Source organism: Colwellia sp. MB3u-41, assembly GCF_014076845.1.
Taxonomy (GTDB): Bacteria; Pseudomonadota; Gammaproteobacteria; order Enterobacterales; family Alteromonadaceae; genus Colwellia_A.
Genome location: NZ_JACGUT010000082.1, coordinates 518,540 through 633,882, shown reverse-complemented (window position 1 = coordinate 633,882; position 115,343 = coordinate 518,540). Strand labels below are relative to the sequence as shown.

The following is a 115,343-nucleotide window of genomic DNA, read 5'->3' as shown; positions in this document are numbered from 1 at the left end:
TTTGCTTCAATCGGTGCATTTCTTATTTTATATATCGTTGTTCCTAATAAAGTCGTCCCTATTAAACACGCTTTATTAGGGGCAACTTTAGCCGCACTTTTATTTGAAGTCGCCAAAAAAGGTTTTGCTTTTTATATAACGCAACTACCTTCTTATGAACGTATTTACGGCGCTTTAGCGGGTATTCCCATTCTTTTTTTATGGGTTTACTTATCTTGGCTAGTTGTTCTTATTGGCGCCTTATTTACCGTTTCATTAGAGAATTTTAATCCAGAAGAACACGATCAAAGTTAAAATATTCATTACTTTATTAGCAAGTTATCACCAAGAATAGCACCCGCAAACTAAATTTATTTATACTTAACTCAAACTGACAGTTTTACTATTTTGCGCCATAATCATGTTTATGGCGCAAAAAATATTGAGTAAATAAATGTCACGGTCTTTATATCCTAAATTATCCACGTATGCACAAGAGTTTCTTTCTGTTAGCGAACAGCATGAAATATATCTTGAGCAATCAGGTAATCCAACAGGAATTCCAGTGTTATACCTTCACGGTGGCCCTGGTAGCGGTACAAGTAAGAACCACCGCCGTTATTTTGATCCTGAACAATATCGTATCATTTTATTTGATCAACGTGGTTGTGGTCGCTCAAAGCCTTCTCCGTCGATAAAAGACAATACGACAGCACATTTGGTTAATGATATTGAAGTGATTCGCAAGCATCTAAATATTGAAAAGTGGCTAGTGTGTGGGGGCTCATGGGGTACAACACTAGCACTGAATTATGGTATAGAGCATTCAGAAAAGGTTTTAGGTTTTATCTTAAGAGGCATATTTCTTGCCACTGAAACTGAATATCAATGGCTTTATGGGTCGTACGGAGCACAAAGTTTCTTTCCAGAATACTATCAAGAATTTGTTGATCATTTACCGGGTGAATTACAAAAGTTCCCACTTGCAGGTTATCACCAAGTCTTACACTCAAGTAATGAGGTCGCAGTAATTTCTGCCAGCAAAGCCTGGGCATTATGGGAATTAAGGCTATCAACAATCGAGCATCACCACATTGGTATGGCGCAGGTCGAAGATGCACATCAAGCATTATGTATGGCAAAGATTTCGAGTCATTATTTTACTCAACATTGTTTTATTAAAGAAAATTATATTCTTGAAAATATTGTTAAGCTAACGGCAATACCTGCAATTATTCTTCATGGTCGTTATGATATGGTTTGTCAGCTTCATCATGCCTATTTACTAACTAAGCATTGGGATAACGCCCAATTACAAATTTTACCCGCTGCGGGCCATAGTGGTTTTGAGCGACAAACTATTGATGCTTTTTGTCGGGCAAGCGATACTATGGCAAATTTTCTAGCTGAACAACCAATATGATCGCAGTTATCCAACGAGTTTCACAAGCAAGTGTTACTGTTAATCAAAAAGTAATAGGGGAAATCGAGCACGGTATTTTAGTTTTTCTTGCGATCGAATCCGACGATAATGAAGCTAAAGCGAAGCGGTTGGCAGAACGTGTCGCTGGCTACCGTATCTTTGAAGATAATACAGGAAAGATGAATCTTAATGTCGGCCAAATCAATGGTAAAATATTAGTTGTTTCACAATTTACACTAGCAGCAGATACGCGTTCAGGAATGCGGCCAAGCTTAACTAATGCAGCGAAACCAGAAATCAGCATCCCATTATATCAATACTTTTGTCTACAATTACGGGAACAAGGTTTTGTTGTACCTACCGGCGAATTTGGTGCTGATATGAAAGTGGCTTTAGTTAATGATGGCCCCGTTACATTTACATTAACGTGCTAATTTAAGGTTAACTACTGCATACCGTGTCGCCAATATTTGCGCCAGCGGTTAAAGGTTCTAGTAGGTAAAATGGTGGTGTCCATTAAAAAATCTTCAGGTTGATTCACCATGTTTTTGGGTAATAAATGAATGATAACATTCAAGTAATGCGGTATGTGAAAGTAAACTAACTGTTTATTTGGAGCGAGTACTTTTAATTCCGAAAGAAAATAGTTAATCTCTTCGTTTGATGGACTCGGTAAGTTAAGTGATAAGACTGCTTGCTCTCCTACTTTTTTCAATATGTTTTTAGTTAAGATTAATGAATCATTAATCGATTGATTTTTTTGGTAAATATCACAAATGAACCAATCAGGTTTTATTTTTTTATGATAATGAAGCCAATCGAGCGCAGAACAATGATGTAAATGAACGTTTGCTGTCTGTGGATTAAAAAAACGTTCGAAACATTCAATAACTTCTTGAGAATATTCAATAGTATCTAAAGTTAGATCAGGAGAATGATGTAATAAAAATCGTGCTAAATTACCACCGCCTAGACCAAATTCAACCACGCGTTTAGGGCGAAAAAAAAGTAAAGGTGATAATAAGCTGATTTGATGAGGAAAGGTAAGTTGTGAAGGGTTTCGCTTGAGCATCATACTTTGAACGACATTGTCGAAAGCTAACCAACGATAATGCTGATTTTCACTGACTGAAATCGCATCATTATTTTGCGTAAAGTAACTCAAGTGACCTTGTTGGATATGTTTGACTAATTTCATAATAGCGTATAAACGAATTTTTTTAATTATTATAGGTAAGCATAGCGAATGTTTGAGTGTCGATCACCCATAAGCCAGCAAGAGTTTGAGCAATACTACCATCTACGCTGGAAAATATTGCGTAAACCATTACAGCAAGAAAAAGGGAGTGAAAGAGACGAACTCGAAACGCAGGCGGTTCATCGAGCTATCTTTAACAGTGATGGTAACATTATAGCGGTGGCTCGCCTTCATTTTAGTGGAATGTTGCAAGGACAAATTCGCTATATGGCGGTTGCTGATGACTTTCAGGGCAAAGGATTAGGCAAGCAATTAGTCATCGCCCTCGAGCAGTTTGCGATAAGCCTAGGTATAAAGAAACTCTCATTAAAAGCACGTGAACAAGCTATTAATTTCTATGAAAAACTTTCTTATCAAAATATTAGCTTTTCACATTTATTGTTCAATAACGTTAAACATTTCAATATGGAAAAAAAGCTTCAGACACATTATTTACATAACAATAGCTTATCGATAGCCCTGCAAGATATTTGGTCTAACACTATTCCGATGAGCAAGGCTATGGGGGTGACCATTGGCTATTATGATCAACAAAAATTAGTTACTACTTGTGATGAAGCATTTAATAAAAATTTACATAACACTATGTTTGCAGGCAGTATTTACACCCTTGCGACATTAACAGGGTGGGGCTGGGTTCATTTATTGATTCAACAGCACAACCTTAAGGGCAATATAGTGTTAGCGGATGCAAAAATTCGATATCATAGCCCAGTAGCAGGAGTTGCCTTTGCTAAGACAGGCGAGGTGCACACCACGGGTTGTGTTGATGATTTACTCAGCCAAGATAAAATAAAATTATCTGTAGAGGTGGAAGTCTTTAGTGGTGAAAATGTTGCGGCAACCTTTAACGGTTTATATTTTGTATTGTCGAAATAACGACACTTTAGGGGTTGGAATGATAATTAAAAAAATAGGATTTATGTTAAGTCTTTACTTCTTTAGTTTAACTTTATTTGCAAATAACGACATTAACAAAGTGCTTGATACTTTCCATCAAGCGGCAGCAAGTGCTAACCAAAAACTCTATTTAAGCCTACTTGATGAGCAAGCTATTTTTTTAGGAACTGATGGTGAAGAACGCTGGACCAAAAAACAATTTATTGACTTCGTAACCCCCTATTTTAGTCAAGGGCGAGGCTGGCTATATAAGCCGCGTCAAAGAAATATCACACTCATTCAAACGGATATAAAAGACGAAAGACTGGCTTTTTTTGATGAGTTACTCGACAGTAAAAATTACGGTGAATGCCGAGGTTCTGGTGTGCTTCGACTAACGCCACAGGGGTGGAGAATTTTACAGTATAATCTTTCTATACCTGTTCCAAACGCTATTTCTGATGACGTTGTACATAAAATTAAGCAGCATCATCAACAACAAACCTCGCAAAAAAATTAAGGGTCTCCATGCTAAAAAGTGTTGCGATTATAGGTTGTGGTTGGTTAGGCCACGCTTTAGCAAAGCAATTACTGATTAAACAATACCGTGTGACTGTAACGGTACAAAGTGAAGAAAAAAAGCAAAAACTGTGCGAAGAGAATATTAATGCTGAACAATTAAGTTTGCCAGTTCTTGACCCTAAATCTTTGGTGTTGAGCGTCTTTACTCATGACACGCTGATTATTTCTATTACGCCACAGCTCCGTCAAGGTCGCAGTGATTACCCTGAAAAAGTTGCTCAGTTAGTTGAAATGGCAGAACTGGGTAATGTCAATAAGATCGTACTGCTCAGCACTACGGCTGTTTATAATGGTTTGTCTGGTTTAGTTGATGAACAATCTGTTTTGGACATGAATGCAGATAAAGTCGCTATTATTAATACGGCAGAGCAAACAGTGCGTTCCTTCTCGGGCACATCAGTCATATTACGCCTAGCAGGCTTAGTTGGCCCTGAACGTCATCCAGGCCGATTTCTCCAAGGAAAGAAGGTGCTTGCTGAGCCTCAGTCTTTTATTAATCTAATTCATCAAGATGATGCGGTAGGTGTGCTTATGGAAATTATCGCTAATGAAGACATTAGTGGCACTTATAATGCGGTAAGTGCCACTGAAACCAGTAAACAACATTATTATCATGCGGCAGCTAACGCCTTAAACTTACCTGCACCAGAGTTCTCGTTTGAAACGTCAATGCGTTTTGGCAAACGTATTAATGATGCCAAGCTTCGTAATAGTTTTAATTACCAGTTCACTCATGATGATTTAATTGTTTGGTTATATAAGTCAGTAGTAAGGCTGTAGGATGTTTAAAGATTGGTTGAAAAACAAAACGACTCAGTTGTTTTTTGTTCTATGGTTTCATATTTCGCTTTTAAATCTGTTCTTTGTTAATAAGCGGGGCATTGTGTTTTTATGGCAAAATAATAGCGAAATTAATACCTTACTGACTCATTTTGTTACAGCTTTAACCGCAACACTTTTTTATATCGCGATAATTAAAATACGGCTACGTTTAGCAGAAAAAAAATTAACTTTGGGCAATAATGTATTTGTTTTTGGTTCGGCTGTTATGTTGGCGTTAATTGGCTTTTTCCTCTTTTAAGCCAAAATATTGTACTATTTTATCAAAAAAATACACGTAGCTAAAAGATTCCTTCACTACGTGTTTTATTACTTTTTTTTCTTGTGATTTTTACACCTTTAACTTATTTAATACCAGATATTGATAACCACTGGTTAAAGTCAAGCAAGTTCGCCGGTAGAATAACTTTCCTGTTTGCCTGGCTAAGACCTTGCATTTGTTGGAGATACTGTTCAGTTAATTGTAAATCAAGTGCTTGTTGCCCGCCCGGTTGTTCAATAGCAATAGCGATTTTAGTGATGGAATCTCCAGTTGCCTGAGCGATAGCTATTATTTGTGCTGCTTTACCTTCTGCTGAATTAATACGACGTTGCTTTTCGCCTTCTGAGATATTTATCATCTCAGTCATTAAGCCTTCAGAGCGGTTAATACGGCTAGCTTTGTCTCCCAAACTTTTTGCTAAAATTGCACGACGTTCACGTTCTGCATTTACCTGTAACTCCATGGCATTTTTAACGGTATCAGGTGGGGTAATATTTTTTATCTCATAGCGATGTACTCGTATTCCCCAGCTTTCACCTGCTTTATCTAAGACTTCTACCACTTTTGCGCTGATAATATCTCGCTCTTCAAAAGTACGGTCTAAATCCAAAGTACCAATAACAGAACGCGTGGTAGTTTGTGCTAATTGCATTGCTGCAAAACGATAATCAGTGATCCCGTAACTTGCTTTCAATGAGTCGATAACTTCAATGTAAATTACGCCATCAACTTCAACATTGACTTCATCTTTTGAAAAACATTCTTGTGGTGGTACGTCGATTGTTTCTTCTTTTAAGTCTTGAATAAAAGCAACACGGTCAATAAATGGCAATAAAATATGAAACCCGGCTTCTAATGTGCAACGGTATTTCCCTAAACGTTCAACCACATAGGCAGATTTTGTTGGTACTAAGCAAATAGCTTGTACAAACTTATAAGCTAAAAAGATAAATATAGCGCCCCAAATAGCGAGTATCACGATATCAAGATTACTGTCAGCGCCAATATTACTTATTGTTTGTTCTATCATTATTTCGCTCCTTGAACAGTTTGCGTTACTTTGTCCATGCCTTCGAAGAAACCTTCTAACTTGGCCATTTCAGCTGGCATAATCGAAACATCTGCCGTTTTTAATATAGAGCCTGTTTGCTTGATAAATTGCTCAAGTAAGCGCATTTTTATTGCTTTATCGCCCCCTGGGGTCATTGATGCTTTTGCGATCATATTCATACCCTCAGCGGTTGCTTGTGTTAATATTTCAATTTCTTTTGCGAAACCGTGTGCTTCATTTATTTGTCGCTGCTTATCGCCTTCTGAAATATTAATCGCCTCTTGACGCTCTCCTTCAGACAAATTGATCGTCGACTCTTTATCAGCTTCTGCTAAGGTGATTTCTGCACGCTTTCTTCGCTCGGCTTCCATTTGCTTTTCAAGGGTATGAATAACATTTGCAGAAGGGGTGATATTTCTTACTTCGTAACGCAACATTTTTATGCCCCAAGGATCTGACGCTTTGTCTATTTCACGGACAATGGTTTCGTTAAGAGTGTCTCGTTCTGAAAACGTTTGACCCAGTTTCAATTTACCTATTTCACTACGCATAGTGGTTTGCGCTAAATTGACACAGGCACGGCGATAATCTTCTATACCGTAGCTTGCTTTTGCGCCGTCCATTACTTGGATGTAAACTAAACCGTCAACTTCAATTTGTATGTTATCGCGCGAGATACAGCTTTGTGACGGAATGTCTAAGACTTGTTCTCTTGTCTCATGGCGATAAGCAACGCGGTCAATAAAAGGAATAAGAAAGTGTAATCCTGGTCTCATTATTGCGCGAAATTTACCTAAACGTTCGATAATACAAACTTCTTTCATCGGCACAATAAGTACAAGTTTTACGACAATAAAGAGTAATCCAAGAAATATAAAGGTGAGTGTGGCTAGCATAGGTTGTTCCTATATTTTAGTTATCATTTTAGGTTTTTTGCTGTTGTTACTTTATTGGTTCAACAACGAGAGAGATATTTTCTTTACAAACGATTGTGGCGTGGCTACCTTTGCTTAGCTCTGAACCATCGCCCAGTGCTGTCCATGTTGTGCCTTGAAACTCTACGCGCCCAGCATGTGTGCCTGGGCCAATTTTTTCTAAGACAGTGACTTCTCTGCCATAAATGTCTAATTCTTCATAAATATTATCGACTGTATATTCACTACTAAAAAAACGATCGGTGACAAAATAAAGCACAAATAGTAGAAATGAAGCCAGTATAAACCAAGTCGTTAAGGTTAATGTCCATGTATCGAGTAGTTGTTGTTGTACGCCAATTGCGACTAACAATGAAGCGATGCCCAAATTTAATAGTATGCCACCCGGAACAAAAATTTCAGCGCAAGCAAATAAAATGGCTAAAACGATCCAGGTTTCAAAGAAAAGAATGTACTCCACCGCTAACTCCTTGTCATTAATAGATCATTAGATTAACAGGTTAAATAAATATAGATACTGTTGTTACATGATTATAATTAAGTAAAATATATGATCTACTTTGTTAATCTAAAATTAGCAAATGCGACATATTATGTCAAGCTTGTTGTTGGAGTATTTCAGGGGCAATAGATTAGCTAGCGTTAGTCTGTAATTATCTGCTTTCTAATTTTGTTGCTAATGGGCGGAAAATACTTTCAGCTATAATCGCTGCGTATAAGACGATGAGTATATTCACCGCCATAGCGCTAATTTTTTTTCACTAAGCTATTGTCATCTTTTTCCGTACGGTAAATAGTACGTAAGCTCTAAGCTGGGTACTTTCACTAAAAGCTCCTCTGACCAGCCATTGTCTTTACAAAATATTTAACGCGCTCTGGGGATAAATTAGTACTGAGCTTGTGTAATTGACTAGTGCGCAAATGAGATCCCAAAAGTATTTACTTTATATTTCGTTAAGGAACATGAAGAATAACGTTAATATTAGCGAGAAAAGCCTTACGTCATTATAACACCACCTTTATGACAGGCTAGTAAAGATAAAGTATCTAGTTGCTAATAAATCAAATGCCGAGGGTAAACTCGGCTTTAAAATATTTTAACAATAAACGTATTGTTTAATGAAGCATTGGCACCTTACAGAGATAAGTTATTTAAGATATCGTCATCAACTAGGTTAGCTAAAGTTACTTTAAGCTTAGGTGTTCTTGCCATTTCGCGTTTTATAGCAAAATTTGCTTCTGCATTTCGCGCCCAGCTCCGTCTTGCAATACCATTGTTAACATCAAACAGCAGCATAGATTTTAGTTTACGTTCAGCATCTTCACTGCCATCAAGTAACAGACCAAAACCACCGTTAATTACTTCACCCCAACCAACACCGCCACCATTATGGATAGAAACCCAAGTAGCACCACGAAAGCTGTCACCAATAACATTGTGTATTGCCATATCAGCGGTAAAACGACTGCCATCATAAATATTAGACGTTTCACGATACGGCGAATCGGTGCCACTTACATCATGATGGTCACGGCCTAAAACTATGGGGCCAATTTCACCCTTATTAATTGCATCATTAAAGGCTTTCGCAATTTCCATTCTGCCTTGCGCGTCAGCATAAAGAATTCGAGCTTGCGAGCCAACGACTAACTTATTTTGTTTCGCCTCTTTAATCCAAGTAATGTTGTCTTGCATTTGTTGCTGAATCTCTTCAGGCGACTCTTGCATTATTCTTTCAAGAACGCTTGCTGCAATAGCATCCGTTTTATCTAAATCTTCCGGTTTACCCGAAGCACATACCCAGCGAAAGGGTCCAAAACCATAGTCAAAACACATGGGGCCTAATATGTCTTGAACATATGATGGATATTTAAAGTCAATGCCATTTTCCGCCATAACATCACCACCGGCGCGTGACGCTTCGAGTAAGAAAGCATTGCCATAATCGAAGAAATAAGTACCTTTAGCGGTATGCTTATTTACGGCGGCAGCATGGCGTCTAAGTGTTTCTTGTACTTTAACTTTAAACACTTCAGGCTCTTCTCGAATTAATCGATTAGATTCTTCATAACTAATGTCTACCGGGTAATAACCGCCTGACCAAGGGTTATGCAATGACGTTTGATCTGAACCCAAGTGAATGAAAATTTCTTTTTCATAGAAACTTTCCCAAACATCAACGATATTACCTATATAGGCAATTGATACCACTTCTTCATTGGTTTGTGCTTCTTTCACACGGGCAACAAGTTCATCCATGTTATCAATTAGCTCGTCAACCCAACCTTGCTGATGACGTTTAGTGGCGGCATTTGCATTCACTTCAGCACAAACAGTAACACAATTAGCAATATTGCCTGCTTTAGGTTGTGCACCACTCATGCCACCTAAGCCAGCTGTTAGGAATACTTTTCCTTGAGATGTTTCGCCTTTGTCTAGTACCTTACGAAACGCATTCATTACCGTAATAGTGGTGCCATGTACAATGCCTTGTGGCCCAATATACATGAAAGAACCCGCTGTCATTTGCCCGTATTGCGTTACACCTAAAGCATTGAATTTTTCCCAGTCATCAGGTTTCGAGTAATTAGGGATCATCATGCCATTGGTTACAACAACACGTGGCGCTTCTGTTGAAGACGGAAATAAGCCCATAGGGTGGCCGGAATAAAGATGCAACGTTTGGTCACTTTCCATTTCACTTAAATACTTCATCGACAACAAATATTGCGCCCAGTTTTGAAAAACTGCCCCATTGCCACCATAAGTAATTAATTCCTCAGGATGCTGTGCAACAGCAGGATCTAGGTTGTTTTCAACCATTAACATGATTGCTGCTGCTTGAGTACATTTAGCGGGATAGTCAGAAACCGAACGTGCTTTCAAAGCATAGCTTGGCTTGAACCTATACATATAGATACGGCCAAAATCTTTTAGCTCTTGAGCAAACTCAGTCGCTAATTCTTGATGCCATTCTTTAGGGAAGTAACGCAACGCATTTCTTAACGCCAGCTGCTTTTCGTCAGGTGATAGTATATCTTTACGTTTAGGTGCCCGATTTGCATTTGCAGGATAAGCTTTTGCTTGTGGCAATTGGCTTGGGATACCTTGCATTATTTCTTCTTTAAAATTCATCGTTGTTGTCATAGAAGTAGCCCTTATTTAACGGTAAACACTTGTAATTGTACTAATCTGATCATGGCATCAATGTCAGGTTTTAAAAGTCTATCTTCTTCGAGTTTAGCAACCTTTGATCTGATCACTTGATGATTTTTCTCAATGATATCAGAGCACTTATTAGGGCGTCTAAATTCTATAGCTTGTGCGGCATACATTAACTCGATAGCCAATATTTTTTCTAAATTACCTAATATTTGATTTAATTGTCTACCCGAAATACTCCCCATAGAGACATGATCTTCCTGACCCATAGAGGTCGGTACACTATCAGCCGATGGTGGGAAACAAAGCGATTTATTTTCTGTTACCAATGCTGCTGTTGTATATTGCGGGATCATCATGCCTGAATTTAAACCACCTGCGGAGGTCAACAATCTTGGTAAACCATGAATACCTTCTAATAAGAGGTAACAACGGCGGTCTGAAATATTGCCCAATTCTGAAGCAGCAATGGACGCATAGTCAAGAACCATAGCTAGTGGCTGGCCATGGAAGTTACCACCTGAAATCGCTTCTTCGCTACTGATAACAATGGGGTTATCAGTGACAGAGTTCATCTCAATTTCAACTAACTCTTCTAAATGATAATACGCATTACGTGATGCGCCATGTACTTGTGGAATACATCTTAATGAATAAGGGTCTTGTACACGTTCACATCCTTCATGTGCAGCCATGTTTTGGGAATCTTTAAAAAAACTTCTCATACGCGCTGCAACAACAAGGTTTCCTTTAAATGCACGCGTTTGATGTAACTCATCTCTAAAGGGAGATTCGCTGCCTTGCATCCCTTCGATACTCATTGCACCCGTCATATCAGCTAGGTCTAATAAATAACGCATTTTAGTTAACGCTGTGATGCCATGAGATAATATAAATTGCGTGCCGTTAATTAACGCCAAGCCTTCTTTCGCTTGCAGGTCCATAACGTCTAAACCATTAGCACGCAGAAGTGATGCAGCAGGTACTATTTCGTCGTTTTGATCCTCTTCACTTTGCCAAAATTCACCTTCGCCCAAAAGCGGTAAAAATAAATGGGACAGTGGTGCTAAATCACCTGATGCGCCTACAGAACCTTGTTCTGGTACAACGGGGATTAAATCGAGTTCGAGAAACGCTAACATACGTTCTACAACTTCCAGACGAATACCTGAGAAACCTTGACTTAATGCATGTACCTTAGTGATTAACATTAGCTTTGAAATTGCTTTTTCAATGGGTTTACCGACACCTACGGCGTGGGTAATAAGTAGGTTCTTTTGTAATAAATTAGTATCTTCAGGTGAGATTTGAGTATCACATAACGGGCCAAAGCCCGTATTGATACCATATGTCGCTTTATCTGACGCAGCCATTTTCTCTACTCTTTGGCGGCTTATGTTGATTTTATCTATAGCTTCTTGGCAAAGTTCAGCTTGAATACTGCCATCTGCAATACCGTTTACAATATCAAGGTTCAGGCGATCAACACCGTATTTAAATGTCATCTTAATGCTCCGAAATTAAAAAGTTAAGTGGCTGCCTAAACGGTATTTATTACCAGGTGCCGTTAAAATAGCTAAACTGACCACACCTTGGCTTGACCAAGTGCGTCGTTTAACCTGTAAACATGGGATTTGTGGTTCTATTGTCAGTAACTGACAGATTTCGTTTTCAGCTAAAACAGCTTCAATTTCGTGTGTTGCTTCTGTTAATGGGGCTTCGCTTGATAAATACTCATGAGGCGTAATTTTGGCAAAATTTTGTGATAAATAATCAGGGACTAATTTACTATTTACATAGCGTTGCTCTAACTGAATAGGTTGGTTATTTTCAAAATGCAGCACTTCAGAATAAAATACTGACTCACTAGTGATTGAATTAGCTTTTAAGTTAAGTAAAATAGCGATTTCCTCGTTAACAGAAACGGCTTTTAAGGTAAGCTGTTTCGCATGGTGGATATGACCACGTTCTTGAATTTCATCTGCGATATTACGAATTTTTAATAATGAAGACTGTGACTTAAAGGTAGCGACAAAAGTACCGGACCCTTGTGAACGAATAAGTAAACCTTGCTCGGTAAGTTCTTGTAATGCGCGACGAGCAGTCATGCGACTGACAGAAAACTGTTCAGCTAATTCATTTTCAGAAGGCACTTTGGCATGTTGTTTCCATTCGCCAGATTCAATCTTTTGGCAAATATGCTGTTTTATTACGGTAAACTTGGCTGTTTTTACTTGAGTCATGTTAATTCGCTAGGTTCTTGTTCACAAGACCATTAAGAGTCTTGATGCTATAACTTGTATATACAATCTCACTTCTTGTTGTTAAAGTCAATGGTTGTATATACAAGCTTGCTTGTCTATTATCTATCACGTAAAGTGGCGTTATCAGTAATCAGACACTATGCTTATGGTACCGCCATCTTTCGATATAAATGCTGGTTATAAGCCTAGCGTTAAAATCAATTTTTGGATCTTATATGACGATTAATTCCTCTGCTTGGCAAACTCTTTTCATTAATGTAAATCTAGCGACCATGACCGATGGTGCTAATAGCTATGGTGCTATAAAAAATGGAGCTTTAGCCATAAGTGAAGGTAAAATTGCTTGGTTAGGTGAGAAAACTGATTTACCCAAATATAATGAAAAATCAGTACAAACTATTGATGGAAAAGGTAAGTGGTTAACACCTGGCTTAGTTGATTGTCATACTCATTTAGTTTACGGCGGTAACCGTGCCAATGAATTTGAGATGCGGTTACAAGGTAAAAGTTATCAAGAAATTGCTAATGCCGGCGGAGGCATAATCTCAACCGTATCAGCAACCCGAAAAGCCAGTGAAAGTCAGTTATTAGCCAGCGCATTACCTCGATTAACAACATTACATCAACAAGGTGTGACCAGTATTGAAATTAAATCTGGTTATGGTCTAGATACGATGAACGAAATTAAAATGCTTAAAGTGGCTGGGCAGTTAGCTGAAAAACTGCCGGTTACTATAAAGCGTACTTTCCTTGGTGCACATGCATTACCTATTGAATATAAAGAAAAGCCTGATGAATATATTGACTTAGTGTGTAATGAAATGATCCCACTCATAGTCAAAGAAAGCTTAGCTGATGCGGTTGATGTTTTTTGTGAAGGCATTGGTTTTAGTTTAGAGCAAACTGAACGTGTTTTTGCTGCAGCTCAAAAACATCAACTACCGATAAAAGTACACGCGGAACAGTTGTCAAATTTAGGGGGGACAGCCTTGGCGGCAAAATATAATGCACTTTCATCTGATCATATCGAATTTTTAGATGAAGCCGGTATTAAAGCCATGAAAAATGCAGATATGACCGCTGTACTATTACCTGGCGCTTTCTACTTTTTACGTGAAACACAATTACCTCCAATGGATTTATTAAGAAAGCATGAAGTGCCGATGGCCATAGCGACCGATGCAAACCCTGGTTCATCACCCATTCATAATATTCAACTGATGCTTAATATGGCATGTACCTTCTTTCGATTAACTCCCACAGAAGCACTAGCAGGTGTTACTTGCCATGGCGCAAAAGCACTTGGGCTATCAAATAAAAAAGGACAATTAGCTGTGGATTTTGATGCAGATATCGCTATGTGGAATATAGAACAACCCGCTGAGCTTTGTTATCAATTTGGTGTTAACCCACTTGATGAATTATTCGTTGCTGGACATAAGGTTATTTAACTTAAATTCATAGGCAAATAATGAAGACGCTTATGGTTCCACCGTTAGTCTATTAATAAAAGGCAGGATACAAAATTCACTCTGTTGTTTAGTCATGGTATATGTATCTTTGCACTTCAATATACCGCATTAGCCTAGAGTCAATGTAAATTATAAATTGAAGAGGTGCGTGATAAGTCTTTTGTCATTACGTAAAGGTTATATATGAAATATTTTAGTTTTAGGTACTTTTCAATACCTGAAGTGTTGCTTTCCGCGGTGAGTTTATTTTTATTTTCCAGTACTGCGCAAGCCGCCACTTTTTCTTTCACCGAATTTAATATTGCCTTTGTTCTAGGATTAACGTTCCCTGTGATCTTGATTATCGCCTTAGTTAAACCCCTTAAGAATATTCGTGTTTGTTATCCACTTTTAATTTCTTTCAGTGTTTTATTAATGCTTTATGCATTAGCTTATGCGAAAAGCTATCAAAGTGAACTGATACTTTCATCGGCTATGGTGTTCTCTTCAGTGCTATATTTTTGGTTACGAAGTACATATTCAGCACCGACTGAAAAAGTTAATTATTTGATCAATTTTATTGTTGTGGCAACCGCGATATCTTTTGTTTTTTGTTTATGGTTTTTTCCCAGTATTAATGGCTATTTAGCATGGCTGGCTGCCAGTGTTATAGTGCTTTTATCTGCAGGAATGGCTGTTATTTCAGCAAAAAAGATACAAGATTCTAGCAGCTTAAGGTTAACGATACAGTGGCTGATTCACCTTAGTTTTGTGCTCATTGTGTTCGCTTGGCTAAATGCTCTTATTAATATGACATGGCTGGTGTCAGCTATTATTATTTCTTACTTAGCCGCTTTAATTAATGGTTGTTGGTTTTTGGTAGAAGCCATTCGCAAAGAACTTACTGGCATCGATGAAACAACTGGTAAAATATCGACCTCACACTCATTAGACCCAGCGACAAATTTACCCTCTTACCAGCAAGCACTTGAGCAGCTTGACCGCATTGTTAAGCAAAAATCGAAGAGCCAGTTTGTCACTATAGTATTTAAACCTATAAATTTTCAAGCGGTTAATACCGTTTTAGGGCGCCATAATTCTGATATCTTATTATTACAGTTAGCATATTGCTTACAGAAAAAAGTCGCTGAAAATAACTTGTTGGTTAACTTTTCAGATGAACAGTCGCCAATAAAAATAGCTCGACTGCAAGGGTTGCATTTTTTGGTTGTGCTCGATTTAAGTGCAGATAATTACCCAGACAACACTAAAGTTGAGCAGCTTTGCCGTGAGCTGACTGCAGCTGTGCCCACTGCGATGAGCTTTAAAAGTTTTTCCCTTAATTTTGAGTTAGCCTTTGGTGTAGCTTACATTGGACAGTATAGCCATAATTTGAGTGAGGTCATTTCATTTGCCGAAGACGCTTTGCTCGTTTCAGAACAGACGCAACAACTTATCAGCTATTTTGATCATAATAGTACGCTTTACACTGATCAGCAGCTGCAACGTATGGAGCGATTAAAGCAAGATGTAGCCAATGAAAAATTATATTGGTATATGCAACCTCAAGTCGCCTTAGCAAATAGGAAAGTGTTGGGTTTTCAAATGGAAGTACATTGGTACCACGATAGTGTTACGCCTTGGACGTTGGATCAGTTTGTTGATATTGCAGAACACAGCGGCGATATTTATCAGTTATCAAAACAAATGATTGTTGAAGCATGTAAGACTATTGTTCAGTTGAAAAAAATAGGGTTTAAAAAACCAGTAACCATTTCGCTGGCAAGTAAAGAGCTCCTAGAGCCAGCCCTGATTGACTATATTATTTTACAGGCAAAAAAGTATAATGTTGAAAAAAAGTATTTAATTGTCGAGTTTAAAGAAGCGTTAATTTTATCTGCTAGCCAAAGGGTAAAAGCGATTATTGATCAGCTTAGGTCTTTAGATATCAAGGTAGCCATAGGTGATTTTTCTGGTAGCTATGAGTCATTACGATATTTACGAAAATTGAGTATTTATCAAATAAAAATTAATTGTGATCTCTTAAGTGATAGTCACAAGCATATTGAAACTGGTGGCTCAGATAAAGCGATTATAAATGCATTGATTAACTTAACACGTGCAATGCAGTTACCCCTTGTTGGTACTTCCATTAATAATAGTCATGCTGAACAGGAATTTATCACTATGGGAGGAGAACATGCGCAAGGTCGACACTTAAGTCGAGGAGTTATTTTCGATGAAATTGAGATATGGATCAAGCGTTGGTTAGAACAATACCCTGAGAGTGAATCAAGTAACTGAGCCCAATGTCAATATTGGGCTCTGGTTCATGTCTTTGGCGTAATAGCGGGCCATTATTCAATATCTAATGGCTCAGGCGATAAAATAATACCGGTATTGTCAGCATAAAGGTGATCCTCAGGTAAAAATGTCACGCTCGCAAAGTTAATTGCTAAGTCACTTTCGCCAATATCTTGATCGCTAGCACCGACAGGAATAGAGACTAAGGCTTGAATACCTAAGTCGAGCTCTTCGATGGCATCAACGTCACGTACACTGCCATAACAGATAATGCCTTCCCAAGCATTCTCAGTAGCGGTTTCTGCTAGTGTAAAATCAATCAGTGCTCTGCGGGTCGAGCCGCCGCCATCAATAACTAGTACTTTTCCACGGCCATTTGTTGCTAAAGTTTGTTGGATTAAGCCATTATTTTCAAAGCACTTTATGGTAACAACTTGACCACCAAAAGAGCTACGGCCACCAAAATTACAAAAGATAGGATCAACAACATCAATTAAGTCGGCATAAATATTACAAAGCTCTGAGGTATTGTATTCCATGGTTTTTCTCTTAATTTATATGATTGAAAACTTAGTATAGCTTGATGTCTTTTAGGTACAACCGTTCTTTTAAATATATTTTGTTGTAAAATAACAGCTAAAAAGTAAATAATGATAGTGACTGACTTGTATTGCTTTAAAAAAGAATATTTAATAGATTCTAATAACTTAATAGATTCTAATAACTTAATAGAGAATATAGCATGATGGGTGAAAAAAACTTTTACCACAGTTTATTATTTTCTGTTGAAGCTATAGTTTTTGGATTATTGGCTACACTGTTGTTGATCTATTATCGTGGATTAGGGCGGCATTATGTAAAATACTGGATGCTGAGTTTATGCTCCTTAAGTGTTCATCAATTATTGTTGGCTATCGAAACCCAAATTACTGATGTAAGTGATGTCGCTTTAGAAAAAATTATTCTTAAGTGCTTTATTCAACTCAGCCTCTACTTCCATTTAACTGCACTTTTACTCGGTATTTATAGCGCCGTTTCGAAAAAAATCCTTTCAAAAAAAATTACGTGTGCCACTTTTATACTGAGTACCTGCCTTGCTATAACAGCAACCTTACTTTATGGCTTTAATGAAAATGAAGTTTACAACCGCTTCTACTTGCGAGAAAGCTTACCCGCATTTTTGATGGGTTGTAGTTTACTTTTAGCTGGTTTTTATCTCTATAACTCTCCAAAAAAATATTTTTCAGCGTATATTTTTATCATCTATAGTCTTGTTATGGGCTTAAGGTATGTCTTATTTTCCTTTCTTTCTATTATGTTGATTAACGAGTATTGGTTTCGACCATTAGCTGAAGTGCTCGTTTATTTTGATATGGGCGCTTTTACCCTCTTAGCTTTTTCGATGCTTATTTGGATGCAAGGTGCCGAGCGAAGTATTGCTATTTCAGCGATGAATAAGGCCCAATATTTGGGTAAGCACGATTCATTGACGGGGGCACTAAATCGGCAGCAAGTCATGGAAAAACTACCTTTCATCATAGAGGAAGCTAAAAGTAATCAACAAAATTTAGCGGTTTTCTTATTAGATATTAAACGCTTTAAGTTTGTAAATGATACTTATGGTCTTAAAGTTGGCGATGCAATTTTAGGTGAAATAGCCAATCGGTTAGATGGAAGTATATTTTTGCCAAAAGTGATTGGGCGTTTAAGTGGTGATTCGTTTGTTTTTGTTACTAATAATGTTGATCAACAACAGCAAAGTGCTGCAATAGAACATTTACATGGGTTAATAAATCGCCCGTATTTTATCAAACAACATAAAGTGTTATTACAATGTTCAGTAGGCTACTGCCTATATCCGCAGGATGCCAAACTAGCAGAAGACTTATTACAAAAAGCAAATTTAGCACTAGCACAAGCCGAAAGCCAAAATATAGCAACGGTTAAATATAAATCGGGTATGCAATCACATGGTCGAAGGTTGCTGGCGATGGAAAAAGAAATTCGTGATGGATTTGAAAAGAATGAATTTGTTTTATATTTTCAGCCTCAATTGAACTTGTTAAATAATAGAATAGAAGGTTTCGAAGCGCTTGTTCGTTGGCAACACCCAGAGCGAGGATTGTTACAACCAGGAAGTTTCTTACCTGATATAGAATCTCTTAACATGCTGAGCGACCTTGATAGTTATGTGCTTGAGTGTGCATGTCAATCGATAGCACGTTTGCAAAAATCGTATCATCGGCGAGTGACCATTGCGGTTAATATTACCGCGGTGGAATTTCAAGATCCCCAATTAATTGAAAATATTCAAGCACTACTTTTTAAGTATCAAATTACTCCTCGATGTTTAGATTTAGAGATAACAGAAAATGTTGTTATGACAGAAATAGCAACAGCGATGAATACCATTTTTATTTTGCAGAATATGGGGATAAACGTTTCAATTGATGACTTTGGTACCGGGTATTCCTCGCTGGCCTATTTGCGTAAATTACCTATAGACAAAATTAAAATTGATAGAAGCTTTATTGAAGAAGTGGCGAGTAATGACTCAGACTTAACCATTGTTAAGTCGATGGTCGAGCTTTCTCACGGGCTAGGTAAGCGTGTTTTAGCTGAAGGTGTTGAAACTGAAGAGCAATTACGTTTATTACGTAATATTGGTTGTGATGCTGTACAAGGATATTATATCAGTAAACCTATACCTGAAAATGAATTGAAAAAATATTTTACCCGTATATAACACCTCACATAATTATTTATAAAAAGGTTAGATAAATGGTTACTAATTTATTTAACCTAACTATACTCAAAATTATTAATTAATTTTTCTAGGAACTTCTTTATGCTAATCAAGCACAAACTTATTGCTAACACCGGAATTTTGGTTTTATCTATGCTGTTTATGTTGGGCTTACTTAACTTTGCGATGTCTTCTTTGGGGAGTGATATTAAAATTGCTCGAGAAATTGGCAATATCGAAACTGACATTCTACAACTACGCCGCAATGAAAAGGATTTTTTAGCAAGGAAAGAACTAAAATACTTTGAGAAATTTAGTCAACAATATAACGGGCTTGTAAAAGATATAATGGTACTTGATAGTACTTATAAAAGTATTGGCAGAGATCTTTCTGAATTAGATCAGCTGCACTCAATAGTCAGTGACTATCAAGAGCTTTTTACCGCGTTAGTTGACGCACAAAAAGAAATAGGATTATCCCCAAAAGACGGTTTGTACGGGCTGTTAAGAGCTTCGGTTCATGTTATTGAAGAATCAATCGGTAATAATGATTACAAACTGCTGACTAATATGCTGAAATTAAGACGTAATGAAAAAGACTTTATGTTGCGCCTTGATGATAAATATGTCGTTCGCTGGAATAATACGGCAGATACTTTTGTCGAAGATATTGACTCAAGTGAATTATCAGCGGATCTAAAAGTACAAATAATAAAAAATTTATCATCATATCAACAAGCTTTTAAAGATTTTGTCGCGGGTCAAAAACGACTTGGCTTAACTGCTAAAGAAGGTATTAAAGGTGATATGCGCAAGGTAGTTCATCAAGTTGATGATATTTTGGATAAACTTGTAACACTGAGTAAAAATGAAGTTGTAGCACACTCCAAGTTTGTTGATTTAGTCGCTTATAGTGTCTTTTTTGTTGTCTTAATTATTGCATTCGGTTTTGCGCTATTTGTTAGTCGTAGCATTCTATCAGGCATCAATCAGCTAAACGAGACAATGAAGCGAGTTTCAGAGACTCAAGATTTATCGCTGAGCGTATTAATAAATAGCGATGATGAAGTTGGGGAAATGGCCAATAGCTTTAATGATATGCTTGGTAAGTTTAGAAACTTAATCACCGCAGTGAATCTGTCGGTTGATAGTGTGCACGAGGCAACTGATAGTTTATCAAAAAATATTCATTTTGCTAATTCTGGCGTTGACTCACAAATTCAACAAACTGATATGGTTGCAACAGCAGTGACTGAAATGGTGGCTACAGTTGACGAAATTGCTAATAATACTAATGCTGCAGCGAGTAAAGCTGAAGCGACCAATAACAATGCAATTATTGGTAAAGAAGGCGTAACACAAACAATCGCAAAGATTGATCAGCTTTCTGAAAAATTAAGAGAATCAGAAAACATAGTTCAAGAGCTAGCTAAAGATAGCGACACCATAGGCTCTGTATTAGATGTTATTCGCGGTATAGCTGAGCAAACAAACTTACTCGCGTTAAATGCGGCTATTGAAGCGGCAAGGGCGGGTGAACAAGGGCGAGGATTTGCTGTCGTTGCGGACGAAGTTAGAACATTAGCAAGCCGTACACAAGACTCTACTCAAGAAATTGAAACAATCATTAGTTCGTTACAAGGACGAACGAAAGAAATTGTTTCACACATGGCTATTTGTCGAACGCAAGGGAAAGATAGTGCTGACCAAGCAAGTTCAGCCGGTAAAATGTTAGAAGAAATAACACAAGATGTTTCAACAATAATGGAAATGAATACCGCTATTGCTTCCGCCATTCAAGAGCAAAGTACGGTTGCCTCGGAAGTTAATAAACATGTTGTTGAAATAAGAGATGTTGCGGAGCAAGCGGGTCAAATATCTAATCAAAATGCACAAATGAGTGAAGAGTTATCTCAGCAGGCGGCTGTGTTAAACAAAGAGGTGAGTCAGTTTAAAGTTTAAGACTATCATTTTCTCTTGAATATATAGCGTTTTGTATTATCGAGAGAAAATGCCCCTAAAAAATTATCTATTTATATCTGTTACAATTAATAATGCCCACGGAAAGAGCATACGGTTGGCAACAGATATAAAATAGTTTATTTCACTTCAACAAAGTTAATCGATGTTTCTCTATTCTGGTTACCGGTTAAGCTTTCACAATAGTCTTGCCAGTTAACGTTATAATCTTCGAACAATATTTTGAATGTTTGATCAGTAAAAATGGCACTATGTTTATCATCAAATACTAAGCGATGGCCATATTTACCCAGTGGTTCAATACGTGTTAATTGTACCTCTTTTTTATGAAAAACTTCTGGTGTTTTAGCACCACTTTTAGGCTTGGCTTCGCTTGGAGAGAATACTCTTAGGTATTCAAAGTCGAAACTAAGCTGATGATTACTATCAAAATTAAGGGTCAGTTTTTTTTGCTGACGATTAAGCGTAAACTGAATGATATTCATTAATTCCCTCGTTCATAATGGGTTTGATTATAGGCGCGTATCTTTTTAAAGTACTTTTAAGCATACATCTTATTTGGTAGGGCATAAGAGTAGAAGGATAACCTCCTACTCTTTATTTTCTATAGGATAAAACGGCTTAAATCTTCATTTCTAACGAGTTCAGAAATAGTAGAGTCTACATACTTTGCATCAATAGTAATTGTTTCGCCAGCGCGCTTGTCCGCATTAAATGATAAGTCTTCAATCAAACGTTCCATCATCGTATGTAAGCGCCTAGCACCAATATTTTCAGTACTTTCATTGACTTGCCATGCCGCACTTGCGATAGCTTGAATGCCATCTTCACTAAATGAAACGTGCACGCCTTCTGTTGCCAATAAAGCGATATATTGTTCTGTTAATGATGCATTGGGTTCGGTTAAAATTCTAACAAAATCATGGGTTGTTAGCGGTTTTAGTTCAACACGAATCGGTAATCGACCTTGCAATTCAGGAATTAAATCAGATGGTTTTGACATTTGAAAGGCGCCAGAAGCAATAAATAAAATATGATCAGTTTTAATCATACCATGTTTAGTGCTTACCGTTGAGCCTTCAATAAGTGGCAATAAATCTCGTTGAACACCTTCGCGAGAAACATCGGGGCCTGTGCTATCGCCACGTTTACAAATTTTGTCAATTTCATCGATAAAGACGATGCCATTTTGTTCTACAGCATAAATAGCTTTTTCTTTAATATCTTCATTGTTAACAATTTTTGCGGCTTCTTCTTCTTGCAAAGCTTTGAAAGCATCTTTAATTTTTAATTTACGCTTACTTGTTTTTTCATTAGACATCCCTTGAAACATGTTTTGTAACTGCGAAGTCATTTCTTCCATGCCAGGAGGTGCCATAATTTCAACGCCCATTTGGCTGGCGGCTAAATCTAATTCTATTTCTTTGTCGTCCAGTTGACCTTCACGAAACTTCTTACGAAAAGCTTGGCGAGTACTACTATTGTCAGTAGCGCCTTCCGCTCCAAATCCGTCACGTGGTGGTGGCAGTAATATATCTAAAATTCTTTCTTCAGCCGCTTCTTCCGCGATATGTTTTACGCGAGTCATTTCCTGCTCTTTGGTCATCTTTATTGCCATATCCGCTAAATCGCGAATAATCGTTTCAACTTCTTTACCTACATAACCTACTTCGGTAAATTTAGTTGCTTCAACTTTAATGAAAGGAGCGTTGGCAAGCTTGGCTAAACGACGAGCGATTTCTGTTTTACCAACACCTGTTGGGCCAATCATTAAAATATTTTTAGGGGTAACTTCATTACGTAATTCTTCGTTTAACTGCATTCTGCGCCAGCGATTTCTTAAGGCGATGGCAACAGCACGTTTGGCGTCACTTTGACCAATAATGTGGCTGTCTAATTCACTGACTATTTCACGAGGTGTCATATTCGACATGATAATTCCTTAAGCATTGTTACTTGTTTTATATTTTACTAAGCAAGAGGGAGCCTTATAGCTCGTCAATCGTATGCTGATGATTGGTGAATACACAAATGTCACCAGCGATTGTTAATGACTTCTCAACAATTTCTTTAGCGCTTAGTTCGGTGTTTTGTAATAACGCTGTGGCTGCCGATTGAGCAAAATTCCCGCCACTACCAATAGCAATTAAATCGTGCTCTGGTTGTACAACATCACCATTACCCGTGATAATTAATGAAGCTGTTTCGTCGGCAACAGCAAGTAAGGCTTCTAACTTTCGTAATGCGCGATCACTTCGCCAATCTTTAGCAAGTTCCACCGCGGCTTTCGTTAAGTGTCCTTGATGCTGTTCAAGCTTACTCTCAAATCGCTCAAACAAAGTAAAAGCATCAGCAGTACCACCAGCAAAACCAGCAAGTACTTTACCATTATACAAACGGCGAACTTTACGAGCGTTGCCTTTCATTACGGTATTTCCAAGTGAAACTTGTCCATCACCACCAATAGCTACTTTGCCATTACGTCTTACGCATACAATAGTCGTCACAATTAACCTCAAATATTTATTTACATCTATGGAGAATAGATAAGGCTCATTATGACTTTTTCAAGGAGGGAACTAGATAAATGTGGCTATTATGTCAATCGAACTAATTTATCGCTCATTAATCTGTTTCGTTTTATTTCCAAAACCAGATTTGACAACCATTTACATTATTGCTTTTTAACTTATGTTTATCTTTTTCTGCTTCACGTTTTCGCTCATAAGGGCCTAAGAATACTTTGTAATAAATACCGTTCTTGCCTTTTGATTCACTTATTTGAGACGTTAAGCCAGTAAAGGCAATCGTTGCTTTTAATATCTCTGCTTGTTTCATTGTTCTAAATGAAGCACATTGCATTTTATAGGGACCTTTGTCTTTAACTTCATACTTACCCACTTCAACCTCTTTACTTTGGAGATTGTCCACATAAGCCCATATCTCTTTAGGTGGCGCAGGTAATGCTTTTTCTTTGACAACGCGTGTGTCTTCTTTGACTACTTTTACAGGAGAAGTTGATGGTTTTTTATCTTTTATCGCCCATAAACCGTAACTAAAGCCACCAATCAATAAAATAGCGAGCAACAAGACAAGTTTAAATTTTACAGTGAACGTTGGTTTAGGAGCCACTTTACTTTTATAAGGACTTTTCTTTTTATTTTGAGCGCGGGAAACGTAATCTTGATGAGCCATTAAATAATAATATACCGGTAAACATCAACTAATTCTAACCAACTGGTAAAGAAATAACACTAGTTTAAATAGAAAATTGTAATAGAGTGCAATATCTCGCCATTGCCATTCAAAGTACGCTACTTAGCTACCTCGTTGGTGAATGGGATCAGCAGGTAATTACCAGCTTAAATCAAGGGGATCAATATCCACTGTCCAGCGCACTTTTTTTTGCCATTCATTTTGAGCAATAGTATGAATGAGTCGATAAACGGCAAAGTGAAGCTGTTTACGTGACTTAGCTTGTACAATTAAATGGTAACGATATTTTCCTGCTTTTTTCTCCATTGCAGCAGGCACTGGGCCTGCGAACTGACAACCATCAAAAGTAACGTCTGTTAATGCGCTCAAAAATTTTTCAGGGTAAGAGGGGTAATTAGCTTCAGCGCGAAAAAGGGCTTGATAGCTAAACGGCGGTAATAATGCTTGTTTGCGCTCTGTTAATGCATATTTGGCAAAATGAGGATAACCGTTATTCACTAGATCTTGTAACAGTGGATGATCTGGGAAATTGGTTTGTACTAATACCCGGCCTGGTTTACTTTCGCGGCCTGCACGACCTGCAACTTGTACTAACAGCTGTGCCATGTGCTCAGCAGCACGAAAATCAAAGCTAAATAAAGCACCATCAACGTCTAAAACAGCAACGAGTGTCACATCTGGAAAATGATGTCCTTTTGCTAGCATTTGCGTGCCAATAAGTAACTGATGTTTTTTATCGCTGACCTCTTGTAATAATTTTGCCAGTTCTCCTTTTTTACGAGTGCTGTCGCGATCAATTCTTACCGTACTGTAGTTCTCGAATAGTTCACCGATACGTTCTTCTAATTGCTCTGTACCTTGTCCCATAGGTTTAATACGTACACTTCCACAACTTGGGCATTGATAAGGAATGCGTTTCTGGCTACTACAGTGATGACAAATGAGTAATTTTTGCCCTTGGTGCAAGGTATAAGGCTTATTACAACGCTGACAATCTGCTATCCAATGACATTCTTGGCAATTTATGGCAGGAGCATAGCCTCGACGGTTGAGAAATATTAATGCTTGCTCGCCACGCTTAAGGGTCGTTCCAATCGCTTTTTTTAAGGTGCCGGATAAACCATGTTCCATTTGCTGTTGTGCAACATTAATAAGCGTTATTTTAGATTGCGTACTTTGGCCCGGTCTTTGGGTTAATTGATGATATTGGTACTTACCGGATAGCGCATTTTGTAATGTCTCTAAACTGGGGGTGGCACTACCTAGCACAATAGGAATATTTAACTGACCCGCTCGTAAAATAGCAATGTCGCGTGCTTGATAACGAAAACTGTCTTGTTGTTTAAAAGAGCCATCGTGCTCTTCATCGACAATAATTAAGCCTAAGTGATGTAGTGGAGAGAAAACCGCTGAACGTGTACCAATGATTATTGCTGCGGTACCCCGCTGTGCGGCGAGCCAGGTTTGTAAGCGTTCTTTGTCATTTAGCCCAGAATGGTGTAAACAAATAGGTAAATTAAAGCGCTGTTCAAAGCGACTGAGCATTTGTGGTGTTAAGCCAATTTCAGGCACGAGTACAAGAACTTGTTTATTTGCCGCTAAGGTTTTTTCCATGGCTTGTAAATAAACTTCAGTTTTACCACTTCCTGTTATGCCATCAACCAGATGACAAGAAAATTGATCAAAAGATGCTTTCACCGCTGAAACAATAACGGCTTGTTCAACGGTTAATGTTAATTTTTCATCTTCGGCTAAAGCATCGTCGTGATAAACAAAACATTCAGATTTTTGTTCTTTTTCCTCAATGAGCTGTTTCTTTTCAAGGGTGTTCAATTGCGCTTTTGTAAAGCCTAAGGTACGAATTTCTGCCCAAGTGAGTCCCTGATGAGTGTTGATTAAAGCATAGAGTTCAGCTTGTTTGGGTGCTCGCTTGGTAATTTTCTCAAGCGTAACTGTTTCTTCATTTACCTGTTCAAATTGTTGGCTATGCCATGTAGTGGCTAAATCAATAGTAGGCTGTTCAACTTGTCGAAGTAAAACTGGCAGAGCAAGTTGTAATACATCGCCAACAGGATGATGATAATAATCGGCACAGCGCAATAAAAATTTTAATAAAGTAGGGGGAAGGTGAAAATTGTCATTCACTAAACTAATAATGGATTTAAGTTTTTTGTCTTCAATATCAGATGTTGTGCTGGTACTTATGATGATACCAATGACTTGACGGTGACCAAAAGGGACGATTACACGTGCGCCTGTTTGAATATCTTCACCATTGATGGTTGCAGGAACGATATAAGTAAATAACTGACGCATGGGAACAGGAATAGCGACTTGAATATAACTCACCTGCATAGAGAACACTTTTTTGACTATAATTACGCTTATTCTGCCGACTTGTTGTTAAGATGCCAAGTGCGATTTTGTACAAAGTTCCACTTTAATCCCCGTTATTGATTAATTGTTCATTTTTTAGCAATTAGTATCCTTAGGCTATTGCTAAGCATGTGGTGATGATTTAAAATTCGCCTCCATTATTTTTAACTCGTATGGTGCTTAGCAGCAATAATGACTGACTAAGTGGCGATACGGCCTTATACAGAGGTTTCTATGAAAGACGGTATTCATCCTAATTACGTTGAGTTCAAAGCAACATGTTCTTGCGGTAACATCATCGTAACGCGTTCTACAGCGAAAAAAGATATTCACTTAGACGTATGTTCAGCTTGTCACCCATTTTACACTGGTAAGCAGAAAGCTGCTGAGACCGGTGGTCGTGTTGATAAATTCAACAAACGTTTTGGTGCTCTTAGCAGCAAGTAATATTACGCTAAAATCAAAATGTATAAAAAAGCGTCTTAAGACGCTTTTTTTATGTCTGAAATTCAAGTTTACCTCCTAAGAATACAACTATGTGTTCATGTAATCGCAAATAAAAGATAAATTTATTTATCTTTTATTTAAACCCTTTTCTTAGATCACGTATCTTACCTTATAACAACACTATTACTGAGAGTTAACCTTTGGATAATCCGAAAGTTATTAACATTAAAAGTTGGACTGATAGTCAGCTAACTACTTCGCCTGAAATAGCGGAAGAGCAAGCGATAATATGCCGAGCGCAACAAGGTGATCAGCAAGCTTTCTATCAACTTTATCAAAAGTATCATAGAAAAGTTTATGCCATTTGCTGGCGTATGCTGGCGGATAAAGACAGCGCAGAAGATGTTTGCCAAGAAGTATTTGTGCAACTTTGGCAAAAAATATCTAATTTTCGTGGCGACAGTAAATTTTCCACTTGGCTACACAGTGTAACGAGCAACATTGTACTTGGGCATTTACGTAAGCATAAAAACTGGTTGCAACGTATTTTCAGTATTGAAGATCAAACCATTCAAGATGTGGCCGTAGAAATGGAAGATACGATTGAGTTAACTGCATTAGATACACAAATAGCAAGGCTGCCAGAAAGGGCACGATTAGTATTTGTTCTGTTCGCTGTTGAGGGTTATCGTCATGAAGAAATTGCAAAAATGTTAGATATGGCAGTAGGCACAAGTAAAGCACAATACCATAGAGCAAAAAGTTTATTAAGAGAGTGGGTCGAGATATGAGTAAATTATTGTCAGAGCAAGATTTGCAAAAAACCGTGGCTGAATTACCTGATGAAATGACACCGCAACGCGATTTATGGGCAGGTATTGAACGTGCTATTCAGACAAAGCAACAAGATAAACTGTCATTTGATTCACCTAAAAAAGCAGCTTTCATCTCGACAGCATGGGCAGCATCACTCGTTGTAGCAGTATTGGTTACTTGGTTTTCTTTTTCCCCACAACTTGCAGATAAATCAGTAAATTTAGCGAAACAAGATCATTCTCCATTGAACTTAGTTATGGCTATGCAAGAAAACTTTAAACAAACAAAACAAACTATGTTGGTGAGTTTTGGTCAGCCAAAAGTGTCGGAGTTACCCAAAGAAATTCAAGAAGAATTAAGTAAGCTTAGCTCTGCTCAGACAACCATTGAAAAAGCGTTAACCGAAGATCCTAGTAATAATGATTTACTGAACTTATTACGCTGGACACAAAAAAAAGAGCTCGACTTATTGAGTCAATTGTACAGTCCTAAATGGCAAAGTATTTAAAAGTAGTAATATATAGAGGTAGTTATGAGTATTTTACAAAAAGTTATTCCGATGATGTTATTTTCTGTGGCTTGTTCAAGTTTTGCTGGTGAGCAGATAGATAAGTCATTAACGCTAAGGGATGTGAGTAGTGTTAATATCGAAAATTTGCGCGGCAAGGTTACCGTTATTGGTTGGGACAAAAATATCATTGCGGTTAAAGGAGAGTTGGAAGATGAAGCAGAAGGTTTACTGTTTAAGCAGCAAGGTTCAAGTGTAAAAATTAAAGTTGAGCTTGAAAAGCATAACAATAACTTTTGGGGCCACCATAAAGGTTCGATACTAACGATACACATGCCAAAAAACATTCGTGTCAGCTTTGATGGTATTTCGAGTGATATTAGCTTTGAAAATTTACATGCCAGTGCAGAAGGAAAAACAGTCAGTGGTAACGTTAACGCAATTAATTTAAGCGAACGCATTGAATTAATTTCAGTGAGTGGCGATATCGACAGCAAAAAATTATCTGGTAAAGTAAGTTTGTCGACGGTTAGTGGCAATATTAAAGATCGTCAATCTAGCGGACGCTTGAGTTTGCGTGTGATCAGTGGCGAAATTGATTCACAATCAACAGCAAAAGAAGTGGAGATCGAGAATGTCAGTGGTGATATTAAAATCTCACTGAACGAGGTTGACGAACTAACGGTTTCAAATATCAGTGGTGATTTTTCAGGAAGTTTATCGTTAAACGATGGGGGAGAGGTAAAAATGTCGAGTATTAGCGGTGGCTTAGCCTTAAAACTCCAGAAAAATGTGAACGCAAGTTTTCGTTTATCTACAAGTGCTAGCGGTGATATTATTAATAAAGTTACCGGTCAAAAAGCCAATAAAGCTAAGTATGGCCCAAGTTCAACATTACAATTTGAAACTGGTAGTGCTAATGCCAATGTACGTGCAAGTACAGTAAGTGGTGTGATTAATGTTAGCCATTAATCTTTATTGTTCAGGCATTTAAAATAGAACGAGTTAGGGACGATGCTAGCTCGTTTTTTTATTCTGTTTCAAAGGAAATTCTGCTAACCTACGAAAAGTTTTAATCTCGCATTTGCGATAGTGTTTTAGGGTATATAAATGGCAGAGCGCAAGCCAAATAAATTTTTTAAAGATAAGAAGTATTCTCAAGATAGTCAGATGAATGCTTTAAAAGTTCCGCCTCATTCACTTGAGGCTGAACAATCTGTACTGGGTGGTTTACTGCTTGATAACGAGACTTGGGACCGTGTCGGTGAACGTGTTGTTGCCCAAGATTTTTACAGTCGTTCGCATCGTATCACTTTTGAAACCATTGCTGCGTTAATTGAATTAGGCAACCCTGTTGATTTAATTACCTTATCTGAAGCACTAGAAAACGAGCAACGACTCGAAGACGCTGGTGGTTTTGCTTACCTCGCAGAAATGATGAGGAATACGCCTAGTGCTGCTAACATTACTGCTTATGCGGATATTGTGCGAGAGCGTGCTGTTACACGTGAAATGATCAGTGTAGCGAATGAAATTGCTGAAGCGGGTTATGATCCTCAAGGACGTGCGAGTGCAGAACTTCTTGATTTTGCTGAAACTAAAATATTCGCTATTGCTGAGCAGCGCGCTAATAAATCAGAGGGACCAGAAAACATTACCTCGGTTTTAGAAAAAACGGTTGATCGTATTGAGCAGCTTTGTTCTGCGCCTAATAATGGTGTTACTGGTGTTTCTAGTGGCTTTTCTGATTTAGATAAAATGACGGCTGGTTTCCAAAAATCAGACCTCATTATTGTTGCTGCACGTCCTTCAATGGGGAAAACCACATTCGCGATGAACATTGCAGAAAATGCGGCGATGACAGAAGATAAACCTGCATTGATTTTCAGTTTAGAAATGCCCGCAGAACAATTGATGATGAGGATGCTTGCCTCTTTAGGTCGTATTGATCAAACCAAAATTCGTACGGGACAATTAGGTGATGAAGATTGGGCGCGCTTGTCATCAACGATGGGTTTACTTATTGATAAAGGTAAAATGTTTATTGATGACGCCGCTGGTTTAACACCTACTGACGTTCGCTCTCGTGCACGTCGTATTGCTCGTGATCATGGTGGTATAAGTATGATAATGATTGATTATTTACAGTTAATGCGTGCACCACAGTTTGCTGATAACCGAACGCTAGAAATAGCAGAAATATCACGGTCATTAAAAGCATTAGCAAAAGAATTGCAAGTACCAGTTGTTGCGCTTTCTCAGCTTAACCGTAGTTTGGAGCAACGTTCAGATAAACGTCCTATTAACTCGGATCTTCGTGAGTCGGGCTCTATTGAGCAAGATGCTGATTTGATCATGTTTATTTATCGTGATGAAGTTTATCATGATGATTCTGAATTTAAAGGTATGGCAGAAATAATCATTGGTAAACAACGTAATGGCCCAATTGGTCGTGTGCCACTAACTTTCCAAGGGCAATTTTCACGCTTTGACAATTATGCGGGTCCGCATGTTTTAGATGAAGATTAATGGCGCTAACAACAGCAACAGCAATCATTAATTTATCAGCGCTAAAATATAATTTAGCGCAACTTAAGTCGCTAGCACCGAGATCAAAAGTGCTGGCGGTGCTAAAAGCAAATGCTTATGGCCATGGCTTAGAACGTATTGCTCACGCATTATTTTCTGATCAAGGTATGATAAATGAGTACGGAGACTCTTCGATGACTGCTGACGCCATTGCGGTGGCAAGAATTGATGAAGCGTTGGCACTTCGAGCTTCAGGTATCACTCAGCCGATTGTGTTGCTAGAAGGTTTCTTTAATGCAAAAGACTTAACCATACTTGCGGAAAATAATTTACAAACGGTTATTCATAACCGTCAACAACTTGATGCCCTTTTATTGGCAAAGCTAGCATCTCCCTTGAAAGTCTGGTTAAAAATCGATACGGGTATGCATCGATTAGGTATTAACCCTGAAGAATTTACGCATTTTTATCAGCAACTATTAGGCTCAGAAAACGTCCAAGAGAACATGGTACTGATGAGTCATTTAGGTTGTGCGGATGATAAAAGTAGTAAAGCGACGAGTGAGCAAATATCACTCTTTGAAAAGGTCACAATGGGCTGTGATGAAGAGCGAACATTAGCAAATTCTGCGGGTATTTTTGCATGGCCAATGAGCCACTATCAATGGATCCGCCCAGGACTATTGCTTTACGGGGTTTCTCCTTTGCCACTTGAAAACACAGCAAAGGGTATCTCAGCAAGCGCATTGATTAATAAGCATAAAAGCTGCGACCTCCAACCTGTCATGACATTGAAATCAAGCTTGATTGCTATACGAGAATTAGCTGCGGGAGAGTCTGTTGGTTATGGCTACGCATGGAAAAGTGAAGAAAAAACCATTATTGGTGTTGTTGCTATTGGCTATGGCGATGGTTATCCGCGGCATGCCCAAAATGGCACCCCTGTGCTGGTTAATGGGCGCAGGGTGCCCTTAGTAGGACGTGTATCAATGGACATGATAACGATTGATTTAGGGATTAATTCACAAGAGCAAGTCGGTGATGTGGTGACGTTATGGGGAGAGCAATTATCGGTCGCTGAAATAGCCAAATGTGCGACAACGATTCCTTATGAGCTTTTATGTAATATTACTCGCCGAGTACACATTACCTTGTCAGTGCAGTAAAGGCATCTCTTATATCCGGTAATCGAATGCTTAGTCATTTTTTTCCGATATTATTGCTGTCGTAATGAAGATAGAGTATTTTTGTTATTCCTTTTTTTGTTAGTAGTTTAACGTCGACTAACGATTGAACCAGCCATGCTGGTAACCAACCAATTAGGTAATATAGCAATCCCCATATTTGCTGCCACCATTTGTAAAATCACATGACTATTATCCACTTGTTTTATCTGAGCTGGTTGTACATGCTTTGGTCGTAACAATAAATTGAAAATATCAAGTCGATCCTTTTCAACGGGGTAAGTGAGTAACGTCTGCAAAGCAAAGTCTTCAGCATCAATAAACTTTCTTTGTGTTAAGGCATGATGCTTAGGTAAAATAGCGAGTAATTCAACGCTGCCTATTTTTTGTGTCGCGTTATAAGTATTATTATTTTCATCATCACTAAATAGCAAACCTGCTTGTGATTGATGATTCGACAAAAAAGAGCTATTACCAAACTCAAACTCAAACTCAAACTCATAAAAAGGAAAGGTATTACTGGTCTTTTGGATTATCGGTAATAACCATTGAAAGCAAGCATGGCATTGTATATCGATAACTATGTTGTGATGAGTCATATTTTTCTGCATTAATTGCTGATGAGCCTTGCTTACCTGTGGCAATATTTTTTTAGCTAAGCTCAACAATACTTGGCCTTTTTGAGTAAAAATTAGTGGTACTGAATTTCGAATAAATAATTCTCCACCGACCCTGTGCTCTAATTCTCTAAATTGATGAGAGAGTGCCGATTGGCTCAAACACAGTTGATAAGCTGCTTTACGCATATTACCACCGGCTTCCAGAGCCAAAATTGATTTTAGCTGTTTTAATTCAAAGCTCATGAGTTTTCTTCATCTCCTTGTTGAAATTTATGCGCTTGTTAAGTACATCATATTCAATAATTGTAACTATATAGCCATCTAGACGCCTTTTGTGATTGATGTAAATATTAATATATCATGGAGATAATATGACAAATTCATAATTTAGGTTTTCCGCGAATTGGCGTAAAAAGGCAGTTAAAATTCTTATTAGAAAACTACTGGGCAGGGCGTTTAACCAAAGAAAGTTTTATTGAATCATGTAAGCAACAAAGAAAAAGTAATTGGTTAGTTCAACAAAAATCTGGAATCGATATTTTACCTGTTGGCGACTTTGCATATTATGATCAAATGCTTAATACAACCATGATATTAGGCTCAATTCCGCAACGTTTTCAAGGAAGTGATGATATGATCGATACTGAGTTTAGAATCGCTCGGGGTAAAGCTCCTAGTGGTTGTGATTGTTCAGCCAGTGACATGACTAAGTGGTTTGACACCAATTATCATTATATCACTCCTGAACTTGATGAAAATACTGAGTTTAACGTCGATTTAACAGGGCTTTTAGCACAGACTGTCGAAGCCAAAGCGTTGGGAACTGCTATTAAACCAGTGCTCATACGCCCTTTAACCTATTTGTACTTAAGTGCTGGCGATGCTGATAAAAAACTACAGTATCTCCCAAAACTTATTAAGACTTATCAAGTTATTTTTAAACAACTAACAGCAACCAATGTTGAATTGTGACAGATTGATGAGCCTATTTTAGGGCTAGAGCTTTCTTCTGAATGGGTAGTCGCTTTTAAAGACTCTTATAAAACTCTAGAAAATGCCTCATAAAAGATTTTACTTGCTACTTATTTTTCATCAATCGATCATGTTATTAGTGAAATAAAGCAATTTAATGTTGATGGTTTAGATATTGACACCATTGCAGAGCCAACGTCGGTTAAACATATTATTAACGAATTACCTGATCACTGGGTGATATCATTGGGCGTCGAAATATTTGGAAAAATAATTTATTGGCAAACTATCAAAAATATAAAGATATTGCTGATCTTTTAGCTGAACGCTTATGGCTTGCACCCTCTTGTTCTTTAGTGCATTGCTCCGTAGATTTAGACCAAGAACTCAAACTTGATGATGGGGTAAAGTCTTGGTTAGCCTTTGCGAAACAAAAATGTCAGGCATTTTCATTATTAAAAGTAGCGTTTCAATCAGGAAATATTGACGATATTTCAAATTACTCTGCTAGCCACCAACAAAAAATAAACTCACCCGCTGTTGAAAATTTAATGGTGAGAAAGCGTACTGAAAATATTGATACTAATGCCGTTTATCGCTCTCAGTCATTTACCGATCGAAAAGCAGTCCAACAAAAAAATTAAATTTGCCTCACTATCCGACCACAACGATAGGTTCATTTCCACAAACAGGTGATATTCGCAAAATACGTGGTCAATGGCGTAATAACGTCATTTCTGAAGTTGAATATCAGTGGCTTATTAAGAAAGAGATCAGACAGACAATTGCGAAGTAAGAGACGTTAGATCTCGATGTGCTGGTTCATGGTGAAGCTGAACGTAACGATATGGTTGAATATTTTGGTGAGCAACTTAATGGTGTCGTGTTTAGTCAATTTGGCTGGGTGCAAAGTTATGGGTCCCATTGTGTAAAACCAGCAATTATTTTTGGTGATGTAAGCCGAAAGCAGCCAATGACCTTAGAGTGGATAAAATACGTACAGTCTTTAACCATGAAGCTTGTAAAAGCGATGCTCACGGGAGCTATTACTATCCTTTCTTGGTCATTTGTACGTGACGATATTTCACGCAAAGAGGTCACTCTGCAAATAGCGCTAGCGATTGCTGATGAAGTCAAGGAACTTGAAGAAAATGGCGCAGCGATTATTCAAATAGATGAACCCACAATACGTGAAGCAATGCCGTTAAAGAACAGCCAATGGCAAGAGTATTTACACTGGGCAACCGCGGCTAATGTTAAAGCTGAAACACAGATTCACAGTCATATGTGTTATTCAGAGTTTAATGAAATAATGGCGGCAATTATCAAATTAGATGCGGATGTACTTACTATAGAAACATCTCGTTCAAATATGCAATTACTCAATACATTTGAGCAACAAGACTACCCCAATGATTTAGGCCCCGGAGTTTATGATATTCATTCACCTAATGTGCCTAGCGTTGCGTGGATGACTAAGTTAGCTGAGCAGACGCAACAATAAATTCCTAAAGAGCGTTTATGGATAAATCCAGATTGTGGCTTGAAAACGAGAAGGTGGCTGGAAAGAGAATTAGCTTTAGCTAATATGGTCACTACCGCTAAATTGTTACGCGCTAAATAGTGTTATAGCGTATAAAAATAAAAAACCTCGTTTATGACTAAACGAGGTTTGGGTCTTTAGATTAAAGGCGTTGAAAATAACTACATTATTATTTGTCGAAACTAAACTCAATGAAAGCTTTACCAAATTCAGAATTTAACGGAATAATAATAATAGGACCGTCAGCTTTATGGTTAATGGTATGATCTTTGCCAGAAACAACCATAGGCGTTGCCATGTCAAACTCAAAACCTTTTTCACTAAGCATGCGCTTAGCGCCACCGGTAACCATATTAGTAATTTCACCGACTAAATCAGTAATTTCTTCATTAATTTCGTCAGGACCTTCACCCACCATTTTTTTCATGGTCGCAAGTGCCAACTTTCCTTCAAAAGTAATGGATAGTGAACCTTTAGTTTGCGTGCTCACCATGCCAATTAAACCTGAAACATCACCCATAGCAACTTCATTTTTTTTCAAACGAGGTTTTTCTGGTACTAATTCCATTTGTGCCATAGTAGACATTACATTGAGCATTGAAGATAAGAAAGGGTTGATAAACTCTACATTCATGAATGTTTCCCAAGGGCTTAGTTATACTAGTAAATTGATTTTGCATGTTAATTTAGCAAATATAAATCGTTCCTACTAGTTATTGTTTTTTATTATCGCAATTTTCGCCGTTTTAACGGATTTCGAAAAAGTTAAACTGCCAATAATCGTTTCGTCTTTGTAATTTACAGTATTTATCTGTTGAACGTAAGTATCGACGAGTAAATCATTTTTTACCACTAATCCCGATAAAAATTTTTCAAAATTAGCTTCTTGGTAAATATAAACGTTACCTTTAGTTATTTCTAAACCAATCCAATTAAGTTTTATTTCGTGATACTTATTATCTTGAACGTCAATAAGTTTGAAGTGCGCTTCGACATAGTTTTGGATCATCTGTTCGTATGCTGCGTGCTCGGGTGAAAAGTGTATTTGCTGCTGTTCAGCAATGGCGTTTTCGATGTCGTGAGCCGTTAGTTGATGAATCACTTCTATATTATGGGTTCTTGGATTAACTGACAAGTCAGTTAATCCAAAGAAGTAGCGGTGGGCTGCACTGGAAAGCGCAACCCCACACAATAAACAAAAAATAAAGCTTTTAAATAATGAAATTTTTATCATTATTTATCTTCTTCTTCCTTGTCTTCTTTCTCATCATCTGCAGACTTTAATTTTACATTGTAGTCACGCATCATATCTTTTTTCTTACGTTTGTATAACTCAAAGCTTGATTTAATAGGGCGTGCTGGCCAATAGTTATTATTAACATCTACATCAGCTGTTTCCCAGTTTGGATCAATGGCAATCGCGGTAATTTCTTTATCAGTAATGAATAATTTAGAAACATTACTGCTATTTTTACGCCAGATTTCTGCAGGAATATGTACTTGTTCTGTTGTTTTATCTGCAAAAGTTAAGTGCACAATAATAGGCATGACCAAGCCACCCTTATTTTCAAAATCAACGATGTAGAAATTTCTTTCATCAACAAGTAGGTCTTTTTCCCATTGCTTTAACTTTTTATTTGCGCTGTTGTAGGTATTACGTGCTTTATTGGTTGCCGTAAATTTGTCATTTTCATTATAAAAGTCTAACAATTCAGGCTTGTCAGTCGTTCTAAGCCATTGACCTTTATCGCGCAGGTCACTAATAAAAGTTGGTTTTTCACTTTCTAATGCCCGTTTCCAAGCCGCTTCTGTATCAGGGTTTTGGCTATTAGGACGGTATAAATGAATATTACCTAAAGCGATGTCAACATGATCTGTTGTGTAAAACCAACCGCGCCAGAACCAATCTAGGTCAATAGCTGAGGCATCTTCCATCGTACGGAAAAAGTCTGAAGGTGTTGGGCGTTTAAACATCCAACGTTGTGCATATTCTTTAAAGGCAAAATCAAATAATTCGCGGCCCATTACCGTTTCACGTAAAATATTTAATGCTGTTGCAGGCTTACCGTAGGCATTATTACCAAACTGAAGAATTGATTCAGAGTTAGTCATAATGGGGACCTGGTTCGTGCTTTTCATGTAGTTAGTAATATCAGCAGCATGTCCACGTCGTGAAGGATAACCTTCTTCCCATGCTTGTTGTGCTAAAAACTGTAGGAAAGTGTTTAAACCTTCATCCATCCAAGTCCACTGACGTTCGTCTGAGTTAACGATCATTGGGAAGTAGTTATGGCCTACTTCATGGATAATAACACCCACTAAGCCGTATTTAGTGCTGCGAGAGTAAGTTTTTTCACCGGTCTTTTTATCAAGTGTAGGGCGAGGGCCGTTGAACGTTATCATCGGGTATTCCATGCCGCCAACAGGACCATTTACTGAAATTGACACAGGGTATGGGTAAGCAAAAGTGTATTTATTATACTGCTGCATAGTGTGGATAATCGCTTCAGTCGAGTACTTTTCCCATAATGGATTACCTTCATTAGGGTAAAAAGACATCGCCATGGTATCGGTACCGCCTTCTTTATAACCTTGAGCGTCCCAAATAAATTTACGGCTTGAAGCGAAAGCAAAATCACGCACATTTTTCGCTTTAAAATGCCAGGTTTTTGTTTTTGTTGAACGAGACTTTTCGTTTTCAAGTGCCTCTTCAACCGTAACAATTAAGACAGGCTTTTTCGCTTTTTTAGCTTTTACTAAGCGTTTTTGTTGTGTCTTTGTTAAGACTTTACTTTCATTTTGTAATTCACCAGTAGCGGCAACAATATGGTCAGCAGGTACCGTAATTTTAACGTCGTAGTCACCAAATTCTAAAGTGAACTCACCGTTACCTAAAAACTGTTTGTTTTGCCAGCCCATAACGTCATAGTATGCTGCTGCACGAGGAAACCAGCCTGCAAGTTCATACAAGTAGTTGTCGTCTTCTTTAAAGTATTCGTAACCTGAACGGCCACCCAGCACTTTTTGTTCGTGTAGGTTGTAGTTCCAGCCGATGTTGAATTCAACATCGTCACCTGATTTTAATGCTTTAGGTAAATCAATGCGCATCATCGTGCCATTAATCGTGTAGTCAAGTGCGCTACCGTTTGACGCGGTAACCGCGGTGATTTTATTACCACCGTCAAATTCAGTTGACTCAATGGCGCCACGCAAGCCGTTGTAAGTTACTTTTTTATTAGGCGCAGTGCTTGTTAAGCGATTGTCTGAGTCGCGCTTTAAGCGATTTTGATCAAGCTGTATCCATAAGTACTTTAAAGTATCTGGAGAGTTATTGGTGTAGCTAATTGTTTCGCTACCCTTTAATGTTTGCGTTTTATCATCAAGTTGAATGTTAATTTTGTAATCAACTTGTTGTTGCCAGTATTGATGTCCCGGCGCACCTGATGCTGTTCTGTAAGTATTGGGTGTTGGTAAGATTTCTTCTAATTGTCGAAATTTATCGGTATCGACCGTATTCTTTGCTATCGCACTACCACTACTGGCAGCAACAAATAAGCAAAGCAATGCTGATTTGATTGAATGTTTCATAGGCTTCCTGAGTATTATTATAATGTATACACGCTTAACCGCATATTTATAACATGAATAGGCTCAAAAAGTTAAGGGGGGAAGTCGTTTTTATGCGACCAATCGCTCGATATATAGGTCCAATGGGCGAGGGTAAAGTATTAATTACAATTCGATAAAGTTACTTTAACTGCAGGTTTGGCAGGCGCCGTGAGCTTCAACAATTTGATGGCTAATCGTAAAGCCTGTTGCATCTGCCATTGAACGTAAAGCAAGGTCTAAATTAGAGGATTGAATCTCTTCAACATGCCCGCAAGTGTCACAAATTAATAACTGTACAGGATGATTACATTCACTAAAGTGATGGCACATAACAAAAGAGTTGAGAGACTCTATTTTGTGGACAAATCCTTGTTTGTTAAGGAAGTCTAGGGCGCGGTAGATAGTGGCAGGTTTTGCTGCGGGGTCAATCAACTTTAGCTCATCAAGAAGATCATAAGCGCCAACAGCACCGCTATGTCTAGTTAATAGTTTAAATACTTGCTCGCGAGCCAACGTAAATCGTGCGCCACGCTTTTTGCAGGACTCTTTTGCTTGGCTTAGTAATTCTTCTGCATTCATTATGGCGTAGGTACTTGCATTAATGGGATGATTTTTTATCAGTCTAACACAGAGGTTTTAATGATGTAATATGCTTGAATGGTTAATTGCTTAACCATGCTAAGGAAAAGTAGTTGTAAGTGCTTTTCAGCGTTTACTTTATAACATTACTCGTCATTTTTTGATTGGACATATCGCCAAAGAATACGAGTAATTAACCGCCATATGAATCTTTATATCGCTGTATATTTTTACCCTTCCCACTTTATTAATAAACATTTATGGTCTAAGTATTACTTCTACCCTCAAATTTTTTTGTTAAAAATATTGTGTTATTAACGAGGAGTTAGGTCTCTCAAGTGAAGGGAAATTCCAGATGAGATTTAAACGAATATTTACAGCTATGCTATTAATAGTTTCCTGTGTGGTGAGCGCCAATGTTCAATTAACGGTTCGCTTAGATAAAGTTGTGTCTGTGGTAAGTTTGGTCGATTACGGCCCTTATGTTTTTGTTGACGGTAACAAAGCAGTTAAAGGAGTTACCTCTACTCAAAAGAATACAGATCTAGTTAAGGGCTTCAGTTGGGAGGTTTTTCAAGAGAGTTTCCATGCTATGGGCTATGCAATCAAATATACGATCGTTCCTTGGAATAGAGCCATAAAAATTCTTGAATTTGGTCATGCAGAACTACTCTTTCCTATGAGTAAATCAGATGAAAGATTAAAAAAGTATAATTATTCAAGGGAACCCATTAATACCGTTGATTATGTCATTTACTCACACAAAAATGCTTCTATCAAATGGAAGGGTTTTAATTCATTAAGTGAAAAAATAATTGGCGAAAAACGAGGCTTCAATTATGGAAAAAATTGGAATGCGCTTAGCGATGTTATTAAATATCAAATAGGCAATATATCAAGTGGCTTTCAAATGCTTCAAAAGGGACATATAAATGGTTTTATTGGTTACAAAGACACCTGGGATTATGTTTTGAAAGAAGAAGGTTGGGAAGGGGAATTTATAAAAACACCGATTATCGATTCAAGCTCAGAGTACGTGGTTTCCATGAAAGGTAAGGAACAGCATTCTAATTTGCTCAAAGTTTATAGTCAGGGTAAACGAAAAATCATTGAAAATGGCACACTCGACAAGTTAAAAACTAAGTGGTTTGGTGTAAATCAAGCTAAAGAATGATTGTAGGCAAACACAGCGTTGCGACGGTGCAATTTTTATTCTCATGAGGTGACCCACCTTATTCTTCAAAAATAAATTTTTTCTTATCATACTTTCCTGCTTTCAAGTCTTCCAACATCTGTTGAAAACGTCCACTGGCCTTTAGTTTTTTTAAACCACTATTAAATTTATCAAGAAAATATTGATTGCGCTTATGATCTTTACTCATAATTAAATGGAGTGTGCTGCGACCAAATTCTTTCGGGCTATGAGTTAAAAGGTTAGCTTCATCAGGTGATAGGTAGTTTCTAATCTGAGCATCACCAACAGAAGGATCGTTTGGGAATATTTGTATGCGCCCAGCCAATAATTTCTTATAATTGAATTCATCTTTTGAGGTGAAATCAACAGTAAAGTATTCTGTAGCAATAGCATCCATAAACGCTTTGCCATAATCATACGTTGTTGTACCTCCTATTTTCATTCCTTTTAAGTCTTGCATTGATTGCCAATGAAACTCATAGCTTTTTAGGTGATAAAAAACAAAAGACGTTTCTGTTATAGCGTCGCTCACTAAAAACTCTTTTTTTGTCTCATCGTCAGGCCACCAGCAACAAGAAGCATCCCAATCTGTTGCTTCTTTGGCATATTCATTAGCTCGTTTCCAAGGGAAAAACCCCCACTCTACCTCGATACCTTCCAACTTAAATGCTTCAGTGACCATATGAGAGTTAAGACCATATTGGTAACTGTAATTAGATAGAAATGGTTCCCACTCACCATTAGTGATACGAATGGTCTCAGCAAATAAATCCGTAGTAAAAATAATTATCCATAATAGTGTCATGGGGAACATTTTCATCATTGTCCTTATAAATAAATAAGTAAGTGTCATGTTGAGCACAAAATTATAACGTTTTTAGTGTGGACCCGAAAGACGCTTTTAATTTAGCTAATTGAATTACTTTATTATCTAATTATACGCTAAGAGCGATGAAACGTAATTTAAAGGTAGATACTTATTCAAGGGGAGGTAATGACTTAAACATAAAAACGGACTTCAGTGCCAACTGATTGTAGTCGTCAGAAGTAAATCCGACAAGAGGACCGCAAAAGTAAAATTAAAGCTTTAGCGGTAATTTACGTTTTATGAGCAAAGCAATAGCTAAAGTGATACCTCTAACTATAATTTATTTACCCTTATCAAGTTATTCTATAGCAATTGTGGGTAATCAAATGGAGCAGGGTAGATTGTATTCTTTTGTATTTTTTGCTCTTGATATCAAGAATAAAAGCAACCATGATGCCTTAATGATAATAGCAATATCTAAGAAAGTTCAGTTTAAGAACAGATTGTTATTAAAGAGATAATTCAATTATTCAGGGAAGTTAGATGAGCGACTTTATGTGAAAAACATATTATTTATAATCATTGCTTTTTGCATTCATTTTTCATTGGTAAAATTTGGTTCGCTGTTTACCATCACCTTTGGCGTTGCGAGTCTCATTTGGCCAGTACCGGGTGTAATGCTTGGCTTATATTTTTTATATGGGCACATCATTTTAATAGGGTCGATGTTATCCTCGTTGGTCAGTATTTACCAACTCAATTCAAACTCTTCTTTTTCAATCTATTTAATCATTATTTTATCTCTGGTAAGTGTTTTACAATTAGTTATTAGTAAGCAATTAGTTTTACGCTTTATTACCTTGCCACTTAAAACACATATCCCTAATGAAATGATTAAGTTTTTAATCTTCGCCGGGCCTTTATCAGCATTTGTTACGAGTACTATCGTGATGATATCGCGTTGGGTATGGCTAAAAATTCCCACAGAAGTCCTTTATTATATATGGGCAGCAAAATGGGTTGGCGATTTCATCGGTATTATCTTTCTAACCCCGGTTATTTTATTTTTTAGGAAGAATGTTTATGTTAGAAGAGCAAAGCATCAAACAGCCGCTATTTTAACAACCCTTTCTGTATTAGGTGCTATTAGCTGGATTTATATTTTATCAAGCTACAATAAACAGTTAGAAAAGAGCAGTAATTTATTAATCTGACTCAACCATTTATAGAGCAGGTTAATGTTATTCAATCGAGTATAAAGCATCATTTAACCGCATTAGGCGGACGATTCCAAGCAAGTGAGAATGTTACACGGGCAGAGTTTAAAGCCTTCACCAATACAATAGAACAACGAAACATCAGCCTAAGAGCATTAGCTTGGGTACCGTTAATAAGCTCTGACAGCAGAAAAGCATTTGAGTTGGCACTGTCAGAAGAGGGGATTACTGAAAGCTATATCAAAAAATCTACCGAGCAAGGGTTTCAACGCTCACCTAATCAGAGTCAATATTTTCCCATTACTTTTATCGAGCCCCTTGAAGCAAATAAATCTGCAGTAGGTTTAGATGTTTCGACGCACCCACCTGTAAGTGCGAGTGCCAATAAAGCCATCAGCCTTAAAAAACATGTTATTACACCTCTATTGTCGCTAGTACAGCAAAAAGATAAATTTACCGGTGTTGTTGTTTATTACCCAGTTTACAAAAAAGAGTTTCAAACTAACACTGTTCTATTAAAAGGCTTCGTTGAGGCCGTTTTTGAATTAGATCTTTTACTCGTTGGTGTGCACCAAAGTCTTGATCAAAATAACTTTACTTACTAATTAAGTTATGGCAAAAGTAATATTTTTTCATAGTAAAAAATTATGACTCTACCTGGTTTTTAGCTGCAGCGTGGAGATAATTTCATTCAATAAAATAGCTCAATTATCATTTTCGAGTACGAAGAAGTTTGAACAAGGCCTGATAGATTGGAGCAACCTTGGCATCATGTTTATCGTTTGTACTATTGGTATCATCACTTTAATTACTCCCCTACTAAAAGAGTAGCAAAAAACACCATAAAATTATTAAAAAGTAATACTGAACTCGTTATTGCAAATAAAGTAAAAATCTATTCTTAGCCATGAATATAGAACCTCTTTAAACGCAATTATAGGCTTTGCCGAGATAGCTTGGCGTGAAAAAAACGATACAAATGCCATTGATTATTTATCTAAAATAAATCACTCATCAAATATTTTACTTAATATTGTTATCGATGTTTTAGACATATCTAAAATGCAAGCGGGTGAGTTAAACCTTGAAAATAGATCGTTTAACCCTGCAATAGAAACAATATCAGTAATCGAAATGTTGAACGAAAAGGCGCTTAAAAAGTCAATTTTAATTAATGAAAATTTATCCTCAAACTTGAAAAATGGGTGGCTGGTGATGACTTTAGGTTTAAAAAATATTGATAAACTTACTCAATAATGCGATTAAATTTACTAACCAAGGAACTATTAGTATTGACGGTAGCTGCCAAAATACTGCACAAAATACCAGAGTACTAACCTTAACGGTCAAAGATACAGGCATAGGTATTAATGAAGATCAGCAAAGACATCTCTTTAATGCTTTTGCCCAAGCAGAGATTTTCACCACAAGAACATATGGTAGTACAGGCTTAGGTTTATCAATTGTGAAACAATTAAGCGCTTTGATGGCAGGAGATATAAACATGATAAGCCAACCAGGAAAAGGCAGCACATTTACTGTAACGTTAGAATTACCTCAGTCGGAATAACCTATAGCAAAAAATAACGATAGGTGGATAGCATCACCCCAACCGAGCTACGAAGGTGTAAATATTCTCGTCGTAGAAGACAATAAAATAAATCAGTTTATTGCCCCAAAAAAATTAATCTCTTTAGGAGTAATTTGTTCTTTGGCTGGAGATGGTCAGCAAGCGCTAACTTACCTTGAGAGTAATAAGAAAAAATTAATATTAATGGATTTACAGCATCACATTTTATTAAACAAAACGGTAAACTCAAAGGTATTCCTATTATCATCTTAAGTGCCAGTGTTGGCAAAGAAGACAAAGAAAAAGCCCTTGATTTTGATATTGAAGACTTTATACACAAGCCATTTCAACAAGCTGATTTGCTCCATGTACTTAATAAGTATTTATCAAGTAAATAGATGTTGAGTTAGTTTTTATATTCTATAAAAAATAATACCGGATCTGAGCCAATTTTTTCGATATTTAGCCAAAATAGCCGTTCTGCTAAACTTTCCTATTTCATTTATCATTATAAGTCGCGACACCTTCAATCTCGGCTAATAGGTGTAGTTGAAATGTTGCGAAAATGTTATTGCTGTTCTACTGTTATTGATACCATTAATTTATGTAAGAAAATATAGAGTATGCCGATTAAATTCCAGCAGCTAATCCCCTTATTATTCCTCCTTGTTAGTTCTTGCGCAGTAACCTACCAAGATAGTGACGGTAATCAGAAAATTGTTGGGTTCGTTAGTCTGACACTTGAAAAACCCGCAGATCAAACCTTGGTTGCAGGCGACAAGGTAAAAATTACTAATGTAGGGGTTATGTATTCAGATACACCAATACATAACGGGATTTCTATTGGATATTATAGTGAAACAACCACTATTTTAAAAAATGATGTGGCTGTTATTATTAAAAATGAAGAGTAAAAAGGAGTTTTGAGATGGAATTTTGTAATAAGTATATTTTATTTACTTTGTGCTTTAGTCTTTTTTTATCTGGGTGTAGCACAACAGATAGTGCTGTTTTCGTAACAAAAACCACGATAGCAGTGATTGATGTCGACAGTACTCCAGGAACCGTGTCTTTTGCATATGACCGTGTTGAAGGGTTCTTTGGACCAAATTATGAAAACGGAGCGGTACCACCAGTTGTAGCATCGATGAAAACAAGTGGCGAAATAACAAGCCCAACCATAAAGCAGCTTTATGCAACCGGTGAAGCAGCAACTTTAGTTATTAACCCTAATGCTATTGGTTATCAACAAAGCTCTGACGATGAACTCGTAGGAGGTCGCAAAGCGTTAATTTTTGGTACAAGTACTTCCCTAGGCTTTAAATTTGGCCTCTCAAACTCAATTCCTAACTTTACCTTAGGCTATAAAAGAAAAGAAGCCTCTTATATTCCTATTCACAAAGGAGCTGATGGTAATAGTGATAAATACTCATCGGTGCTTGCCAGTATTGATACAACCATTACAACCAATATTGATGGAAATAAATTTGAAAATGGGCAATATTTTGCAACAGGTGAAGCCGCTAAATTACTCGCTGTTCAGCCATATATCAAAGATGCTTTTAAAAATAGCGCGGAAAGTGCTTTAGGATCTTATGATGAAAACTTTTCAAAACAGGTTAAAAATCATTCAGGTATAATTCGATGCGCATTTAACTTGAGCGAAGAACAATGGAAAAGTGTTATTGATAATGGCATAGCGGCAAATCTATTTTCTGATTTAGACGATACGTTAGTGAGTTCTTTAAAGCAGTTTTCTGCGTCTAAATCGGCAGATGATTTACTGAAGTTAATGAAATTATATTCTGAAGCTATTGCTGGCGGTATAGATCCGACCAATGATCACAGTTTATTGTTGAAAACCCATGAAAATTTAGTGTGTAATGTAGCCGGGAGTTAATGTATGCCAGACAAAGTCGTTCCGTGTGAGAGATCAGAAGAGATGAAAGAACATCTAGAAAAATCAGGATTTTGGGTTGTAGTGTCCTGTGAACCTATTAAGTATAAAGCAGGTAAATGTAGGATGATTTATAAGCAAAAAGAATAAATTAGGCGTTAAGTACTAGCTATTACTCAAGTAGATCTAAAACAGGATCATGTTATTTTACTTCATTTTAACGTTTTAATTTAAGTCACCTATAGGTGACTTTTTTATCTCTCTGGATAGTGATACGAGGGTAAAGTATTTTCCATCTATTCCTGGTATCTTTATATCTAAAGGGTTATAGACCCTGCCTTTAAAAAATGTTTTACCGTAATGTATTACGGGTTATAACGCCTATCATTTTACTCGCTTCTAGCCATTATTTGTTATTTTCAGTTTTTAACGCATAATTAACATAACAAATAACAGGGATTGTTAACTATGACTTTTGATGAATTCGATCGCCTAAACGCCCTCTCTAAAAAAGCCCTTAACGAAACAGCTTCACGTAATGAATTAAAAAGTTTAATGAGCGACTCGATGACTGGAATGAATGTTTAGAATTTAATTTATTAAATGGTTTACGGAATTCATTATTATCTTTAATTAGTTTTTGTTTTTATATTATTTTAAATAGACCTATAACTACTATCTGCTTATGTTTTGTGATTGAAATGGCAAAAGAAAGTTCTAGACGATCAAATGCAGAAATTTTCTATCTAATAATACTGGTAGAAGCATTGTCAATTTCATCTATCCTAATAGTAATGTAAGTAAGGAATAATCAAATGTATGATTTAGAACAGGAAGAAAAGTATGCCATTGAGAGATATTTAAACGCTAAAATTGCTAAATGGGGAGCTATTATTGGTATTGTAAATTTAATTGCACTATTTGGTATTTATTATTCTATTTCAGATACAGTTGCTGAAAAGGCTACAAATAGAGCAATTGAACAGACAGAAGAAAAAATGTCTTCTTCTGCGAAACAATTAGAAAAATTAACGGACAAGGCTATTTCTTCATTATTTGATGCAATAAAGTCTTCAGGCGAAGCAGAGGCCCATGCGAAATCAATAAATAAAAATATTTTAGAGCTTCAAGCTCTCGATTTAGATAAAGTAGGTCAAATCGTTGTGCTGTTAAATCAATCGAAAAGTGAAATAGAGGCTTTGATAAACTCATCCCAAGAATTAAAGAAATCAGAAATCATTTTTTCGAAATTGCATAGTGTTATAAAAGAGAATAATGCCAATATAAAAACATTAAAAACGCACCTAACTAAAATTCAAGAATCTTCATCCAAATACATAACTAAACGAGAGGTTAGTTCAGCGTTTGAAAACAGAATAAGTAGTGACATAAACAAAAATAATATTTTACTTTCTCTTAACAAAATACAAATTGAAGCTGGTGAATCGGCTATAGAGCCAATTAAAAGTGGTAATAGTGAAAAGTATATTAAATTCAATAAAGAATATTCTAACCCGCCCTACGTTACTGCAAGCAATTATGGAAACTCCAACAAAGATAGTGGTTATCCTATTATCTATGATGTTACTAGTGAAGGGTTCAACGTTAAAGTCATTGATTCGACTAGTAAAAGATCAATATCAATAAAGTATGATTTAAAGTTTAGCTATGTAGTTATTGGTGAATCAAAATAGTTTGTCGGGTTGCTTCATATTTTAGCCAATTACAGTTCCCTCTTAACAGGGCGTTATTTATACCCCCGCATAGTAATGCGGGGGTAAAGTCTTATGGTTAAATGCTATTTAATTTAATTTAATTTAATTCTTCTTTCTTTTCTTAACTTCCTTAGAGAATTGTCTAAAGGCTCTAAAACCTTTAAACAAATAAAGTATATAAACACAACAGAAATGATAAATGCTACCACGTTAAAACTATCCATACTCAATGGAAGAAATTTTTTCATAATCACGTTTTTATATATGAAATCTGGAGGGATATTAAATAAAACAGTGATTAATAAGCAGATGCCATATAAGAAAATATGGTACCTGATTAAAACTAGGCTAATAAAGTTGTTTTTAAAATCAAAAGGTAGGTAATTTTGCTCTAATCCACCTTGAATGTTTTTTAATGCAATTTTGCTTGCTGAGTAGCTACTTAAACTCGCCAGAGTCATTAGAAAAAGTAAAATAATACACGCAATAGATGAAGGGAAACTTGTAGCTATATAAGGTATAGTTACTGAATCACTGGATAGTTTCATTGATAATTTATTCAGTTGCTGATAATAGCATCCATTAGATTTTATTTTTCCATTACAGAGAAGGTTATGAGATATAGTATGACCATGAAATTTTTGATTTGTTTCTTGTAATGAAAAATCGTAGGCAGATAAAAACTTTTTATCTGTATATTCTAATGTTATATCGTTTACAAAAACTGATACACCTATTTTATTTTCATTGTTTTCTATTATTATTCTTGTTGCCGCAGACTTCATCCCTAACTCATGAAGTTGTGGTAAATCGCTCTCAATTATGACAGTGCTAAATTCAATGAAATTTCCTCCGTCACAAGTGTTTTTCGTATTGAACATCGTAAATTTGTAGTTAAGATTTTCTTTATTTAGACAAAGCCCTTTTGAATTTATTACTGAAATAGCAAAGCGCTTAATCGACCTCTCTGGGTTTTCATTGTATGTACATTGAGTTTTTTTGTCTTTTTTGAGTAAAACACTACAATTCTTTAATAATTTGTTATCCGCTTTTGTGAATGAAATCTCTTTAATATCAAAACTTGGATTCTTTGGATAGATAGTTGCCGATGATACTTCACTTATCTTTCGATCTATTACATTAAGTGCTACTGCTTCTGAAAAGCTTTCCTCTACTGAATATAAATCATTGTAGTTTGAAAAACTATTTACGACTATCCAAAGCATGGTAAATATTAATGTCGCTATAATGAGACTGTTAGTTCTAATTGTGCTGATATGAGTTACGGTATTCAATTTATTTCCTTATTTAATTGCCGATATTTTATGGAATATATATTAAGCTATTGTATTTATTGTTTTAATCTTATTCAACTGAATTTATCATGTAACTTATGCGGAAATAACTGCGTATAAACCTGAAATAGAATATTAAGATTTCTATGGCCTGTTACTTGAGCAACTTCTTCAATAGTGTAGCTTTGCTCAAAAAGTCGACTTGCTCCTTCACGCCTTAAATCATGGTAGCGTAAATATTTAATACCTAAATCATTTCTAACACGTTGAAATCCAGCCGTTACACTTCTTGAATTATAGGGAAAAATTAATTCACTATTTTTAGGTTGTTCATTGGCAATACTGAAAGATTCACCTAAGAGTGAGGCAATCATGTAATTACCTTCCTTTTTACGGGGATCTTTTCTGTCTCTAACAATGATCGTTTTATGCTCTAGGTTTAAATCATCCCATCTAAGTTTACAAACTTCACCTATACGCATACAAGTAAGTATACTGATATCTAAAATATCTAAATAAGGAATTCTGACATGACCATTTGGTCTTTGATTTTCCCTTTCTTCTAGTCCAACTCTTAATTTATCGAGTTCAAGCTGCGTTGGCCTTCTCGTTCTTCAGTCACTTTACCAATTAAATCCATATCAATGAGTGTTGGTATCGCTTCATCAAAAACTGAACAATTGGCTTCAATATCAAAAACTGGGTGAGCTTTTTTCATTTTCTATTTCTTGATCACGCTTCCTTCCATATATACGAGCGAGTTCTTTTTTACAGAATGTTTTAGATTCTCGGTGTATAATTGCGTTTTTTTGTTTAACAACGACTTTACAGCGATAAGAAAAGTCACCGTTTGCCTTTGTACGTTTTTCAATTGTAAAAGATGCCATCATTAATCCTACTTTTTTATGGGGTACATATGGGGTACTACATATCGAAACTCAAGGTAACTTGCGGTAATTCACTGTAATTCTATACAGTATATTAATAAGGTGTTTTTGTGTCAATCCCAGTAAAACCGCTAAACTCAGCTAATCCCATCGATCACCGACTTTCCGTTGCACCCATGCTCGATTGGACAGACCGCCATTGCCGTTACTTCTACAGAGTTATGTCAAAACACACCGTGTTATATACAGAAATGATAACGACAGGCGCAATTATTTTCGGCAAAGGTGACTATCTATCTTTTAACAAGGAAGAACATCCTTTAGCCTTACAACTCGGTGGTAGTGACGTTAAAGCCATGACTGAGTGCGCAAAAATGGCTGAGCAATATGGTTATGATGAAATTAATATCAATGTTGGTTGTCCATCTGACCGTGTTCAAAATGGTCGGTTTGGTGCGTGTTTAATGGCTGAACCCTCGTTAGTTGCTGATTGTGTAAATGAAATGCAGGCAGCCGCAAATGTTCCTGTTACCGTAAAATCGCGTATTGGAATTGACGATAACGACAGTTATGAGTTTTTGCACAACTTTATTGATGTTGTAGCGCAAGCTGATTGTAAGCATTTTATTATTCATGCACGTAAAGCTTGGTTAAGTGGCTTAAGCCCTAAGCAAAATAGGGAAGTACCACCGCTTGATTATGGTCGTGTATATCAAATCAAGAAAGACTTTTCACAATTGCAAATTTCAATTAATGGCGGTATTAAAACCTTTGCTGAGGCGAATGAACATTTAACGCATATTGATGGTGTAATGATTGGTCGTGAAATATATCAAAATCCCTATATGTTAGTTGAAGCTGATAATGCTATTTATCAAAAGAATACTAATATGCTTTCTCGCGCACAAATAATTGAAGAGATGGCGCGCTATATTGATATGCATATTGCCAATGGCGGACGTGCTTGGCATGTTGTTCGCCATATGCTCGGGTTGTGTAATGGTTTAGCTGGCGCTAGGCAGTTTCGTCGCTACTTAAGTGAGCAGTGCAGTGGTAATGAGGTAACTAGCCAAGTTCTTTTCAAAGCTTTTGCTCTGGTTACTCTACCTGCTAGCGAGTAAAATATCTCTTGTGTTCCGATTTTGGGAATTAGCTTCCCTAAATCGGGATATTAGTTATTTGTTAGTCTAGCCATAATTAACGATTTAATCGCAATAATTGTTAAATGTTGGTTTTTTTAACCACTCACCTCTAATTTAATCATAAACTCTTGTTTTTCGACAAAACTCAAAAAAATAAATTCATTAAAAATCATGATCTTAATTTTTTTTTGATCTCTGGCACAACCTTTGTAATAGATATTGCGACTTAACTATTATAAAACTTGGAGAACAAAATGAAAACTTTACTTATTACCACTTTAACAACGGCTTTATTATCTTTCAATAGCTTTGCAGGCGACACTGCTGATATTAAAAACATGGCTAGTCTGATGGCTAAAACAGGTTTACATCAACTTAATACGCAATTAAAGATCAATACAAAAGCTAAAACCCAGCAAGCTATTATGACCCTGGCTTTAACAACTAATAATAATGCTGCCATTTTAGTTGCAAACATTCCCACTAAAAATAATGCTCAAATAAAGCATACAGCTCAAGTTATGGATGAGTAAGGATTGATTATGCCAAGCTTAGCGCTTATTTTTACACTATTGATGTTACCTGCTGTGTTCTTATTGCTAGCATCGGTGGTCGTAAGCCTATTAGAAAGTAGTCATGAGCAACAACTTATTGATGAACAAGCTGTAAGTTAAGCGCAGGGGATTTGTTGTACCCTGCTAATTTATATTGCCTAATCAACTGTACATATATCAATTAATTCGTTATTTTTTAAGTCTTATTCAAAAATGAATGACACTAACTATGCTTTCGGCTTATCAGCAAATAGTATCGTGCCAACAATTGCATGATTTACTTTTTTCTACTAACAATTTAACAGTAGATCCTAAAAAACAACCTTCGAACATTATTCTTCTCGATGCGAGTATACCTCCTGTTGGTAAAATGCGCTCTCCGGTAAAGCACTGGCCAAATTTTGCGTTGCCAAATGCCAAACGATTCGATTTAAATAAAAACTTTTCTGATTTATCAAATTCATTACCCCATACAATGCCAAGTGTTGAATACTTTCAGCAACAAGCGCAGGCGCTAGGTGTGATGAATGATAGCCAAATTATTGTCTACGATGACCAAGGCTTATTTTCAGCTGCACGTGCCTGGTATATGTTTAGAGCCATGGGGCATAAAAATGTTGCGGTACTTGACGGCGGTTTACCTGCATGGCTTGAATTAAACTACCCCGTTTCATCAGGCTTATCTTACCCTACTGAAATTGGTAACTTCACTGCGAAGTTTTATAAAGAATATTTCTGTAGCAGCCAAGATATATTCCAGCAGCTTGATACTACCGAGCTTCTTGTTATTGATGCCAGGGCAAAGGATCGTTTTGAAGGAAAAGTTGCAGAGCCACGTGAAGGGATTCGAAAAGGACACATTCCTCGCTCGGTAAATTTACCTTTTAGTGATCTATTGAAGAATGGTTTGCTGCTCCCAAAGAATATTCTAGAGGAAAAGTTTAAAAAAATTAATCCACAAGATAAACTGATGATCATGAGTTGTGGCTCTGGTGTAACCGCTTGTGTTTTAGCATTAGTGGCGGAAATGTGCGCTTATAAAAAGTTGCAAGTGTACGACGGTTCATGGAGTGACTGGGGCGGGGATCATCAACTTCCCGTGGTAACGTCTAAATAATGCCATTCTTAGTTAAAAAATAGACACCTTTCTCACGTGGTCAAATTAACCATTTTATTTGTTAATTTGACCCCATCTTCGCCTGACATATTATGTCTGTATTTTTTTTGTGAGTTATAAATCTAGTAAATTCTTTGTTAATCAATTGTTTGATTTGTTTTTGCTTAGTTGGCATGTCACTTGTAATAGAAGACATAGTAGCAAGTTAAGCGTTAACTCATTGAGCTGACACTTAACGAGCCATTACATTAAAAACCAAATAGAAGCGCATTTGCGTAGGAGAATGGATTATGGGCATGTTTTCACGTTTTACAGATATTATTAACGCTAACCTAAACAATATATTGGATAAAGCCGAAGACCCTGAAAAAATGGTTAAATTGATCATTCAGGAAATGGAAGAAACTTTGGTTGAAGTACGCTCTACTGCAGCTAAAAATATTGCCGAAAAGAAAACGTTGATGCGCCAAATCGCCTCATTAGAAACAAGTATAAAAAATTGGCAAGAAAAAGCAGCATTAGCGATTAGTAAAGACCGTGACGATCTTGCGAAGTCAGCGCTGCATGAAAAACAAAAATGTCTAACACAAGTCTGTGAATTGCAGCATGAATTAGCACAGCTTGATGTATTTCTTAGTGCGGTTCAAGAAGACGGTCAACGGTTACAAGAAAAGCTGCAAGAAGCTAAACGTAAGCAAGATGCTTTCGTATTACGTCAAGCATCGGCTGAAGTCCGTTTGAAAGTTCGTGAAAGAGCAATCGTTTATAACATTGATGATGCGATCAGCAAATTTGAACGATACCAACAAAAAATTGATCGAGTAGAAGCTGAAATAGAGTCGTATGACTTTACGAGCAATAAAGATCTCGAAAGCCAATTTCGTGACTTAGAGACAGATGAAACGATTGATCAAGAATTAGCAGACTTAAAAAAACAAGTCGTTAATGGCTAAGGGTAAATTTATAAGATTTTAAGGAGCATCACATGATACAGGAAAATGACTATTTTATAATTATCATGTGTTTGGCTCCGGTACTCACTTTTTTTGTTAGTGCAGTATTGTTAACTATTTTAAAACATAGCGGTTGGAATTGAGGAATAAATGATGAGCTATCAACGTGAGTATTCAGTAAAAAAAACCTTAAAGAAAGATGTTTCACACAAAAAATTATCGGGTGTTTGTGCCGGTATTGCAAAATATTATGAGTTACCAAGAATAGCAATACGCATTGCCGTCATTGGAGCATTGATTATTTTCCCGCTAGCAACTGGGGTTGCTTACGTTGTGGCCGCAATATTATTACCCACAAAAGATTAATGTGAAGCAATACGCCTTAGCGGTATGTAAGCGTAATATTTACATTTAACTGACTAACAAGACAATAAAGAAAAGCAGGAGGGACTATGTCATTTTTTAAATCGTTTATGTTAGCTATTTTTGCCACTTTATTTTTAACCTATGTGTTAGGAATAAGCTTTATCGAAATGTTTAATGTTGATCTTTATGTTGGTGAAGAGCTAATAGAGCCAATACAGGCCATTAGTGTTTCAGCAATTATTATGGTTATTTTAGTTATTTTGGCATTCACGATCGTGATGAGTGTTTTTGGTTCCTTAATTTTTATAGGATTGATGATTTTTGGTGCCCTTGCTATGGTGATGATTGGCGTTTTTTGGCCTGTTATTTTTATTGCTTTTGTTATTTGGTTATTAACACGTGATAAAAAACAAATAGCATAAAAATGAAAGAGTCAGTAAGTGTGGTTGACTCTTTCGACATGTTAATTGTTAGTGATGTTGTCTTTATAAAAATTGGGCTAAAATACTTCTACACTCGTTAGTTTTAACAAGCGCTTAAATGCTCGGTCTTGGTTAGCTATGACTTGAGGCATAGCCGGCTCGGCATGTTGTTTCATCAGTCTTCTATTGGTCATGACTAAATCTGCGGTAACTGAGCGATGACATTAGCAATATCACGGACCGTTTTTAATAAAATTTCAGGTAAAAGCGTGATTGTTTTCTTGGGTAATAATTATATTATCCATTTTGCTCCAGCTTAGTTACAATGTTCATGCAATTAAAATCATCAGTCTAAAAGGAAGTATAGCGAGAAATGAATAAAATATGTTTAATAGCAATTGTCTTATCTTTTACTTTATTTAATATAAGCAGTAATGCCCTCGCTGTTGAGCACAACAGCAATATTATTATTGAAGCCCCTTATGTGAGAGCGAGCATACCAGGCACCGATATAACTTCAGCCTACATGTCGATTGAAAATAAAAATAATGAAGCGTTAACTTTAACGGGTGTAAGTGGCTTGTTCGCCGATAGAATTGAAATTCATCAACACACTATGAGTAATGGTATGATGAAAATGCGACAAGTAGAACAGTTGGTTGTTAATGGACAAAGCAAAGTGATATTACAGCCTATGGGTTATCACTTAATGATATTCAGTGTAAAAAAAGCTTTGTTACCTGAAGAGGAAGTTTCATTAACATTGCATTTTAAGCAGCAAAAGGATCTTGTAATAACCATTCCTGTACAAAGTATCAAGCAGGAAAAACCAGCTAAAAAGCAGCATCACCACCACTAGGAGCTCAACATGACGACTAAATTCTCAAGTAAAACCTTTATCACGATTTTTTTAGCCCTTATTGTCTCCTTTTATTTTTTAGGGGTTTATTGGAGTTTTGAGCCAGAACAACTTGATATTAGAGCTGAAGTCACTCGCGATGCCGCCGCCGAGGGTGTAAGCCCTGTTGTTGGTTATACCACCACAACCGCACTGATCCGAGTAACAGAAACATTACTAAATAAGCAAGGTGGTTATCTTTCAAATGATGCCCTGCCTCCTTCAGTATTTCTAGATAATATCCCTGCGTGGGAATTAGGCGCTCTTGAAATGTCGCGAGATATGGCACTTGTTATGCGTCAAGAATTTAGTCGATCGCAGTCACAGTCAATAGAAAACAAGCACTTAAAAGTAGCACAACCCCAGTATAATATTGACCACAAAAGTTGGGCAATGCCAAGTGCCGAAAGTGAATACAATAAAGCAATTAACGAATTGTACGCCTACCGTAAAGCATTAAGCGATGTTAATAGTCAAACCGCACAGTTTTATGCACGCTCAGATAATTTACGTGATTGGATCCAAGAAGTGAATAAGCGTTTAGGCAGCTACTCTCAGCGATTAAGTGCAAGTGTTGGACGTGAGCAGTTAAATACTGACTTAGCGGGCGACAGTGAGGCTCAACAATCAACATATACTCAAGCTAGCGTTGTGTTAAAAACGAGTTGGTGGAAAATTGATGATGAATTTTACGAAGCACGTGGAGCATGTTGGGCGTTATTACACTTTTTACGAGCTGTAGAGATTGATTTTAATGACGTTTTAGAGAAGAAAAATGCTAAAGTAAGCGTACAGCAAATTATTAGAGAGCTAGAAGCAAGTCAAGAATCCATATGGAGTCCGATGATTCTTAATGGCGATGGCTTCGGTTTATTAGCTAATCATTCTTTAGTCATGGCAAATTATATTTCGCGTGCTAATGCAGCACTAATTGATTTAAATGACTTGTTAAGTCAAGGATAATAAAGGATTAAACATGAAAAAAACAGCATTGGCCGTACTTGTTACCGGTTTACTTTCAACATCTGTTATGGCTGATACCATTGCAGGACTTTATATTGGTGGGTCAATATGGAGTAATGAAGCTACGGGTACTTTTGGTGAAAACAATAACTTAGTTGATTTTAATTTAAAAGATCAAGAGCAAGGTTCTTTCTATATCGCTTTGGAACACCCTTTACCGCTTATACCAAATTTAATGATTGCCTCAACAACATTAGACACCGATGGTTCTACTGTTTTAACGCAAAATTTTGAGTTTGAAGGGCAAACTTTTAATTCAACAACACCTGTTGAAAGCACGTTTGATGTTAGCTATGTTGATTACACGCTATATTATGAACTCTTTGATAATGGCATTTTATCTTTTGATTTTGGTTTAACCGGTCGTGATTTTGATGGAGATATAACGGTTGCATCATCAAGTGAAAGTGCAAAGCTGGCTGTAACTGAAATAATTCCAATGCTCTATGTTTCAACCATTATTGGCTTGCCAGGTACGAGCTTTAACCTTTTTGCTAATGGTAACTTGTTATCAATAGATGACCATAAATTGTATGACTACCAAGTCGGTGTAAGTTATGAATTGATTGATAATTTAGCTGTTGATGTGAACTTAACCGTTGGTTACCGAGCGGTAAAACTTGAACTTGAAGACTTAGATAATTTATATACAAACATTGACTTTAAAGGGGCTTTTGCTGGCGTTGTTGTTCACTTTTAAAAAATTATTTTATAGCACTTAAATCCTGCAAAAAATATATTGATAGTTTTAATTAATGGCCAGTAGCTTAAGCTTCTGGTCTTTTTTTATTTTAAATTTTATTTTCAATTTAAGGTTATTTTATGGCTAAGTTCATCATTTATTTTCTTGCGAATAAATGTGTTTAGCAAATGAGAATGAACAACAGCTTGCTCTATTTTAATTCTTTTAACTAGTATTGATGGATTAATCTGCACGACTAGCGTTTATTGTGATTTAGACTTATTTGATAGCTTCTAACTAAAAACCTGAATACGCTTTGTGTTATTAGTTAATATGTTTGGTGATGTTGTTATTAAGTCCTATACATGTAAACAGGATTAAAAAAAGGCTTTTGATCATCATCAAAAGCCTTTTTTACTTTACTCTATATCACTATTGTTACTTTTTCTTACGACGTAACAAAAGAGCTGGGATTAGTAATAATGACATCCAACCTGTTGAACCACCAGAGCTAGATTTTTTGGGTTCTACTACCGGTACTACAGCTGGTTTTGGTTGCTCAGAAGCTTCATCTTTTAAGTTATTCACATTAACGGTAACTAATACAGCATCAGAGACATTACCGACACTATCAATAGCATTTACTTCTAATGTTATAACTGTTAATCCAGCATCATAATCAAGTAGTGTTGAGTCAGCTACTTTAATTGTTCCATCACGTTCCATCATTACAGCAACTGATGATGATGACTGAATGAAGTATTCTGCAACAGGGCTAGTATATAAATCTGGGTCTGTAGCAATAACATTCCCAATAACAGTGCCATCAGCCGTATTTTCGTCAACAGAGAATGATTGGTCCGGTGTGACAACTGGAGCAACACCTTCTTCTTGTGTTGGCTTAGCTACTAACGGGTGTGAACCTGAGTCAGATAACATAACAAAATCTTGTCCAGATGTGAGTAAACGAGCTGTTTCACCAACAGCAAGTATTTCAACTTCTTCTCTTTCATCGTCAATAAGTCTTACCGCTTCATTTGATAAGGCAAAATCAACGCCTGTTGCTGTTGCTAAATCTAGACCAGTGTTGTTATAGAAGTCACGAAGAGAGTCTGAAATACGGAATCTAACGGTAGCATCTACAGAACCAAGATCAGTTGCACTTAAACCAACATCTTCAATACATGACTGTATTGTTACAAAGTTATTACCAGAAGTGAAAAATACATCGCCTACTCCACCACTGAAGCTACCCCATCTTGATGTAAATGAAACTATAGCCCCTGCTGGGAAATTTCCAAAAGCTGAATAATCTAATGCTTGTGCAGAATATTCAAATATTCCATCAGAATTCATATCAAAGTCAGCATAAAAACCACCGGCAACAGTTGATGTAAAACCATCCGCCATTGTGAAAGTAGTAAAAATAGCATAACCACTTGCACAATATTCAACAGGAACATCAAGTACTTCAATTGAAGCTGCTTGTAAGTCTAAATAAGCACTATCACCAACTTCATCTTCTGCAGTTAATGGAACTGCAAATGCTTCTAGATCTTTAATACCAGTGTTAGTGATAAATCGTTTAACACCTTCGTCTGTGATAACCGCAGTAACTTCTACAGATGCCGACGCTTTTGGTAGTAAGTGATATACAAGATGGAAGTTTTCTTCGCCATCAGTGAAAACTAATGCACCATCAAACTCTAATGTTGTTAAGTCATCAGAACCACTTGGCGAAGCAAGTTTATCAGACGTTAATGTCCACTCATGTAGTTTTGCTGGATCTACTGTTAACGATACATCAATATCGATAGAGCCACCAGCAGGTACAGTAACACTTGCCGGGTAACTAAAGCTAATGGCACCGGTTGCCGTATCATCAGCAAAACGCTCATCTAAAGAGAGTGAGTAGTTCTTTGCACTTGAAGTAAAGTTTTTGATTGTAACCGTTTTAGTCACTTCTTCAGTTGCTGAAAGATTCATCAATCCATAAGCAAGAGCAGCTTGTTTCGTGTTTTTATCCCAAGCAGCAACAGGAAGTTTTGATGCTTTTTCTACATCAACTAAACCTGCACCTATAAAACTAATAGGAGCAAGAGCTGCTTCAGGGTCAATAGAGCGAGGCTCCATAGTGATATCTAAATTAGCCGAGTTCATCAATGTTGCTTTAATTTCAAGAGAGGTTCTATTAGGTAGTGCTTCTCTTAACAATGCCATAGCACCGGCAGTCATTGGGCTTGAAAATGAAGTGCCACTGATAGGTGTTAAACCTGTTCCTGTTCCTGGTTCTGCAGTTAAAATGTCAACACCCGGAGCCGTTATTTCAGGCTTTAACCAACCATCAGAAGATGGACCGCGTGAAGTAAATGAGGCGATTGCGCCAGCTGTTGTTATTGCCGTTGAAGAAAAAGAGAAAGTAACAGCGTCATCACCCGCTATTGCTTCTTTTATTGCAACGCCATCTTCAAAAGAAATACCTACAGATGGAATTGTCGCATTATCATCTGCGCCACCTAAACCAACAGGTCCACCTTCTGGAATGTTATTAGCGATAATTACAAAGACAGCACCTTTACTTTGTGCATTTATTACTTTAGTTGTGAAATTACAAGCACCACGGTCGATAAGTACAACTTTACCCGTAAAGTCTGTACCGTCTGCGAAAGGGTCACATGCTGTTTGGTTTGTATCAGTATATACAATCGAACTATCGGCATCTGTAAAAGAGAACACGATATCTTTATTAAAGCCAGCGGCATTTGCATCAATTGTTGCACTATTAAAGCTTGAAACAACAAGCCCTGACTCTACTGTTGGGTGAGTCATAGCACCAACAGACATCACATTTTTAGTTGTACTTGGACCACCCACAATAAACGGAGTTGCACCATCATTACCTGCAGATATAGCAACACTTACACCTAACATTGCTGCTTTATCAAGTAATTCTTGTACTGCACCACCTCTAGTTGTACCAAAATCTCCACCAAGAGACATATTGATAACGTCAACACGGTCTGCAATGTCTCCATCACTATTTGGATCCATTGCCGCTTCTAACGCTAGTAATTGAGCTAAACCGGGACAACCGCTCTCACATACTTTGTAAACGTATAATTCAGCTTCTGGAGCTAAACCAAGAACAGAATGAGAGACATGGGTACCATGAGATGTGCCATAATCGATCGGATCATTGTCGTAATCAATGAAATCATAACCACCAATAACGCTACCTTGTGGCCAAACGGGTAAGTCAGCAGTATCGGCAGTTGCTTCTGCATATGCTTCAACAGTACCTGCGCCGCCCATAGCTGCATGAGTATAATCAACACCAGTATCAAGAACTGCTACGCGTATACCTTTACCTGTTGCTACACCAGAAGTTACTAGCGCAGTACCTTTCATGTACTGAGCACTTGCTTCGACATTTAATTCATAATCATAAATAGGTAAAATATCTTTAACCGAAGGGTTGTTAAGTAACTCTTTAAATAATACAGGGTTGCCTTTTACGACAATACCACTTACTAAATTTTTAGTTTGAGCAAGAATTTCAATATCTTGTGATAATGCGTTTACAGCAGCAATAACATCTTGTTGTGTTTTGTTAATGTTTATAGTCGCTTGAGTTGAAGCAGACGGTGTCAAAAAGCCATTTAAAGAACGCTCAGATAAAGAAGGAGTATTTAACTTTATTAACCAAGTAGTAGGTTTCTGTGCCAAATCTTCTAATTTTACTTTACCTGATTTCATAGCAACATTAGGTTGATTTGTAAAATTATATTTCTGGTACTTTTCTGCGGCAAAAGCTGTCACTGTTAAGCTTGATGTAATCGCGATAGCTAGTAATGTTTTATTTAGCATTTTTTATCCTTGTCATGTTTATTAATAATTATTGTTTTTATTTGGTTTTGATGTAAATTTTTGATGTAAATTTTTTGACGTTAAGTCGGTTAATATATTCACATATATTTAACTTGTCTAGGCAAATTTTTGAGAGTGTAGTTTTTGATTTGTAATTATTTGTAATTATGTACAATTATGTACAATTATGTATACGTTCTACAGATTCTGATTACATATATTGTTTATGGGCATTTAGGTATGGTAGGCGCAACAATAAATATTTATGCTAAAAGGGAGTTATAAATATTTATTGTTAATCTGATTTTTAGAGCTATGAGCGTAATTCTAGTTTTGCTTCATCAAACTTATAAGTGGTTAAGCAATATTCACACGTCATTGATACACAACCTTGCTCTTCGATAATACTTGCCAATTCGCTTGGCGCAACCTGAGCAATAGCGGTTAAGCACTTTTCTTCAGAGCAGCTACATTGGTAATTAACATCTTGAGGTTCAAATAAGCGAACCTCTTCTTGATGATACAAACGATACAACAAACTCTCTGCGTCTAATGAAAATATTTCATCGGGTCTAATTGTATTGGTCAGTTGGCACAAGTGTTCAAAATCACTGAGTTGCTTTTCTTTGTTATCACCGTCGGGAAGTAGCTGAATTAAACTACCGGCAACCTGAGTATTATCGTTATTGTTAAATAACCAAATTTTCGTGGGTATTTGCTCTGAAACCTCAAAGTAATGCGCTAAACAATCGGCTAAGTTATCTTTATCAAGTGCAACAACACCTTGGTAAGGTTCGCCTTTTTCAGGACGTATGGTAATCACCATCGTGCCTTTACCGACTAAAGCTCTCAAGCCAACACCTTCAGTTGGCTCGGCTAAACGAGCGATACCGCGCATATTTTGATTATGATCGCCATTAACTGACATGTAGCTAATAGGTCCATCTCCTTGCAACTGCACAGTGATTTCCCCTTCAAACTTCAAAGTAGCAGTCAGCAAACAAGTTGCTGCAACTAACTCTCCTAACAATGTTTGCACACCCAAAGGGTATTCATGCAAAGCAATTATTTCTTGATACGTCTTGGTTAGTTGTACAAGCTCACCACGAGCATGTTTACCATCAAACAAATAGCGATTTAATACATCAGTTTTAGCCGTCACAGTTACATCCTCTCTTTAAATTCTTTTAGTTTTCGACGTTGTTTCTTATCAGGTTTAGTGTCGCTTGCCGGACTAAGTAAGATACCTTGTTTACGGGCAAAGGCATTTTTTTCACGCACAGCAACACTGTTATCTGTTTCTTGGTAAAGCGTTTGAGCAAAATTCGCATCTCGGCGTGTATCTGCTAGGGCAAGAACAATAATTTCTCGTTCTTCATAACTTTGGCGAAGCACAACTTTGTCACCTAAAGTAACGGCTTTACCCGACTTGGTTCGTTGACCATTATAGAACACCTTACCACCATCAATCATTTGTTTAGCAATAGCGCGAGTTTTATAAAAACGAGCAGCCCATAACCATTTGTCTAAGCGAATTGACGTGTTTTCAATTTTAGGCTGATTATGTTTCATATAATTGTCATTATCCTCTAAATAAATGCCGCGGCGAAAATATCATAATGGTTTATAATGTCTAGTTTTTTTAAACGGTGAATAGGTGAACTGGCAATATTAGTTTGCATATAATAGAACTAAATTGTTAATAAATATTTTATTCGCTATTCTATCCTTGTTGATAGTGTCTAGCTCAAGTACTATCAGGTAACAATAATAAAAACCCATATGAATTTTTATAAAGATAACCATGCAATTACCTTCAAACTTTTCTAATGCAGCCGACTTTCTCTCACAATTACCTCAGCAAAAAATAGCTAAGGTGATCAGTGCGCTTTTATTAGTTTATATTGCCTACGTTCTCGCCCAAATTTCTTGGCTTATTGCTCCTAGTGGGCAATATAAAACTTCTTCAAATGTCACCGTAAAACTTGCAACACACAACACCCCAAAAACTACAATTAGTTTAACAGATTTAAAGACATTGAACTTATTTGGTGTGTACACCGACAATATAGAAAAAGTTGAAACTTTTGAAGTAGAAAGTGCGCCTGAAACACAATTGAATTTAACGTTGTCAGGTGCTGTTGCCAGTGATGATAAAGAGACTTCTGCTGCTGTTATTGAAAATTCAGGAAAGCAGGACACCTATAGTCCAGGCGAAACGATCACCGGAACACGTGCAGTACTTGATACTGTCTTTCGTGACAGAGTACTTTTAAGGCATGCGGGGAAGCTTGAAACATTGATGCTTGATGGTTTTGATTACAGTGAAACGATTCAGCTGGAAGCTCAAAGCCGTCCTAAAAAAACGAACGCTAACATTAGAACAATAGATGATCGGTTAACATCACCTAATGTCATTGACCAAAGAACCAATAAAATGCTCAGTAAAAGCGTTAAGTCATTCAAAGAAGACATTAATGAAGACCCAAGTAAAATCACAGACTATTTAAAAATATCACCTGAACGCAAAGAGGGGAGAATAGTAGGTTATTCGTTGATGCCGGGGAAAAATAACGAGTTTTTCCAAAACGCAGGATTGAAATCTGGCGATGTGGCTATTCAAATGAATGGTTATGACTTAACCGCGCCAAGTGATGCAGCACAAGCACTTTCCGCATTAAAACAAGACAAAGAAGTCTCGCTATTAATTGATCGTAATGGCGAAATAACAGAAATAATATTTAGTATCGGTGGTTAACCCCTTTACTTATCAAAATTGAGAATTAAGCTATGATAAATTTATCTATGCGCCAACATTTTAGCGCTCCTTGGTATAAACGTGTATTAACAGCAGGCTTAACTGTTGTGATGATGAACACCGTATTATTTAGTGCATATACAAGTGCAGCTAAATACTCTCCAAATTTCAAGGACACTGAAATTGCCGAATTTATTAATATAGTCGGTAAAAATCTCAATAAAACCATGATCGTTGACCCCAACGTTCGTGGCAAAGTTAATTTACGCACCCAAGACGAGTTAACCGAACAACAATATTACCAAGTCTTCTTAAATGTGCTTGAAGTTTCTGGTTTCGCTGCTGTTGAAATGGACAATAATGTGGTCAAAGTTATTCGTAATAAAGATGCGAAGACCTCATCTATTCCCGTTGTTGGTGACGAAAACCCTGGCATAGGTGATGAAATGGTTACCCGTGTTGTTGAAGTTAAAAATGTAACCGTGCGTGAATTAACACCCTTGCTTCGTCAGCTTTCTGACCAAGCTGGTGGCGGCAATGTGGTTGATTATAGCCCTGCTAATGTCATCATGCTTACGGGTACTGCTGCCGTTGTTAATCGCTTAGTCAATATTATTGAACGTGTCGATAAAGCGGGCGACCAAGATGTACAAATCATTAAATTGCAATATGCATCTGCCGCAGAAATGGTGCGTATCATTGAAGCGATGAATAAATCAACACAAGGGAAGTCGGGTACATCAACCTTCCTTATTCCTAAAATAGTGGCAGATGAGCGGACTAATAGTGTGATAGTGAGTGGCGAATCTCAAGCGCGAGCTCGTGTCGCTAAATTGATTTCTCGTTTAGACAGCGAATTAGAAACTAACGGCAACACCCGTGTTTATTATTTAAAATATTCAAAAGCTGAAGATTTAGTTAAAGTTTTAGAAGGTGTCAGCAAATCAATAGAAGCAGAAAATAGCTCATCACAAGGCGGTAAACAAAGTAGTAAAAAACGTAATGTTAGTATTGATGCCCATGAAGACACGAATACCTTAGTTATTACCGCTCAGCAAGACATGCTCCGTTCTCTTGAAGATGTTATTCGTAAATTAGATGTACGGCGTGCACAAGTCTTAGTTGAAGCAATTATTGTTGAAGTTTTTGAAAGTGACGGTGTTAGTTTAGGGGTGCAATGGTTTAGTGAAGAGGGTGGTTTTACACAATTTAACAATGGCCCTGCGCCAATTAGTGCTGTTGCAGCAGCAGCTGAGTCTGCACAAACTACTGCCGGAGATCCTGGATCATTTATCACTAACTCTTTAGGTGAAATTATAGGGCAAAATCCAGCAGGTAACGATATCAAAGGAGACTATTCATTAGCTGCAACCTTACTCGGTTCAGTTAGCGGTGGCATGTTTGGTATCATGAAAAATGGCTGGGGCGCTATTATACAAGCGGTGAGTAACGACACTAACTCTAATATTCTTGCAACGCCAAGTATTACCACACTTGATAATGAAGAGGCCCATTTCTTAGTGGGTCAAGAAATTCCAATTCTTACTGGCTCGTCTACAGGCAGTAATAATGGTAATCCTTTTCAAACCGTAGAACGCCAAGAAGTAGGAATAAAGCTAACCGTTACGCCACAAGTTAATGAAGGCAGTGGCGTGCAATTAACGATTGAGCAAGAGGTTTCTTCCGTCAGCGGTGCTACAGGTGTTGATATTTCTATTAATAAACGTGAAATAAAAACAGTGGTCATGGCTGATTCTGGCGCGACAGTAGTTCTTGGTGGCTTAATAGATGAAGATGTACAAGAAAGTGTGCAAAAAGTCCCGTTACTCGGAGACATTCCTTTTATTGGTCACTTATTTAAATCGACAACAACTTCAACACGTAAACGTAATCTCATGGTTTTCATTCGCCCAACCATTATTCGTGATGGCAAAATGATGAATGAAATCAGTAAAGATAAATATAACTATATTCGTGCTACTGAAATACGTAAACAAGAAGAAGGCTTGTCATTAATGAGTGATGAAAAAATGCCGTTATTACCTGAGTGGAATGACAAGTTGGCGTTACCTCCTTCATTCGATGAATACATGAAAGGAAGTCAATTAAAAGCGCCTAGTTTATTACCACCTGCTGTTGATGCCAAAGATGACAATTCATCAACTTCAGATGTAAAAGAACAATAATATGGCTGATCTTGACACGAGCGAAGCCATTGAAAGCATTTCCACCTTAAATGTCACAAGTCATGTGCAAAATATAGTGGAAGAAACCGTGCTGATAACCCGCCTACCTTTTAATTTTGCAAAGCGCCATAGTGTACTTATTAGCAAAAATAATGACCAATACACATTACACTGCTTGGCGAATGTTAGCAGTGCGGCCGTATTAGAAGTGCGTAGGGTATTAAAGACCACTTTTGCCATTGAGTTTCATTCATTAGATGAATTTGAACAGTTGCTGACTATTTCGTATCAACGAGATTCATCTGAAGCTCAGCAAATGATGGAAGATATTGGTAACGAAGTTGATTTATATTCCCTTGCGGATGAGATGACTGAAACTGAAGATCTTCTTGAGAATGAAGACGATGCCCCTATCATTAAATTGATTAACGCGATGTTGAGTGAAGCAATAAAGGAAAATGCTTCAGATATACACATTGAAACGTTTGAATCTACATTACAAATTCGTTTTCGAGTCGATGGTGTTTTAAGGGAAGTGTTGAAGCCTAATCGCAAACTTGCTTCATTACTCGTTTCTCGTATTAAGGTCATGGCAAAACTTGATATCGCTGAAAAACGTATTCCTCAAGATGGCCGGATTTCTTTGCGCATTGCCGGTCGAGCTGTTGATGTGCGTGTTTCAACAATGCCAACCGGTCATGGCGAGCGTGTCGTGTTACGTTTACTTGATAAAAACTCAGTACGTCTTGATCTTGAAGATTTAGGCATGACACTTGCTAATCGTAAAAAGTTTTCAAAACTTATTGATAAACCACACGGTATTATTTTAGTTACCGGTCCAACGGGGTCGGGTAAAAGTACCACGCTTTATGCGGGGTTAAGCCAGATTGACTCAAAAGAGCGCAATGTATTAACCGTTGAAGACCCCATCGAGTATGCTATTGAAGGTATTGGGCAAACTCAAGTTAACACCAAAGTGGATATGACCTTTGCTCGTGGCTTGCGCGCGATTCTTCGTCAAGATCCCGATGTGGTTATGGTGGGTGAAATTCGCGATTTAGAAACAGCCCAGATTGGTGTACAAGCAAGTTTGACCGGGCACTTAGTGATGTCAACATTGCATACTAACAGTGCCGCTGGCGCAATAACCCGCATGGAAGATATGGGTGTCGAGTCATTTTTGTTATCATCAAGCTTGTTGGGTGTGCTAGCCCAGCGACTCGTTAGAACGTTGTGCCCACATTGTAAAGAAAGCCATTTACCTGATGAGCCGGAACTTAAATTACTGGAACTACCTAAAGATAATACGCAAAAAATATATCGTGCTATTGGTTGTAGTGAATGTAGTCAAAAGGGCTATAAAGGACGCATGGGTATTCATGAGCTCATTGTTGTTGACGATAAAGTACGTGAACTCATTCATAACGGCAAAGGTGAGCAAGCTATCGAAAAGTTTATTCGCCAAAGTACGCCAAGCATTCGTCGTGATGGTTTTGATAAAGTCATCACAGGACAAACAACACTTGAAGAAGTTTTGCGTGTTACAAGAGAAGATTAACTAGAGTTTTATTATGGCAGCTTTTGATTATCAAGCAGTAAATAGCCGTGGTAAAGCGGTAAAGGGCGTTATCGAAGGCGATACACCCAGACATGTACGTGGCTTATTACGTGACAAAGGTTTGATGCCAACAGAGGTAACACCAAGCTTACAAAAAACCAAGCAAGCAGCAAATAAGTCGCGCTTTGCGGGTCGAACAAAAGTGTCCGTTGCCGAGCTTGCATTAATCACACGGCAGTTAGCAACCTTAGTAGAGTCAGGTTTACCAATTGAAGAGTCATTGCTTGCTGTTGGCGAGCAATGTGAAAAAAACAGCATGAAAAGTATGATCATGGCTGTGCGTACTAAAGTAACTGAGGGCTATGGTTTAGCAGAAAGCATGTCAGAATTTCCTTATGTATTTAGTGGTTTATATCGTGCAATGGTAGCAGCCGGTGAAAAGTCGGGCTTTTTAGACACCGTATTAAACCGTTTGGCTGACTACACAGAGCAGCGCGAGCTATTACGTTCACAAATAATTCAAGCGCTTATTTACCCTGTTATTATGACCGTAGTAGCCATCGGCGTTATTGCTATACTGCTCACTGCGGTAGTGCCGAAAATTGTTGGTCAGTTTGATCACATGGGAGCAAGCTTACCGGCGTCAACACAGTTTTTAATCAGCGCCAGTGATTTTCTCAGAGATAACGGTTTGTATATTCTTATACTAATTACCCTGCTTATTGCTGGGTTTACTCATTTAATGAAAAAGGCCACGTTCAAATTTGCTTTTCATCAAAAAGTGATCAGCCTGCCTGGCATAGGAAAAATAATTCGAGGTATTAACACCGCTCGTTTTGCACGTACCTTAAGTATCCTTACCGCTAGTGCTGTGCCTTTACTGGAAAGTATGAAAATATCAGGTGAAGTTTTAGAAAATTTATACATTAAAAAATGTGTAAAAGAATCAGCAGACAAAGTGCGTGAAGGTGCAAGTCTTCGGGTTTCTTTAGAGCAAACGAAATTATTTCCCCCGATGATGCTTCATATGATTGCCAGTGGTGAAAAAAGTGGCAAGCTTGAACACATGTTGGGTCGCTCAGCAGACAACCAAGATAGAGAGTTTGAAGCGTTGATGAATATATCGCTAAAAGCTTTTGAACCCGCCTTGATGATTGTTATGGCCGGTATCGTTCTTTTTATAGTAATGGCTATATTACAGCCTATTCTTCAGTTAAATACCTTAGTAGGAGGTTAATGTGTACGAAAAAACTCAACCAATGAAAGCGAAAAATAAACAACGAGGTTTTACCTTATTAGAAGTCATGGTTGTTATCGTGATTATCGGTTTATTAGGCAGTGTCGTTGTTCAAAACTTAATGGGTAATATGGATACAGCAAAGGTTCAAAAAGCGGTACAAGATATTAATGCCTTAGAAACCTCGTTGAGTATGTACAAAATGGATAATTATAAATATCCCAGTACAGAGCAAGGTTTGGAGGCTTTAGTTGAAGAAACTGATGTTGAGCCTTTACCGCGTCGCTTTCCAAATGGTGGTTACGTTAAACGTTTACCGGATGACCCTTGGGGTAACGAATATCAATTATTAAACCCAGGAGAAAATGGAGATATTGATATCTTTACCATGGGACCCGACGGTGAACCAGGTACCGAAGATGATATTGGTAATTGGAACCTTGGCGACTACCAGTAGGTCTTGTGAAAAAATTTAACATGAACCATTATTTTAACCGTAATAATCGACCAAACGGCTTCACTTTAATTGAAGTGATGCTGGTGATTGTGCTTGTTGGATTAATGGTTTCTGTTGTGCAGTTTACGGCCTCAGGTAACAAAACCGAAGAAACCCTTGAGCAGTCAAGTAAACGTTTTGCGGGTGTTTTCAGTATTGCTGCTGAATACGGTATGTTGAACAACATTGAACTTGGGTTAATGATTGATAAAAATGGCTATCAATTCCTAGGCTACGATGGTGTAAGTTGGTCTGATGTTTCTGAAAATGAACTGTTCAGTCGTTATAAATTACCCGAGGGTGTTGAGTTAGTTTTACAACTTGATGATTTACCCATAGAAGAACCACAATTATTTGATACTGAGTCATTTAATGAGCTGCAAGCAGAAAACACAGAGGATGAGCTAAAAGAAGAAGATGACTTAGAAAACACGAAAAAGAAGAAAAAACTCATCCCACAAATTTATATGCTCTCTGGCGGCGAAATTACACCGTTTAGCTTACGCTTTCAATTTATTGAAAATGGTTATACTGAAGCAAAACTTTACTTTAAAGTAACCGGTCTATATACCACCCCATTAAACGTCGAAGGACCACTCTTTGATGACTAATCAGGTGCAGAAATCAATGCATAAATTATCATTAGGCTTCACCTTAATTGAAGTCATGTTAGCGATGGCCATCTTTTCAATTGCGGGTATTGCCTTATTAAGTGCGGCTGACAATAACTTCAAAAATTTAAGTCACTTGGAAAGTAAAGTATTAGCCAATTGGGTTGCTTCTAATCAATTAGTTGCCGTAACTTTAGCAGAAGAGTGGCCACCTAAAAATAATAAAAAAGGCAAAGTTGAAATGGCTGGCCAAGAATGGTTTTGGCTACAAAAAGTGATTAAAACAGAAAATAAAAATATGCGCTCCGTTGTCATTGAAGTGCGCAATAAAGAAGATCAAAAATTAGCGATTACCAGCATGGTAACCTATCTGTCAAAGAGTCAGCTTTGATGAGTGTTCATATTAAGAAGCCAAAAATTAAAGGCTTTACCCTCTTAGAAGTATTAATAGCCATCGCAATTTTTTCGATGATCAGCTTGAGTAGTTTTACGATTTTTAATACGGTCTTAAAAAGTAATGAGTCTTCTAAAATTCACACAGAACGAGTCAATGAACTACAGCGTGGTTTTTTATTAATTGAACGAGATTTACTGCAAATTGCCAAGCGTAGTATGCGGCTAAATGGTGAAGAGCCGCAGGTGGACTTTTTATATACCGACAATAACAGTTTCTCAAATAGTGAGAGTACATTAGCCTTTGTTCGACACGGATGGACAAACCCGGGTTTACTCTTACCGCGCAGTACAATGCAATCAGTTGCCTACCAATTAAACGATGAAACGTTTGAGCGACTTCATTTTAATTTTGTTGATGCTATTCAAGGACAAGAGCCTAAAGTAAGGAAGCTAATCACAGAAATTGAAGCGCTAAATTTTGAATTTTACTATAATAAAAAATGGCAAAAAGAAATTATTAGCAAAAGTTTACCGCAAGCTATTGCGATAGAGCTGCTAACGAAAGATTACGGACTGATCCGCAGAGAGTTTTTAGTCGCAGGTGACAACCTTGGTAATTCAGCTGCTTTGTCAGGGAAACCGTAATGTTTGATTATCAGTTACCTCGGGCGATAAAAACAAAACCCTATCAAAATAATCGGGGTGTTGCTCTGATCACCGTTTTGCTGATTGTCGCTTTAGCCGCCGTCCTTGCAACACAAATGACAGCTCGTTTACAGTTACAAATGCAACGAACGAATAACATAACGCTAAATCAGCAAGCTTATTGGTATGCGATGGGAGCTGAAGCGTTTGCAAAAACAATATTAATTAATGCTTTTGAAGATGAAAAAGAGATCACGCATTTAGAGCAAATATGGGCGCAAGGAGAAACAAGCTATCCCGTAGATTTTGGACAAATCACCGGTGAAATCTTTGATATGCAAGCTTGTTTGAACTTGAATGCGTTAAGAACCAATTCAAGTATCACCCCTTCAGGACTTAAAAAACCGCCAATACAAGAGGCCTTTAAAGAATTAATTATTTCACTAGGCGTCGAAGGTGTTAGTCAGTTTGAAGCTGAGTATATGACCGATGCGTTAATTGATTGGCTTGATCAAGACAGTGCTATAGCGAGTGCTGGTGGAGCAGAAGATAATGACTACTCAGCAAAAGAGTTTCCTTATTTACCGGCTAATCACTATTTAGCAAGTATTACCGAGCTGCGCCTAATCGAACACTTTACTGTGCCCGTTATCAATAAATTAAAAGCGTATGTTTGCGTACTACCCAATAGTAATTTGCATGAAATAAACCTAAATACTGTTCGCATCGAACAAGCAGAACTTTTACAGGTCTTGCTAGATATTCCTCTCGCTGATGTTGAGCAAGCATTAGCTGACCGAAAAGGTGATGGTTTTAAAACAGTTAATGACTTTTTTAGTCTGCAAGCAATAGTTAAAAATAAAAAAATAACTAATGAGCAAAAGAAGCAATTTGTTGTTGACAGCCAATATTTTAAACTTAAAAGTATTGCCAGTTTTAACAACAGTTTCTTTGCGTTAAGTACTTTAATGAAAGTTGAAAGTAATAATAATATCTCTGTAGTGAGTCGTACCATAGGACGAGAGTAATGGCCGAAAAGTTATACATCCGATTAGGCAGTAGCGCGAAAGATGCGGTGCATTGGCTAATATTTAGTGACGATCAAGAAGGCATCATTGCAAGTGGGGAACTCCCCGATGCAAATGCACTAGAGCAACTCGCTGAAAAGGCAAAGCAGCGTGAAGTTATTGCCTTTATTCCAGCGAGTGACATTAGTCTGAAAAGTTTAACGGTGCCGAGTAAGTCTGCGAAAGCGATGCGCTTAGCAGTACCGTATATGCTTGAAGATGAATTAGCGCAAGACGTGGAAGATTTGTTCTTCGCTTACAGCGGGATAAAAATTGCCAATAGCAAGTATAACTGTTTTGTTGCAGTCGTTGAGTATGCTCAGCTTAAGCTATGGCAAGCGTGGTTAGAAAACGCTGATATTACCTGTAAAAAAATAATACCTGACGTACTCGCTATGCCATTGAGTAAGGCTAATGTCGGTAGTGCGATTGTCTTAGGTGAGCAAATACTGATACGACAAGGAAAGTGGCAAGGAGCCACGATAGACAACAATACTTGGCCAATTATGAGTCAGTCGCTGAGTAACACCGAAGTCGTTGTCGAAGGTAAAAGCGCGCAAGCAAAGTCAGTGGATGATGATAGCCATCACGAAGAGCCTACTTCGTTCTCTTTAAATGCTTATTCAGTCTTGCCAGAATCGACCGCTGAACTTATCATTAATGTGATGCCAGAAGAGTTACCTTTGGCGTTATTGGCTGCAACATATAGCCATGATAAAGCAGATAAATTTAACTTGTTGCAAGGTGAATTTAAAACCAAAGAACAACGTTCACCGGCGTTAACAGGCTGGTTATGGGCCGCAGGTATTGCAACGTTTGCTTTATTGCTAAATGTAGGAATTAAAGGCGCCGAATTAATGCAACTCAATAGTCAGCAGGCACAATTAGAACAGCAGATTATTAGTACCTACAAAAAGACCTTTCCTAAAACGAAGCGTGTTCGAGTGACAACTATTCGGTCTCAGCTTAAACAAAAGCTCAAAGAGGTAGGCGACTCTAGTGGTGAAAGTGGCTTTTTAGCAATATTAACCCAAGTTCAGCCAGCATTAGCCCTAGTGCCAGAAATAAAACCTCATACCTTGAAGTTTGATGGCAAGCGAAATGAAATTCGTATGCAGGCAACGGCCAGTGATTATCAATATTTTGATCAGTTAAAAATAGCCCTTGAAAAAAGCAACTTAACAGTTTCATTGGGCGCACAAAATAATCAAGGTGATCAAATTTCTGGTTCATTTAGTATTAGCAGTGATATTAATAATCAGCAATCAACGAATACAAGTAAGGGGCGATAATGAAAGTCTGGTGGCAACAATTAAAAAGCTCTGAGCAACGACTCGTTGCGATCATGAGTTTGGTGGTGGTGCTGTTTTTATTTTACAGTATCATTTGGCAGCCATTGGTTAATAACACCCAAAAAACTCAACAAAAGTTAGTGCGTCAGCAAGCACTTTTTACCTGGGTACAAGAAAGTACACAACGCTATCAACAATCTCAAAAAAGAGCTGCATCAGCCGTGAGTAATGGCAGCCTTTCTAGTATTGTAAATGGCAGTGCAGGTCGCAATAATATTTCTATCGCACGTTTACAGCCTCAAGGTGAAGACTTGCAAGTTTGGATCGATGAAGTACCGTTTATACAATTACTCAGTTGGCTTGAGTTTTTAGCTAACAATGAAGGTTTAGTTGTGAAAAGTATTGATTTAAGTAAAGCTGAACGCAACGGTGTCGTGAGAGTGCGTCGTTTACAATTAGGAAAAGGTTAATGAAAAAGTGGTTTGCTTATGGAGCAATTTTTTTTAGTGTTTATATTGTCTTTTTAATCTCTACGATGCCTGCTGCTTGGGTTATTAGTTTTATTAACTTACCCAATAATGCCCAAGTATCTGAGCTTTCAGGTACGGTGTGGCGAAGCTATGCAAAACAAGTGCGTATTGATAATGTCGATATTAATAATGTCAGTAGTGAGTTAAGTTTCTTTTCATTATTAATGCTTGATCCCAAAGTTAAGTTAACGTTTGGCGGGGCATTATTTAGTGGTCCAGAAGGGAAACTCACCGCGAGCCAATTGCTTGAAAAAATCAAGATCACCGATGCAGAGATCAGTCTAGCGGCTAATCAAATTGCTGAAAAACTCAATTTACCTATACCGTTGCAAGCGCATAACCTTATTGATATAAAGGTCGATGAATTTATTGTTGGCAAACCAATATGTCAGCAAATGACTGGGGCTATAGACTGGAAGAAAGCATCAATAACGGCATTATCAGAAAAAGTAAAATTAGGGGCTTTATCGGCTGCCTTAGCTTGTGAAAAAGGTGCTTTAGCCCTTATTATTTCACCTGAAAATGATCTTGGTTTAACGTTTTCCGCTTATGTACATAATATGAAAAGAGCTTCTGGAAATGGCTATTTAATGCCCAGTGCTAATTTTCCGGAAAAGCTTAAACCCGCTTTATCTTTTATTGGCAAGGCTGATAACCAAGGACGTTACCGCTTGAACTTTTAATCAACCAATAGGCCTGATACTAGAAAGGTTAATTCACGGTATAGTCATCCCGACTCTGGTTAGGATGACTCACGTTCATTAACTATTTAATGGGGTTTTTTCTGATTTCATCAATTAATGTTCTAAAATCTGATGTTGATGGAAAGCTATTTATAGTACGTGTCGCTTTTTGACTATCAGGATTTTCAACCGCTAATAAATGTTCAAAACCATACTGCTGGGCTGACTCTAAAATATTAATACTGTCATCAACAAACAAGGTATTACCTAGGTCAAAGCCTTGTTTTCCCTGTAAACGTTCCCATAACAATTGTGATTCTTTCGTTACCCCAAAGTCATGCGTTGAATATAAAACATCAAAATACTTATCGAGTTGAGTCAACTCAATTTTAAGTAACAAACTATCTGGATGAGCATTTGTAACAAGAATAATCTCTCGACCACTTTCGCGTAACGCCACCATAAAATCATGCGCATCACAGCGTAAACTAATTAAGTGTTGTACTTCACGCTTCAATGCTTGAATGGGTAATTTTGTTTGTTCAGCCCAATAATCTAAACAGTACCAGTCAATTGTCCCCACCACTTTTTCATAATGGATTGCCAAGTTTTCTTTTGCTTGTTCAAGTGATATCTTTGCGCTTTCGCTGTAGCGTAAAGGTAAATGATGTAGCCAAAAATAATTGTCAAAATGTAAATCGAGGATAGTGCCATCCATATCTAAAAGGACAGTGGAAATTTTTGACCAATTAAGCATTTTATTTTTCCTTTGAGCTATTATTTATTAATTATATCTAAAGTTAACGTGCTATTCTAAGACTATATTATTAATATTTAACTCTTAGGTTTTAGACCCCATGAGCAATATTCTAACACTCCCCGAAATAACCCAGCGCAAGCAAGTTGCCAAAAGCCGCTTATTTGCAATTGAACAAATAGATCTCACCTTTAGTAATGGCGAAAAACGAGAATATGAACGTATGCAAGGGTATGGTCGTGGCGCCGTGTTGATTGTACCTATGCTTGATAATGAAACATTATTATTAGTACGTGAATATTGTGCGGGCACCCATACTTATGAACTTGGTTTTCCAAAAGGGCTTATCGATGAAGGCGAAATTCCCGAGCAGGCTGCTAACCGTGAATTAAAAGAAGAAGTTGGTTATGGAGCAAAGAAACTCACACATGTTCATCGAGTCGCAACCGCTCCGGCTTTTTTCGCAGCATCAATGGAAATATTTCTCGCTGAAAATTTATATGTTGAAAAATTACTGGGTGATGAGCCTGAAGAATTAGAGATCGTTGTTTGGAAAATTGCAGACTATCAAGCTTTGTTGGCGCAACCTGATTTTAATGAAGCAAGAAGCATTGCCGCTTTAATGCTAGTAAAAGATTTAGTGAATAAAACCTCAAAATAAAAATTAAGTGAATGTTAATGAATAATGAAACGTTACTCGCCATCGCGATAGAAAGTGCGAAAAAAGCAGGTATTGAAGTCGCTAAACATTATAAAACTGGCGATTATACGGCAGAAGTGAAAGACGATAACAGCCCTGTAACCAGTGCCGATTTTGCGGCTAACGATGTCTTAATGCAAGAGCTTTCACGCTTAGCACCCGGCATTCCTATTATTTCTGAAGAAGTGGGTGTATTGTCACTTTGCGAGCGAAAAAATTGGTCACGTTATTGGTTACTTGACCCCATTGATGGTACCGGTGAGTTTATTATGGGCAGCGGAGACTTCGCGGTGAATGTTGCGCTGGTGGAGAATGGTTGGCCGAGTATTGGTGTTATTCATGCGCCTGATCATCAATTAACCTATTATGGACAAAATAAACTGGGTGCTTTTAAAGAGAACAACCTTGGCAGCAAGCAAATTCATGTCGCCCAATACGATGGTAAGCGAAAAATTAAAGTCGCGATTAGTCGCCGCCAAGAGGTCAGTCTTATGGGGCAATACCTCAATAATAAAGACTTTACCTTTGAATATGTATCACTGGGCAGTTGTTCACTTAAAAACTGTTTAATTGCTGAGGGGGGGGCCGATTGCTATTTACGTATTGGCCCAACAGGTGAGTGGGATGCCGGTGCAAGTCATTGTATTATTGAACAAGCCGGTGGTTCAATAATTGATAGTGAGTTTTTACCGTTAACTTATAACCAACGAGAAGGTTTAATGAATCCTGATTTTATGACCTTAGGCGCGAGTAATATCCCTTGGCAACAAATTGTTAAACCTCACCGAGCAAAACGCTCTTAAATTTTATATTTTTTAAAAGGACCCACTATGCGTGTTTTATCTATTTTTATATTAAGTTTTTCTTTATTCATTGCCACTCCAGCTTACAGTGCTTGGCAACTTGATTCAAAAAACTCATCGTTAACCTTTGTTTCTATTAAAAAAGGCACTATTGCCGAAAATCACCACTTTAAAACATTTTCTGGTCTTATCAACGATAGTGGCTTAGCAAATATCACCATTGACTTGAGCAGTGTTGACACCAATATTGCTATACGAGATGCGCGGATGGCTGAGTTTCTATTTGAGACAGAAAGTTTTGCACAAGCGAGCTTTAGTGCTCAGCTCAGTACCACAGATATTGACGCGATCGCTATTGGTTCAAGCGAACAAATGTCACTGAAAGGGAGTCTTAATTTACATGGTCAAGAGCAAGAGCTTATGTTGAAGGTAATGGTGGCGAAGCTATCAGAAAAAAATATGATAGTAACAACCTTGCAACCTCTTATTATTAAAGCAGAAGACTTTGCTTTAGTGGCAGGTATAAATAAATTAAAGTCATTGGCAAGTTTACCAAGCATTGCTTATGCTGTACCCGTGAGTTTTGTGTTAACTTTTAGCCAATAGTCATGAGAAACGAACACAAGTGAGTGTTCGTTTCTGTTTACATATTACTGTGCAGCTTCTTGCTCATTCTCTTGTTGGTTAAACTGGTCAATGGGCAAAATATTTACCGTATCATGAAGTTCTGAATAAACTAAGAATGCACTACCATTAGCCAACTGTACTTTTACGTCTGCCACTTTTTTTGATAACGGCACATCGGCCTCACCGTACTCGGTTCCTTCTCGCAAAACAAATTCTCTAATAATACTGTTTAATGTATCTGGTTCTAGGTCTTTATAAGGGATAATCATAAGTAACTCTCTAAAAAATTTGGAACACGGTGTTCTAGCCAAAACTTAGGTCTTAGAGGGTTATTGCCATTAATAAACCCAACATGACCGCCATTTTTACTGACCTCAAAACATATGTTACTTGGAATACTGCTAATATCACGCGTATTTTCATCACATAAAAAGGGATCGTCATTTGAATGAATAATCAAACAGGGCTGATTGATTTTATCCAAAATAAAGCGTCCACTGGCTTGATGATAATAATCTTCAGCGCTATCAAACCCATTAATAGGCGCCGTAACCTGTTGATCAAATTGCCAAATGGTTTTAATTTTGTCTAATTTCTGTGACAGTTTTTGTGATAACGGATCCGAAAGGAGATTACGCGCCATTTTATCTTTAATACTGTCTTTAAGCATGCCAACTAAGTATTTTTGGTAGATTCTTGAAAAACCTTGGTTGATCCGCTTACTGCAGCTGGCTAAATGTAATGGTGCACAAATTATTGCCGCCGCTTGATAAGGGTTATTGGGTTCTTTTGCTAAATAACGCGCCAATACATTTCCACCAAGAGAAAAACCAATAATTGTCATCGGTAGCTGCGGATATTTTTGTTTTAAAAATTGTGTCAAATAGCTAATATCATCTGTATCACCACTGTGATATGAACGGGCTTTTCTATTAACTCGTCCACTACAGCCTCTAAAATGCATAAGTACGCCTAGCCATTTCTTCTCTTTTATAGCCGACAACATACCTTTGGCATAGTGGCTGTTAACCGAGCCTTCTAAGCCATGTAGAACGACAACTAAAGGACGAGTTTCATCTTGTTCAGGTTTATCGGTCCATGCTAAATCAATAAAATCTCCATCAGGTAACTCTAGCGTTTCATTGCAAGTTTCTAGATGTTTTTTAGATCTTAGAAATTTGGCAAGAATAGTTTGGCAATGAGCATTGTGCAGCCACCAAGCGGGAATGAATTGACTTTGAGTAAACATTTTAAAGTAATAGAGGTCTGTGCTGATTTTTGGATAATATGATTGTAAGTGAATTGAAAATAAATAGATATTGTCAGCCCAAAATAAAGCTCAGCTTGTTAAGCTTGATCATAAATTGTGCATGCTAGACTCTTTGATTAATGCGCATACCTTTGCGAGACTCCTCATCCTTTTTATTAAGCACGGCGGCTGGTAAAATAACATTTAAGCGTTCGTTCTCACAAGTTACTGACGCGTAATGAGTATCTTGAATACGAGAGCGACATTCGCTCACGTCAACCCGTATGGCTTTATAAGTATAACCTGGCTACTAAAAGCATTACTTTTTGCCCGAGTGTGCTTGCTGATTCATTAACATGGATAGGCGCGTCTTCTAGTGCTGTTGGGTTGTCATTCGATCTCTGACATCTAGGCTTGAAATAAAACTAGGATCACCAAGTACTTCTTCTGCTACAGCATTTATTTGTTCGGTTAGTTGGTCTAGCTCATCGTGAATAGTGCTTGGATCGCTAAGCGGTCTCACCGATTGAATGGATAAAACCTTGGCTTTTTGCATACTCTCATTTCCCCGAAGATAGCTTCTCATCTGTTTCTTCACACCCTTTAGTTTTACGTTCAATATAGTTAAGCAAAGAGGATGGTGGATTAATGGATAAATTCAGAGGCACACCTCAACATTTAACTTGAATTGTGCGAGTAATACATCATCATTAATTGAAATAAGTTACTTCGTATAACCAATACCACCCTTTTGAACGATTTTTGTACATAAAGTATTATGAATAAATGGGTTTTGACAATAGCGAATGCTAATCAGTTATTTTCATGAATATTTTTAAGAAAATAGTAGATGTAAAATGCACAAATACCTAAAACAATGACTAAACCAGCAAAAGAATAAAGCACAACAGGATCATTAATAATCATATCGAAAAAGTTCATAACAGACTCCATAAAAATAAATGAGTTACAACAAAAATGGCTATAACTTAATGTCATAGCCATTATAAATCGGTACTCACTTTATGGTTGTGATATAGATCAAAGATTCTTTAATTTAATGGTTGCTCCTTCAACATTTTATAAAAGGATATGTAATTTTATTTCTTAGCTTTCAATTCTTCTTGTTCAATAAATTGTTGATAGAGTCTGTTGGCTTTTTCTCTTGCTTCACTCATTTGTACACTACTGAGTTTTAATTCGTCCATATCTCTACTTTTTTCTGCATCTTTATAACCATTACTTGCCGCAATAATATTCCATACATAAGACATTTCTACGCTTTTTTCTACGCCTAATCCTTCAAAATGCATAAGTGCCAAATTAAATTGCGCTAAAGCGTAATTTTGCTTTGCTGCTGTTGTATACCAACGGGCCGCCTGCTTATAGTCTTTATAAGTACCTAAACCGTTAAAATACATCACACCTAGATTAAATTGCGCGCCAACTAAGTCTTTTATCGCTGCTCTTTCCATAAGTGTAAACGCTTTTTTTAAATCTTTTTTAACAACCACACCTTCAGAATACATAAGTGACAAGTTAAATAGGGCCTCAGAGTAGCCTTGTGCAGCAGAAAGAGACAGCAACTCGAATGCTCTGTTAGGATCTTTTTTCACCCCATAGCCATTTAAATAAATCATAGCCATTTGGTATTGAGCAGGAGAGTACTTTTGGGCAACCAGCGGCTCAAACTCTTCAATAGCGGCTTTAAAAGCGCCACGGTTTAATTCATAAATACCTTTATCAAGATCACCTTGAAAGGCAAAGCTTGAAAAACTGCTAAGCAATGCTAGATAAAAAAGGGCGAATGCTGTTTTTTTCATAAGGTTCTCATTATTTTAAGGGTATTGATATTAAGTGTAGCAAGTAATGTAAAATTTATGATTAAATTTTATATTGAAACTTGTAACATAACTTCTTCAATTTGTTCTTCTAATTCAAGCCAATACATTTCATTGTCTTCAATGTTTGCTTTGAGACTCGCTTGTTGCTTAATGAGTGTCGCTAAGCGTGATTTATGCTCACTTTGATATATATCACTTTCGGCTAATATCGCTTCCACCTCAGCTAATTCGGTATGCAATAGCTGTACTTTTTTCTCGTACTTATCTGCTTGCTTACGCAACGGTGATGCTTTTTTGCGTAATTCAGCCTGTTCTTTTCGTAATTGTTTCTTATCAACAATTTCAGCAGATTTTGCTGGCTTGGTATTTTTGAGTGTTTGCTTTTTATCGTCGTTTAACCATTGTTGATAATCGTCAATATCTCCTAAAAACTCATTAACTTGCCCATTAGCCACCAAGAAAAATTCGTCAACACATGATTCTAATAAAAAGCGATCATGGGCGATCAAAATAATAGCCCCTTCGAAATCTTGTAAAGCGAAGACCAAGGCTTGACGCATTTCTAAATCAAGATGGTTAGTGGGTTCATCGAGTAATAATAATTGTGGCTTCTCATTAACAATTAATGCCAATACCAAGCGTGCTTTTTCTCCACCAGACATGGTTTCTACCGGTGATAATGCTTGGTCGCCAGTAAAACCAAAGCTACCTAAAAAACTCCGAGCTTGTAACTCTGTGGTTTCAGGTCTCGCACGGACAATATGTTCAATAGCACTGCTTGGCATATGTAATTGTTCAAGTTGATGCTGAGAAAAGTAACCTATGGTTAAATCTTGAGCACAATAGCGTTCGCCATTAATTAACGCTATATCACCAGCTAACGACTTTATCAGTGTCGATTTACCTGCGCCATTTCTCCCTAGAAGACCTATTCGACTTCCGGGCACAAGTGTTAAACCGACATCTCGTAAAATAATGGCTTCTTGGCTATAGCCACAGGTCGTTTCTTTTAAGGCCAATAACGGATACGGCAGTGTCTCGGGTGTTTTAAAACTAAAGGTAAATTGACTGTCGATATGTGCTGGCGCTAAGTCGGGTAATTTTTGTAGACGTTTTAAACGACTTTGTGCTTGTTTGGCTTTGCTGGCTTTTGCTCTAAAACGATCAACAAATGAGGTTAAGTGGGCAACTTCTTTTTGCTGCTTTTGAAATTGTGCATCTTGTTGGGCTAAATGTTCGGCGCGTTGGCGTTCAAAGGCGGTATAATTTCCAGAATATAACTTTGCCTCTTGGTGCTCTATATGCAAAATTTGTCCGATAACATCGTCAAGAAAATCGCGGTCATGTGAAATCAGCACTAAAGTACCTGTGAAGCGTTTTAGCCAACGTTGCAACCAAATTACCGCATCTAAATCTAGATGATTGGTGGGCTCATCGAGTAATAAAAGATCTGCTCGGCTAATAAGAGCCTGAGCTAAGTTAAGGCGCATTCGCCACCCACCCGAAAAAGCTTTTACGGCATTACCGAGTTGTTCTTGTAAAAAACCTAACCCATGTAACAATTCGCTGGCACGTGCAGGCAAACTATAGCCATTAATGGCATCAATGTGGTTAATAATGAGGGCTTCTTGGTTACCGTCATCATTTAACCGTGCTTGTTCAAGTTTTTGTTCCAGCTGACGAAACTCTTTATCACCGTCCATAACATAATCTAAAGCTGATTGTTCAAGCGCAGGTGTTTCTTGTTTTACCGTGGCGACATCCCAGCCCGAAGGCATGCTTACATCACCTCTGTCGGGTTGTAAATCACCTAATAGCGCAGCAAATAAAGACGATTTTCCACAGCCATTAGCGCCCACTAAGCCAACTTTGTGGTTAGGATGTATAGTAAAGCTTGATGCCTTTATAAGGTTTTTAGCGCCTCTATCTAAGCTTAAGTCGGTGGCTATGATCATGGTTTATAATTACTCATTTTAATTCAGAGTGCTATTGTCCTTTTCCTATCGATAAGATTCAAGGTAAAATAATGTTACTGGATTCTATTTGGATTGAAAAACATGAAAAAAAGATTTATTGCTGGCGCTATTTGCCCAAAATGTAATGCTATGGATACGATGGGTTTAACCAAAGAAAACAACATTGAAAAAGTCACCTGCGTGAGCTGTGGACACCAGATGTCACAACCAGAAGAACATGTCGTGAAACAAATTCGTCCAAAAGAGCAAGTGTTTGGTATTTTTAAGCAAGAGTAATGTGGGTGTTTTGACAACCTGAAATTATTCAGGATGTCATTCACACGAGTAGAAGTAGAACAACTACATTAATAATGAGGTGGTGGTGGCTCTACTTCTTGCGATTGGCTTTGCCCTGGAGCATTATCTTGCACTCGTCTAGCGATTAATTTTAGCTGAGATCTCAGCTCTGAAAGCTCTAATTGATGGATAGCAAGCTCATTGTTTAATTGCTCAATAATATCGTCTTGAAAAGCATTGCGAGATTGAAGCGCTTCCACACTTTCTCGTAATTCGATAATGTCTCTGGGGGTTTCTATTGTCATGATTTTGGGTTACCTAGCGCTACTTTCTTTGCCAAAGTTCAGCGTATCCAGATGAACTTTCAGTGATGATTTGGTTCTTTTCTCTAAAGGCGACACTATACACTACCGCACCCGCAGCACGAATACTTTCTTTTGGCGTTACTCGCCAGCTGTCTAGTCTTTCACCCGTCGCGATACTCCAAAGGTTAACCTTTCGAGTAGGAGCTCCGGTTAATAATTTAGTGCCATCGTCAGAAAATCGTACAGAGCTGAAAATCTCCTGGCGATTAAAGTACTGTAATTGGCTGATGCGTTTACCTGTTTTTAAATCCCAAATGTTCGATGATTTTTGACTGTCTGCGGTAAAAGCGAAGCGACCTTTGGGATCAATAGCCACCATAGTGACCCTACTTGGGTGGTTAAATCGATAAATAACCTGACCACTTTGTGTGTCCCATATATAAGCAACGTAATCATTACCGCCTGAAATAGCGATACGGCCATTGGGAAGCATGTCAACCGCATTAATTTTTTCTGTGTGACCTAAAAACTCTAAACGACGACCGTTACTCATCGTAATGTGAACAACGGTCCCGTTGCTTTTACCAAGGAGAATAAAATCACCATTATTAGACAAAGCAATATCACGAATTGTTGATTCGCGTACTTTCCAATAACCCTCAGATTCTCCTGTAGTTATATTCCACAAAGAAAAAGCTTCTCGGTTTGCAGTGAGCGCATGACTATTGTTGTTTGAAATGTCGGCTAACAGCACTAAGTTATCGCTACTGTTTTGCTGTTGTGACCAGCGGTATTTTAGTGCATTTTTTTCTATGTCCCATAAACTTAAACCATGATGAATAGAAGAAACAACACTGTATTTAGCATCATTAGAAAGATTAGCCGCGTAGGAGCCTTCTGTAGCATGCTGCCAGCGTTGTATAGGTTTGTCGCCAGCAGGCTGACAAGCGCTATTAAGTAAGGAAAAGAGACAGACGAAAAGCAGTGTTAGCTTGTTATTACACTTGTTCACAATATTAATACTTTTTTCTTAGTTAATTTATCGTTAGTATAAGCCGCATTGTCTAACAATACATAATATTTAATCAATAGCTTAGGGGACTTCCTCCACCTGAGTACTAGGTTATGTTAACGGAGAAAAAATGAAATTATTTAAGCCAACTATGTTAGCTATTGCACTTGTGTCAGTGTTTGGCTGTCAAGAAAGTGTAGAACAAACAGCACCAGCGCCTGTTTTAGAAACTGAAATACAAAAGCAATCTTACAGTTTAGGTGCTTCAATTGGCATGTACATGCAAAAGAACCTTGATCAACATGAAAAATTAGGTGTTCCACTTGACCAAGCATTAATTACCCGCGGATTTACCGACAGTCTTGCTGGCAAGTCAATTATTGAAAAAGAAGAGATTCAAGCGTTATTAATGAGTCTTGATGAACAAATGAAAGCAAAACAACAAGAAGCAGCGACAGCTGAATCTGCTGCAGCAATTGAACAAGGCACCAAGTTTTTAGAAGAAAATGCTAAGAAAGACGGTGTAAAAATTACTGAATCAGGTATTCAATATGTTGTTGTAACTGAAAGTGAAGGTGAAAAACCTAGCGCCGCTGATACGGTAACTGTTCACTACACTGGCACTTTCATCGATGGTGAAAAGTTTGACAGTTCACACGACCGCGGCAAGCCGTCAGTATTCCCATTAAACCGTGTTATTAAAGGTTGGACGGAAGGCGTACAGTTAATGTCAGTTGGCTCAAAGTATATTTTTACTATTCCCTCTGATTTAGCCTACGGACCAGCTGGTAACCCACAAAATGGGATGCCAGGTAATTCAGTATTACAGTTTGAAATTGAATTATTAGACATTAAAAAGGCAGCTACACCAGAAGAAGCGATTAAATAGTCAGTAATAACGTTTCTGTCAAAAAAGCCAATTGTGTAAACAATTGGCTTTTATATGTTCAGGATGAACGGTATAACGCGTTGCCATGGATGGGAAGGAGCGTATATGTTCAGGATGAACGGTATAACGCGTTGCCATGGATGGGAAGGAGCGTATATGTTCAGGATGAACGGTATAACGCGTTGCCATGGATGGGAAGGAACGTATATGTTCAGGATGGTCATTCTCCGATATTCAAAGATATAATCTTATATTGCCAGTTGCTCGCCAACATACTCAGCGATAGCTAAACTGGAAGTTAGGCCGGGCGAATCAATACCAAATAAATTAACTAATCCCTTTAAACCATGTTCTTTTTCGCCTTGAATAATAAAATCTTTAAAACCATCAGAGGGACCCTGCAGTTTAGGGCGTATACCAGAATAAGCCGGTTGCAAGCGTGACTCATCTAAAGTTGGGTAGTAGCGTTGAATAGCGCTAACAAATTTAGCTTTTAAATGAGCCGATACTTGGTAGTCAATACTATCGATATACTGCGTGTCTGGGCCAAACTTTAATTGTCCGCCAATATCTAATGAGGCATGAATACCTAGACCATATGCTTGAGGTAGCGGATAAATCAGTTGCGTAAAAGGGCTTTTTCCTTGGTAGGAAAAATAGTGCCCTCGACAATAATAAAGTTTTGGAATATGTGTTTTTGCTAAAGCCTTAATGTTTTCGGCCACTTTGGTGCTGTGTAATCCCCCGGCATTAATCAAATAATGACAATGTAACTGCATGATCTCACCTTGGCTATTTAAGGTAACAATAAATCCATCACGACTTTTTTCTGCGTTAATAAACTGGGTTTGTCCAACAAACTGGCCTTTATTGTGTTCAATGTCTGCCAGTAATGCTTGCATATAGCAATGAACATCAATAATACCTGTTGAGGGGGAAAGTAAAGCTGCAGTGGCATGCAACTCTGGATTAGACACTTTAAGCTCACTTTCCGTTAGCCAAGTAAGATCATTAACACCATTAAGTGCGGCTTGCTTTAACGTGTTTTTTAAGGATATTTCTTCGGCGCGGCCATGGGCAACGAGAAGTTTTCCTAAGCGTTGATGGGGAATATTGCGGTCTTTACAATATTGGTAAAGTTTTTCTTTGCCTTTTACGCAGAGTTTGGCTTTTAAACTGTGCTGAGGATAATAAATGCCAGCATGAATAACTTCACTATTACGGCTACTAGTTTCCTCGCCAAAATGGGGGTTTTTATCAATAATAAGGACATTATTTACATCGTTACTCAATTTAGCGCCAATGGCTAACCCGACAACCCCTGCACCAATAATTATCGCCGCTACTTTTTCCATAACTTCATCTATCACGTTAGCTTATTAAGAGTGTGGTCGTCTCTTATATAAAGATCAAGAAAAAGAATAGCTTAAAGCTATGACCAATAAACATTGTTAGTTTGAAAGTTTTTTTATTCCATTTTGGAATAAAAAAGCCTTTTCTATTCTTTTTATTATCGGCAAAGCCAGTCTATTATTATTTTATTAAATTTAAATGGGCGAATTGACCTTATGTTGCCAAACCAACAGAACTTACAGAAAACTATGCTAGATGCAAATCAACTTTCATCATTACAACACACTATTGGCAGTTACTCTGCGTTACAACTTGCGTGGGCAAGTGGTTATTTAGCGGCTAAATCTGAAGGTGCATCCGCAGGCGTTAGCCCATCAGCTGTTGCAGCCCCGGCGGCAACGCTAACGATTTTATTTGGTTCGCAAACAGGAAATGCTAAAGGTGTTGCTAAAGCGTTAGCCGCACAAGCACATGCGCAAGGTATGGTCATTGACTTAAAAAGCATGAGCGACTTTAAGCCTAAGAGTATTAAGAATCTTACACACTTACTAATTGTTGCGAGTACAAATGGCGAAGGTGAAGCACCTGATGACGCCATTGCATTACATGAATTTTTAGCCTCGAAGAAAGCCCCTAAGCTCGACAACTTATACTATAGTGTTTTAGCTCTTGGCGACACCAGCTATGAGTTTTTCTGTCAAACAGGTAAAGATTTTGACGAATACTTAAGTAAGTTGGGTGCAAAGCAAATGTCGCCACGTGTAGATTGCGATGTTGATTATGACGCAGATGTAAAAGCATGGTCAGACAGTGTCGTTAATAAAGCGAAAGCATTGTTTGGTAGCGAAGTAGACACCAACAATGTCGTTGCTATGCCAACAGCAGGTGCAATGAGTGAATATACTAAACAAGCACCTTATGCTGCTGAATTAAGTTTAAGTCAGAAAATTACCGGCCGTGATTCAGCGAAAGATGTTCGCCATATTGAAATTGATTTAGCTGATTCAGGTATAACTTATCAAGCAGGCGATGCTTTAGGTGTTTGGTTTGAAAATGACGAAAGCTTAGTGGCAGAACTTATTTCAGTATTGAATTTGTCAGCAGATGAAAACATTGAAGTGGCGGGCGAAAGTTTATCGTTAGCCCAAGCGTTAACATCAAAACTAGAAATCACCCAAACAGCGGTTAATTTTATTAGTTTTTGGGCTGATAAATCAAAAGATAAAAACTTGCTTACCTTAAGCGAAGATAAAAATGCTGCTCGTGAATATGCGGGTAACCATCAAATTGTTGATGTAGTCAAAGCGGCTCCGGCTGAAGTTACCGCGCAAGATTTTGCTGATGCTCTGAGAAAAATCACCCCGCGTTTATATTCTATTGCTTCTAGTCAAGCGGAAGTCGAAGAAGAAGTGCATTTAACTGTAGGCTTAGTTGAATACAATGACAATGATCATTTAAGAACCGGGGGGGCTTCAAGCTTCTTAGGTAAACGTCTTGAAGAAGGCGGTATGGTTAAAGTTTTCATTGAACACAACGACAATTTTCGTTTACCTGAAAATGGCGATACTCCGGTAATAATGATTGGCCCAGGGACAGGTATTGCGCCTTTTAGAGCCTTCATGCAAGAACGTGAAGCGACGACAGCAAGTGGTGATAACTGGTTGTTTTTTGGTGACCAAACGTTCACACAAGACTTTTTATACCAAGTTGAATGGCAAGGTTATTTAAAATCAGGTTTGTTAACAAACCTTGATTTAGCTTTTTCTCGTGACCAAGCAACAAAAATATATGTGCAAGATCGTTTACGTGCAAAAGCCAGCGAAGTTTTTGCTTGGTTAGAGCGTGGCGCACATTTATATATTTGTGGTGACATGAGCCGTATGGCAAAAGATGTTGAACTCGCTTTAGTCGATATTATTGCTGAGCATGGCAAATTAAGCATCGAACAAGCACAAGACTATTTAAAAGAATTACGCAACGCGAAGCGTTTCCAGAAGGATGTTTACTAATGACGACAACAAATAAAGATATCGTACTAACAGGTCCAGGCCCACTAATTGTTGAAGGTAAGCAAGCTGATAATGAACGTTTAAAAGCAGACAGTAATTTTTTACGTGGCACAATCGTTGATGACTTAAAAGATCAGACAACAGGTGGTTTTACTGCCGACAATTATCATATTATTAGAACTCATGGTATGTATCAGCAAGATGACCGTGATATTCGTGGTGAACGCACCAAGCAAAAGTTAGAACCATTACATAACGTTATGTTACGTGCTCGTATGCCTGGCGGTATTATCAAGCCAGAGCAGTGGTTAGCTATTGATAAATTTGCTCAAGAAAGTACCTCATATGGCAGTATACGTTTAACAACACGTCAAACGTTTCAGTTTCATGGCGTATTAAAGCCAAATATTAAATTAATGCATCAAACATTAAACAGTATTGGTATCGATTCAATTGCTACTGCTGGCGATGTTAACCGTAATGTTTTATGTACTTCTAATCCTATTGAGTCAGAACTTCATCAAGAAGCGTATGAATGGGCAATAAAAATTAGTGAGCATTTATTACCAAAAACTCGTGCTTATGCCGAAATTTGGTTAGACGGTGAAAAGCTTGAAGGCCCTGAAGGTAAAGAAACTGAAGAGCCTATTTTAGGCAGTAACTACTTACCACGTAAATTCAAAACAACGGTCGTTATTCCGCCACAAAATGACATTGACGTTCATGCCAATGACTTAAATTTCATCGCGATTGCTAAAAACGGCAAGTTAGTCGGTTTCAACGTACTCGTTGGCGGTGGTTTAGCAATGACCCATGGCGATAAGTCAACGTATCCTCGCAAAGCAGACGACTTTGGTTATGTGCCTTTAGCTCATACCTTAGCTGTTGCGACCGCGGTTGTTACAACACAACGCGATTGGGGTAACCGAGTAAACCGTAAAAATGCCAAAACTAAATACACGCTTGACCGAGTCGGTGTAGAGACCTTTAAATCGGAAGTTGAACAACGTGCTGGTATTACGTTTGAAACCTCACGTCCTTACGAGTTCACAGAACGTGGCGATCGTATCGGTTGGGTTGAAGGTTTTGATGGTAGACATCACTTAGCATTATTTATTGAGAACGGTCGCTTACTTGATAAACCAGGTAAACCCCTTAAATCAGGTGTTGCTGAAATCGCGAAAATTCATAAAGGTGATTTTCGTATGACAGCCAATCAGAACTTAATTGTGGCCGGAGTGGCAAGCGAAGACAAAGCAAAAATTGAAGCGATTGCTCGTGAATATGGCTTGATGAATGACACTGTTTCAAAGCAACGTAAAGACTCTATGGCTTGTGTATCATTTCCAACCTGTCCATTAGCGATGGCAGAAGCCGAGCGATATTTACCCGGTTTTGTCACCGATGTTGAGGGGATTTTAGCGAAACACAAGATGAGTGATGAAAGTATTATTTTACGGGTTACGGGTTGTCCAAATGGCTGTGGCCGTGCAATGTTGGCCGAAATTGGCTTAGTCGGTAAAGGTCCGGGTAAATACAATATGCATTTAGGTGGAAACTTAGCCGGAACGCGTGTACCAAAAATGTATAAAGAAAACTTAAGCGAACAAGATATTCTTGATGAAATGGATGCGCTAGTGGGGCGTTGGTCTTCAGAGCGCACGGATAGAGAAGCGTTTGGCGACTTTACTATCCGCACCGGTATTATCGCAGAAGTGAAAAACAGCAAGCGAGATTTTCATGACTAAAGTTATAAGCAGCAGTACGAATGTTACAGAGATAAAGGCGTCGATTAATAACCGTTTCCCCGCTTCTTTGCCTAAGCCATGGTTAAATCAATGGAATGAGTTGTTAGAAAAGCAAACCGCCACCGAGCGTGTTGAGTGGTCGATGGAAAATTTACCGTCGCAGTTTGTTTTGTCATCAAGTTTTGGTATTCAATCGGCGGTTATGTTGCATATGTTGACGCAAGTTGACGCAAATATCCCAGTACTTATTACTGATACCGGACACTTATTCCCTGAAACCTATCAGTTTATTGAAAAGCTCAACGAACGTTTGAACTTGAACTTACAAGTGTATAGTGCAGCTGAAAGTGCGGCATGGCAACAAGCAAAATATGGCGAAGAATGGGCGAAAGATGAGGCATCTTTAAAAGCCTATAATCGCCGTAATAAAGTTGAACCCCTCGAGCGTGGTTTAGATGAACTGCATGCGGCAACATGGTTTTCTGGTGTTAGGCGTCAGCAATCAGAGCATCGTCAAGGTTTGCCTGTTGTCAGTATTTTACGCGGTCGCTTTAAAGTTCATCCAATTATTGATTGGAGTAATAAAGATGTACATGAGTACCTAACGAAGCATAATTTGCCTTATCATCCATTATGGGACAAAGGTTATGTATCCGTTGGCGACACGCACAGTACACGACCGTTAACGTTAGGTATGACTGAAAGTGATACCCGTTTTTCTGGCATGGCGAGAGAATGTGGCCTACATACTGACGGTGACGGTATTTAAAGTAAGTCTTACTAAAGATTTAATCTTAAGGACAAACATCTTGGATGCTTGTCCTTTTTATGTTTAATACTGTTAACGTCATATTCAATTGGCCTATATAAATGTAGGCACTGATTTTTTATGGAACAGAAAATTGTCTTTCAATAAGAGGGCATTTGGGGGCTGGTACCCGCAAACATCAACCTTCAACAACCGAAAAACTCTCACTTATTGCACTTTTCAAATGCTGTAAATAAGCATCATCAACATTATCGCTGATCAGACGTGCCAGCTCGCTACCAACCGGGGTAAATTTATAAAACTTCAGTACACAGGAAGACTTTTTTGCCGTAAGTGTTAATGGCCTACCGTTAAAATTAAAAGTAAACGCTTCTGACTTATCCATGGGGTTAGACTCTGTTTCTTGTATAAAAACGAGGTGATTATCAGCCAAAATGAGTAAGTCAGCGTAGCTTAATGAAAACTGACTAAAGGGTATGTTTTGCTCTCTGTTTTTACTAAAAAAGTTGAACAAGCTTGGTGTCTGATAGGCTCCTGAGATAATACGAATATTTCTTTTCGCTGGCTCTGTCACTGCCAAACTGCAAGCCTTTGCTAACAATTTAGCCTCGGTAATACTCATCGCACGAAAAATTTTAAGCGTTTTAGTTGAGAACGAACCGGGTTGTGATATTTCACCCGCGAGGATTTTGGCCCACAAGTTTTGCATTGTCGTATTACTAACATCTTCAGCGAGTTCAGTGAAGGTACTAAACCAATCCGCGTCTGCTTTATTTGCGAACTCTGTCGCAGAACAGTAATTGATTGACCTTTTAATAATTGCTTCAAGATTTTCTTGCTTTCGTAATGCAGAAATTCGTGCTCTTTTTTGAGTTCTTTCTTCCAAGGGCATTTGTTTTTCTAGTGAAGCTAACCCGCCATCAAGTACGAAGTTCTTAGCTAATGCTAAAAGCTGCATTTGCGAGGAAACCCCTGCATTTTTTTTATTGCCACCATTTTTACTGGTAGATGTTGTTTTTATGACTTCGTTGTTAACAGGCTTGTCAGTAATAACAAGGGGTACAGTTGAGGGTTCGTTTATGTCTTTCATAAAAAATTACCGTAACTAATATATTATTTTTATTACTATTTTTTCTAAGCATACGCTGGAAAATTAAAATCAGCAATCTTCTCTTTATTAATCTAAACTTAACATAAAATAAGGAAGCAATTGAAATTATGAATATAATTGTAATTCTAGGTTGAATATTATTTAACTGACTCTTATTATGTAGTTTATTGGGAATATAGTTCATAATAAATTTGATGTTAAAAAAATCTTAATCAGTTATGTTTCACTGGTTAATTGAGGGCGATATGCAGGCTTCTGAAAATAATAATGACGACTTTTTATTTATTGATGATAGTGATGAAGATGAAATTCTAAATGATGGTAGTGCTGAAACGTGGAAAGTATTGATTGTTGATGATGATCCCGAAATTCACTCTGTTACTCAGTTAGCACTCTCCGATTTAGTTGTCTTAGGTAAAAATATAGAGTATATCCACGCTTATTCTGGACGCGATGCATGCCTGCTTATTGAAGAGCACGAGGATATCGTTTTGGTATTACTCGACGTTGTCATGGAAACTGATGATGCTGGCTTGAATGTTGTTAAACATATTCGCGAAACGCTCTGCCGCCAAGATATACGTATCGTACTTAGAACGGGTCAGCCAGGTTACGCACCAGAAGAGAGTGTCATCAAAGATTATGATATCAACGACTATAAAACTAAAACAGAATTAACTCGCCGTAAATTAGTCACAACAGTATATGCTGCTATTCGTTCATACCAACAAATTCACTCAGTAAACCAAAACCGCCTTGGTTTAGAAAAAATTATTAGTGCCACTGCAGACTTGCTTGAACTCCATAGTATTCATGAATATGCAGAAGGTGTATTGTCGCAATTAATTAAGTTGAGTAAGAGCCATTGCAGTGTTTTTTGTGCCCGTGGGCAAGGTATAATAGAAGGCTCTGACGATTTAAGCTTACATGTTTTAGGTCAAATGGGGCATAGCACCGAATTAATAAATCAAAAAATATCTTGCTTCGATAGCAACGTATTACAAGACCGCATTAGCCGTTGTTTTACCCAAAAGCAACATGGTTATAATCATGACCATGCGGCATTGTATTTAGCGAGTGGTGGATACCGTGCTGTTATTTATCTTGAGCTTGAGCAAGAATTAACAGAAATTCAAATACAATTAATTGAAGTGTTTTTAGCCAATGTAGCGATCGGCTATGAAAATGTTCATTTATTTCAAAAGTTGAGAAATGCCGCATATCGTGACTGGCTTACTGAATTACCGAATCGTTTAGAGTTTGTTAATTTACTTGACCGCTTTATTCAATCAGAAGAGACAGATCTTGTTGCTGCCTTAATTGATATTAATCACTTTAGTGATATCAATGATGGTTTGGGACAAGATTTAGGTAATAAACTTCTCCTTGCGGTAACAGAAAGAATGAAAGAGTTAGGCAACGGTTGTCAAATTGCTCGTATGGGTGCTGACGTGTTTGGTGTTATTGGCCCTGCTGATAGCGTAAATCCTGATAGGTTAATGTCATTATTTTATCGTTCATTTACCGCGGGTGAACAGCGTTTACCGGTTACGGCATGTTTTGGCTTATGTTCAAAAAGTAGTGCAGGGGAACAAGGGGTAAAAGTGCTTAATCAAATAAACATCGCATTGAATTTAGCTAAAAAAAGCGACAATGTGAATTTTGTTTATTATAAAAAAGAAATGGAAGATGAAACCCTATGGCGTTTAGGTATGATCAGGCAATTACGTACTGATTTTGCTGATAATCGTTTGGAACTTTGGTATCAACCTCAACTGAGTTTAATAGCACGCAAGGTTATTGGCGCTGAAGCATTACTGCGCTGGCGCACCGCTGAAGGTAAATTTATTTCACCTGCCGTGTTTATTCCTCTTGCAGAATACTCAGGTTTAATCGTTGAGATTGGTGACTGGGTTATTAACCAAGCATGTAAACAAATTAAAGTATTAGAGCAGCAGAAATTTGACCATGTAGGTATTTCAGTGAATGTTTCTATTCCTCAATTTAAACGTGATAACTTTGTTGACAGTGTTATTCAAGCAACGATTAGACATGATGTTAAACCGAGTAAGCTTGAATTAGAAATAACCGAAAATATTTTAATGGACGAGCCTCAAGTTGTTATTGACGCATTAGTTAAATTAAAAGCAGAAGGTATTAGTATCGCTCTTGATGATTTCGGTACAGGGTATTCTTCAATGAGTTACTTACAAAAACTACCACTTGACCGTTTAAAAGTGGATCGATCATTTATTACTGATATTGCACAGCCAGGACAATCATTAATTGCTGACACCATTATAAACTTAGGTAAGCAAATGAACTTAAAAGTTATTGCTGAAGGTATTGAAGAAGAAGCACAACAAGCCCATTTAATTGCTCAAGGGTGTGACGAAGTACAAGGTTTCTTTTACGCTAAACCCATGCCTGCTGATGAATTTTTAACGTTTTTACGTAATAATAATTAACGTTAACTAATCTTTTGTTTCATTAAAAGAAAGCCAAGATATATTATCCTGGCTTTCTATGTTTACTCCTTCAACTGTAATCGATACAGTAAAAACATATATATTTAAATGTCTATAACTCCGCTGCATAACATTTCCAAGCACCTTTCATATCAAGACATCGTACGTTAATTTCATGAACGCCAGGATACTGTGATGTAAGGTTTTGGTATGCTCCTCCATAAGCTTCACCATAAGTATCTCCCCAAATACTAGAGCCTGATACAGACTGATGTGTAGCTGCTAATGCAGTAAATGCTGTTGATGCAGTGATTGCTATCGCTAAAATTATAGTTTTGATTCTCATAAGTATCCTTATTAGATTATTAAAATGAGTATAGGTGTATATAAAAACATAAAAGACTGTCTAAAAAATAGCCGGTCAATCTTTGAGAATAGCCTAGTACTGCTTTTTATTTAACGTGATATATACATATAGTTAACTTTTTGTATCTATAACTTATCGTATTGAATGTTTAAAAAAGGTTAACCTACTCGATATTTTTCTAATATTTCATTGACATGTTTTCTAAAAGTTTTGGCTACTAAATTTTGTCTTTATTGAAATAAATTATTACAATTCAGACGTTTGTGATTAAATTTTAAAACGATATATTGTTGTATTAGATATTTTACCTTTATTTATTGGGTAAAAGTTATCGCATTAATAAGGATTAATTTTCATGGAGCGTAATAGTGATCAAGATTGATAACATCAGTCGAATTTATGGCGAAGGTGAAACACAAGTTATAGCACTGAATAATGTTTCATTAACCATTGAAAATAATGAATTCGTTGCGGTAATGGGAACCTCGGGTTCAGGTAAATCAACCTTAATGAGTATCTTGGGTTGCCTCGATACACCCACGTCAGGTGAATATTTATTGTCGGGAGAGTCGATAAAAAATATTGATGATGAAAGCTTGTCGCAAATACGTAATCGAAAAATAGGCTTTATTTTCCAAACCTTTCATTTATTACCCCGATTAACAGCACTTGATAATGTTATTTTACCTTTACGTTACAGTAATGCAGATCCCGAGGATGCAAAAAAACGCGGCATGGAAATGCTCGATAAAGTGGGCTTAACTTCAAGATGGCATCATAAACCTTTCGAAATGTCTGGTGGGCAACGCCAACGTGTTGCTATTGCCCGAGCTTTAGTCAATCGCCCTGAAGTCATTTTTGCTGATGAACCGACAGGTAACCTAGATTCAAAAACGTCTTATGAAATCATGGGTTTACTTTGTGAATTGCATGCTCAAGGACAAACTATTGTGATGGTAACTCATGAAGAAGATATTGCGGCATATGCTGACAGAATGATCCGTATGAAAGATGGTAACGTGATTGAGGACCGATTATGTATAAAAAACTAATAATATCAAGCATTACACTTTTTTATAGTTGCTGTACCTTAGCCTTAACGCAAATCCCTTTAATATTATCAGGTCAAATTAAAGCCAGTGACAATCAAACATTTTATTCTCCTAAAACAGATAGTTGGAATGTACAAGTGCAGTGGTTGTTGCCTGAGGGTGACATTGCCAAAAAAGGCGACTTAGTTGTTGTATTTGATAGTGGCTCAATCCAAAGTCAAATAGAACAAGAAAAAGTGAGTTTAATTGCTGCCAATGAAGAGTTATTTCGAATTACCAGTACGGCAGAACAATCACTTTTGGAAGCAACTTACGGGCAAAAAAGAACCGCGCTGCTTCTTGATAAAGCACGTATCGATGCCAGTATTTCTGTTGTGCATTTAAGTCAGTATGAATACCAAAAAAACCAACTTGAGTTCGAAAAAACGGTTGTCGCTAATGCGAAAGCCCTTGAAAATTTAAAGCAAGTCAACCTAGCTAATACGGTTGCAGTGACTAAGCAAAAAATTACCATCATAAAACATCAAGATAAGTTGCAATACAATGAATATAAACTCAAGCAAATGAGTGGTTATGCTGAGCGCACTGGTCCTGTTCTTTATGGTACTCATCCATGGTACGGAGAGAAAGTGTTTGTCGGTATGACAGCGCAACCTTCGTGGGAAATTGCCAAAATTCCTTCGGTGAATGGTTTGTACGTTGAAGCTTGGGTCCATGAGGTTGACTATAAAAATTTGCAATTAAAGTCAGTGGTAGATTTCAAACTTGACGCCTTTCCACAATATAACCTTGCTGCAACATTAACCGAAATATCTAGCCAACCCGAAGAACGTAAAGAATGGGGAAGCGATGTTTATTATCGCGCTGTTTTTTCTTTTACCGTTGACGAAGCCTTAACGTTGTTACCAGGCATGAGCGCTCAATTAGAGTTTACAGGAGTAGACCCAAGTGAATAAATATCTGCCCATTATATGGCTAGTATTGTTGTGTGCATGTGAAAAAGTACCCAGCGAAACAGTGAAGTTAGAAAAGGTAAGGCTTATTGTAACCGCCAGTGGTGAATTAGAGTCAAAGCAAACCGCAATGATAGCCCCTCCATCTGTTTCTGGTATGTGGCAGTATCAAATTAAAAAGCTTGCACAAGAGAATACGCGTATTAAAAAAGGTGAATTGATTGTTGCTTTTGACAGTAAAAAAGTCATGGATAGGTTGGTTGATAAACAAGCCGATTTAGCACGTGCTCAACAGGAATTAGAAAATAAGGAAATTAAGGCAACAGAGACAGAACAAGAGCTGATTCTCAGTATCGCTGAAAAGCAAATGGACTATGAAAAAGCAGAACGCAAGGCTGATATTATCGATTACAGTCGTTCTGATAACGATCGTAAAAAATCGATTATTGATTTCACTATTGCTGAAAATGATTTTTTTCTTGCAAAAGAAAGACTTAAATTTCATGAGAATAATAAGGCACTAAATTTAAAGTTAGCTAAAGGGAAGGTACATCGATTAAGGGCTGAAGTTGATGAGTTTAAAAGTGATATAGAACGTTTGAAAGTGAAAGCGCCTATTGACGGTATGGTTATTTATCGAGCAAACTTTCAAGGAGAAAAACCAGCGGTTGGCGAGAGTATTCAATTTGGTCAGCCGGTTGTTGAGCTTGCCGTTATTGAACAAATGCAATTAAAGGCACAAATTGCTGAACCTGATAGTGGCAAAATCAAGCTGAACCAACAAGTTAAAATCATGATTGATGGTACACAAGAAATTGTTCTACAGGGAGAAATTGTTGAATTAGGTCGTGTTTTTCGTGATAAGTCTTCTCAAGATAAACGCCGCGTGTTCGATGCAATCATTGCTTTTGAACAACCTGAAGACATTGTTATACGTCCTGGGATGACCGCACGTATAGAGGTGGTTACTGAAGTGATCGATAACGCGTTAACCTTGTCTTCTCAAGCGGTTAAGTTAGAGAATGGTCAAGGGAGTGTGTTAATTCCTGGTCTTTTATCTGATCATATTCAAAGGATTAAAATTGCCCATATTGTGGGAGATAAAGTGGTCATTAAAAGTGGCTTATCACAAGGAGATATAGTGACTTTATGAGATATTCACAACAAAAAATACTGAAAAAAACATTAATTGTCAGTTTACTGTTTATTGCAATAACAGGCTGTTCAGGCCAAGAAAGTGATCCTTTGTTATATGAGGTTACTCAGCAAGAATTTGTGGTTAATGTACCTGCAAAAGGAGAGTTGTTTGCAGCAAAAGCAACCGTTATAAGTGCACCGATAAGCAGGCAAGGACCGCAAAATATTTCTTGGCTAGCACCAGAGTTTTCACGTGTTAAAAAAGGAGATGTTATTGCACGCTTTGACGGCGAAGCCATGGAAATTCAAAGCAAAGATAGACGTAACGAATTATCAATCACTAAACAAGAAATCATTGAAAAAACAGGTATGCTCAACCAAGCACTTGACTCAATAAGTAAAGATATTGGTATGGTGGGGCAAGAGAAAAGTTTTGCTGAAAATTTCTCAATCAATGATGATCAAATACGTTCAAAATTAGAGATACTTGATTCATTACAAAACACCCAATACTTGGGATCAAAAGAAGAATATCTTTATTGGAAAAATGATAGTTTTAGCGCGAGTTCAGCAGGAGACATGGGCTTGTTAGAAATGAAGCAAGCGCAAAGCAAGAGTAAATTAAAGCAGTTGAGTGAAGGTTTAGCAAAGCTAGAAGTTAAAGCACCCCACGATGGGTTACTTGCTTATAAAGCCAATTGGCGTGGTGAAAAACCTCGCGAAGGGCAATCACTATGGCCAGGGCAAAAAATCGCTGAATTACCTGACATCAGTAACATGAAAGTGAAGCTATTCGTCTTAGAAAGTGAAGCAATAAACTTAGCGATAGATAAACCGGTAAGCATTACTTTAAACGCCTATACGGATAAACCCTTTAAAGGCACTGTTGAAACAGTTGCCCCTTTTCCTACGTCGATAAAGCGGGGCGATCCGCAAAAATATTTTGAAGTTATTGTTGTTTTAACAGAGCAAAACACTGAGCTATTTGTTCCTGGAAGAAAGTTAGAAGCCAATATTGAAATTATCGCCACCAGTAAGAAAATGGTTATTCCACTGCAGAGCGTATTTGTAGAAGCGAAACAATCTTTTGTTTATTTATATAAAAATGGCGATTACATCTCTACCCCCGTTACATTAGGGCAGTCAAGTTTAAGTCATGTTGAAATTTTATCAGGGCTTAAAGAAGGTCAGAAAATAGCATTAACCAATAAGGAGCATAGTTAATGAAATATTTAGCGATTTTTCTCGATACTTTTTCCGAGCTTGCCCAGCATAAGCTACGTACTTTATTAACGTTACTCGGTATGATATTCGGCGTTGGCGCAGTTATCGCGATGCTTAATATTGGTGAGGGAGCTGAAGCTGAAGCGATGAAAATGATCGACTCAATGGGACTGCATAACTTGATCATAGAAGGGAAGGTTTTTGAAGAGAAAGAGTTACAAGAACAACGTAAGCACTCCACAGGGCTAAGTATCAGAGATGGTGAAATCAGTGCGAGTTCATTACCCTTTGTTACGGCATTTAGTGCGCAAAAACTAATAGATACTTACAGTATATTTAGTGGAGAGGGTAAAAGTGATGGTGAAGCAACAGGAGTAAGTGCCAGCTTTTTTGCATTATCTAAATTCAATTTAGCACAGGGGCGTTTACTCAACGAAACTGACGATCAAAACTTTTCTCAGGTGGCACTGCTTGGTTCATCGACAGCAAAGCAGCTTTTTCCACAAGGTAATGCTATTGGCCAAAATATTAAAATCAATCACCTTTGGTTTAAAGTGGTCGGAGTATTACAAGCGCCTTTTTTAAAGAAGCAGGAGTTTCAGGGCATAAAACTCGGTGGCGACCAACGTCAGGTGTTTATTCCCTTAAAAACAGCGATACATAAATTTGCCAGTAAGAAACTTGCAAGTGAAGTCACTAGCATTAAACTCAAACTTGATGACAGTGTTGATCCTATTAGCGCCGCGAAAGCGGTGAGTCATTTACTTGACCGTCGCCATAATGAAGTCGATGATTATAACTTGGTTATTCCCGCCGCTTTATTAGCTCAGCAAAAACAGACACAACAAATATTTAATATTGTGATGTCTTGTGTTGCCGGTATCTCTTTATTAGTGGGGGGCATCGGTATTATGAATATTATGCTTGCTACCGTATTAGAACGAACCAAAGAAATTGGTTTGTTGCGAGCGGTTGGTGCCACGCAAAAAGATATTCGTTTACAGTTTATTGCCGAGAGTTTTACTATTTCAATTATGGGGGGCATCTTGGGGGTGTTTTTTGGGATCATGCTCTCAGAGCTTATCGCGCTTTATTCTGAATGGGCCGTATCATGGTCAACGAGTGCAATTATTTTGTCTTTTAGTATTTGTGCACTTGTAGGGTTAACCTTCGGTGTTTACCCTGCAATCAAAGCATCAAAACTTGACCCTATCGACGCCTTACAAAGTGACTAACGGCTTTCAAAAGCGTTTACATGTCTTGTAAACGCTTTTGAATACATTAATGTTATCTTTTTCACAGGAACGTTAACGCGGTAGGTTTGCACTGAGCAAATGGTCAAGTCTATTTCTTACTTCGTTAAATGGTCCATCACATCTTTAATGACTGCTTAGTCTATTGACCTGTCGACTCGATAAATGAGCTTTCGACTAAGCTGTTTTTTAGTGATTTAGCTAAAAAACGATAGATTAATACACCTAATTAAAACGCCCGTTTAAATAATTTGCATTTATTTTTCTTTCAAGGCACACTCAATCGTCTATTATTATAAAAACTGATCATTAAATTATTATTTAATCGGTATCAGACCCTATTTTTATCCCACTAAACGAGGAAACTAGGCATGTTATTTCAAGGTCAAAACCTTTCTGCCGAATTACTGAATGACGGCATTGTTGAATTTAAATTTGACGCACAAGGCTCAGTGAATAAGTTCGATCAGGAAACTTTTAAAGAATATATTGAAGTGGTTGCTGCGATTAATAATTGTAGCGATGCGAAAGGCGTTTTAGTGACGTCTGGAAAGTCTAACTTTATTGTTGGTGCGGATATCACTGAATTTTTAGCAATGTTTAAACTGCCAGAAGCGGAACTTGTTCCTTGGATCAAAGGTGGTTCAGACGTTTTTGACTCATTTGAAGACATTAATTTGCCAACAGTTGTTGCGCTTAATGGTTTTGCTTTAGGTGGCGGTTGTGAAATGAGCTTAGCTTGTGACTACCGTATTGCTGATACAACATGTTCAATAGGTTTACCTGAGGTTAAATTAGGTCTTATTCCTGGTTTTGGTGGCACAGTGCGCTTACCCAGAATTATTGGCGCTGATAACGCGGTTGAATGGATGTCTACCGGTAAAGCTTTTAAACCAGAACAAGCTATGGCTGTCGGTTTATTGGATGCTGTTGTTGCCCCTGAGTATTTGCGTGAAGCGGCTATTAGCATGCTTAAAGAAGCAATGGCAGGCAAGTTAAATTGGCAAGCTAAACGTCAACAGAAACTCGACGCGCTAAAACTTAGCCCTGTTGAATCAATTATGACCTTCAATACGTGTAAAGGTATGATCGCCGCTAAAGCCGGTAAACATTACCCTGCACCAATGATGATGGTAAAAACTATCGAAGCTGCAGCTTTACTCGGTAGAACAGAAGCGATGCTTATTGAAAATGCTAACTTTGCTAAACTTGCTAAAACTGATGCTGCTACCGCGCAAATTGGCTTGTTTATGGCAGACCAAGTGGTTAAAGGCAAAGCAAAGAAAGCCGCTAAAATGGCAACTAAACAAGTGAATAAAGCCGCTGTATTAGGTGCTGGCATTATGGGCGGAGGTATTGCTTACCAGTCTGCCTATAAAGGTACGCCAATCATCATGAAAGACATTAATGATGCGGCACTGGATTTAGGTTTAAATACCGCTGCTGGCATTTTAACCAAGCAAGTTGAACGTGGTCGCATGAATGTTAAGACTATGGCTGGCGTGTTAAATAACATCACACCAACACTTAGCTACGATAGTGTTAAAGATGTTGATATTGTGGTTGAAGCCGTAGTAGAAAACCCTAAAGTAAAAGGTATGGTACTTGCTGAAGTAGAAAGTTTTCTTTCTGAGGATGCGATTTTAACTTCTAACACCTCAACAATTTCTATCGATTTGTTAGCGCAAAGTGTAAAGCGTCCAGAAAACTTCTGTGGTATGCATTTCTTTAATCCGGTAAACAAAATGCCATTGGTTGAAGTTATTCGTGGTAAAGCAACTTCTGAAGAAACTGTTGCAGCTGTTGTTGCTTACGCCGCTAAAATGGGTAAGTCACCGATTGTTGTTAACGACTGCCCTGGCTTTTATATCAACCGTGTTTTATTCCCATATTTTGCTGGCTTTAGCCAATTAATGCTTGAAGGCGTTGATTTTGCAGCTGTTGATAAAATTATGGAAAAACAATTTGGTTGGCCAATGGGCCCAGCATACTTACTTGATGTTGTTGGTGTTGATACCGCCGATCACTGTACGGGTGTCATGTCATCTGGTTTTCCTACGCGTATGGCAAAAATCGATAATGACCCAGTAAGCACTTTGTATAGTAACAAGCGCCTTGGTCAGAAAAATGGCAAAGGCTTTTATGATTACGGTCAAGACAAGCGCGGCCGTCCAACAAAAGTAGCTTCTGCTGATGCTTACGCATTGTTTGAAAGTACCTGTGCAGACAAAAAAGAATTCAGTAGTGAAGACATTATTGCTCGCTTAATGATCCCTATGGTCAATGAAGTGGTGCGTTGTTTAGAAGAAGGTGTTGTTGATACTGCCGCTGAAGCTGATATGGGCTTAATTTACGGTATTGGCTTCCCACCGTTTAGAGGTGGTGCAATTCGTTATTTAGAAACGTTAGGTTTAACTAACTTTATTGCTATGGCCGATAAGTATGCGCATTTAGGTGAAATTTATCAGGTAACTGACGGATTACGCGAAATGGCTAAATCAGGTAAATCTTATTTCAACACCGACGTAAAAACAGCATAAGCTAAGGAGAAGAACATGAAAGAAGTAGTCATTGTAGATTGTATTCGTACACCAATGGGACGCTCTAAAGCTGGCGTTTTTCGTAACGTTCGTGCTGAAGGTTTATCAGCGCATTTAATGCAGCAATTATTAGTGCGTAACCCTAATTTGGACCCTTTATTAATTGAAGATATTATTTGGGGCAACGTTAAGCAAACTAAAGAACAAGGTTTTAACATTGCGCGTAATGCACAGTTATTAACTGACATTCCAAAAACTGTTGGCGCGGTAACGGTTAACCGTTTATGTGGTTCATCAATGCAAGCTTTGCATGATGCAACAACCAATATTATGTGTGGCCAAGGTGATGTCTTTATCGTTGGTGGTGTTGAGCACATGGGACACGTTCCTATGATGTACGACGTAGATTTTGATCCGGCCTTGAGTAAGTATATTTCTCGTGCGGCTGGCAACATGGGGTTAACCGCAGAGTTACTTGGTAAGCAGTTTGGTATTACTCGTGAACAACAAGACGCTTTTGCAGCACGTTCACACAGAAAAGCTTATGAAGCACAGCTCGCTGGTCGTTGGGACAATGAAATTGTTGCCACCCAAGGACACGATGCAATGGGCGCGTTAACGCTTGTTGAACATGATGAAGTTATTCGTCCTGAAACAACGATTGAAACGCTTGCCGGTTTACGTCCAGTGTTTGACCCAGTTAACGGGACAGTAACGGCCGGTACTTCTTCAGCGTTGTCTGATGGTGCATCAGCAATGTTAGTAATGTCAGCTGATCGTGCAAAAGAGCTTGGTTTAACGCCTCGTGCGCGTATTCGTGGTATGGCGGTTGCAGGTTGTGATCCGTCTACGATGGGCTTTGGTCCTGTTCCAGCCACGAAAAAAGCATTAAAACGTGCCGGTTTATCTTTAGCTGATATTGAATTAGCTGAATTTAATGAAGCCTTTGCGGCTCAAGCCTTATCGTGTGTTAAGTCTTTAGGCTTAGAAGACCGAGCTGAAGATATGATTAACTTAAACGGTGGCGCTATCGCCTTAGGTCATCCATTAGGGTGTTCTGGCTCGCGTATCACAGGTACTTTATTGAACCTAATGGAAGGTCAAGATGTCAGCATAGGTTTAGCGACTATGTGTATCGGTTTAGGTCAAGGTATTGCAACGGTAATTGAACGCGTTTAATTGTAAAATTTAACCGCGTATTATTAATGTAAATAAAGCTCACTTCGGTGAGCTTTATTATTTTATAAGTAAAAATGTACTACTTTTCTTTTGCCACCCAACGCATCATATCTTTAAAACTTGGCTCTTTACCGTACATACTCATGCCCATTTTAAATAACCTTGCAGCAGCAGTCCTTACCCAAAAACATAAAATCACCAATAAACTAAGCGATAATAATGAATGCCAAAGCGGAACATCGATAAGCGACATTTTTACTGGCATAGCGACAAAGGAAGTTAAAGGGAAGAAACTCAAAAAGGTTAAAGCCCAACCAGAAGGACCATCCATTGTGATGAATGCCAGAATCATCGGTACTAAGGGTAACAGCATTATACTTGTTTTTGCGCTATGGTTCGGATCGTCAATCGCTGCTGCAATTGCTGCCATAAAGGCAGTACAAAGGTAAACACCGGTTAAGGCAAATGGTATTAACCAGGGCAGTAATGACCAATCTATCATGGAAAAATCAATGATACCGCCTTTAATAATTACGGTAACAAAGGCATAGCCCAACATGCCTGTAATCACTATTGTGATCATGGCTTTAATTGAGTGTAACATTTGACCTAAAATTTTGCCGTCGATCCAAGTTTGCGCTGATATACAAGCATATAACTGCTCGGTTACGCGTTGTTGTTTTTCACCCGTAACACTGACAAACAGTTGACCAAAAGAAGTGAAAATACCAATAGCCAAAATAACAATCATAGCAATTGCCGTTGCCTTCGCGGGGCTATTATCAGACTTTATACTCTCATCTAAGTACTTGTTTTCAAAGATAGAGGATTGATTTAAAACATTTAACTGTTCTTCCGCCAAACCTAAACTACTAGCGTATTGTACGGTATATTGTTGATTCAGCGTTTGTTTTAACTCGCCGAGCCAACTTTGTTTGTCTTTACTGTAAAGAGTAATTTGTTTAACCGAGTTTGTAGACGGTGTTTCTGATAATACCGCGTCCCAGTTATCTTCTTGGGCTAATTGTTTTTTTAATTGTTTAAGAGGGGCGTTACTGGCAATAAAATCAAAGCTATCACTATTTTGAAGTTGTGACATCGTTGCAGGTACAGCAACTTTATAAACAGTAAGTTGATCATCTTTTATATATTGCCACAACATAATTATTAACCCAATGGCGACAATGATTAACTTTGATATTATTTCTTGTTTCCATTTGAAAAAGTGCATGAATTCCCAAGACGTTACTAACCAAACTTGCTGCTTTTTACTATTTTTTTTAATCATTGTTTATAGCTCCGTGATTAGCGATAGCATTTAGATAAAGCTGATGTAAATCCATTTTTTTGCTATGCATAGCTTCAAGGTCACCTATGGAGGTTAAGCGTTGAAGTAACTCATTAATTGACTGTAAAGGCGTTAAACTCAGCTCAAGCGTTTTGTTGTTAGTTAAGCTGTGTTTGGTATCAGCCAGTATTTCTGATACTTTACTTGAATCAAGCTCTTCTGAAAATTGCGCGGTTAAATGCGTTGATGAATCAATTTTCTGCTGAATTTCTTGTAAACTGCCGTATAAAACTGTTTCGCCTAAGTTCATTAATAACATCCGATCAGCCAATTTTTCCACCATAGCCATTTGATGAGCGCTTAATATAACAGTCATTCCTTTGGCTCTTAGTTCAGACAAAAATATAACAACTTTTTCTTGATTGACGGGGTCTAAACCGGAAAATGGTTCATCTAAAATAACCCATTTTGGCTTATGAATAACGGCAGTGATTAATTGGACTTTTTGCTGGTTGCCTTTAGATAAGGTTTTCAGTTGATCGTCTTTGCGCTCTAATATGTCAAAACGCTCTAACCAATATTCAGCTTCTTCTATTGCCGACTTTTTATCAACACCATTAAGTTGTGCAAAATATATCAAATTCTTCATCAGAGATTTTTCAGGGTATAAGCCTCTATTTTCAGGTAAATATCCTAGGGTATGAGAAGGAATAGATGAGTATTTATTTCCGTCCATGGTTAATGTTATTGTGCCACTATCAGGTTGAGTAAAACCCGTTAACATGCGTACTAAGGAAGATTTACCCGCACCATTTGGCCCTAACAAAGCAAAAATTTCACCTTGGCTAACGTTAAATGACAGGTTCTTGATCGCGGCTACATTGGCATAATTTTTTTGGACGTGAGTTACAACTAGCTCCATGGTTTTTCTTTCCTTAATTAAAACTATAAAAATTAATCATTGTGAACTTAGTATGATAATTAGCAATTTTATTACAAGAAAAGAGAATTATTTTTAAAACGTAAGATATTTTAAATCTTTATTGATTGTTCTGAGTTGATTTACGCTGAGTTTATGCGTTTTTTATCTGGTAATACGCGACATCAAATTCAAATAATGGGTCGATGTGTCTGTATGTTTTAACGTAAGACATACCTATATTCTTCATGACACCAATTGAACCAAGATTATTTTCGTCAGCAATCGCGCTAAATTTTTTGTATTCAGACTTGGCTGCTAAGACATCTTTAATATGTTGCGCCGCTTCACTGGCAAAGCCTTTGCCCCACGAAGTTTGAAAAAATCGCCAGCCGAGTTCTAGGTTATCAAATTCAGGTGAAGTAGAGAAAAAATTCATTGGCCGAACAAGTACCCAACCAATGTATTCATTGGTTTCAGTGCTATTAACTTGCCATATTCCCCAACCTTTTGTTGAGTTCAAGTATTTTTGCATGCGAGGCACTAAAACGTTATAAATAGTCTCGCGTGAAGATGGATTACCATCGCTGATAAAACGCATCACTTCAGGGTCTTGATCAAGTTGATACAATAACTCTGCGTCGTCAATTGTCATTAATTGGTAGCTAAGTCGAGCAGAGTTATTAATTTTCATTTTATTGACTGGGGTATCGTTAAACTAAAGAGTCTTGCAGTGGTGGTACCACTTGTTTTTTACGGCTTAGTACACCATCTAACCAAACTTTACCGTCAACAAGTGGTTTGCCATAGGCTTTTTCAGTTAAGTCAGCATTGTCGCTGATCACTAACATTTCAGAGCCTTCTTTCATGATATCAGTAAGTAATAATAAAACAGTATGGCGCTTACCTTCGGCTTTTAATTTTGCAATGTCAGCAAACAGTTCAAGCTTCATATCATCAAAAATTGCTAAGTCGAGTACTTCTAATTGACCAATACCCACTAAGTTACCATGCATATTAAAATCTTTAAAATCACGTAAAACTAAGTCGCGTACTGGTGTGCCTAATACGGCTGATTTAACTTCAAACATTTCCATACCTAAGGCTTTAGCGTCGCTGATGCCAGCAATTTCAGCTAATGCTTCAACACACTTGATATCAGCAGTGGTACAGGTGGGTGATTTAAAAATAACGGTATCTGATAAAATAGCGCACATCATTGCACCAGCAATATCTTTTGGAATTTCTACATCGTAAAAATCGTACATCATTTTAATGATGGTATTGGTACAACCAACAGGGCGAACCCAAATTTCTAGAGGTGTAGAAGTCGTAATGTCACCTAATTTGTGATGGTCAATAATACCTAATATTGTTGCTTCATCGATATCATCAGGTCCTTGAATACGGTCTGAATGATCAACAATGTAAATACCTTCACCAGCAAAACTTGTTTTTAATTCAGGTTGCTCAAAGCCAAACTTGTCTAAAATAAACATTGTTTCTGGTGAAAGTTCACCTAAACGGGCTGGTAGGGTTTCTTCACCTAGAGTTGTTTTTAAATAGGAAAGGGCAATGGCTGAACAGATCGAGTCTGAATCAGGAGTTTTGTGTCCAACAGCGTAATTAGGCATAAAAAAATTCTCGTTTTAGCGTGTTATATTGAGGCAATGTTTTAAATTGACAATATTTTAGCAAATAAACACCGCGAGTGAAAAGTTAAAGCTTACATTAAGGCACTAAATTATATTCAAATGGGCTAACTGAGCGAGTAATAAACCTAAACCAACAAAGGTGAGTACTAAAACAATAATAGGGAGTTTGATTATTCTTAGTAAATAAAATCCCAATAGTACACAACTAAATTCTACCACTGAGCTAACAGCACTACTAAAAATAGGATGATAAAGTGCAGAAAATAACAACCCAACGACCGCGGCGTTTACGGCCATCACTGCACTGGCTATTCTCGGTTTTTTTGCTAAGGAATGCCAAGAGTTCTCAAAGGTTAACAGTAATAAAAATCCGGGTAAGAAAACAGCTAAAGTGGCGACTGCAGCACCTAATAATGGATTTTGTGTAAAAAGCTCAGCACCTAGAAAAGTCGCGAGGGTAAACATCGGACCAGGCACTGCTTGTGCAGCCGCATAACCGCTAAGAAAAACATCGTTAGATAACGCTTCCCCAATTGTTTGCTGCAATAACGGTAATACCACGTGCCCGCCACCAAAGACCATACTGCCTGCTTGGTAGAACTGATTAAATAATATAATAAGTTCAGAGGGGGCTTTAGTCACCCCAGCATAGATTGATAATGGTAAAGCAAAAAGAATGACGAAGAACAAAGTCAATGGCAGTATTTTAAACTGTCTTGAGGTGAGTACTGCAGGTTTAGCAACTTCAGAGCTAACCGATGTTAATGACTGATTGACGAAAAAACCAAAGCCTGCGGCGATGATAAGTATGAAGATTTGCGTCGTTAAACTCGGTAAAGCAATTAAAGCAATCGCTGTTATAGTCGCAATTAACTTATGCGTGTAATTATTACAAAAGCTTTTAAACATCGTAAAACAAGCATCAGCAACAACAACAACCGCTAATAATTTTAAGCCATGAATTACGTGACCAACCCAGGGTTGTTCAGCACCAGTAATATTTATAGCAAGTAAATAAAGCAGTGTAAATGAGGGGAGTGTAAAGCCCAAAAATGCGGCAATACCGCCTAATAGTCCAGCTTGTCTTAGGCCAATAGCAAAACCTAATTGGCTAGAGCCAGGACCGGGTAAAAACTGACTTAACGAGATCAAGTTTGCAAAGCTTGTTTGATCTAACCATTTAAGCTTCTCAACAAATATTTTTTGAAAGTAGCCAATATGCGCAGCAGGTCCACCAAAACTGATACAACCTAAGACTAAAAAACGCCAAAATACTTCAAATGTTTTTTTCATAAAAATTTCGTTAAAAGCAAGCCAGTTATATTAGTTATTGTATCGTAAAAATATGAAGGGGATATTAAATTTAATAATAAAAAAAAGCTCAATGAATTGAGCTTTTTTTTATATTGGTAAACGAAAAGTGTTAGTTACTTGTAATAAGCTAAACACGCTTCTACTTCGTTTTTAGAACCCATAATAACTTCGACACGCTGATGTATGCTGTTTGGCTGCATATCCATAATGCGGCCTTCGCTGGTCATTGCTAGTCCGCCGGCTTGTTCAATGAGAAAACTCATTGGGTTGGCTTCATACATTAATCGCAGCTTGTGAGGTTGTTTCGGGTTTTTACTGTCTTGTGGATAAGTAAAAAGCCCACCGCGTGTTAATACGCGATGAATGTCGCCTACCATTGCTGCAATCCAGCGCATGTTGAAGTTTTTTCCTCGCGGGCCGGTATCGCCAGCGAGTAAGTCACTAATGTAATTCTGCATTGGTGCTTGCCAAAAGCGTTGATTAGACATGTTAACGGCAAACTCTTGTGTGTCGGTAGGCACTTGAACATTACGTTCAACTAATAAGAAACCACCGTGGGTGCGATCTAGCACGTAAAAGTGAGTTCCGCTGCCTGTTGTCATTACCAACATCGTTGATGGACCATACAATACATAGCCGGCACAAATCTGCTTATTACCTGCTTGCTTAAACATATCCGGATCACTAGCATCCATATCGCTTGGCGCTTCATGGATAGAGAAAATAGTCCCAATTAATGAGTTAATCTCAATATTAGAGCTACCATCAAGTGGGTCGAAAGAAACAAGGTATTTCCCGTCTTTTTCACCAGCAACTGAGGTATCTTCCTCTTCAGAAGAGATCGCTTTAACAAAACCAGACTCCAGTAAAATATCTTTTAGTAGTTCATTTGCAACAACATCTAATTCTTTTTGAACTTCACCTTGAATGTTTTCATCCAACGTTGACCCCATTAAGTCACTTAAATGGCCTTGGCTAACACGAAATGAAATTTCTTTAGTTGCCGCTAAAATTGTTTTAATCAGCGAAATTAAATCGAGTGGAACATTATCTTGGCGTAAAGCTGGTGCTAGTCGTTGCATCGGGTTACCTAATTGATTTAGAGTAAGACTCTGATATATTGAGTCATAAAATTGTTGGCTACTTAGTGCCGTTACATAGCAAATAATAGCAGCTGCATTTTTAATTTATTATTTTATTATGGAAGGTAGCGATGAAATCGTTCAACCTTTACCTTTGTGCCAATGATAACAAAAATAATGGAATGACTTGAATAAATATTTATAGAACTAAAAATAAAATAGGAAAAAACGATGAAATTCACACTTCGTGTCTTTTTAATATTTATCTGTAGTACGTTTTCAATAGCCGCGCTTAGCGCAGGCACTCAAAGTCATAGTGACTTTGTCAAAGCGAAAGATTATCAGCAAGACTTTTTATTCCAAAGTGCTTTTTCACAAGGGCTTGGTGCTCAGAATATTGGACTTGACCGAGGCCAACGGGGAGATAAACGATTAGTTCGCTTTGAAAAATGGGGCGAGAAAATTTTTTTTCGTCAGATCAATACTTATTCCCGAGCTGATACAGACCCGATGGATGTTCGTTATAACGAGAGGAATGGTGTGTGTTGATGGACACTTCACTTTTTTTTCTCGGAGATTGGCAAGTTAATCCAAGTACCAATACTTTGCGCCGTGGCGAGCTTATTAAACAGCTTGAGCCCAAGGCAATGGATGTATTACTACTTTTATGCGCGCAGCAAGGGCAAGTATTAAGTGCTGATAATATCGCGACCCAATGTTGGGGGATGGATATTGGCGACAACCCAGTACACAAAGCCATTACCCAATTGCGTAAAGCTCTAGGTGATAAAGCCAGTACACCGACTTATATTGAGACCATCCGCAAACGCGGTTATCACATTATTGCCAAGCTAGATTTCCCCCTTGATGACGAGCTAAAAGCGGAACAAAAAAACTGGCAGGGAGCCTCACCGTTTCCGGGTCTAGTGGCCTTTGAAGGCAAAGACGCTCAAGTATTTTTTGGCCGTAACACTCAGATTTCAACCCTTTTAGAACGACTATCAAACCAAATCAGTGCCCAACATACTTTTTGCTTAATATTAGGCCCCAGTGGCACAGGCAAATCATCTTTTGTGAATGCCGGTTTATTGCCAGCGTTAACCAGCAAAAATGGGTATAACGGTATTGGCGTGATATCACACACCAGTATTGATTTTGCCGACATCAGCCTTGAACGACTGTTCATAGATTTAGCCTCTGCCATGCTCGACTGGGACGTAAACGACCAGCCAGTATTTGCAGGTATGAGTGCCGAAAACTTGGCCCAACAGCTGCAAAAAGACAGCAATACTTCAATTGAACAATGTATTCAAGCACTTAAAAAAACACAGCAACGTTATAGCAAATCGCAGTTTTTATTATTTATCGACCGGCTTGAAGTGCTGTTGTCGTCACCTGTTTTTAGTGATGATGAACGAGTTGCTTTTTTAATATTAATTGAAAAACTCGCCACCAGCGGTGCCATTATTGTCATCAGCGCTTGTCGAAACGATTTTTATCCTTTGGTGGTGAATCACCCCAGCCTAATGGCAAATAAAGGGAACGGTGGACATTTTGACTTACTTGCCCCGACCCACGCTGAACTGATGCAAATGATCAGATTACCAGCGAAAGCCGCTAACTTAACATGGTCAGTCGATGCCGATTCAGCGACCCCCCTTGACCAAATGTTATGTGCTGAAGCGTCCAATAACCCAGACACCTTGCCCATGTTGCAATATACCTTACAAGAATTATATTTGCAGCGTAGTGAATCCGATGAATTGCAGGTGTCAGTATATAAAACGCTAGGGGGCATTGAAGGGGCAATTGGTAAAAAAGCGGAGGAAATTTATCAACAATTACCCGCCGAGCATCAATCACAATTAGCCGCAGTGTTATCACGCCTTGTTACATTAAGCCCAGACGGCGAAACGATTACGAGTCGCACGGCGCGTTGGTCAGAATTATCCCAGACCAGTGAAACCTCTTTTGTCCAAGCAATGGTTAATAGCCGTTTATTTGTGTCTCACCTGCAAAATAACGAACCTTGTTTTAGTTTAGCGCACGAAGCATTATTAAGACGTTGGCCCAGGGCCAGTGAATGGATCTCTGCTCACAAAGACAGTCTTACGATTAAAATTCGCTTGCAGCAATTAACTGAACGTTGGCTTAAGGAAGACAAAAGTTCGGCTTACTTATTACCACAAGGAAAACCCTTAGAAGAAGCTCTTAGCCTGCAAAATATGCCAGTTTTTACTTTAGATGCCGATGAACTGGATCTGCTAAAAGCCTCACAACAAAAAGTTAAAACTAAACGCTGGTTAACTCGCTCAACCATCACCTTATTATGTTTATTAACCTTTACCGCTATATTTATGAGCGTAAAAAGCCAACAAGCTGAGGGCCTAGCACTGCAAAAGCGTTTAGAAGCCGAAAGTCTATTGGGTTTTATGGTTGGTGAATTTGCGGACAAATTGCGCAGTGTTAAACGTATGGATTTGCTCGATGGCATTAGTAATAAGGCCTTGGAGTATTTTAGTCAGCAAGAGGACGATTACGACGATAGTGGTTTGTTTTCATTGTCTAACAGCTCACTTAACTTTAAAGCAAGGTTTCAACATGCGCAAACTTTAGGGGCTATGGGGGAGGTGGCGTATTCTCGAGCTAAAACTGATGAGGCGGTGCAGGCTTTTAGTTCTGCGAAAATCATACTAGATAAGCTGTATATAGAACAGGATGATAATTTAGAGTTATTAAAGACTTTAGGTGCCAATGCATTTTGGTTGGGGCAGTTGGCGTATGACAAAAGTGATTTTGATAGTGCTCAGCCGTCGTTTGAGTTGTACCGTGATTACAGTATGGAAATGAATCGGTTAGAGCCAGAAAATATGGATGGAAAGATTGAGTTATATAATGCATTAAGCGTAATAGGGACACTCTATTTAAGACAACAACGCTATGATGTAGCTAAAACAGCATTCCAATCATCATTGAGTAAAACAAACCAACTCCTAATAAAATATCCCAATGATAGTGTAATGCATTCAGACAAAGTCGATGCTCTATTATGGCTAGCGACCACTGAGCAACATAGAGGTAACTTAGAGGCAACACTTTTGTTGCTAGAAGAAGGTCAAGGGATAATACAAGAGGCTCTAGCATTAGAAGGGAATAATGCAAACCTGTTAGAACGTTTAGCTTATTTACATTGGAGGCAAGCTATACTTTTAGATTATCAAAATGCTTATTCACAAGCATATATTTACATATCTAAAGCATTTAAAACCTTACAAAAAGTATTGATGCAGGATCCAGGAAATGAAGTATGGAATAAGGATTTACTCAAAATAAAATTATCAAAATTATTATTTTCTAAGAAAATAGGAATACCTGAAAATGATGAATTTTTAACCAAAATGAGTCCAAAAAACATTAGAAAAATTCAAGATCCAAATACCCTTGTAGCAGTTATCAAATACTATCAAACTGTTGGTAACTGGAAGGCAAGTTCTAATTTAATTCAACACTCCCTACAAAACTTAGAATTTAAAAATCCATCGAATATAAGCGATGCTAGAGAGACTTTAGCCTTTTCACATTTAAAACTACTAGAGGCCTCTCATCTTATTAATGACAATAATATGTTTGATCTGTCTAAAACATGCAAACAAGTCATTGAACTTCTAGACCCCTTAGTAAAAAAAAGTCGCAGTGTTGAATATTTATTACCTTATATTCAAGCGCATGACTGCATTGGGGAACGAAATAAAGTCAAGACAGAATTAGCATATTTAGAAGAAATGAGAATAAAAGTGAGCGATTTCAGAATAACCAAACCTTCAACCCAAAATAAGGAAAATTGAAAATGAGTAAAGCAAGCAAAAATATCACTGTTACCGTCAATATAACGAATGGAATTGCTTCGTTTAGTTATTTGCCAGACGGCAAGATTAATATTACTGAATCAACAGATGTAGTTTTTACATTAAGTGACTCAGACAGTACAGGGTTGTCATTTGCAGCACCTCTAGTTGCCTATGTACCTATAGATGCACCTCGCGACATTACTGCAAATTTATCTGAAGATAAACAAATTCTGACACTAAGTGATACCGATCTAGATAAAGAAGAGATTGCGGTACAACTTGTGGTACAAGATACATACGGAAATACTTACGCTAGTCCAGACCCCAGAATTGTAAATAAACCAGACTAAGATCCGTTTATGAGTTTTCAGAGTCACCCAATGTAATTTAAATATATAGTGAATTGGACTAGCTTTTAGTTAAGCGATTGGTAACAATCGATTTTTGGAGGCTAGATGACTCAGAAACGAGCCAGTTTAATTTGTTTGACGGATACCCGCATTACCATTGTGTATCACGGTGTGTTCGTCGGTCATTTTTTGTGATGCGCCAGCCACGCTGTTGATACCTATTTCTAGTTTACAAAATCCAAACGCTGATCGTCCAGTGCCAGCGTTTTTTTTAATGATTTATTCTGCCACACATCTATTAGAACAATTAGAAAGACACCCATAGTCATACATCGCAAAACTATTTTTTGGGTTACTTCTTGTCATGAGTGTCTTGTTAATTTAATTATATTTTTACTTAAATAGCTTTTATTAAAGATGTTGCTAACACACTCTTTGTTAGTGGCTACTTTCGTCTTAAGAATCTACACAATTTAAAAACTCTTCAACGGGTTCTATGAACTTTAACTTCCACTCATTACGCTGCTTTTCGCTGGTGTTTGAATGCTTGTTTATTGCGCTTTCTTTGTTGACCAATAAGAGACATTAATTTTGGCACTTAACCTTAATACTTGAAAATTAAATCTTTAGATAGCCAACACCTCTACAAATAAAATAAAATAAACACAATAAAATCAATAGCCTGAAAATCAGAAGGTTACCG

The 115,343-nt window shown here is 37.7% G+C and carries 109 protein-coding genes and 3 pseudogenes (1 of these 112 cut by a window edge); 70 read left to right on the top strand and 42 right to left on the bottom strand.

What is annotated here, in order from left to right; all coding sequences use genetic code 11:
• From H4J73_RS16690 to dtd, 3 genes are all read left to right on the top strand, one after another.
• On the top strand, positions 1–294 hold the end of the coding sequence (locus H4J73_RS16690; RefSeq protein ID WP_182177612.1) for a virulence factor BrkB family protein. 564 nt of this gene lie to the left of the window's left edge; the window shows 294 of its 858 coding nt (coding positions 565–858); its start codon lies off the left edge, out of view; it ends in the stop codon at positions 292–294.
• Positions 295–433: 139 nt separating this feature from the next.
• Entirely contained in the window at positions 434–1,402 is a 969-nt protein-coding gene (gene pip / locus H4J73_RS16685; protein WP_182177610.1) for a prolyl aminopeptidase, read from the top strand.
• Complete coding sequence (dtd, locus tag H4J73_RS16680; RefSeq protein WP_182177608.1) at positions 1,399–1,836, top strand: D-aminoacyl-tRNA deacylase; 438 nt, start codon at positions 1,399–1,401, stop codon at positions 1,834–1,836. Before pip ends, dtd begins: the two co-directional genes overlap by 4 nt.
• A gap of 11 nt (positions 1,837–1,847) precedes the next feature.
• Here the strand turns inward: dtd and H4J73_RS16675 are convergent, their stop codons facing one another.
• Positions 1,848–2,600 (bottom strand): spermidine synthase, encoded by a 753-nt coding sequence (locus tag H4J73_RS16675; protein ID WP_182177607.1) that lies wholly within the window; start codon positions 2,598–2,600, stop codon positions 1,848–1,850.
• 48 nt (positions 2,601–2,648) lie between these two features.
• Between H4J73_RS16675 and H4J73_RS16670 the strand changes: the two genes are divergently transcribed.
• Genes H4J73_RS16670 through H4J73_RS16655 form a run of 4 tightly spaced genes read left to right on the top strand, consistent with a single transcriptional unit; the run spans position 2,649 to position 5,202 of the window.
• Complete coding sequence (locus H4J73_RS16670) at positions 2,649–3,539, top strand: bifunctional GNAT family N-acetyltransferase/hotdog fold thioesterase (protein ID WP_182177605.1); 891 nt, start codon at positions 2,649–2,651, stop codon at positions 3,537–3,539.
• A 19-nt stretch (positions 3,540–3,558) separates the two neighbouring features.
• Positions 3,559–4,059: a nuclear transport factor 2 family protein gene (locus H4J73_RS16665; RefSeq protein ID WP_182177603.1), complete on the top strand. Its 501-nt coding sequence runs from the start codon at positions 3,559–3,561 to the stop codon at positions 4,057–4,059.
• A gap of 8 nt (positions 4,060–4,067) precedes the next feature.
• Complete coding sequence (locus H4J73_RS16660) at positions 4,068–4,901, top strand: NAD(P)H-binding protein (protein ID WP_182177601.1); 834 nt, start codon at positions 4,068–4,070, stop codon at positions 4,899–4,901.
• A gap of 1 nt (position 4,902) precedes the next feature.
• Complete coding sequence (locus H4J73_RS16655; RefSeq protein ID WP_182177599.1) at positions 4,903–5,202, top strand: hypothetical protein; 300 nt, start codon at positions 4,903–4,905, stop codon at positions 5,200–5,202.
• Positions 5,203–5,305: 103 nt separating this feature from the next.
• On the opposite strand, the gene H4J73_RS16650 is transcribed toward H4J73_RS16655, so the two are convergent.
• The 6 genes from H4J73_RS16650 to hutC form a co-directional block, all read right to left on the bottom strand.
• The gene (locus H4J73_RS16650; RefSeq protein ID WP_182177597.1) at positions 5,306–6,253 is read right to left on the bottom strand and encodes an SPFH domain-containing protein; all 948 of its coding nucleotides are present in this window, start codon (positions 6,251–6,253) and stop codon (positions 5,306–5,308) included.
• On the bottom strand, positions 6,253–7,170 hold the full coding sequence (locus H4J73_RS16645) for a slipin family protein (RefSeq protein WP_182177595.1): 918 nt from the start codon (positions 7,168–7,170) through the stop codon (positions 6,253–6,255). Before H4J73_RS16645 ends, H4J73_RS16650 begins: the two co-directional genes overlap by 1 nt.
• Before the next feature lie 46 nt (positions 7,171–7,216).
• Positions 7,217–7,669: an NfeD family protein gene (locus H4J73_RS16640; RefSeq protein ID WP_182177593.1), complete on the bottom strand. Its 453-nt coding sequence runs from the start codon at positions 7,667–7,669 to the stop codon at positions 7,217–7,219.
• Positions 7,670–8,344: 675 nt separating this feature from the next.
• On the bottom strand, positions 8,345–10,357 hold the full coding sequence (locus H4J73_RS16635) for a urocanate hydratase (RefSeq protein ID WP_182177591.1): 2,013 nt from the start codon (positions 10,355–10,357) through the stop codon (positions 8,345–8,347).
• Positions 10,358–10,368: 11 nt separating this feature from the next.
• Positions 10,369–11,877: a histidine ammonia-lyase gene (gene hutH, locus H4J73_RS16630; RefSeq protein WP_182177589.1), complete on the bottom strand. Its 1,509-nt coding sequence runs from the start codon at positions 11,875–11,877 to the stop codon at positions 10,369–10,371.
• Between the two features lie 15 nt (positions 11,878–11,892).
• Complete coding sequence (hutC, locus tag H4J73_RS16625; protein WP_182177587.1) at positions 11,893–12,615, bottom strand: histidine utilization repressor; 723 nt, start codon at positions 12,613–12,615, stop codon at positions 11,893–11,895.
• A gap of 236 nt (positions 12,616–12,851) precedes the next feature.
• Here hutC and hutI point away from each other — a divergent pair, with 236 nt between their 5' ends.
• Positions 12,852–14,087 carry an imidazolonepropionase gene (hutI, locus tag H4J73_RS16620; RefSeq protein ID WP_182177585.1) on the top strand — a complete coding sequence of 412 codons (1,236 nt, stop codon included), beginning with the start codon at positions 12,852–12,854 and terminating at the stop codon, positions 14,085–14,087.
• A gap of 204 nt (positions 14,088–14,291) precedes the next feature.
• Entirely contained in the window at positions 14,292–16,391 is a 2,100-nt protein-coding gene (locus tag H4J73_RS16615) for a GGDEF domain-containing phosphodiesterase (protein WP_182177583.1), read from the top strand.
• A 53-nt stretch (positions 16,392–16,444) separates the two neighbouring features.
• Here H4J73_RS16615 and rraA read toward each other — a convergent pair whose 3' ends face one another.
• A complete protein-coding gene (rraA, locus tag H4J73_RS16610) occupies positions 16,445–16,930 on the bottom strand; it encodes a ribonuclease E activity regulator RraA (protein WP_182177581.1) in 486 nt (161 codons plus the stop codon).
• A gap of 203 nt (positions 16,931–17,133) precedes the next feature.
• Here rraA and H4J73_RS16605 point away from each other — a divergent pair, with 203 nt between their 5' ends.
• Positions 17,134–19,137: a bifunctional diguanylate cyclase/phosphodiesterase gene (locus H4J73_RS16605; protein WP_182177579.1), complete on the top strand. Its 2,004-nt coding sequence runs from the start codon at positions 17,134–17,136 to the stop codon at positions 19,135–19,137.
• 102 nt (positions 19,138–19,239) lie between these two features.
• A complete protein-coding gene (locus tag H4J73_RS16600; protein ID WP_182223590.1) occupies positions 19,240–21,099 on the top strand; it encodes a methyl-accepting chemotaxis protein in 1,860 nt (619 codons plus the stop codon).
• 137 nt (positions 21,100–21,236) lie between these two features.
• Here H4J73_RS16600 and H4J73_RS16595 read toward each other — a convergent pair whose 3' ends face one another.
• The 5 genes from H4J73_RS16595 to priA form a co-directional block, all read right to left on the bottom strand.
• Positions 21,237–21,602: a gamma-butyrobetaine hydroxylase-like domain-containing protein gene (locus H4J73_RS16595; protein ID WP_182177575.1), complete on the bottom strand. Its 366-nt coding sequence runs from the start codon at positions 21,600–21,602 to the stop codon at positions 21,237–21,239.
• A gap of 119 nt (positions 21,603–21,721) precedes the next feature.
• Positions 21,722–23,050 carry an HslU--HslV peptidase ATPase subunit gene (hslU, locus tag H4J73_RS16590; protein WP_182177573.1) on the bottom strand — a complete coding sequence of 443 codons (1,329 nt, stop codon included), beginning with the start codon at positions 23,048–23,050 and terminating at the stop codon, positions 21,722–21,724.
• A gap of 55 nt (positions 23,051–23,105) precedes the next feature.
• The gene (hslV, locus tag H4J73_RS16585; protein ID WP_182177571.1) at positions 23,106–23,624 is read right to left on the bottom strand and encodes an ATP-dependent protease subunit HslV; all 519 of its coding nucleotides are present in this window, start codon (positions 23,622–23,624) and stop codon (positions 23,106–23,108) included.
• A gap of 133 nt (positions 23,625–23,757) precedes the next feature.
• The gene (locus H4J73_RS16580; RefSeq protein WP_182177569.1) at positions 23,758–24,312 is read right to left on the bottom strand and encodes an SPOR domain-containing protein; all 555 of its coding nucleotides are present in this window, start codon (positions 24,310–24,312) and stop codon (positions 23,758–23,760) included.
• A gap of 159 nt (positions 24,313–24,471) precedes the next feature.
• Positions 24,472–26,688, bottom strand: coding sequence for a primosomal protein N' (priA, locus tag H4J73_RS16575; RefSeq protein WP_182177567.1), 2,217 nt, complete (start codon positions 26,686–26,688; stop codon positions 24,472–24,474).
• Positions 26,689–26,943: 255 nt separating this feature from the next.
• On the opposite strand from priA, the gene rpmE reads away from it, so the two are divergent.
• From rpmE to alr, 6 genes are all read left to right on the top strand, one after another.
• Entirely contained in the window at positions 26,944–27,156 is a 213-nt protein-coding gene (gene rpmE / locus H4J73_RS16570; RefSeq protein WP_070374999.1) for a 50S ribosomal protein L31, read from the top strand.
• A gap of 224 nt (positions 27,157–27,380) precedes the next feature.
• Complete coding sequence (locus H4J73_RS16565) at positions 27,381–27,947, top strand: sigma-70 family RNA polymerase sigma factor (protein WP_182177700.1); 567 nt, start codon at positions 27,381–27,383, stop codon at positions 27,945–27,947.
• Positions 27,944–28,480 (top strand): hypothetical protein, encoded by a 537-nt coding sequence (locus H4J73_RS16560; RefSeq protein ID WP_182177565.1) that lies wholly within the window; start codon positions 27,944–27,946, stop codon positions 28,478–28,480. The genes H4J73_RS16565 and H4J73_RS16560 overlap by 4 nt, the downstream gene beginning before the upstream one ends.
• Before the next feature lie 24 nt (positions 28,481–28,504).
• On the top strand, positions 28,505–29,452 hold the full coding sequence (locus H4J73_RS16555) for a DUF4097 family beta strand repeat-containing protein (RefSeq protein WP_182177563.1): 948 nt from the start codon (positions 28,505–28,507) through the stop codon (positions 29,450–29,452).
• 138 nt (positions 29,453–29,590) lie between these two features.
• Positions 29,591–31,009: a replicative DNA helicase gene (gene dnaB, locus H4J73_RS16550; RefSeq protein ID WP_182177561.1), complete on the top strand. Its 1,419-nt coding sequence runs from the start codon at positions 29,591–29,593 to the stop codon at positions 31,007–31,009.
• Entirely contained in the window at positions 31,009–32,175 is a 1,167-nt protein-coding gene (gene alr, locus H4J73_RS16545) for an alanine racemase (RefSeq protein WP_182177559.1), read from the top strand. The genes dnaB and alr overlap by 1 nt, the downstream gene beginning before the upstream one ends.
• 107 nt (positions 32,176–32,282) lie before the next feature.
• Here the strand turns inward: alr and H4J73_RS16540 are convergent, their stop codons facing one another.
• Positions 32,283–33,056 carry a LysR substrate-binding domain-containing protein gene (locus H4J73_RS16540; protein ID WP_182177557.1) on the bottom strand — a complete coding sequence of 258 codons (774 nt, stop codon included), beginning with the start codon at positions 33,054–33,056 and terminating at the stop codon, positions 32,283–32,285.
• 135 nt (positions 33,057–33,191) lie between these two features.
• Here H4J73_RS16540 and H4J73_RS21080 point away from each other — a divergent pair.
• The 3 genes and pseudogenes from H4J73_RS21080 (at position 33,192) to metE (ending at position 35,409) form a co-directional block, all read left to right on the top strand.
• A pseudogene (locus H4J73_RS21080) lies at positions 33,192–34,106 on the top strand (hypothetical protein).
• Entirely contained in the window at positions 34,064–34,429 is a 366-nt protein-coding gene (locus H4J73_RS21075) for a hypothetical protein (protein ID WP_404851826.1), read from the top strand. The pseudogene H4J73_RS21080 and the gene H4J73_RS21075 overlap by 43 nt, the downstream one beginning before the upstream one ends.
• A gap of 2 nt (positions 34,430–34,431) precedes the next feature.
• A pseudogene (gene metE, locus H4J73_RS21070) lies at positions 34,432–35,409 on the top strand (5-methyltetrahydropteroyltriglutamate--homocysteine S-methyltransferase).
• Between the two features lie 88 nt (positions 35,410–35,497).
• Here the strand turns inward: metE and H4J73_RS16530 are convergent.
• The 4 genes from H4J73_RS16530 to zur form a co-directional block, all read right to left on the bottom strand.
• Positions 35,498–35,962 (bottom strand): chemotaxis protein CheX, encoded by a 465-nt coding sequence (locus tag H4J73_RS16530; protein WP_182177555.1) that lies wholly within the window; start codon positions 35,960–35,962, stop codon positions 35,498–35,500.
• Positions 35,963–36,037: 75 nt separating this feature from the next.
• Positions 36,038–36,562 carry a DUF6702 family protein gene (locus tag H4J73_RS16525; RefSeq protein WP_182177554.1) on the bottom strand — a complete coding sequence of 175 codons (525 nt, stop codon included), beginning with the start codon at positions 36,560–36,562 and terminating at the stop codon, positions 36,038–36,040.
• Complete coding sequence (locus H4J73_RS16520; RefSeq protein ID WP_182223589.1) at positions 36,562–38,916, bottom strand: M1 family metallopeptidase; 2,355 nt, start codon at positions 38,914–38,916, stop codon at positions 36,562–36,564. The genes H4J73_RS16525 and H4J73_RS16520 overlap by 1 nt, the downstream gene beginning before the upstream one ends.
• A gap of 165 nt (positions 38,917–39,081) precedes the next feature.
• Entirely contained in the window at positions 39,082–39,516 is a 435-nt protein-coding gene (zur, locus tag H4J73_RS16515; RefSeq protein WP_182177550.1) for a zinc uptake transcriptional repressor Zur, read from the bottom strand.
• 355 nt (positions 39,517–39,871) lie between these two features.
• Here zur and H4J73_RS16510 point away from each other — a divergent pair, with 355 nt between their 5' ends.
• A complete protein-coding gene (locus H4J73_RS16510) occupies positions 39,872–40,690 on the top strand; it encodes an ABC transporter substrate-binding protein (protein ID WP_182177548.1) in 819 nt (272 codons plus the stop codon).
• A 58-nt stretch (positions 40,691–40,748) separates the two neighbouring features.
• Here the strand turns inward: H4J73_RS16510 and H4J73_RS16505 are convergent, their stop codons facing one another.
• A complete protein-coding gene (locus H4J73_RS16505) occupies positions 40,749–41,525 on the bottom strand; it encodes an ABC transporter substrate-binding protein (RefSeq protein WP_182177546.1) in 777 nt (258 codons plus the stop codon).
• Between the two features lie 551 nt (positions 41,526–42,076).
• Here H4J73_RS16505 and H4J73_RS16500 point away from each other — a divergent pair.
• The 8 genes from H4J73_RS16500 (at position 42,077) to H4J73_RS16465 (ending at position 47,897) form a co-directional block, all read left to right on the top strand.
• On the top strand, positions 42,077–42,733 hold the full coding sequence (locus tag H4J73_RS16500; RefSeq protein WP_182177544.1) for an MASE1 domain-containing protein: 657 nt from the start codon (positions 42,077–42,079) through the stop codon (positions 42,731–42,733).
• Positions 42,724–43,341, top strand: coding sequence for a CHASE domain-containing protein (locus H4J73_RS16495; protein WP_182177698.1), 618 nt, complete (start codon positions 42,724–42,726; stop codon positions 43,339–43,341). The genes H4J73_RS16500 and H4J73_RS16495 overlap by 10 nt, the downstream gene beginning before the upstream one ends.
• A 292-nt stretch (positions 43,342–43,633) precedes the next feature.
• Positions 43,634–43,993 (top strand): histidine kinase dimerization/phospho-acceptor domain-containing protein, encoded by a 360-nt coding sequence (locus H4J73_RS21065; RefSeq protein ID WP_182177696.1) that lies wholly within the window; start codon positions 43,634–43,636, stop codon positions 43,991–43,993.
• Positions 43,974–44,306: an ATP-binding protein gene (locus H4J73_RS16485; protein ID WP_182177536.1), complete on the top strand. Its 333-nt coding sequence runs from the start codon at positions 43,974–43,976 to the stop codon at positions 44,304–44,306. Before H4J73_RS21065 ends, H4J73_RS16485 begins: the two co-directional genes overlap by 20 nt.
• Positions 44,307–44,500: 194 nt before the next feature.
• Positions 44,501–44,704 (top strand): response regulator, encoded by a 204-nt coding sequence (locus H4J73_RS21060; RefSeq protein WP_182177694.1) that lies wholly within the window; start codon positions 44,501–44,503, stop codon positions 44,702–44,704.
• Between the two features lie 225 nt (positions 44,705–44,929).
• Positions 44,930–45,220 (top strand): hypothetical protein, encoded by a 291-nt coding sequence (locus H4J73_RS16475; protein ID WP_182177534.1) that lies wholly within the window; start codon positions 44,930–44,932, stop codon positions 45,218–45,220.
• Between the two features lie 14 nt (positions 45,221–45,234).
• Positions 45,235–46,206, top strand: a complete 972-nt coding sequence (locus H4J73_RS16470) for a hypothetical protein (RefSeq protein WP_182177532.1) — start codon at positions 45,235–45,237, stop codon at positions 46,204–46,206.
• Positions 46,207–47,018: 812 nt separating this feature from the next.
• Positions 47,019–47,897 (top strand): hypothetical protein, encoded by an 879-nt coding sequence (locus H4J73_RS16465; RefSeq protein WP_182177530.1) that lies wholly within the window; start codon positions 47,019–47,021, stop codon positions 47,895–47,897.
• A 113-nt stretch (positions 47,898–48,010) separates the two neighbouring features.
• On the opposite strand, the gene H4J73_RS16460 is transcribed toward H4J73_RS16465, so the two are convergent.
• Both H4J73_RS16460 and H4J73_RS21055 read right to left on the bottom strand, forming a co-directional pair.
• A complete protein-coding gene (locus H4J73_RS16460; protein WP_182177528.1) occupies positions 48,011–49,213 on the bottom strand; it encodes a hypothetical protein in 1,203 nt (400 codons plus the stop codon).
• Positions 49,214–49,287: 74 nt separating this feature from the next.
• Positions 49,288–50,100 (bottom strand): annotated as a pseudogene (locus tag H4J73_RS21055) (tyrosine-type recombinase/integrase).
• Positions 50,101–50,210: 110 nt separating this feature from the next.
• On the opposite strand from H4J73_RS21055, the gene dusA reads away from it, so the two are divergent.
• The 10 genes from dusA to H4J73_RS16410 all read left to right on the top strand — a co-directional run bounded on the left by dusA (position 50,211) and on the right by H4J73_RS16410 (position 57,275).
• On the top strand, positions 50,211–51,221 hold the full coding sequence (gene dusA / locus H4J73_RS16450; protein ID WP_182224454.1) for a tRNA dihydrouridine(20/20a) synthase DusA: 1,011 nt from the start codon (positions 50,211–50,213) through the stop codon (positions 51,219–51,221).
• Between the two features lie 275 nt (positions 51,222–51,496).
• Positions 51,497–51,775, top strand: a complete 279-nt coding sequence (locus H4J73_RS16445; protein ID WP_182177526.1) for a hypothetical protein — start codon at positions 51,497–51,499, stop codon at positions 51,773–51,775.
• A gap of 9 nt (positions 51,776–51,784) precedes the next feature.
• Positions 51,785–51,916 carry a hypothetical protein gene (locus H4J73_RS20665; RefSeq protein ID WP_259366594.1) on the top strand — a complete coding sequence of 44 codons (132 nt, stop codon included), beginning with the start codon at positions 51,785–51,787 and terminating at the stop codon, positions 51,914–51,916.
• Positions 51,917–52,013: 97 nt separating this feature from the next.
• The gene (locus H4J73_RS16440; RefSeq protein ID WP_220460681.1) at positions 52,014–52,913 is read left to right on the top strand and encodes a sulfurtransferase; all 900 of its coding nucleotides are present in this window, start codon (positions 52,014–52,016) and stop codon (positions 52,911–52,913) included.
• A 290-nt stretch (positions 52,914–53,203) separates the two neighbouring features.
• A complete protein-coding gene (pspA, locus tag H4J73_RS16435; RefSeq protein ID WP_182177522.1) occupies positions 53,204–53,866 on the top strand; it encodes a phage shock protein PspA in 663 nt (220 codons plus the stop codon).
• Positions 53,867–54,019: 153 nt separating this feature from the next.
• Positions 54,020–54,232 carry a PspC domain-containing protein gene (locus H4J73_RS16430; RefSeq protein WP_182177520.1) on the top strand — a complete coding sequence of 71 codons (213 nt, stop codon included), beginning with the start codon at positions 54,020–54,022 and terminating at the stop codon, positions 54,230–54,232.
• An 86-nt stretch (positions 54,233–54,318) separates the two neighbouring features.
• Positions 54,319–54,654: a hypothetical protein gene (locus H4J73_RS16425; protein ID WP_182177518.1), complete on the top strand. Its 336-nt coding sequence runs from the start codon at positions 54,319–54,321 to the stop codon at positions 54,652–54,654.
• A gap of 373 nt (positions 54,655–55,027) precedes the next feature.
• Entirely contained in the window at positions 55,028–55,513 is a 486-nt protein-coding gene (locus tag H4J73_RS16420; RefSeq protein ID WP_182177516.1) for a copper chaperone PCu(A)C, read from the top strand.
• A 9-nt stretch (positions 55,514–55,522) separates the two neighbouring features.
• The gene (locus tag H4J73_RS16415; protein ID WP_182177514.1) at positions 55,523–56,515 is read left to right on the top strand and encodes a DUF2333 family protein; all 993 of its coding nucleotides are present in this window, start codon (positions 55,523–55,525) and stop codon (positions 56,513–56,515) included.
• A gap of 13 nt (positions 56,516–56,528) precedes the next feature.
• A complete protein-coding gene (locus H4J73_RS16410) occupies positions 56,529–57,275 on the top strand; it encodes a TIGR04219 family outer membrane beta-barrel protein (RefSeq protein WP_182177512.1) in 747 nt (248 codons plus the stop codon).
• A 420-nt stretch (positions 57,276–57,695) separates the two neighbouring features.
• On the opposite strand, the gene H4J73_RS16405 is transcribed toward H4J73_RS16410, so the two are convergent.
• The 3 genes from H4J73_RS16405 to hslR all read right to left on the bottom strand — a co-directional run bounded on the left by H4J73_RS16405 (position 57,696) and on the right by hslR (position 62,696).
• Positions 57,696–61,124 (bottom strand): S8 family serine peptidase, encoded by a 3,429-nt coding sequence (locus tag H4J73_RS16405; protein ID WP_182223588.1) that lies wholly within the window; start codon positions 61,122–61,124, stop codon positions 57,696–57,698.
• Positions 61,125–61,437: 313 nt separating this feature from the next.
• A complete protein-coding gene (gene hslO, locus H4J73_RS16400; RefSeq protein ID WP_182177508.1) occupies positions 61,438–62,286 on the bottom strand; it encodes an Hsp33 family molecular chaperone HslO in 849 nt (282 codons plus the stop codon).
• Between the two features lie 2 nt (positions 62,287–62,288).
• Complete coding sequence (gene hslR / locus H4J73_RS16395) at positions 62,289–62,696, bottom strand: ribosome-associated heat shock protein Hsp15 (protein WP_182177506.1); 408 nt, start codon at positions 62,694–62,696, stop codon at positions 62,289–62,291.
• A gap of 232 nt (positions 62,697–62,928) precedes the next feature.
• On the opposite strand from hslR, the gene gspC reads away from it, so the two are divergent.
• The 12 genes from gspC (at position 62,929) to H4J73_RS16335 (ending at position 74,583) form a co-directional block, all read left to right on the top strand.
• Positions 62,929–63,882, top strand: a complete 954-nt coding sequence (gspC, locus tag H4J73_RS16390) for a type II secretion system protein GspC (RefSeq protein ID WP_182177504.1) — start codon at positions 62,929–62,931, stop codon at positions 63,880–63,882.
• 110 nt (positions 63,883–63,992) lie between these two features.
• Complete coding sequence (gene gspD / locus H4J73_RS16385; protein WP_182177690.1) at positions 63,993–66,068, top strand: type II secretion system secretin GspD; 2,076 nt, start codon at positions 63,993–63,995, stop codon at positions 66,066–66,068.
• Between the two features lies 1 nt (position 66,069).
• The gene (gspE, locus tag H4J73_RS16380) at positions 66,070–67,626 is read left to right on the top strand and encodes a type II secretion system ATPase GspE (RefSeq protein WP_182177502.1); all 1,557 of its coding nucleotides are present in this window, start codon (positions 66,070–66,072) and stop codon (positions 67,624–67,626) included.
• Between the two features lie 13 nt (positions 67,627–67,639).
• Positions 67,640–68,863 (top strand): type II secretion system inner membrane protein GspF, encoded by a 1,224-nt coding sequence (gene gspF, locus H4J73_RS16375; RefSeq protein WP_182177500.1) that lies wholly within the window; start codon positions 67,640–67,642, stop codon positions 68,861–68,863.
• 22 nt (positions 68,864–68,885) lie between these two features.
• Positions 68,886–69,320: a type II secretion system major pseudopilin GspG gene (gspG, locus tag H4J73_RS16370; protein WP_182177688.1), complete on the top strand. Its 435-nt coding sequence runs from the start codon at positions 68,886–68,888 to the stop codon at positions 69,318–69,320.
• A gap of 5 nt (positions 69,321–69,325) precedes the next feature.
• A complete protein-coding gene (gene gspH, locus H4J73_RS16365; RefSeq protein WP_310649641.1) occupies positions 69,326–69,970 on the top strand; it encodes a type II secretion system minor pseudopilin GspH in 645 nt (214 codons plus the stop codon).
• Between the two features lie 16 nt (positions 69,971–69,986).
• Positions 69,987–70,361 carry a type II secretion system minor pseudopilin GspI gene (gene gspI / locus H4J73_RS16360; protein WP_182177684.1) on the top strand — a complete coding sequence of 125 codons (375 nt, stop codon included), beginning with the start codon at positions 69,987–69,989 and terminating at the stop codon, positions 70,359–70,361.
• Positions 70,361–71,011 (top strand): type II secretion system minor pseudopilin GspJ, encoded by a 651-nt coding sequence (gene gspJ, locus H4J73_RS16355; protein WP_182177498.1) that lies wholly within the window; start codon positions 70,361–70,363, stop codon positions 71,009–71,011. Before gspI ends, gspJ begins: the two co-directional genes overlap by 1 nt.
• A complete protein-coding gene (gspK, locus tag H4J73_RS16350) occupies positions 71,011–72,039 on the top strand; it encodes a type II secretion system minor pseudopilin GspK (protein ID WP_182177496.1) in 1,029 nt (342 codons plus the stop codon). The genes gspJ and gspK overlap by 1 nt, the downstream gene beginning before the upstream one ends.
• On the top strand, positions 72,039–73,370 hold the full coding sequence (gspL, locus tag H4J73_RS16345) for a type II secretion system protein GspL (RefSeq protein WP_182177494.1): 1,332 nt from the start codon (positions 72,039–72,041) through the stop codon (positions 73,368–73,370). The genes gspK and gspL overlap by 1 nt, the downstream gene beginning before the upstream one ends.
• Positions 73,370–73,840, top strand: coding sequence for a type II secretion system protein GspM (gene gspM / locus H4J73_RS16340; protein WP_182177492.1), 471 nt, complete (start codon positions 73,370–73,372; stop codon positions 73,838–73,840). The genes gspL and gspM overlap by 1 nt, the downstream gene beginning before the upstream one ends.
• Positions 73,840–74,583 carry a type II secretion system protein N gene (locus H4J73_RS16335; protein WP_182177490.1) on the top strand — a complete coding sequence of 248 codons (744 nt, stop codon included), beginning with the start codon at positions 73,840–73,842 and terminating at the stop codon, positions 74,581–74,583. The genes gspM and H4J73_RS16335 overlap by 1 nt, the downstream gene beginning before the upstream one ends.
• An 82-nt stretch (positions 74,584–74,665) precedes the next feature.
• Here H4J73_RS16335 and yrfG read toward each other — a convergent pair whose 3' ends face one another.
• Positions 74,666–75,340: a GMP/IMP nucleotidase gene (yrfG, locus tag H4J73_RS16330; RefSeq protein WP_182177488.1), complete on the bottom strand. Its 675-nt coding sequence runs from the start codon at positions 75,338–75,340 to the stop codon at positions 74,666–74,668.
• Between the two features lie 100 nt (positions 75,341–75,440).
• Between yrfG and nudE the strand changes: the two genes are divergently transcribed.
• From nudE to H4J73_RS16315, 3 genes are read left to right on the top strand one after another with little or no spacing between them, the layout of a single operon-like run.
• Positions 75,441–76,001 carry an ADP compounds hydrolase NudE gene (gene nudE, locus H4J73_RS16325; protein WP_182177486.1) on the top strand — a complete coding sequence of 187 codons (561 nt, stop codon included), beginning with the start codon at positions 75,441–75,443 and terminating at the stop codon, positions 75,999–76,001.
• 17 nt (positions 76,002–76,018) lie between these two features.
• A complete protein-coding gene (gene cysQ, locus H4J73_RS16320; protein WP_182177485.1) occupies positions 76,019–76,843 on the top strand; it encodes a 3'(2'),5'-bisphosphate nucleotidase CysQ in 825 nt (274 codons plus the stop codon).
• Positions 76,844–76,870: 27 nt separating this feature from the next.
• Positions 76,871–77,449, top strand: a complete 579-nt coding sequence (locus tag H4J73_RS16315) for a YceI family protein (RefSeq protein WP_182177483.1) — start codon at positions 76,871–76,873, stop codon at positions 77,447–77,449.
• 44 nt (positions 77,450–77,493) lie between these two features.
• Here H4J73_RS16315 and H4J73_RS16310 read toward each other — a convergent pair whose 3' ends face one another.
• The 6 genes from H4J73_RS16310 to H4J73_RS16285 form a co-directional block, all read right to left on the bottom strand.
• On the bottom strand, positions 77,494–77,739 hold the full coding sequence (locus H4J73_RS16310; RefSeq protein ID WP_182177481.1) for a YheU family protein: 246 nt from the start codon (positions 77,737–77,739) through the stop codon (positions 77,494–77,496).
• Entirely contained in the window at positions 77,736–78,719 is a 984-nt protein-coding gene (locus tag H4J73_RS16305; protein WP_182177479.1) for a hydrolase, read from the bottom strand. Before H4J73_RS16305 ends, H4J73_RS16310 begins: the two co-directional genes overlap by 4 nt.
• A 373-nt stretch (positions 78,720–79,092) precedes the next feature.
• A complete protein-coding gene (locus H4J73_RS16300; RefSeq protein WP_182177477.1) occupies positions 79,093–79,275 on the bottom strand; it encodes a hypothetical protein in 183 nt (60 codons plus the stop codon).
• 257 nt (positions 79,276–79,532) lie between these two features.
• A complete protein-coding gene (locus H4J73_RS16295) occupies positions 79,533–79,661 on the bottom strand; it encodes a DUF3149 domain-containing protein (protein WP_182177475.1) in 129 nt (42 codons plus the stop codon).
• 158 nt (positions 79,662–79,819) lie between these two features.
• Entirely contained in the window at positions 79,820–80,542 is a 723-nt protein-coding gene (locus H4J73_RS16290) for a tetratricopeptide repeat protein (RefSeq protein WP_182177473.1), read from the bottom strand.
• Positions 80,543–80,610: 68 nt separating this feature from the next.
• Positions 80,611–82,518 carry an ATP-binding cassette domain-containing protein gene (locus H4J73_RS16285; protein ID WP_182177471.1) on the bottom strand — a complete coding sequence of 636 codons (1,908 nt, stop codon included), beginning with the start codon at positions 82,516–82,518 and terminating at the stop codon, positions 80,611–80,613.
• 102 nt (positions 82,519–82,620) lie between these two features.
• Here H4J73_RS16285 and H4J73_RS16280 point away from each other — a divergent pair, with 102 nt between their 5' ends.
• Positions 82,621–82,815: a YheV family putative zinc ribbon protein gene (locus tag H4J73_RS16280; protein ID WP_182177470.1), complete on the top strand. Its 195-nt coding sequence runs from the start codon at positions 82,621–82,623 to the stop codon at positions 82,813–82,815.
• 68 nt (positions 82,816–82,883) lie between these two features.
• On the opposite strand, the gene H4J73_RS16275 is transcribed toward H4J73_RS16280, so the two are convergent.
• Both H4J73_RS16275 and H4J73_RS16270 read right to left on the bottom strand, forming a co-directional pair.
• Positions 82,884–83,120 carry a SlyX family protein gene (locus H4J73_RS16275; RefSeq protein ID WP_182177468.1) on the bottom strand — a complete coding sequence of 79 codons (237 nt, stop codon included), beginning with the start codon at positions 83,118–83,120 and terminating at the stop codon, positions 82,884–82,886.
• A gap of 19 nt (positions 83,121–83,139) precedes the next feature.
• Positions 83,140–84,132, bottom strand: a complete 993-nt coding sequence (locus H4J73_RS16270; protein ID WP_310649640.1) for a hypothetical protein — start codon at positions 84,130–84,132, stop codon at positions 83,140–83,142.
• A 130-nt stretch (positions 84,133–84,262) separates the two neighbouring features.
• Here H4J73_RS16270 and H4J73_RS16265 point away from each other — a divergent pair, with 130 nt between their 5' ends.
• Complete coding sequence (locus tag H4J73_RS16265) at positions 84,263–85,021, top strand: FKBP-type peptidyl-prolyl cis-trans isomerase (protein ID WP_182177466.1); 759 nt, start codon at positions 84,263–84,265, stop codon at positions 85,019–85,021.
• 248 nt (positions 85,022–85,269) lie between these two features.
• Here the strand turns inward: H4J73_RS16265 and H4J73_RS16260 are convergent, their stop codons facing one another.
• A complete protein-coding gene (locus H4J73_RS16260) occupies positions 85,270–86,376 on the bottom strand; it encodes an NAD(P)/FAD-dependent oxidoreductase (protein ID WP_182223587.1) in 1,107 nt (368 codons plus the stop codon).
• Positions 86,377–86,589: 213 nt separating this feature from the next.
• Between H4J73_RS16260 and H4J73_RS16255 the strand changes: the two genes are divergently transcribed.
• Genes H4J73_RS16255 through H4J73_RS16245 form a run of 3 tightly spaced genes read left to right on the top strand, consistent with a single transcriptional unit; the run spans position 86,590 to position 90,900 of the window.
• A complete protein-coding gene (locus tag H4J73_RS16255; RefSeq protein ID WP_182223586.1) occupies positions 86,590–88,383 on the top strand; it encodes an assimilatory sulfite reductase (NADPH) flavoprotein subunit in 1,794 nt (597 codons plus the stop codon).
• Entirely contained in the window at positions 88,383–90,131 is a 1,749-nt protein-coding gene (gene cysI, locus H4J73_RS16250) for an assimilatory sulfite reductase (NADPH) hemoprotein subunit (RefSeq protein WP_220459976.1), read from the top strand. Before H4J73_RS16255 ends, cysI begins: the two co-directional genes overlap by 1 nt.
• Complete coding sequence (locus H4J73_RS16245; RefSeq protein ID WP_182177460.1) at positions 90,124–90,900, top strand: phosphoadenylyl-sulfate reductase; 777 nt, start codon at positions 90,124–90,126, stop codon at positions 90,898–90,900. The genes cysI and H4J73_RS16245 overlap by 8 nt, the downstream gene beginning before the upstream one ends.
• A 178-nt stretch (positions 90,901–91,078) precedes the next feature.
• On the opposite strand, the gene H4J73_RS16240 is transcribed toward H4J73_RS16245, so the two are convergent.
• A complete protein-coding gene (locus H4J73_RS16240) occupies positions 91,079–91,990 on the bottom strand; it encodes a TIGR03899 family protein (RefSeq protein ID WP_182177458.1) in 912 nt (303 codons plus the stop codon).
• Positions 91,991–92,256: 266 nt separating this feature from the next.
• On the opposite strand from H4J73_RS16240, the gene H4J73_RS16235 reads away from it, so the two are divergent.
• Positions 92,257–94,479: an EAL domain-containing protein gene (locus H4J73_RS16235; protein ID WP_182177456.1), complete on the top strand. Its 2,223-nt coding sequence runs from the start codon at positions 92,257–92,259 to the stop codon at positions 94,477–94,479.
• A gap of 112 nt (positions 94,480–94,591) precedes the next feature.
• On the opposite strand, the gene H4J73_RS16230 is transcribed toward H4J73_RS16235, so the two are convergent.
• Positions 94,592–94,825, bottom strand: coding sequence for a hypothetical protein (locus tag H4J73_RS16230; protein WP_182177454.1), 234 nt, complete (start codon positions 94,823–94,825; stop codon positions 94,592–94,594).
• 389 nt (positions 94,826–95,214) lie between these two features.
• On the opposite strand from H4J73_RS16230, the gene H4J73_RS16225 reads away from it, so the two are divergent.
• From H4J73_RS16225 to fadA, 7 genes are all read left to right on the top strand, one after another.
• Positions 95,215–95,898 carry an ABC transporter ATP-binding protein gene (locus H4J73_RS16225; RefSeq protein WP_182177452.1) on the top strand — a complete coding sequence of 228 codons (684 nt, stop codon included), beginning with the start codon at positions 95,215–95,217 and terminating at the stop codon, positions 95,896–95,898.
• Positions 95,883–96,854, top strand: a complete 972-nt coding sequence (locus tag H4J73_RS16220; protein ID WP_182177450.1) for an HlyD family efflux transporter periplasmic adaptor subunit — start codon at positions 95,883–95,885, stop codon at positions 96,852–96,854. Before H4J73_RS16225 ends, H4J73_RS16220 begins: the two co-directional genes overlap by 16 nt.
• Complete coding sequence (locus tag H4J73_RS16215) at positions 96,847–98,004, top strand: HlyD family efflux transporter periplasmic adaptor subunit (RefSeq protein ID WP_182177448.1); 1,158 nt, start codon at positions 96,847–96,849, stop codon at positions 98,002–98,004. The genes H4J73_RS16220 and H4J73_RS16215 overlap by 8 nt, the downstream gene beginning before the upstream one ends.
• A complete protein-coding gene (locus tag H4J73_RS16210) occupies positions 98,001–99,212 on the top strand; it encodes an efflux RND transporter periplasmic adaptor subunit (protein WP_182177446.1) in 1,212 nt (403 codons plus the stop codon). The genes H4J73_RS16215 and H4J73_RS16210 overlap by 4 nt, the downstream gene beginning before the upstream one ends.
• Positions 99,212–100,447: an ABC transporter permease gene (locus H4J73_RS16205; protein WP_182177444.1), complete on the top strand. Its 1,236-nt coding sequence runs from the start codon at positions 99,212–99,214 to the stop codon at positions 100,445–100,447. The genes H4J73_RS16210 and H4J73_RS16205 overlap by 1 nt, the downstream gene beginning before the upstream one ends.
• A gap of 389 nt (positions 100,448–100,836) precedes the next feature.
• Positions 100,837–103,005 (top strand): fatty acid oxidation complex subunit alpha FadB, encoded by a 2,169-nt coding sequence (gene fadB, locus H4J73_RS16200; RefSeq protein ID WP_182177442.1) that lies wholly within the window; start codon positions 100,837–100,839, stop codon positions 103,003–103,005.
• A gap of 15 nt (positions 103,006–103,020) precedes the next feature.
• Positions 103,021–104,184 (top strand): acetyl-CoA C-acyltransferase FadA, encoded by a 1,164-nt coding sequence (gene fadA, locus H4J73_RS16195; RefSeq protein WP_182177440.1) that lies wholly within the window; start codon positions 103,021–103,023, stop codon positions 104,182–104,184.
• Between the two features lie 79 nt (positions 104,185–104,263).
• On the opposite strand, the gene H4J73_RS16190 is transcribed toward fadA, so the two are convergent.
• The 6 genes from H4J73_RS16190 to H4J73_RS16165 form a co-directional block, all read right to left on the bottom strand.
• The gene (locus tag H4J73_RS16190) at positions 104,264–105,472 is read right to left on the bottom strand and encodes an ABC transporter permease (RefSeq protein ID WP_182223585.1); all 1,209 of its coding nucleotides are present in this window, start codon (positions 105,470–105,472) and stop codon (positions 104,264–104,266) included.
• Positions 105,465–106,394 carry an ABC transporter ATP-binding protein gene (locus H4J73_RS16185; protein ID WP_182223584.1) on the bottom strand — a complete coding sequence of 310 codons (930 nt, stop codon included), beginning with the start codon at positions 106,392–106,394 and terminating at the stop codon, positions 105,465–105,467. Before H4J73_RS16185 ends, H4J73_RS16190 begins: the two co-directional genes overlap by 8 nt.
• A 151-nt stretch (positions 106,395–106,545) precedes the next feature.
• On the bottom strand, positions 106,546–107,085 hold the full coding sequence (locus tag H4J73_RS16180) for a GNAT family N-acetyltransferase (protein ID WP_182177434.1): 540 nt from the start codon (positions 107,083–107,085) through the stop codon (positions 106,546–106,548).
• 19 nt (positions 107,086–107,104) lie between these two features.
• Entirely contained in the window at positions 107,105–108,025 is a 921-nt protein-coding gene (locus H4J73_RS16175) for a manganese-dependent inorganic pyrophosphatase (protein WP_182177432.1), read from the bottom strand.
• 105 nt (positions 108,026–108,130) lie between these two features.
• The gene (gene chrA / locus H4J73_RS16170) at positions 108,131–109,339 is read right to left on the bottom strand and encodes a chromate efflux transporter (protein ID WP_182177430.1); all 1,209 of its coding nucleotides are present in this window, start codon (positions 109,337–109,339) and stop codon (positions 108,131–108,133) included.
• 134 nt (positions 109,340–109,473) lie between these two features.
• Positions 109,474–110,442: a class 1 fructose-bisphosphatase gene (locus H4J73_RS16165; RefSeq protein ID WP_182177428.1), complete on the bottom strand. Its 969-nt coding sequence runs from the start codon at positions 110,440–110,442 to the stop codon at positions 109,474–109,476.
• Between the two features lie 231 nt (positions 110,443–110,673).
• On the opposite strand from H4J73_RS16165, the gene H4J73_RS16160 reads away from it, so the two are divergent.
• From H4J73_RS16160 to H4J73_RS16150, 3 genes are read left to right on the top strand one after another with little or no spacing between them, the layout of a single operon-like run.
• A complete protein-coding gene (locus H4J73_RS16160) occupies positions 110,674–110,991 on the top strand; it encodes a hypothetical protein (protein WP_182177427.1) in 318 nt (105 codons plus the stop codon).
• On the top strand, positions 110,991–114,287 hold the full coding sequence (locus tag H4J73_RS16155) for a winged helix-turn-helix domain-containing protein (protein WP_182223583.1): 3,297 nt from the start codon (positions 110,991–110,993) through the stop codon (positions 114,285–114,287). Before H4J73_RS16160 ends, H4J73_RS16155 begins: the two co-directional genes overlap by 1 nt.
• Before the next feature lie 2 nt (positions 114,288–114,289).
• Positions 114,290–114,640: a DP-EP family protein gene (locus tag H4J73_RS16150; RefSeq protein WP_182223582.1), complete on the top strand. Its 351-nt coding sequence runs from the start codon at positions 114,290–114,292 to the stop codon at positions 114,638–114,640.
• Positions 114,641–115,343: the final 703 nt, after the last annotated feature.

What these genes read in the sequence shown, in the direction of transcription:
- pip (WP_182177610.1), top strand. Translation starts at nt 434, where the DNA reads ATGTCACGGTCTTTATATCCTAAATTATCCACGTATGCACAAGAGTTT.
- dtd (WP_182177608.1), top strand. Translation starts at nt 1,399, where the DNA reads ATGATCGCAGTTATCCAACGAGTTTCACAAGCAAGTGTTACTGTTAAT.
- H4J73_RS16675 (WP_182177607.1), bottom strand. Translation starts at nt 2,600, where the DNA reads ATGAAATTAGTCAAACATATCCAACAAGGTCACTTGAGTTACTTTACG.
- H4J73_RS16670 (WP_182177605.1), top strand. Translation starts at nt 2,649, where the DNA reads ATGTTTGAGTGTCGATCACCCATAAGCCAGCAAGAGTTTGAGCAATAC.
- H4J73_RS16665 (WP_182177603.1), top strand. Translation starts at nt 3,559, where the DNA reads ATGATAATTAAAAAAATAGGATTTATGTTAAGTCTTTACTTCTTTAGT.
- H4J73_RS16660 (WP_182177601.1), top strand. Translation starts at nt 4,068, where the DNA reads ATGCTAAAAAGTGTTGCGATTATAGGTTGTGGTTGGTTAGGCCACGCT.
- H4J73_RS16655 (WP_182177599.1), top strand. Translation starts at nt 4,903, where the DNA reads ATGTTTAAAGATTGGTTGAAAAACAAAACGACTCAGTTGTTTTTTGTT.
- H4J73_RS16650 (WP_182177597.1), bottom strand. Translation starts at nt 6,253, where the DNA reads ATGATAGAACAAACAATAAGTAATATTGGCGCTGACAGTAATCTTGAT.
- H4J73_RS16645 (WP_182177595.1), bottom strand. Translation starts at nt 7,170, where the DNA reads ATGCTAGCCACACTCACCTTTATATTTCTTGGATTACTCTTTATTGTC.
- H4J73_RS16635 (WP_182177591.1), bottom strand. Translation starts at nt 10,357, where the DNA reads ATGACAACAACGATGAATTTTAAAGAAGAAATAATGCAAGGTATCCCA.
- hutH (WP_182177589.1), bottom strand. Translation starts at nt 11,877, where the DNA reads ATGACATTTAAATACGGTGTTGATCGCCTGAACCTTGATATTGTAAAC.
- hutC (WP_182177587.1), bottom strand. Translation starts at nt 12,615, where the DNA reads ATGACTCAAGTAAAAACAGCCAAGTTTACCGTAATAAAACAGCATATT.
- hutI (WP_182177585.1), top strand. Translation starts at nt 12,852, where the DNA reads ATGACGATTAATTCCTCTGCTTGGCAAACTCTTTTCATTAATGTAAAT.
- H4J73_RS16615 (WP_182177583.1), top strand. Translation starts at nt 14,292, where the DNA reads ATGAAATATTTTAGTTTTAGGTACTTTTCAATACCTGAAGTGTTGCTT.
- rraA (WP_182177581.1), bottom strand. Translation starts at nt 16,930, where the DNA reads ATGGAATACAATACCTCAGAGCTTTGTAATATTTATGCCGACTTAATT.
- H4J73_RS16605 (WP_182177579.1), top strand. Translation starts at nt 17,134, where the DNA reads ATGATGGGTGAAAAAAACTTTTACCACAGTTTATTATTTTCTGTTGAA.
- H4J73_RS16600 (WP_182223590.1), top strand. Translation starts at nt 19,240, where the DNA reads ATGCTAATCAAGCACAAACTTATTGCTAACACCGGAATTTTGGTTTTA.
- H4J73_RS16595 (WP_182177575.1), bottom strand. Translation starts at nt 21,602, where the DNA reads ATGAATATCATTCAGTTTACGCTTAATCGTCAGCAAAAAAAACTGACC.
- hslU (WP_182177573.1), bottom strand. Translation starts at nt 23,050, where the DNA reads ATGTCGAATATGACACCTCGTGAAATAGTCAGTGAATTAGACAGCCAC.
- H4J73_RS16580 (WP_182177569.1), bottom strand. Translation starts at nt 24,312, where the DNA reads ATGGCTCATCAAGATTACGTTTCCCGCGCTCAAAATAAAAAGAAAAGT.
- priA (WP_182177567.1), bottom strand. Translation starts at nt 26,688, where the DNA reads ATGCAGGTGAGTTATATTCAAGTCGCTATTCCTGTTCCCATGCGTCAG.
- rpmE (WP_070374999.1), top strand. Translation starts at nt 26,944, where the DNA reads ATGAAAGACGGTATTCATCCTAATTACGTTGAGTTCAAAGCAACATGT.
- H4J73_RS16560 (WP_182177565.1), top strand. Translation starts at nt 27,944, where the DNA reads ATGAGTAAATTATTGTCAGAGCAAGATTTGCAAAAAACCGTGGCTGAA.
- H4J73_RS16555 (WP_182177563.1), top strand. Translation starts at nt 28,505, where the DNA reads ATGAGTATTTTACAAAAAGTTATTCCGATGATGTTATTTTCTGTGGCT.
- dnaB (WP_182177561.1), top strand. Translation starts at nt 29,591, where the DNA reads ATGGCAGAGCGCAAGCCAAATAAATTTTTTAAAGATAAGAAGTATTCT.
- alr (WP_182177559.1), top strand. Translation starts at nt 31,009, where the DNA reads ATGGCGCTAACAACAGCAACAGCAATCATTAATTTATCAGCGCTAAAA.
- H4J73_RS16540 (WP_182177557.1), bottom strand. Translation starts at nt 33,056, where the DNA reads ATGAGCTTTGAATTAAAACAGCTAAAATCAATTTTGGCTCTGGAAGCC.
- H4J73_RS16530 (WP_182177555.1), bottom strand. Translation starts at nt 35,962, where the DNA reads ATGAATGTAGAGTTTATCAACCCTTTCTTATCTTCAATGCTCAATGTA.
- H4J73_RS16525 (WP_182177554.1), bottom strand. Translation starts at nt 36,562, where the DNA reads ATGATAAAAATTTCATTATTTAAAAGCTTTATTTTTTGTTTATTGTGT.
- H4J73_RS16520 (WP_182223589.1), bottom strand. Translation starts at nt 38,916, where the DNA reads ATGAAACATTCAATCAAATCAGCATTGCTTTGCTTATTTGTTGCTGCC.
- zur (WP_182177550.1), bottom strand. Translation starts at nt 39,516, where the DNA reads ATGAATGCAGAAGAATTACTAAGCCAAGCAAAAGAGTCCTGCAAAAAG.
- H4J73_RS16510 (WP_182177548.1), top strand. Translation starts at nt 39,872, where the DNA reads ATGAGATTTAAACGAATATTTACAGCTATGCTATTAATAGTTTCCTGT.
- H4J73_RS16505 (WP_182177546.1), bottom strand. Translation starts at nt 41,525, where the DNA reads ATGTTCCCCATGACACTATTATGGATAATTATTTTTACTACGGATTTA.
- H4J73_RS16475 (WP_182177534.1), top strand. Translation starts at nt 44,930, where the DNA reads ATGCCGATTAAATTCCAGCAGCTAATCCCCTTATTATTCCTCCTTGTT.
- H4J73_RS16470 (WP_182177532.1), top strand. Translation starts at nt 45,235, where the DNA reads ATGGAATTTTGTAATAAGTATATTTTATTTACTTTGTGCTTTAGTCTT.
- H4J73_RS16465 (WP_182177530.1), top strand. Translation starts at nt 47,019, where the DNA reads ATGTATGATTTAGAACAGGAAGAAAAGTATGCCATTGAGAGATATTTA.
- H4J73_RS16445 (WP_182177526.1), top strand. Translation starts at nt 51,497, where the DNA reads ATGAAAACTTTACTTATTACCACTTTAACAACGGCTTTATTATCTTTC.
- H4J73_RS20665 (WP_259366594.1), top strand. Translation starts at nt 51,785, where the DNA reads ATGCCAAGCTTAGCGCTTATTTTTACACTATTGATGTTACCTGCTGTG.
- H4J73_RS16440 (WP_220460681.1), top strand. Translation starts at nt 52,014, where the DNA reads ATGACACTAACTATGCTTTCGGCTTATCAGCAAATAGTATCGTGCCAA.
- pspA (WP_182177522.1), top strand. Translation starts at nt 53,204, where the DNA reads ATGGGCATGTTTTCACGTTTTACAGATATTATTAACGCTAACCTAAAC.
- H4J73_RS16430 (WP_182177520.1), top strand. Translation starts at nt 54,020, where the DNA reads ATGAGCTATCAACGTGAGTATTCAGTAAAAAAAACCTTAAAGAAAGAT.
- H4J73_RS16425 (WP_182177518.1), top strand. Translation starts at nt 54,319, where the DNA reads ATGTCATTTTTTAAATCGTTTATGTTAGCTATTTTTGCCACTTTATTT.
- H4J73_RS16420 (WP_182177516.1), top strand. Translation starts at nt 55,028, where the DNA reads ATGAATAAAATATGTTTAATAGCAATTGTCTTATCTTTTACTTTATTT.
- H4J73_RS16415 (WP_182177514.1), top strand. Translation starts at nt 55,523, where the DNA reads ATGACGACTAAATTCTCAAGTAAAACCTTTATCACGATTTTTTTAGCC.
- H4J73_RS16410 (WP_182177512.1), top strand. Translation starts at nt 56,529, where the DNA reads ATGAAAAAAACAGCATTGGCCGTACTTGTTACCGGTTTACTTTCAACA.
- H4J73_RS16405 (WP_182223588.1), bottom strand. Translation starts at nt 61,124, where the DNA reads ATGCTAAATAAAACATTACTAGCTATCGCGATTACATCAAGCTTAACA.
- hslR (WP_182177506.1), bottom strand. Translation starts at nt 62,696, where the DNA reads ATGAAACATAATCAGCCTAAAATTGAAAACACGTCAATTCGCTTAGAC.
- gspC (WP_182177504.1), top strand. Translation starts at nt 62,929, where the DNA reads ATGCAATTACCTTCAAACTTTTCTAATGCAGCCGACTTTCTCTCACAA.
- gspD (WP_182177690.1), top strand. Translation starts at nt 63,993, where the DNA reads ATGATGAACACCGTATTATTTAGTGCATATACAAGTGCAGCTAAATAC.
- gspE (WP_182177502.1), top strand. Translation starts at nt 66,070, where the DNA reads ATGGCTGATCTTGACACGAGCGAAGCCATTGAAAGCATTTCCACCTTA.
- gspF (WP_182177500.1), top strand. Translation starts at nt 67,640, where the DNA reads ATGGCAGCTTTTGATTATCAAGCAGTAAATAGCCGTGGTAAAGCGGTA.
- gspG (WP_182177688.1), top strand. Translation starts at nt 68,886, where the DNA reads ATGAAAGCGAAAAATAAACAACGAGGTTTTACCTTATTAGAAGTCATG.
- gspI (WP_182177684.1), top strand. Translation starts at nt 69,987, where the DNA reads ATGCATAAATTATCATTAGGCTTCACCTTAATTGAAGTCATGTTAGCG.
- gspJ (WP_182177498.1), top strand. Translation starts at nt 70,361, where the DNA reads ATGAGTGTTCATATTAAGAAGCCAAAAATTAAAGGCTTTACCCTCTTA.
- gspK (WP_182177496.1), top strand. Translation starts at nt 71,011, where the DNA reads ATGTTTGATTATCAGTTACCTCGGGCGATAAAAACAAAACCCTATCAA.
- gspL (WP_182177494.1), top strand. Translation starts at nt 72,039, where the DNA reads ATGGCCGAAAAGTTATACATCCGATTAGGCAGTAGCGCGAAAGATGCG.
- gspM (WP_182177492.1), top strand. Translation starts at nt 73,370, where the DNA reads ATGAAAGTCTGGTGGCAACAATTAAAAAGCTCTGAGCAACGACTCGTT.
- H4J73_RS16335 (WP_182177490.1), top strand. Translation starts at nt 73,840, where the DNA reads ATGAAAAAGTGGTTTGCTTATGGAGCAATTTTTTTTAGTGTTTATATT.
- yrfG (WP_182177488.1), bottom strand. Translation starts at nt 75,340, where the DNA reads ATGCTTAATTGGTCAAAAATTTCCACTGTCCTTTTAGATATGGATGGC.
- nudE (WP_182177486.1), top strand. Translation starts at nt 75,441, where the DNA reads ATGAGCAATATTCTAACACTCCCCGAAATAACCCAGCGCAAGCAAGTT.
- cysQ (WP_182177485.1), top strand. Translation starts at nt 76,019, where the DNA reads ATGAATAATGAAACGTTACTCGCCATCGCGATAGAAAGTGCGAAAAAA.
- H4J73_RS16315 (WP_182177483.1), top strand. Translation starts at nt 76,871, where the DNA reads ATGCGTGTTTTATCTATTTTTATATTAAGTTTTTCTTTATTCATTGCC.
- H4J73_RS16310 (WP_182177481.1), bottom strand. Translation starts at nt 77,739, where the DNA reads ATGATTATCCCTTATAAAGACCTAGAACCAGATACATTAAACAGTATT.
- H4J73_RS16305 (WP_182177479.1), bottom strand. Translation starts at nt 78,719, where the DNA reads ATGTTTACTCAAAGTCAATTCATTCCCGCTTGGTGGCTGCACAATGCT.
- H4J73_RS16300 (WP_182177477.1), bottom strand. Translation starts at nt 79,275, where the DNA reads ATGCAAAAAGCCAAGGTTTTATCCATTCAATCGGTGAGACCGCTTAGC.
- H4J73_RS16295 (WP_182177475.1), bottom strand. Translation starts at nt 79,661, where the DNA reads ATGAACTTTTTCGATATGATTATTAATGATCCTGTTGTGCTTTATTCT.
- H4J73_RS16290 (WP_182177473.1), bottom strand. Translation starts at nt 80,542, where the DNA reads ATGAAAAAAACAGCATTCGCCCTTTTTTATCTAGCATTGCTTAGCAGT.
- H4J73_RS16285 (WP_182177471.1), bottom strand. Translation starts at nt 82,518, where the DNA reads ATGATCATAGCCACCGACTTAAGCTTAGATAGAGGCGCTAAAAACCTT.
- H4J73_RS16280 (WP_182177470.1), top strand. Translation starts at nt 82,621, where the DNA reads ATGAAAAAAAGATTTATTGCTGGCGCTATTTGCCCAAAATGTAATGCT.
- H4J73_RS16275 (WP_182177468.1), bottom strand. Translation starts at nt 83,120, where the DNA reads ATGACAATAGAAACCCCCAGAGACATTATCGAATTACGAGAAAGTGTG.
- H4J73_RS16265 (WP_182177466.1), top strand. Translation starts at nt 84,263, where the DNA reads ATGAAATTATTTAAGCCAACTATGTTAGCTATTGCACTTGTGTCAGTG.
- H4J73_RS16260 (WP_182223587.1), bottom strand. Translation starts at nt 86,376, where the DNA reads ATGGAAAAAGTAGCGGCGATAATTATTGGTGCAGGGGTTGTCGGGTTA.
- H4J73_RS16255 (WP_182223586.1), top strand. Translation starts at nt 86,590, where the DNA reads ATGTTGCCAAACCAACAGAACTTACAGAAAACTATGCTAGATGCAAAT.
- cysI (WP_220459976.1), top strand. Translation starts at nt 88,383, where the DNA reads ATGACGACAACAAATAAAGATATCGTACTAACAGGTCCAGGCCCACTA.
- H4J73_RS16245 (WP_182177460.1), top strand. Translation starts at nt 90,124, where the DNA reads ATGACTAAAGTTATAAGCAGCAGTACGAATGTTACAGAGATAAAGGCG.
- H4J73_RS16240 (WP_182177458.1), bottom strand. Translation starts at nt 91,990, where the DNA reads ATGAAAGACATAAACGAACCCTCAACTGTACCCCTTGTTATTACTGAC.
- H4J73_RS16235 (WP_182177456.1), top strand. Translation starts at nt 92,257, where the DNA reads ATGCAGGCTTCTGAAAATAATAATGACGACTTTTTATTTATTGATGAT.
- H4J73_RS16230 (WP_182177454.1), bottom strand. Translation starts at nt 94,825, where the DNA reads ATGAGAATCAAAACTATAATTTTAGCGATAGCAATCACTGCATCAACA.
- H4J73_RS16220 (WP_182177450.1), top strand. Translation starts at nt 95,883, where the DNA reads ATGTATAAAAAACTAATAATATCAAGCATTACACTTTTTTATAGTTGC.
- H4J73_RS16210 (WP_182177446.1), top strand. Translation starts at nt 98,001, where the DNA reads ATGAGATATTCACAACAAAAAATACTGAAAAAAACATTAATTGTCAGT.
- H4J73_RS16205 (WP_182177444.1), top strand. Translation starts at nt 99,212, where the DNA reads ATGAAATATTTAGCGATTTTTCTCGATACTTTTTCCGAGCTTGCCCAG.
- fadB (WP_182177442.1), top strand. Translation starts at nt 100,837, where the DNA reads ATGTTATTTCAAGGTCAAAACCTTTCTGCCGAATTACTGAATGACGGC.
- fadA (WP_182177440.1), top strand. Translation starts at nt 103,021, where the DNA reads ATGAAAGAAGTAGTCATTGTAGATTGTATTCGTACACCAATGGGACGC.
- H4J73_RS16190 (WP_182223585.1), bottom strand. Translation starts at nt 105,472, where the DNA reads ATGATTAAAAAAAATAGTAAAAAGCAGCAAGTTTGGTTAGTAACGTCT.
- H4J73_RS16185 (WP_182223584.1), bottom strand. Translation starts at nt 106,394, where the DNA reads ATGGAGCTAGTTGTAACTCACGTCCAAAAAAATTATGCCAATGTAGCC.
- H4J73_RS16180 (WP_182177434.1), bottom strand. Translation starts at nt 107,085, where the DNA reads ATGAAAATTAATAACTCTGCTCGACTTAGCTACCAATTAATGACAATT.
- H4J73_RS16175 (WP_182177432.1), bottom strand. Translation starts at nt 108,025, where the DNA reads ATGCCTAATTACGCTGTTGGACACAAAACTCCTGATTCAGACTCGATC.
- chrA (WP_182177430.1), bottom strand. Translation starts at nt 109,339, where the DNA reads ATGAAAAAAACATTTGAAGTATTTTGGCGTTTTTTAGTCTTAGGTTGT.
- H4J73_RS16165 (WP_182177428.1), bottom strand. Translation starts at nt 110,442, where the DNA reads ATGCAACGACTAGCACCAGCTTTACGCCAAGATAATGTTCCACTCGAT.
- H4J73_RS16160 (WP_182177427.1), top strand. Translation starts at nt 110,674, where the DNA reads ATGAAATTCACACTTCGTGTCTTTTTAATATTTATCTGTAGTACGTTT.
- H4J73_RS16155 (WP_182223583.1), top strand. Translation starts at nt 110,991, where the DNA reads ATGGACACTTCACTTTTTTTTCTCGGAGATTGGCAAGTTAATCCAAGT.
- H4J73_RS16150 (WP_182223582.1), top strand. Translation starts at nt 114,290, where the DNA reads ATGAGTAAAGCAAGCAAAAATATCACTGTTACCGTCAATATAACGAAT.